128 protein-coding genes (1 of these 128 running past the window's edge) are annotated in these 114461 nt (G+C 41.4%); 41 read left to right on the top strand and 87 right to left on the bottom strand.

The features are described from left to right. Window positions 1-385: 385 nt before the first annotated feature. From FS608_RS13060 to FS608_RS13070, 3 genes are all read right to left on the bottom strand, one after another. Window positions 386-586 (bottom strand): hypothetical protein, encoded by a 201-nt coding sequence (locus FS608_RS13060; RefSeq protein WP_186328717.1) that lies wholly within the window; start codon window positions 584-586, stop codon window positions 386-388. Window positions 587-1134: 548 nt separating this feature from the next. Continuing rightward, window positions 1135-1200, bottom strand: a complete 66-nt coding sequence (locus FS608_RS31770) for a YjcZ family sporulation protein (RefSeq protein ID WP_186328736.1) — start codon at window positions 1198-1200, stop codon at window positions 1135-1137. A 99-nt stretch (window positions 1201-1299) separates the two neighbouring features. Beyond that, a complete protein-coding gene (locus FS608_RS13070; RefSeq protein ID WP_144550678.1) occupies window positions 1300-1524 on the bottom strand; it encodes a hypothetical protein in 225 nt (74 codons plus the stop codon). A 446-nt stretch (window positions 1525-1970) separates the two neighbouring features. Between FS608_RS13070 and FS608_RS13075 the strand changes: the two genes are divergently transcribed. From FS608_RS13075 to FS608_RS13085, 3 genes are read left to right on the top strand one after another with little or no spacing between them, the layout of a single operon-like run. After that, the gene (locus FS608_RS13075; RefSeq protein WP_144550680.1) at window positions 1971-2480 is read left to right on the top strand and encodes a hypothetical protein; all 510 of its coding nucleotides are present in this window, start codon (window positions 1971-1973) and stop codon (window positions 2478-2480) included. Window position 2481: 1 nt separating this feature from the next. Then, entirely contained in the window at window positions 2482-3126 is a 645-nt protein-coding gene (locus FS608_RS13080) for a PspA/IM30 family protein (protein WP_144550682.1), read from the top strand. Between the two features lie 4 nt (window positions 3127-3130). Further along, a complete protein-coding gene (locus FS608_RS13085; RefSeq protein ID WP_144550684.1) occupies window positions 3131-3718 on the top strand; it encodes an MFS transporter in 588 nt (195 codons plus the stop codon). A 447-nt stretch (window positions 3719-4165) separates the two neighbouring features. Here FS608_RS13085 and FS608_RS13090 read toward each other — a convergent pair whose 3' ends face one another. Together FS608_RS13090 and FS608_RS13095 are read right to left on the bottom strand one after the other, a co-directional pair. Beyond that, window positions 4166-5413: an SH3 domain-containing protein gene (locus tag FS608_RS13090; RefSeq protein ID WP_186328718.1), complete on the bottom strand. Its 1248-nt coding sequence runs from the start codon at window positions 5411-5413 to the stop codon at window positions 4166-4168. 212 nt (window positions 5414-5625) lie between these two features. Then, window positions 5626-5907: a hypothetical protein gene (locus FS608_RS13095; protein WP_144550686.1), complete on the bottom strand. Its 282-nt coding sequence runs from the start codon at window positions 5905-5907 to the stop codon at window positions 5626-5628. A 201-nt stretch (window positions 5908-6108) separates the two neighbouring features. Here FS608_RS13095 and FS608_RS13100 point away from each other — a divergent pair, with 201 nt between their 5' ends. Further along, window positions 6109-7491 (top strand): L-cystine transporter, encoded by a 1383-nt coding sequence (locus FS608_RS13100; RefSeq protein WP_144550687.1) that lies wholly within the window; start codon window positions 6109-6111, stop codon window positions 7489-7491. 250 nt (window positions 7492-7741) lie between these two features. After that, complete coding sequence (locus tag FS608_RS13105) at window positions 7742-8509, top strand: hypothetical protein (RefSeq protein ID WP_144550688.1); 768 nt, start codon at window positions 7742-7744, stop codon at window positions 8507-8509. Window positions 8510-8567: 58 nt separating this feature from the next. On the opposite strand, the gene FS608_RS13110 is transcribed toward FS608_RS13105, so the two are convergent. The 3 genes from FS608_RS13110 to FS608_RS13120 all read right to left on the bottom strand — a co-directional run bounded on the left by FS608_RS13110 (window position 8568) and on the right by FS608_RS13120 (window position 11563). Further along, window positions 8568-9164, bottom strand: a complete 597-nt coding sequence (locus FS608_RS13110) for a class D sortase (RefSeq protein WP_260871670.1) — start codon at window positions 9162-9164, stop codon at window positions 8568-8570. Further along, window positions 9164-10309: a processed acidic surface protein gene (locus FS608_RS13115; RefSeq protein ID WP_144550689.1), complete on the bottom strand. Its 1146-nt coding sequence runs from the start codon at window positions 10307-10309 to the stop codon at window positions 9164-9166. The genes FS608_RS13110 and FS608_RS13115 overlap by 1 nt, the downstream gene beginning before the upstream one ends. A gap of 297 nt (window positions 10310-10606) precedes the next feature. Continuing rightward, window positions 10607-11563 (bottom strand): MBL fold metallo-hydrolase, encoded by a 957-nt coding sequence (locus FS608_RS13120; protein WP_144550690.1) that lies wholly within the window; start codon window positions 11561-11563, stop codon window positions 10607-10609. 196 nt (window positions 11564-11759) lie between these two features. On the opposite strand from FS608_RS13120, the gene FS608_RS13125 reads away from it, so the two are divergent. Further along, window positions 11760-12482 carry a DUF421 domain-containing protein gene (locus FS608_RS13125; protein WP_144550691.1) on the top strand — a complete coding sequence of 241 codons (723 nt, stop codon included), beginning with the start codon at window positions 11760-11762 and terminating at the stop codon, window positions 12480-12482. 90 nt (window positions 12483-12572) lie between these two features. Here FS608_RS13125 and FS608_RS13130 read toward each other — a convergent pair whose 3' ends face one another. Next, window positions 12573-13076, bottom strand: a complete 504-nt coding sequence (locus FS608_RS13130; protein WP_144550692.1) for a hypothetical protein — start codon at window positions 13074-13076, stop codon at window positions 12573-12575. Between the two features lie 336 nt (window positions 13077-13412). On the opposite strand from FS608_RS13130, the gene FS608_RS13135 reads away from it, so the two are divergent. Then, window positions 13413-14897: an aldehyde dehydrogenase family protein gene (locus FS608_RS13135; RefSeq protein WP_144550694.1), complete on the top strand. Its 1485-nt coding sequence runs from the start codon at window positions 13413-13415 to the stop codon at window positions 14895-14897. Between the two features lie 103 nt (window positions 14898-15000). Here FS608_RS13135 and fdhF read toward each other — a convergent pair whose 3' ends face one another. The 4 genes from fdhF to modA all read right to left on the bottom strand — a co-directional run bounded on the left by fdhF (window position 15001) and on the right by modA (window position 19582). Continuing rightward, a complete protein-coding gene (gene fdhF / locus FS608_RS13140) occupies window positions 15001-17079 on the bottom strand; it encodes a formate dehydrogenase subunit alpha (RefSeq protein ID WP_260871671.1) in 2079 nt (692 codons plus the stop codon). Between the two features lie 22 nt (window positions 17080-17101). Next, complete coding sequence (fdhD, locus tag FS608_RS13145) at window positions 17102-17896, bottom strand: formate dehydrogenase accessory sulfurtransferase FdhD (RefSeq protein ID WP_144552107.1); 795 nt, start codon at window positions 17894-17896, stop codon at window positions 17102-17104. A gap of 216 nt (window positions 17897-18112) precedes the next feature. Then, on the bottom strand, window positions 18113-18772 hold the full coding sequence (gene modB / locus FS608_RS13150) for a molybdate ABC transporter permease subunit (RefSeq protein WP_144550696.1): 660 nt from the start codon (window positions 18770-18772) through the stop codon (window positions 18113-18115). 6 nt (window positions 18773-18778) lie between these two features. After that, a complete protein-coding gene (gene modA / locus FS608_RS13155; RefSeq protein WP_144550698.1) occupies window positions 18779-19582 on the bottom strand; it encodes a molybdate ABC transporter substrate-binding protein in 804 nt (267 codons plus the stop codon). Window positions 19583-19730: 148 nt separating this feature from the next. On the opposite strand from modA, the gene FS608_RS13160 reads away from it, so the two are divergent. Beyond that, window positions 19731-20666, top strand: a complete 936-nt coding sequence (locus FS608_RS13160; RefSeq protein WP_144550700.1) for a substrate-binding domain-containing protein — start codon at window positions 19731-19733, stop codon at window positions 20664-20666. A gap of 237 nt (window positions 20667-20903) precedes the next feature. Here FS608_RS13160 and FS608_RS13165 read toward each other — a convergent pair whose 3' ends face one another. The 7 genes from FS608_RS13165 to FS608_RS30250 form a co-directional block, all read right to left on the bottom strand. Next, on the bottom strand, window positions 20904-21395 hold the full coding sequence (locus FS608_RS13165) for a hypothetical protein (protein ID WP_144550702.1): 492 nt from the start codon (window positions 21393-21395) through the stop codon (window positions 20904-20906). Between the two features lie 96 nt (window positions 21396-21491). Further along, a complete protein-coding gene (locus tag FS608_RS13170; RefSeq protein ID WP_260871672.1) occupies window positions 21492-22070 on the bottom strand; it encodes a hypothetical protein in 579 nt (192 codons plus the stop codon). A 57-nt stretch (window positions 22071-22127) separates the two neighbouring features. Next, window positions 22128-22304 (bottom strand): hypothetical protein, encoded by a 177-nt coding sequence (locus FS608_RS30245; protein WP_186328719.1) that lies wholly within the window; start codon window positions 22302-22304, stop codon window positions 22128-22130. A 256-nt stretch (window positions 22305-22560) separates the two neighbouring features. Then, window positions 22561-23262 carry a DUF4386 domain-containing protein gene (locus tag FS608_RS13175; RefSeq protein WP_144550706.1) on the bottom strand — a complete coding sequence of 234 codons (702 nt, stop codon included), beginning with the start codon at window positions 23260-23262 and terminating at the stop codon, window positions 22561-22563. 26 nt (window positions 23263-23288) lie between these two features. Further along, window positions 23289-23513, bottom strand: a complete 225-nt coding sequence (locus FS608_RS13180; RefSeq protein WP_144550708.1) for a helix-turn-helix transcriptional regulator — start codon at window positions 23511-23513, stop codon at window positions 23289-23291. Between the two features lies 1 nt (window position 23514). Then, on the bottom strand, window positions 23515-23961 hold the full coding sequence (locus FS608_RS13185) for a hypothetical protein (protein ID WP_144550710.1): 447 nt from the start codon (window positions 23959-23961) through the stop codon (window positions 23515-23517). 763 nt (window positions 23962-24724) lie between these two features. Further along, window positions 24725-24880, bottom strand: a complete 156-nt coding sequence (locus FS608_RS30250; protein ID WP_186328720.1) for a YwzD family small protein — start codon at window positions 24878-24880, stop codon at window positions 24725-24727. 297 nt (window positions 24881-25177) lie between these two features. Between FS608_RS30250 and FS608_RS13190 the strand changes: the two genes are divergently transcribed. After that, window positions 25178-26380, top strand: a complete 1203-nt coding sequence (locus FS608_RS13190) for a C40 family peptidase (protein ID WP_186328721.1) — start codon at window positions 25178-25180, stop codon at window positions 26378-26380. A 165-nt stretch (window positions 26381-26545) separates the two neighbouring features. Further along, entirely contained in the window at window positions 26546-27019 is a 474-nt protein-coding gene (locus FS608_RS13195) for a DUF3291 domain-containing protein (protein WP_144550714.1), read from the top strand. A 64-nt stretch (window positions 27020-27083) separates the two neighbouring features. Here the strand turns inward: FS608_RS13195 and FS608_RS31250 are convergent, their stop codons facing one another. The 4 genes from FS608_RS31250 to FS608_RS31260 all read right to left on the bottom strand — a co-directional run bounded on the left by FS608_RS31250 (window position 27084) and on the right by FS608_RS31260 (window position 28905). After that, complete coding sequence (locus FS608_RS31250) at window positions 27084-27212, bottom strand: hypothetical protein (protein WP_260871673.1); 129 nt, start codon at window positions 27210-27212, stop codon at window positions 27084-27086. Window positions 27213-27739: 527 nt separating this feature from the next. Continuing rightward, window positions 27740-28261, bottom strand: a complete 522-nt coding sequence (locus FS608_RS13200; protein ID WP_144550716.1) for a GNAT family N-acetyltransferase — start codon at window positions 28259-28261, stop codon at window positions 27740-27742. A 41-nt stretch (window positions 28262-28302) separates the two neighbouring features. Next, window positions 28303-28488: a hypothetical protein gene (locus FS608_RS31255; RefSeq protein WP_260871674.1), complete on the bottom strand. Its 186-nt coding sequence runs from the start codon at window positions 28486-28488 to the stop codon at window positions 28303-28305. 222 nt (window positions 28489-28710) lie between these two features. Continuing rightward, complete coding sequence (locus FS608_RS31260; protein ID WP_260871675.1) at window positions 28711-28905, bottom strand: hypothetical protein; 195 nt, start codon at window positions 28903-28905, stop codon at window positions 28711-28713. Window positions 28906-29065: 160 nt separating this feature from the next. On the opposite strand from FS608_RS31260, the gene FS608_RS13210 reads away from it, so the two are divergent. After that, window positions 29066-29578 (top strand): GNAT family N-acetyltransferase, encoded by a 513-nt coding sequence (locus FS608_RS13210; protein WP_144550718.1) that lies wholly within the window; start codon window positions 29066-29068, stop codon window positions 29576-29578. Window positions 29579-29938: 360 nt separating this feature from the next. Here the strand turns inward: FS608_RS13210 and FS608_RS30785 are convergent, their stop codons facing one another. The 3 genes from FS608_RS30785 to FS608_RS13220 all read right to left on the bottom strand — a co-directional run bounded on the left by FS608_RS30785 (window position 29939) and on the right by FS608_RS13220 (window position 31174). Continuing rightward, entirely contained in the window at window positions 29939-30085 is a 147-nt protein-coding gene (locus FS608_RS30785; protein WP_222127346.1) for a hypothetical protein, read from the bottom strand. Window positions 30086-30271: 186 nt separating this feature from the next. Continuing rightward, the gene (locus FS608_RS13215; RefSeq protein WP_144550720.1) at window positions 30272-30628 is read right to left on the bottom strand and encodes a hypothetical protein; all 357 of its coding nucleotides are present in this window, start codon (window positions 30626-30628) and stop codon (window positions 30272-30274) included. 78 nt (window positions 30629-30706) lie between these two features. After that, entirely contained in the window at window positions 30707-31174 is a 468-nt protein-coding gene (locus FS608_RS13220; protein ID WP_144550723.1) for a GNAT family N-acetyltransferase, read from the bottom strand. A gap of 379 nt (window positions 31175-31553) precedes the next feature. On the opposite strand from FS608_RS13220, the gene FS608_RS13225 reads away from it, so the two are divergent. Together FS608_RS13225 and FS608_RS13230 are read left to right on the top strand one after the other, a co-directional pair. Further along, a complete protein-coding gene (locus FS608_RS13225) occupies window positions 31554-31664 on the top strand; it encodes a YjcZ family sporulation protein (RefSeq protein WP_144550725.1) in 111 nt (36 codons plus the stop codon). 101 nt (window positions 31665-31765) lie between these two features. Continuing rightward, window positions 31766-31960, top strand: coding sequence for a hypothetical protein (locus FS608_RS13230; protein WP_260871676.1), 195 nt, complete (start codon window positions 31766-31768; stop codon window positions 31958-31960). 118 nt (window positions 31961-32078) lie between these two features. Here the strand turns inward: FS608_RS13230 and FS608_RS13235 are convergent, their stop codons facing one another. Beyond that, window positions 32079-32405: a YnfA family protein gene (locus FS608_RS13235; RefSeq protein WP_144552114.1), complete on the bottom strand. Its 327-nt coding sequence runs from the start codon at window positions 32403-32405 to the stop codon at window positions 32079-32081. Between the two features lie 364 nt (window positions 32406-32769). On the opposite strand from FS608_RS13235, the gene yjcZ reads away from it, so the two are divergent. Further along, complete coding sequence (yjcZ, locus tag FS608_RS13240; protein WP_144552117.1) at window positions 32770-32904, top strand: sporulation protein YjcZ; 135 nt, start codon at window positions 32770-32772, stop codon at window positions 32902-32904. A gap of 85 nt (window positions 32905-32989) precedes the next feature. On the opposite strand, the gene FS608_RS13245 is transcribed toward yjcZ, so the two are convergent. Beyond that, window positions 32990-33775: a hypothetical protein gene (locus FS608_RS13245; RefSeq protein WP_144550727.1), complete on the bottom strand. Its 786-nt coding sequence runs from the start codon at window positions 33773-33775 to the stop codon at window positions 32990-32992. 298 nt (window positions 33776-34073) lie between these two features. Between FS608_RS13245 and FS608_RS13250 the strand changes: the two genes are divergently transcribed. Continuing rightward, entirely contained in the window at window positions 34074-34739 is a 666-nt protein-coding gene (locus FS608_RS13250) for a DUF421 domain-containing protein (protein ID WP_144550729.1), read from the top strand. Window positions 34740-34768: 29 nt separating this feature from the next. On the opposite strand, the gene FS608_RS13255 is transcribed toward FS608_RS13250, so the two are convergent. Both FS608_RS13255 and FS608_RS13260 read right to left on the bottom strand, forming a co-directional pair. After that, on the bottom strand, window positions 34769-35314 hold the full coding sequence (locus tag FS608_RS13255; protein WP_260871677.1) for a YitT family protein: 546 nt from the start codon (window positions 35312-35314) through the stop codon (window positions 34769-34771). 208 nt (window positions 35315-35522) lie between these two features. Next, the gene (locus FS608_RS13260) at window positions 35523-36236 is read right to left on the bottom strand and encodes a class I SAM-dependent methyltransferase (protein ID WP_144550731.1); all 714 of its coding nucleotides are present in this window, start codon (window positions 36234-36236) and stop codon (window positions 35523-35525) included. A gap of 248 nt (window positions 36237-36484) precedes the next feature. Between FS608_RS13260 and FS608_RS13265 the strand changes: the two genes are divergently transcribed. The 3 genes from FS608_RS13265 (at window position 36485) to FS608_RS13275 (ending at window position 37687) form a co-directional block, all read left to right on the top strand. Next, window positions 36485-36841, top strand: a complete 357-nt coding sequence (locus FS608_RS13265) for an ArsR/SmtB family transcription factor (protein ID WP_144550733.1) — start codon at window positions 36485-36487, stop codon at window positions 36839-36841. 132 nt (window positions 36842-36973) lie between these two features. Next, complete coding sequence (locus tag FS608_RS13270; protein WP_144552122.1) at window positions 36974-37504, top strand: SRPBCC family protein; 531 nt, start codon at window positions 36974-36976, stop codon at window positions 37502-37504. A 48-nt stretch (window positions 37505-37552) separates the two neighbouring features. Then, window positions 37553-37687 carry a DUF2164 domain-containing protein gene (locus FS608_RS13275; RefSeq protein ID WP_260871678.1) on the top strand — a complete coding sequence of 45 codons (135 nt, stop codon included), beginning with the start codon at window positions 37553-37555 and terminating at the stop codon, window positions 37685-37687. Between the two features lie 156 nt (window positions 37688-37843). Here the strand turns inward: FS608_RS13275 and FS608_RS13280 are convergent, their stop codons facing one another. Beyond that, on the bottom strand, window positions 37844-38440 hold the full coding sequence (locus tag FS608_RS13280) for a TetR/AcrR family transcriptional regulator (RefSeq protein ID WP_144550735.1): 597 nt from the start codon (window positions 38438-38440) through the stop codon (window positions 37844-37846). Between the two features lie 263 nt (window positions 38441-38703). Here FS608_RS13280 and FS608_RS13285 point away from each other — a divergent pair, with 263 nt between their 5' ends. Beyond that, entirely contained in the window at window positions 38704-40179 is a 1476-nt protein-coding gene (locus FS608_RS13285; RefSeq protein WP_144550738.1) for an MDR family MFS transporter, read from the top strand. An 862-nt stretch (window positions 40180-41041) separates the two neighbouring features. Continuing rightward, window positions 41042-41662, top strand: a complete 621-nt coding sequence (locus tag FS608_RS13290) for a DUF47 domain-containing protein (protein WP_144550740.1) — start codon at window positions 41042-41044, stop codon at window positions 41660-41662. A gap of 40 nt (window positions 41663-41702) precedes the next feature. Here FS608_RS13290 and FS608_RS13295 read toward each other — a convergent pair whose 3' ends face one another. Then, window positions 41703-41915, bottom strand: coding sequence for a hypothetical protein (locus FS608_RS13295; protein WP_144550742.1), 213 nt, complete (start codon window positions 41913-41915; stop codon window positions 41703-41705). After that, window positions 41908-42804 (bottom strand): ParM/StbA family protein, encoded by an 897-nt coding sequence (locus FS608_RS13300; RefSeq protein ID WP_144550744.1) that lies wholly within the window; start codon window positions 42802-42804, stop codon window positions 41908-41910. The genes FS608_RS13295 and FS608_RS13300 overlap by 8 nt, the downstream gene beginning before the upstream one ends. A 164-nt stretch (window positions 42805-42968) precedes the next feature. Between FS608_RS13300 and FS608_RS13305 the strand changes: the two genes are divergently transcribed. The 3 genes from FS608_RS13305 (at window position 42969) to FS608_RS30790 (ending at window position 45424) form a co-directional block, all read left to right on the top strand. After that, entirely contained in the window at window positions 42969-44504 is a 1536-nt protein-coding gene (locus tag FS608_RS13305; protein ID WP_144550746.1) for a multicopper oxidase family protein, read from the top strand. Between the two features lie 122 nt (window positions 44505-44626). After that, a complete protein-coding gene (locus tag FS608_RS13310; protein ID WP_144550748.1) occupies window positions 44627-45049 on the top strand; it encodes a hypothetical protein in 423 nt (140 codons plus the stop codon). Window positions 45050-45121: 72 nt separating this feature from the next. Then, entirely contained in the window at window positions 45122-45424 is a 303-nt protein-coding gene (locus FS608_RS30790; RefSeq protein ID WP_144550750.1) for a hypothetical protein, read from the top strand. 199 nt (window positions 45425-45623) lie between these two features. Here FS608_RS30790 and FS608_RS13320 read toward each other — a convergent pair whose 3' ends face one another. Then, complete coding sequence (locus tag FS608_RS13320; RefSeq protein WP_144550752.1) at window positions 45624-46034, bottom strand: hypothetical protein; 411 nt, start codon at window positions 46032-46034, stop codon at window positions 45624-45626. Window positions 46035-46179: 145 nt separating this feature from the next. On the opposite strand from FS608_RS13320, the gene FS608_RS30255 reads away from it, so the two are divergent. Continuing rightward, entirely contained in the window at window positions 46180-46317 is a 138-nt protein-coding gene (locus tag FS608_RS30255; protein WP_186328723.1) for a hypothetical protein, read from the top strand. A gap of 43 nt (window positions 46318-46360) precedes the next feature. On the opposite strand, the gene FS608_RS13325 is transcribed toward FS608_RS30255, so the two are convergent. Beyond that, on the bottom strand, window positions 46361-47956 hold the full coding sequence (locus FS608_RS13325) for a WG repeat-containing protein (RefSeq protein ID WP_144550754.1): 1596 nt from the start codon (window positions 47954-47956) through the stop codon (window positions 46361-46363). 207 nt (window positions 47957-48163) lie between these two features. Between FS608_RS13325 and FS608_RS13330 the strand changes: the two genes are divergently transcribed. The 5 genes from FS608_RS13330 to FS608_RS13345 all read left to right on the top strand — a co-directional run bounded on the left by FS608_RS13330 (window position 48164) and on the right by FS608_RS13345 (window position 54649). Then, window positions 48164-49795: an SWIM zinc finger family protein gene (locus FS608_RS13330; protein WP_144550756.1), complete on the top strand. Its 1632-nt coding sequence runs from the start codon at window positions 48164-48166 to the stop codon at window positions 49793-49795. Window positions 49796-49898: 103 nt separating this feature from the next. Continuing rightward, window positions 49899-50192, top strand: a complete 294-nt coding sequence (locus FS608_RS13335) for an RNA polymerase alpha subunit C-terminal domain-containing protein (protein WP_144550758.1) — start codon at window positions 49899-49901, stop codon at window positions 50190-50192. Between the two features lie 579 nt (window positions 50193-50771). After that, a complete protein-coding gene (locus FS608_RS13340) occupies window positions 50772-53723 on the top strand; it encodes a DEAD/DEAH box helicase (protein WP_144550760.1) in 2952 nt (983 codons plus the stop codon). A 357-nt stretch (window positions 53724-54080) separates the two neighbouring features. Beyond that, window positions 54081-54224: a hypothetical protein gene (locus FS608_RS30260; protein WP_186328724.1), complete on the top strand. Its 144-nt coding sequence runs from the start codon at window positions 54081-54083 to the stop codon at window positions 54222-54224. A gap of 152 nt (window positions 54225-54376) precedes the next feature. Beyond that, window positions 54377-54649, top strand: coding sequence for a hypothetical protein (locus FS608_RS13345; protein WP_144550762.1), 273 nt, complete (start codon window positions 54377-54379; stop codon window positions 54647-54649). 69 nt (window positions 54650-54718) lie between these two features. Here the strand turns inward: FS608_RS13345 and FS608_RS13350 are convergent, their stop codons facing one another. The 5 genes from FS608_RS13350 to FS608_RS13370 all read right to left on the bottom strand — a co-directional run bounded on the left by FS608_RS13350 (window position 54719) and on the right by FS608_RS13370 (window position 60107). Next, the gene (locus FS608_RS13350) at window positions 54719-55723 is read right to left on the bottom strand and encodes a DUF3231 family protein (protein ID WP_144550764.1); all 1005 of its coding nucleotides are present in this window, start codon (window positions 55721-55723) and stop codon (window positions 54719-54721) included. Between the two features lie 45 nt (window positions 55724-55768). Continuing rightward, entirely contained in the window at window positions 55769-56833 is a 1065-nt protein-coding gene (locus FS608_RS13355; protein ID WP_144550766.1) for a hypothetical protein, read from the bottom strand. Window positions 56834-56959: 126 nt separating this feature from the next. Continuing rightward, window positions 56960-57724: a class I SAM-dependent methyltransferase gene (locus tag FS608_RS13360; protein WP_260871679.1), complete on the bottom strand. Its 765-nt coding sequence runs from the start codon at window positions 57722-57724 to the stop codon at window positions 56960-56962. A 271-nt stretch (window positions 57725-57995) separates the two neighbouring features. After that, complete coding sequence (locus tag FS608_RS13365) at window positions 57996-58826, bottom strand: aldo/keto reductase (RefSeq protein WP_144550768.1); 831 nt, start codon at window positions 58824-58826, stop codon at window positions 57996-57998. Window positions 58827-58874: 48 nt separating this feature from the next. Beyond that, window positions 58875-60107 (bottom strand): MFS transporter, encoded by a 1233-nt coding sequence (locus FS608_RS13370; RefSeq protein ID WP_144550770.1) that lies wholly within the window; start codon window positions 60105-60107, stop codon window positions 58875-58877. A 192-nt stretch (window positions 60108-60299) separates the two neighbouring features. Here FS608_RS13370 and FS608_RS13375 point away from each other — a divergent pair, with 192 nt between their 5' ends. Beyond that, window positions 60300-60671 (top strand): winged helix-turn-helix transcriptional regulator, encoded by a 372-nt coding sequence (locus tag FS608_RS13375; RefSeq protein WP_144550772.1) that lies wholly within the window; start codon window positions 60300-60302, stop codon window positions 60669-60671. A 111-nt stretch (window positions 60672-60782) separates the two neighbouring features. Here FS608_RS13375 and FS608_RS13380 read toward each other — a convergent pair whose 3' ends face one another. The 6 genes from FS608_RS13380 to ssb form a co-directional block, all read right to left on the bottom strand. Continuing rightward, window positions 60783-61775, bottom strand: a complete 993-nt coding sequence (locus tag FS608_RS13380) for an aldo/keto reductase (protein WP_144550774.1) — start codon at window positions 61773-61775, stop codon at window positions 60783-60785. A gap of 345 nt (window positions 61776-62120) precedes the next feature. After that, entirely contained in the window at window positions 62121-63806 is a 1686-nt protein-coding gene (locus FS608_RS13385) for a hypothetical protein (protein WP_144550775.1), read from the bottom strand. Window positions 63807-63946: 140 nt separating this feature from the next. After that, the gene (locus tag FS608_RS13390) at window positions 63947-65068 is read right to left on the bottom strand and encodes a 3D domain-containing protein (RefSeq protein ID WP_144550776.1); all 1122 of its coding nucleotides are present in this window, start codon (window positions 65066-65068) and stop codon (window positions 63947-63949) included. A 129-nt stretch (window positions 65069-65197) separates the two neighbouring features. Further along, entirely contained in the window at window positions 65198-65635 is a 438-nt protein-coding gene (locus tag FS608_RS13395) for a hypothetical protein (RefSeq protein ID WP_222127347.1), read from the bottom strand. Between the two features lie 389 nt (window positions 65636-66024). After that, the gene (locus FS608_RS13400; RefSeq protein WP_144550778.1) at window positions 66025-66249 is read right to left on the bottom strand and encodes a hypothetical protein; all 225 of its coding nucleotides are present in this window, start codon (window positions 66247-66249) and stop codon (window positions 66025-66027) included. Further along, window positions 66242-66619 carry a single-stranded DNA-binding protein gene (ssb, locus tag FS608_RS13405; protein ID WP_144552126.1) on the bottom strand — a complete coding sequence of 126 codons (378 nt, stop codon included), beginning with the start codon at window positions 66617-66619 and terminating at the stop codon, window positions 66242-66244. Before ssb ends, FS608_RS13400 begins: the two co-directional genes overlap by 8 nt. A 246-nt stretch (window positions 66620-66865) precedes the next feature. Between ssb and FS608_RS13410 the strand changes: the two genes are divergently transcribed. Then, the gene (locus FS608_RS13410; protein ID WP_144550779.1) at window positions 66866-67300 is read left to right on the top strand and encodes a YwpF family protein; all 435 of its coding nucleotides are present in this window, start codon (window positions 66866-66868) and stop codon (window positions 67298-67300) included. A gap of 51 nt (window positions 67301-67351) precedes the next feature. Here the strand turns inward: FS608_RS13410 and FS608_RS13415 are convergent, their stop codons facing one another. The 5 genes from FS608_RS13415 to spoIIID all read right to left on the bottom strand — a co-directional run bounded on the left by FS608_RS13415 (window position 67352) and on the right by spoIIID (window position 71117). Beyond that, window positions 67352-67714: a hypothetical protein gene (locus FS608_RS13415; RefSeq protein ID WP_144550780.1), complete on the bottom strand. Its 363-nt coding sequence runs from the start codon at window positions 67712-67714 to the stop codon at window positions 67352-67354. 328 nt (window positions 67715-68042) lie between these two features. After that, window positions 68043-68477: a 3-hydroxyacyl-ACP dehydratase FabZ gene (gene fabZ, locus FS608_RS13420; RefSeq protein ID WP_098571481.1), complete on the bottom strand. Its 435-nt coding sequence runs from the start codon at window positions 68475-68477 to the stop codon at window positions 68043-68045. Between the two features lie 74 nt (window positions 68478-68551). After that, complete coding sequence (locus FS608_RS13425) at window positions 68552-69226, bottom strand: DNA-directed RNA polymerase subunit beta (protein ID WP_144550781.1); 675 nt, start codon at window positions 69224-69226, stop codon at window positions 68552-68554. 430 nt (window positions 69227-69656) lie between these two features. Next, complete coding sequence (gene mreB, locus FS608_RS13430; protein WP_144550782.1) at window positions 69657-70658, bottom strand: rod shape-determining protein; 1002 nt, start codon at window positions 70656-70658, stop codon at window positions 69657-69659. A 186-nt stretch (window positions 70659-70844) separates the two neighbouring features. Further along, window positions 70845-71117, bottom strand: a complete 273-nt coding sequence (gene spoIIID, locus FS608_RS13435) for a sporulation transcriptional regulator SpoIIID (RefSeq protein ID WP_026568271.1) — start codon at window positions 71115-71117, stop codon at window positions 70845-70847. Between the two features lie 651 nt (window positions 71118-71768). On the opposite strand from spoIIID, the gene FS608_RS13440 reads away from it, so the two are divergent. Beyond that, window positions 71769-72077 (top strand): MGMT family protein, encoded by a 309-nt coding sequence (locus FS608_RS13440; RefSeq protein WP_144550783.1) that lies wholly within the window; start codon window positions 71769-71771, stop codon window positions 72075-72077. 30 nt (window positions 72078-72107) lie between these two features. Here the strand turns inward: FS608_RS13440 and FS608_RS30265 are convergent, their stop codons facing one another. From FS608_RS30265 to spoIIQ, 3 genes are all read right to left on the bottom strand, one after another. Next, on the bottom strand, window positions 72108-72278 hold the full coding sequence (locus tag FS608_RS30265) for a hypothetical protein (protein WP_186328725.1): 171 nt from the start codon (window positions 72276-72278) through the stop codon (window positions 72108-72110). A 106-nt stretch (window positions 72279-72384) separates the two neighbouring features. After that, entirely contained in the window at window positions 72385-74382 is a 1998-nt protein-coding gene (locus FS608_RS13445; protein WP_144550784.1) for a penicillin-binding transpeptidase domain-containing protein, read from the bottom strand. Between the two features lie 257 nt (window positions 74383-74639). Next, the gene (spoIIQ, locus tag FS608_RS13450) at window positions 74640-75497 is read right to left on the bottom strand and encodes a stage II sporulation protein SpoIIQ (RefSeq protein ID WP_144550785.1); all 858 of its coding nucleotides are present in this window, start codon (window positions 75495-75497) and stop codon (window positions 74640-74642) included. Between the two features lie 160 nt (window positions 75498-75657). Here spoIIQ and FS608_RS13455 point away from each other — a divergent pair, with 160 nt between their 5' ends. After that, entirely contained in the window at window positions 75658-76074 is a 417-nt protein-coding gene (locus FS608_RS13455) for a VanZ family protein (protein WP_144550786.1), read from the top strand. On the opposite strand, the gene FS608_RS13460 is transcribed toward FS608_RS13455, so the two are convergent. The 8 genes from FS608_RS13460 to FS608_RS13495 all read right to left on the bottom strand — a co-directional run bounded on the left by FS608_RS13460 (window position 76040) and on the right by FS608_RS13495 (window position 82719). Beyond that, window positions 76040-77038, bottom strand: coding sequence for a nuclease-related domain-containing protein (locus FS608_RS13460; protein ID WP_186328726.1), 999 nt, complete (start codon window positions 77036-77038; stop codon window positions 76040-76042). The genes FS608_RS13455 and FS608_RS13460 overlap by 35 nt on opposite strands. A gap of 396 nt (window positions 77039-77434) precedes the next feature. Continuing rightward, window positions 77435-78472 carry a stage II sporulation protein D gene (gene spoIID, locus FS608_RS13465; RefSeq protein ID WP_144552128.1) on the bottom strand — a complete coding sequence of 346 codons (1038 nt, stop codon included), beginning with the start codon at window positions 78470-78472 and terminating at the stop codon, window positions 77435-77437. A gap of 307 nt (window positions 78473-78779) precedes the next feature. Continuing rightward, window positions 78780-80090, bottom strand: a complete 1311-nt coding sequence (gene murA, locus FS608_RS13470) for a UDP-N-acetylglucosamine 1-carboxyvinyltransferase (protein ID WP_144550788.1) — start codon at window positions 80088-80090, stop codon at window positions 78780-78782. A 32-nt stretch (window positions 80091-80122) separates the two neighbouring features. Next, window positions 80123-80902 carry a YwmB family TATA-box binding protein gene (locus FS608_RS13475; protein ID WP_144550789.1) on the bottom strand — a complete coding sequence of 260 codons (780 nt, stop codon included), beginning with the start codon at window positions 80900-80902 and terminating at the stop codon, window positions 80123-80125. 169 nt (window positions 80903-81071) lie between these two features. Then, window positions 81072-81314: a DUF1146 family protein gene (locus FS608_RS13480; protein WP_144550790.1), complete on the bottom strand. Its 243-nt coding sequence runs from the start codon at window positions 81312-81314 to the stop codon at window positions 81072-81074. 190 nt (window positions 81315-81504) lie between these two features. Further along, a complete protein-coding gene (locus FS608_RS13485) occupies window positions 81505-81687 on the bottom strand; it encodes a hypothetical protein (RefSeq protein ID WP_144550791.1) in 183 nt (60 codons plus the stop codon). A 71-nt stretch (window positions 81688-81758) separates the two neighbouring features. Beyond that, a complete protein-coding gene (locus FS608_RS13490; protein WP_144550792.1) occupies window positions 81759-82079 on the bottom strand; it encodes a YflT domain-containing protein in 321 nt (106 codons plus the stop codon). A 166-nt stretch (window positions 82080-82245) separates the two neighbouring features. Continuing rightward, window positions 82246-82719, bottom strand: a complete 474-nt coding sequence (locus FS608_RS13495; RefSeq protein WP_144550793.1) for a TraR/DksA C4-type zinc finger protein — start codon at window positions 82717-82719, stop codon at window positions 82246-82248. Between the two features lie 164 nt (window positions 82720-82883). Between FS608_RS13495 and FS608_RS13500 the strand changes: the two genes are divergently transcribed. Next, on the top strand, window positions 82884-83138 hold the full coding sequence (locus FS608_RS13500) for a GlsB/YeaQ/YmgE family stress response membrane protein (RefSeq protein WP_144550794.1): 255 nt from the start codon (window positions 82884-82886) through the stop codon (window positions 83136-83138). Window positions 83139-83245: 107 nt separating this feature from the next. On the opposite strand, the gene FS608_RS13505 is transcribed toward FS608_RS13500, so the two are convergent. From FS608_RS13505 to FS608_RS13520, 4 genes are all read right to left on the bottom strand, one after another. After that, window positions 83246-84712 (bottom strand): alpha-amylase, encoded by a 1467-nt coding sequence (locus FS608_RS13505; RefSeq protein WP_144550795.1) that lies wholly within the window; start codon window positions 84710-84712, stop codon window positions 83246-83248. Window positions 84713-84739: 27 nt separating this feature from the next. Continuing rightward, entirely contained in the window at window positions 84740-86239 is a 1500-nt protein-coding gene (gene cls / locus FS608_RS13510) for a cardiolipin synthase (protein WP_144550796.1), read from the bottom strand. Window positions 86240-86360: 121 nt separating this feature from the next. Further along, window positions 86361-87338, bottom strand: a complete 978-nt coding sequence (locus tag FS608_RS13515) for a CheR family methyltransferase (protein WP_260871680.1) — start codon at window positions 87336-87338, stop codon at window positions 86361-86363. Next, window positions 87335-90052, bottom strand: a complete 2718-nt coding sequence (locus FS608_RS13520) for a CHASE3 domain-containing protein (protein WP_260871681.1) — start codon at window positions 90050-90052, stop codon at window positions 87335-87337. Before FS608_RS13520 ends, FS608_RS13515 begins: the two co-directional genes overlap by 4 nt. 297 nt (window positions 90053-90349) lie before the next feature. On the opposite strand from FS608_RS13520, the gene FS608_RS13525 reads away from it, so the two are divergent. Next, on the top strand, window positions 90350-90808 hold the full coding sequence (locus FS608_RS13525) for a Dps family protein (protein WP_144550798.1): 459 nt from the start codon (window positions 90350-90352) through the stop codon (window positions 90806-90808). Between the two features lie 267 nt (window positions 90809-91075). On the opposite strand, the gene FS608_RS13530 is transcribed toward FS608_RS13525, so the two are convergent. The 4 genes from FS608_RS13530 to FS608_RS31640 form a co-directional block, all read right to left on the bottom strand. After that, window positions 91076-92218: a PP2C family protein-serine/threonine phosphatase gene (locus tag FS608_RS13530; RefSeq protein WP_144552132.1), complete on the bottom strand. Its 1143-nt coding sequence runs from the start codon at window positions 92216-92218 to the stop codon at window positions 91076-91078. 94 nt (window positions 92219-92312) lie between these two features. Continuing rightward, window positions 92313-93107, bottom strand: a complete 795-nt coding sequence (gene sigB, locus FS608_RS13535; RefSeq protein WP_144550799.1) for an RNA polymerase sigma factor SigB — start codon at window positions 93105-93107, stop codon at window positions 92313-92315. Next, complete coding sequence (gene rsbW / locus FS608_RS13540; RefSeq protein WP_144550800.1) at window positions 93073-93555, bottom strand: anti-sigma B factor RsbW; 483 nt, start codon at window positions 93553-93555, stop codon at window positions 93073-93075. The genes sigB and rsbW overlap by 35 nt, the downstream gene beginning before the upstream one ends. Next, window positions 93552-94106 (bottom strand): anti-sigma factor antagonist, encoded by a 555-nt coding sequence (locus FS608_RS31640; RefSeq protein ID WP_313958715.1) that lies wholly within the window; start codon window positions 94104-94106, stop codon window positions 93552-93554. Before FS608_RS31640 ends, rsbW begins: the two co-directional genes overlap by 4 nt. 151 nt (window positions 94107-94257) lie before the next feature. Between FS608_RS31640 and FS608_RS30270 the strand changes: the two genes are divergently transcribed. After that, window positions 94258-94425 carry a hypothetical protein gene (locus tag FS608_RS30270; RefSeq protein ID WP_186328727.1) on the top strand — a complete coding sequence of 56 codons (168 nt, stop codon included), beginning with the start codon at window positions 94258-94260 and terminating at the stop codon, window positions 94423-94425. Window positions 94426-94509: 84 nt separating this feature from the next. On the opposite strand, the gene FS608_RS13555 is transcribed toward FS608_RS30270, so the two are convergent. Further along, window positions 94510-95439, bottom strand: a complete 930-nt coding sequence (locus tag FS608_RS13555; RefSeq protein WP_144550801.1) for a magnesium transporter CorA family protein — start codon at window positions 95437-95439, stop codon at window positions 94510-94512. 161 nt (window positions 95440-95600) lie between these two features. Here FS608_RS13555 and FS608_RS13560 point away from each other — a divergent pair, with 161 nt between their 5' ends. Both FS608_RS13560 and FS608_RS13565 read left to right on the top strand, forming a co-directional pair. Continuing rightward, on the top strand, window positions 95601-95873 hold the full coding sequence (locus FS608_RS13560) for a hypothetical protein (RefSeq protein ID WP_144550802.1): 273 nt from the start codon (window positions 95601-95603) through the stop codon (window positions 95871-95873). 63 nt (window positions 95874-95936) lie between these two features. Beyond that, the gene (locus FS608_RS13565) at window positions 95937-96659 is read left to right on the top strand and encodes a hypothetical protein (protein ID WP_144550803.1); all 723 of its coding nucleotides are present in this window, start codon (window positions 95937-95939) and stop codon (window positions 96657-96659) included. A 137-nt stretch (window positions 96660-96796) separates the two neighbouring features. Here FS608_RS13565 and FS608_RS13570 read toward each other — a convergent pair whose 3' ends face one another. Further along, on the bottom strand, window positions 96797-98092 hold the full coding sequence (locus FS608_RS13570) for a hemolysin family protein (protein ID WP_144551586.1): 1296 nt from the start codon (window positions 98090-98092) through the stop codon (window positions 96797-96799). 76 nt (window positions 98093-98168) lie between these two features. Continuing rightward, window positions 98169-99674 (bottom strand): mechanosensitive ion channel, encoded by a 1506-nt coding sequence (locus FS608_RS13575; RefSeq protein ID WP_144551589.1) that lies wholly within the window; start codon window positions 99672-99674, stop codon window positions 98169-98171. Between the two features lie 275 nt (window positions 99675-99949). Here FS608_RS13575 and FS608_RS13580 point away from each other — a divergent pair, with 275 nt between their 5' ends. From FS608_RS13580 to FS608_RS13590, 3 genes are read left to right on the top strand one after another with little or no spacing between them, the layout of a single operon-like run. Continuing rightward, window positions 99950-100255 carry a hypothetical protein gene (locus tag FS608_RS13580; protein ID WP_144551592.1) on the top strand — a complete coding sequence of 102 codons (306 nt, stop codon included), beginning with the start codon at window positions 99950-99952 and terminating at the stop codon, window positions 100253-100255. 19 nt (window positions 100256-100274) lie between these two features. Continuing rightward, window positions 100275-100445 carry a CsbD family protein gene (locus FS608_RS13585; protein ID WP_144551595.1) on the top strand — a complete coding sequence of 57 codons (171 nt, stop codon included), beginning with the start codon at window positions 100275-100277 and terminating at the stop codon, window positions 100443-100445. A 37-nt stretch (window positions 100446-100482) separates the two neighbouring features. After that, the gene (locus FS608_RS13590; protein WP_144551599.1) at window positions 100483-101043 is read left to right on the top strand and encodes a general stress protein; all 561 of its coding nucleotides are present in this window, start codon (window positions 100483-100485) and stop codon (window positions 101041-101043) included. A 182-nt stretch (window positions 101044-101225) separates the two neighbouring features. Here the strand turns inward: FS608_RS13590 and nuoN are convergent, their stop codons facing one another. From nuoN to atpD, 13 genes are all read right to left on the bottom strand, one after another. Continuing rightward, window positions 101226-102740 (bottom strand): NADH-quinone oxidoreductase subunit NuoN, encoded by a 1515-nt coding sequence (gene nuoN, locus FS608_RS13595; protein WP_144551602.1) that lies wholly within the window; start codon window positions 102738-102740, stop codon window positions 101226-101228. A gap of 6 nt (window positions 102741-102746) precedes the next feature. Beyond that, window positions 102747-104255 carry an NADH-quinone oxidoreductase subunit M gene (locus FS608_RS13600; protein WP_144551604.1) on the bottom strand — a complete coding sequence of 503 codons (1509 nt, stop codon included), beginning with the start codon at window positions 104253-104255 and terminating at the stop codon, window positions 102747-102749. Further along, window positions 104252-106123 carry an NADH-quinone oxidoreductase subunit L gene (gene nuoL / locus FS608_RS13605; protein WP_144551607.1) on the bottom strand — a complete coding sequence of 624 codons (1872 nt, stop codon included), beginning with the start codon at window positions 106121-106123 and terminating at the stop codon, window positions 104252-104254. Before nuoL ends, FS608_RS13600 begins: the two co-directional genes overlap by 4 nt. A gap of 180 nt (window positions 106124-106303) precedes the next feature. Then, window positions 106304-106618, bottom strand: a complete 315-nt coding sequence (gene nuoK, locus FS608_RS13610) for an NADH-quinone oxidoreductase subunit NuoK (protein ID WP_026568243.1) — start codon at window positions 106616-106618, stop codon at window positions 106304-106306. After that, window positions 106615-107133, bottom strand: a complete 519-nt coding sequence (locus tag FS608_RS13615; RefSeq protein WP_144551610.1) for an NADH-quinone oxidoreductase subunit J — start codon at window positions 107131-107133, stop codon at window positions 106615-106617. Before FS608_RS13615 ends, nuoK begins: the two co-directional genes overlap by 4 nt. After that, on the bottom strand, window positions 107130-107549 hold the full coding sequence (gene nuoI, locus FS608_RS13620; RefSeq protein ID WP_144551613.1) for an NADH-quinone oxidoreductase subunit NuoI: 420 nt from the start codon (window positions 107547-107549) through the stop codon (window positions 107130-107132). Before nuoI ends, FS608_RS13615 begins: the two co-directional genes overlap by 4 nt. Window positions 107550-107599: 50 nt before the next feature. Continuing rightward, the gene (gene nuoH, locus FS608_RS13625; RefSeq protein WP_144551616.1) at window positions 107600-108604 is read right to left on the bottom strand and encodes an NADH-quinone oxidoreductase subunit NuoH; all 1005 of its coding nucleotides are present in this window, start codon (window positions 108602-108604) and stop codon (window positions 107600-107602) included. Next, window positions 108604-109704, bottom strand: a complete 1101-nt coding sequence (locus FS608_RS13630; protein WP_144551619.1) for an NADH-quinone oxidoreductase subunit D — start codon at window positions 109702-109704, stop codon at window positions 108604-108606. The genes nuoH and FS608_RS13630 overlap by 1 nt, the downstream gene beginning before the upstream one ends. A 3-nt stretch (window positions 109705-109707) precedes the next feature. After that, window positions 109708-111033, bottom strand: coding sequence for an NADH-quinone oxidoreductase subunit C (locus tag FS608_RS13635; protein ID WP_144551622.1), 1326 nt, complete (start codon window positions 111031-111033; stop codon window positions 109708-109710). Window positions 111034-111036: 3 nt separating this feature from the next. Further along, window positions 111037-111549: a NuoB/complex I 20 kDa subunit family protein gene (locus FS608_RS13640; protein ID WP_026568237.1), complete on the bottom strand. Its 513-nt coding sequence runs from the start codon at window positions 111547-111549 to the stop codon at window positions 111037-111039. Continuing rightward, on the bottom strand, window positions 111540-111914 hold the full coding sequence (locus FS608_RS13645) for an NADH-quinone oxidoreductase subunit A (RefSeq protein WP_144551625.1): 375 nt from the start codon (window positions 111912-111914) through the stop codon (window positions 111540-111542). Before FS608_RS13645 ends, FS608_RS13640 begins: the two co-directional genes overlap by 10 nt. Window positions 111915-112763: 849 nt before the next feature. After that, window positions 112764-113168, bottom strand: a complete 405-nt coding sequence (locus FS608_RS13650) for a F0F1 ATP synthase subunit epsilon (RefSeq protein WP_144551628.1) — start codon at window positions 113166-113168, stop codon at window positions 112764-112766. Between the two features lie 21 nt (window positions 113169-113189). After that, window positions 113190-114461, bottom strand: partial view of a F0F1 ATP synthase subunit beta gene (atpD, locus tag FS608_RS13655; protein WP_144551631.1) — the 3' portion only. Its footprint extends 150 nt past the window's final position; 1272 of the gene's 1422 nt are visible here — the last part of the coding sequence; its start codon lies off the right edge, out of view; it ends in the stop codon at window positions 113190-113192.

Consider the following 114461-nt stretch of genomic DNA (forward strand, 5'->3'; position numbering starts at 1 on the left):
GCACGCCGCCAGCGTTCGTCCTGAGCCAGGATCAAACTCTCCAAGAAAGTTGATTAGCTCATTTTGTTACGTTGGCTCATGCTCTTCATATTAATAGAAGAAACACGATTAATATTGTTTGTTTGCACGATTTTGTTTGTTTAGTTTTCAAAGAACAATACATCACTTTAATTAGCGACAGCGAAATTAATTTTAACATTTCGTCTCGTAGAAGTCAATTTCTTTTTTTAAATTAACTTCGCCGCCTCAGCGACAAGTAATAATATAACAAATAATCTGCATGTAAGTCAACTTCTTTTTACAAAAAAGTTTAAACATAAATAAAGTTTTTAAAAGCATCATATTCTAACTAATTTGCACCATAATGAATGGCTAGAACAATAGTTCAACACACCGTTGGGATATTCCTTCTTGCATTAACCTTCTTCCGATAGCTCAATAATAAAAAAAAAGCTGCCGAAGCAACTCCTGGTTTAACCATGCCCCCGTTAGCTGAACAACTCCATGGCTTATTTAAACGATTCATAATTTCCTTTGGATTAGAGATACCGTTCTCAATAAAAATAGTTGCCCAACCCTTAAACAATTTCATTTACTTCTTCAATCATATTTGAATTCAGGTGGGCTACTAGGCATATATCCAATCCAAGCTTTTACCCTGAGCATAAACTTGGTTATAAGTCTAATTTCAATAAGGAGTGAACCTCGAATTATGGTAAATACACGACAAATGCCATCTGCCCTGAATACCTGGGGTCTTGAAAATTGTATCTATCGTTTCACGTATTTGTGGCTTAGAAACGGAGACAATTTCTGGTTTTTTTTGACGACTATCGGGCATCAAAGAGCTTATGGCTATAGGTTTTTCGGCGGAAGATGGAATCAATATTCGGTTCCTTTAAGAGATATTGTTAACTTCCATTGTTCTCCTCCAACTCCAACTCCATATTAAAACACTGCGACTGACCTCCGTAATCGTATCGTTCAGTCTTACTTTAGAAGCGTTTGGGCTTTCGCATAATTAGAGATTGTTTTTTTGAATCGAATACTGTAATCACCAGATATCCTCCACCTGCGTGTTCCTTTTTAGTTTGTCAAAAGCCCCTTAAGGGCTTTTTTGCATTTTAATTAGAACTAGACCATTGCTCCTACGATAATCAGCAAGATAAATAAAACAACAATTTCAGCCATTTTCTCCATACCCAACAAGAAACAAGCGTTTCTGCTAATGCAGAAACACGCTTGTTTCACAGAAATTTCTGTTCCTTTTTATTTGAACGGCAAGTTTATTAACAAATTTTAATAAGGGTAGTGGTGGTGGTGGTGGTGGTATGGATCGTGATGATGATAGTACGGGTAATGATGATGATAGTACGGATAGTGATGATGGTAGTACGGGTAGTGTGGGTGCGGATGCGGATAGCCTGGAGCTCCAAAACCAAGTCCTGGTGCAAAACCAAAACCTGAGCCTGGTCCACCTAAACCAACCCTCTCATTATAGGCATTAAACATACAAGCATTCATCCTCCTCATTTCATTTTACACTAGAGCATATGCATGTTTGGGTTGAAGTTCTTGGGTATTTGTCTAGAATTTTAGAAGTTAAAGGACAAATGCCTTATCCAACAAATTATTTGGACTTTTAATTCAATACTAATAGCCTGTATTAAGTATAGTGCGACATATTGTTTTTATGTGCAGTCTTGCTTCATTTTGCACAGACCTAGGAATGGTAATTAGCATCGTAATTCTTTCTTCATTCATTCATCACTTACACGGACTCCTCATCAAGTGTATTCCTTTCAATGTTCTTTAACCTTGGGGGCTAATCCTTCCCAACCTGCTTCTCTAGCAAAAAGACTATTATTTTTCGTTAAGAAAATGTTAAGGCTCGTCAGGCATAATCAATCTTGTAAACAAGAAAACAACAAATGATAAATCATAAATTTCAATTAGGGAGGAACTTTAAAATGAAGAAAAAATGGTTATTCTGGCTTCCAGTTGGCGCAGCTACGATTTGGGCAGGTTCACATCTACTTCCGGGATTTGGGCACTTTGGCCACTTTGGCGGTCATGACATGATGCAGGCAGGTTCTGGACAAGGGATGATGCAAGGCGGTCGAGGCCCTGGCATGATGGGTCATGGAGGAAGGCATGGATTTGGGTTTGACTTTGGTTGGACAAGAACCCTTATCGGTGCGGGTATTACACTCTTTGGTATCTCCCTTCGCAAACATGCAGGAGATAAAGTTTGGAAAAAGTGGGCTGGTTACGGATTAATCGGTGTTGGCCTTGTCACAGCTTTAAAGGCATCCCTTCCGATTCTAGCAATTGGTGCAGGTGCTTACTGGTTGTATAAGAAAGTTGGCTCCTCTAAATCAAAAGAGTTCAGCCCCATCGGCTACACGGCACCAGTGGTCAACAACAACTCACAAATTTTGGATACATGGGAAAAGAATCTATCTAAGGAGGAAAAGTAAAATGGGTATTTTTAATCGAGTAAAAACAATTGTTATGGCAGATATACATGAAGTTCTGGATAAGGTGGAAGATCCAATCAGTTTAATGAATCAATACATGCGTGAATTGGACGAGCAGGTGGACCAGGCAAAGGATGCATTAGGGCAACAGTTGTACTTAGAAAAACGTCATGGGCTACTGGTGGCAGAGGCACAAGTTTTGGTTGCAAAACGCACTCGTCAAGCAGAGCTTGCTGTTGCAAACGGTGAGGACACCATCGCAAGGATTGCTCTTCAAGAAAAATTGAAAGAGGAAGCCAAGCTGAAACTCTATGCAGAGCAGTATGCGGCAATGAAACAGCAAACGTCTGCCCTCCGTGATCAAATTGATGTATTACTTGAAAAATACAACGAATTAGCAAACAGGCGTCTAGTGCTCCTCTCACGTGCAAATGCGGCAAAAGCACAAGAGCAGTTGCACGCAGCGATCGCTTCCTTCAATACGGACAATGCATTGAAGGGATTCAACCGAGTGGAAGATTATGTCCAGCAATTAGAGGCACAGGCCTTGGCTGGTTCCTACTTTATCCCGGCTGTTCCTCCTGTTAATTTGGAAATCCAGGAAGCAGTAGAACGTGAATTGGCCCAGTTAAAGGAAAGTAAGTAACATTATGAAGGAAACGAAAAAGAAGAGGAAAGGTTGGCGGCGGCGGCTCGGAGCTATTGTTTTAATCGCGGTATTGTTTCTAGGCTTGCAATATGTCAAACCTGGTGGAGTAACCCAAGCCTTTATTCAGGACACAATCAACCAATTTACTGATTTGATGAAAAACTTGGGGACCATTCTGAAATCAAATATGATTGAGCAGGGACAAGGTTATGTACCAGGCAGTGTAGCGGCAATGGTTTCACCCTTGAGCACACCGTTGGGGATAAGTGCTGATGAGTTCGTGTTGTTCAGTATTTTATTTGCTGCCATAACGTTAGCCGCTTTATCAGCAGGCTGGTACCTTCGTAAGTTTGGCAAGAAAAAATGGTTAGGCTATTGTCTTAGCTTCATTGGCTTTCTTCCCCTCTTACCGATCATGCTCGCTGGTACGCTTGTCTATTGGATGGGTAAAAAATATTGGATGGGTGGTAGAGTTCATCCGAAGAAGGAATCAGTAGAAACACGAAATCATCTGACAGTTGATAAAGGGTCAAGTCCTGTCGATGATTGGGAACAGGCTTTTAAGAGAATGGAGAAATTACAAGCATAGTGAATCTAGAAGCGCCGAAATACTGCTATATAGAGGTCTTCAGGCTGTCGAAAAACTTTCGGCAGCCTTTTTATTATTCTTTGTATTACACTTTATGGAAATTATTTCGATTTGAAATTACTTATGACATAATTTTTTATACTTATAACATATTTTAAGAGATTTATGACATATTTCAGGGTTTTAAAATAAATTCAATCTCTTCAAGGCTTCATTTCGATGTAAATCTACCTCTTAACCTATAAATCTCATGATTTTTTTAACGACCTAACCAGTCTATTGAGCGAATTATGATGTATAATGAGTCAATTTTCGGATTCTATCAGTGAATTTACTGGCTCAATCGGCGAATTTCTTAGTTCAATCGGCGAATTTTTGAGTTTAATCAGCGAATCTAATAAAACAACAACCCTCTAGAGAATGCCAAATACCTGTGTCTAACTCTATTTATTGAATAGAAAGTAAAGTCATTTGCTGCCCCCGTTTCCCTTCAAGGGTTAGGGTTACTTTTTGCCCAAAAAGTTCTACTAATTCCTTTATCAACCTTCCTGATGCTTTGGCAGTATACGAGTTTCCATCAGCCGTACTAAAACGAAATGTTCCATTAGTGTCTACGGCTTGAAGTTGCGCTGTTACTTTTAATTGATTCGTAGTAGCAGATTCACTATTGGCAGGGATGTTAATTTTTTGCCCAATTTTCAACTTGGTTGGGTCAACGGTTGGATTTAGTTCTTGAATGGATGAGACTGAGATATGTAAGCCTTTACTGATTTTCATAAACGTATCACCGGGCTTAATCACATACATGGATGAGCTTGGTTTTGTTGTTGCAGGTTTGTTCATAGTTAAGTAGGTTTCACTGACAAACGCCGCTTTGCCGTTGAATTGAATCTGCGCCCACCCTTTACTAGACGATTTCACCGACACACGATCGTTTAATTTCAACGTACCTACTTCCGCACCACTCGTAGAGGCAGCGTCTCTCACTTTTAATGTTGTCGCATTTACATACATCGTTTTGGCTTGAGTGATAGCTGGCTTCGTCGTTTCACCTGGTGTGGTAAGATAACTAGCACTCACAAAACAAACTCTTCCTTTGATCAGAATGCCTGCCCAACCGTTTTCGACGAATGAAACCTTGACAACTTCCCCTTTTTTATAGGTTCCTATAATACTACTTTTTGTCGTCGGGTTTGACCGAACATTTAGAGTTGTGGCATTCACCGTTCTATTATGTACTTTTGGTAAAAGAATTTTTTTCCCGTTAATGGATGTCAGCCCATTTGCTTCTAAAATTTCTTGTACGGTGACTCCATGTGCCGCCGCAATCGCTTCGATTTTTTCGCCGCTTTTTACCTGATATGTATATTCCTGAATAAACGCCGCATTGGCTGTGCTGGCAAAAAAGCTAAGGACAACGGTAAAAATCCCCGTCACGACTAGTTTTTTTACTGGGCTATTTTGAATCATTTGGTTAACCTGTGACACATATGTATTCCAATTCGCACGAATATCTTTTAGGAATCCTTTGATATCCAATACATTGCGAATATCAAAATAACTGACTCTTTGCTCATATTCACGTTTTTCCATCCTCGAAGTGAACTCTGGTGCACTTTTTGTTTGCTTGCTTTTTCCATGAGTCTCTTTCCTGTTACGAGCTAATTCACCATTCACAAATAAATCGTTAGTCATATTCACTTTTTCACCTATTCCCTCTTGTCGCTGTCTTAATGGGAAGATCATGTGTCAAACACTAAATGCGGCCCATGACTATTTACCTCCCTCTGTAAGATTCGACAACATCCCGCATTTTCTGACCATATTTTAGCGATATAAGAAAATTTTGGAGTAAAAAGTAAAAGAACCGATAGAAATATCGGTTCGCACATGTGATTTTCGTATGGTTACCTATCCTTTGCTCTATGGTAAAGAGCAACAATTATATCAATATTATTATCAATAAAGTTCAGACGTTCTCTTGAAACCTGGGACCATTCACCAGATAGATGGCTTGCCGATAAGATATGTCTGATGCTAAATGTATAGGTGTGATGCAATTCTGCAATCACGTAGCTAACGCCAGCATGCGGCTCCTTACGCATAATGCTTTCGACATCATCTTTTAACCAGTCTGGTGCCACCTCAAGAGATTTCCTTAACAATAGTTCATACTCTTCATTAAACATGACTTCACCTCCTGATCTAATTTCCCATGTTTTTTATCATACAACATCTAGAGTTATACTCCTAATCGGTATCCTTTTCCAACAATCATCTTAAGGCCGTCCCGGCGGCTTTTCTATTTTTTATAATTCCGACTTGACCGATTGGAATAATCATATTATAGTATTTTTTAAATATAAATAATCGTTATAGGGGGATTAAAGATGGATACTATCCTGATTATCATTAATATTGCCGTTTTCCTACTGCTTGTCCTTGGATTGTTCGCGATGCAGAAAAAGCATGTGTCTTTTTCTAAGCGTGTTTTTACTGCACTAGGATTGGGGATTGTTTTTGGATTTATCATTCATCTTATTTATGGGACAACCTCCAACATTACGGTAAAATCCATTGATTGGTTTGCGATCGTTGGAACTGGGTATGTAAAACTACTGCAAATGGTTGTCATGCCGCTTGTGTTTATTTCAATTGTTGGAGCATTTACAAAATTTAAGTTGACTAAAAATATCGGAAAGATAAGTTTCCTTGTGATTGCCATTCTTCTTGGAACGACAGCTATTTCTGCAGCAATTGGAATTGGTTCCGCGCTAGGATTTGGCCTGGATGGAATTGAACTAAATCAAGGAGATGCCGAAGCCGCTCGAAATGCTGAGTTGGAACAAAAAGTAGTGGGCGTTCAAGACATGACAATTCCACAGCAAATCATCGAGTTGTTCCCAAGTAATCCATTTGCGGATCTAACGGGTGCCCGCCCAACCTCTACGATCGCCGTTGTTATTTTTGCCGCGATTGTTGGGATGGCTTACCTTGGAGTAAAGCGAAAAGATCCTGAGCATGGCGAGTTTTTTGCCAAAATCATTGATACGTTTTACGCGATTATCATGAGGGTCGTCACACTTATTCTTCGCCTTACTCCATATGGTGTACTTGCGTTAATTACGAAAGTGATGGCGATGAGTGATTATGCAGCGATCGCAAAATTAGGGAAGTTTGTCATTGCATCTTATGTGGCATTAATTGCGATGTTTGTGGTGCATCTGCTGCTCCTCTTACTAGCAAAATTAAGTCCTGTAAACTATGTGAAAAAAGCATTGCCTGCACTAACATTTGCCTTTACTTCTCGTACAAGTGCTGGGACATTACCTTTAAATATAAAAACACAAACAAAAGACTTTGGTGTATCGGAAGGGATTGCTAACTTTGCCGCATCATTCGGACTTTCCATCGGCCAAAACGGATGTGCTGGTATTTACCCAGCGATGTTAGCCGTCATGGTTGCACCTTCTGCGGGCATCAATCCGTTAAGCCCATCATTTATCATTACTCTTATTTTAGTAGTTGCGATTAGTTCATTTGGGGTTGCTGGTGTTGGCGGTGGAGCCACATTTGCCGCATTAATCGTTCTATCCGTATTAAACCTGCCAATTGCCATTGTCGGACTATTAATCTCAGTTGAACCTTTAATTGATATGGGACGTACCGCTTTGAATGTCAGCGGAAGCATGACCGCCGGCGTGCTGACTGGCAAGATCACAGGGGAATTAGAAAATGAAGTCTACCAACAGCCTAGAGTCATCGAAGCTTAATAGAATGTACTGGATAGCCTTAATAGGGCTGTCCTTTTTTTGTTTATAGACCACAGGGACAGACAGTTTTAGTAGTCATCACTTTCACCTCAAAATAGTCTCAAAACCGTTCTTGTGTTTTTTTGAGTTACTCGTGGACTGCCGCAGCTACCAACTTATAAACAATTCAATATATAGAGGATAATTTACTTTTAAGGTGAATAAGTAATAAAAAATGATTAGTTAAAAGGGAACGAAGATCGGGGGTAAAATGGAAACTGGTATCGGAAACTTTATGAAAAGAAAATTGATTGCAACAAGTGTTTCCACTATTGTTACGACGGGACTGTTATTGTTTTTCAGCATTCAAGATAGTCCTGAAGGAGTATATAATCAAGGAAATCAATTCATTGGTTGGTTTTTATTTTTTTTAATTTATATTGGAGTTATTGTCCTCATTTACGGAAATCTGGTGTCTATTGGAGTAGCGTATATCCAAAGAAAGTGGTTTAGGCCGCAAGATTGGTTATATGTATTCATTGTTGGTGCATTTGGATCGGTAATCGGAGTAGTTCTAGAAGAGAAGACATTTACCTATTATGGTATGCTAGCTGCATTCCTGTATGCAGTGATTGATAAGTGGCTATATAAATGGGCGTCAAAGAACAAACGTGTGAAAATGCTTTTTCTTGTTCCACTTGCTTTCCTATTCATGGCTTGGGGATATTTACAATTAATTTCTCCTCCATTTACAAAAGAAAGTGCCGTTGAATACGCCACTTCTGATTCTGAAGGTACTACCATAGAAAAATTCCCTAAAAAAATAGGAAAATGGGAAGGCACTATTGATGGATATCAAGTAAAAAGAGAAACGAGTGTCCAAGAAAAGGAAGATGAGGTTTATATGGTTACCTTTACGGAAAATTGGAGTAAGGGAAAGGTCAAAGGTTATTGGAGTTTATCTTATCAAGTAGAACCAGGATCTTCATCGCCTAGTGGCGAAAAAGGCACAATGCCACCATACTACGAAAACAATTAATTCGAACCTTATACAAAAAATCAATCCTTACTTAGTAAGGATTGATCCATTTAAAATCCTAGTTAGAGCTAATTAAATCTGCGATTAAAATATAGCGCTGCGGTGCGTTTCCAATGTATGAAAATGGATAACAGGTCGTAACCGTCAGAGTTGCCCTCGGTTTAGGGACAATCACGGTCCGATCATCGGCATCAACAATTCGTGTTCTTCTTACTTTATAGGTAAACTTGCCCGCAGATGTCCTTACTATGAACAAATCGCCTTTTCCGATTTTTCCCAGCTGTCTAAACACCGTATCCCTGTGTCCTGAAAGAACGGAATTATCCTTTTCACCAGGCAGCACGCTACCTGCAAAATGGCCGACTCCTTTTTCCAGTTCATCTTCATTTGCCCCATGAAAAATCGGCAAGGTCTTAGAAAGCTTCGGGATTTCAAGATCTCCAATCCGATCCCCTATGTTGTAACGGACTGAATAAAGAGACTTCGAACCAACTTTTTCTTGTACTACTTTGGGTGCTATTTTTTCCTGTTTAGGTTGGAATTGACCCTCATTTGTTTTTTGAAAAAAGGGCTTGATGTTTGATAACACCATCCCTAATCCTACAAGGACTAGGAAGATGCTCATCCACTTTCGAGCCGGAATTTTCCTTTCCATTAGGCTTGCTCTTTCCTCTGACGGTAAAAAGCGGCACCTACTAGAACCAATAATGAACCAACCAGTACCCACTCGATATAATGGCCAGCTGTATTTGGAAGTTTACCACCTTTAATCGTTCGTGGCTGCTTTTCCTTTGTGCTTTTTACAGCCGTTTCGATTTTTTTCACATCTTTAACCGTTTCATCTATTAATTCCGAATTAAGCATGTCTGCAGGGAATAATACATCTGCAAGAAACTTACCCTGATTATTATAAAGCTCAATTAACAAGCCATAACCTTGAGCATCCTTCATCTTGACAAGCTCATTCATAGTAACTGGTTTCTTTTTACTGTCTTTTACTAGATAAAACTTCGGCTTTAATTCAACGATGTTAAAGATTTCGTCTACAATGCTGGCCAACTCAACAGCCTGTTCAGTTGTAAGCTCGCTGGCCGTTTCTAAATCAACAAATGGTTCAAGGCGATTCTGAAATGATGCCATTTTTTCTTGAACCATCGCTTCATCTAGTTTGAGGCTTTCAAAATGGGCCATCATTGCCATGACTTCGGTTTCTGTAATACCTATTTCGGAAACAATATCCTCTATTCCATTTCCGCCCAAATACAAAGCTACCGCCATATCCAAATCTTCAATCGTTTCATAATTGTCCAGTGAATCATCATTTTTTTTCAATAAATCCTTCAATTCCTGAAGGGTCAAATCATAATCTCCAAGCAGTTCCTTGAGGTTTTCATCTGTAATCGGGGTGCCAGTTTCTTCTGTATAGTAAAAAACAGTATCATCAAGGGCATATATATATCGAAAGACATCCCTAATATTTTCACCTTTTTCCATTTCCCCGTTTTCAATAAGGAAATCAACAAGGTCTGCTTCATTTTGAAACTCGTATTCTTTTATTAATTCCTGTAGATTTTCTTCTGTAATTGGCTCACCTAGTGTTTCTTTTAATTCATCAATCGTAGAAAAATCTTTCAAGCTCATATCATAGTAATATTCCAGATAGGAGTCTAGATCTTCTTCTGTCCACTTCGTTTCGGTTAAAAATGCATTTAACTCATCTGGTGCGACTGCATTACCAACAGCTGGAAAACAGCCAAACAGAAGGACGACTGCCAATAAAATCCTTTGAAATTTCTTCACTTTTTATTTCCCCCTATATTTTTTAGAAAAAAAGTGTTCCAACTATGTATTTTAGAGGAAAGATGAGGAAAGATATAGTGTTATATTTATGAAAATAACTTTGGTGTATCCTTTTTTTGTTTTATCTGCCACTAGCCTATTCTTCCAAAAAAACACAAAAAAATCCAGGCGTTCAATCCTGGATCAAGTCATTATTTTTCCCTCTTAAGCTACTTGTTTCATAAAAACCCCGTCATTTTTATAACTATTTTACAATTTCTTCATTTGGCGAATCTAGCATTTAATAATTTTTATCCGCTATTTAGTGATTAATTCATAAACCTTTTTCAAGTTTTCTTTAAAATATGTAGTGAAGTACCAATCTTGATACGCTTTTGGCACTAAAATATCATCAATGCTTCTCTTACATTGGACGGCTTCCGCAACCATTGCCATTATATCGTTTATGTAACCCTTCACCTCATGAAGATCTTTCATTGTGCACACTTCGCCATGCCCCGGTATGATTTTAAGAATATCCAGTTGTTCGACCCGCTCTAAAATAGTTAGCCATTCCTGTGGATTTGCATTAAACATGACTGGATGATGCTTCGAAAGCACGAGATCCCCCATTACAGCCATTTTTTCTTCAGGCAAGTACACAAATGCGTCACTTAGAGTATGACCTCCACCATACGTGATAAGCTGCACGGTCCGCTCACTACCGTAAATCCTCATCTGTTGATCAAAAGTGATTGTTGGTAGTGTATATTCCAATTTGGGAAGTATTTTCATGTACTCACGATCACTCGCAACTTCCCATTGCATTTCCATTTTTAGCTTTTCATCGGTCTCTTGTTGTAATTTCTCCTCGAATGCATCGATTGCCTGATATATCGGTTCCGGGTTTGCCAACTGCTGGCGTAACCTGTTCTGTCCAACTGTAGCCATAATTTCACGTGTAGTAGCTGTAGAAATTATTTGTGCGTTGGGGCTAAACACTTGATTTCCGCTTGTATGGTCACTGTGCCAATGTGTGTTGATGACATAGGATACGGAATTTCCAGTGAGGTGTATAGCAGCGGCCTGCAAATCCTCCGCAGCCTGTATAGTTGTGAAGGTATCGACCACAAGCGTTGAATCCCCTAGATCAATGATGGCTGCATTCCCTAGAGAACCTGTTCCAGGAATAGAGATTGCGGCAAATACCCCTTCAGCAACTTCATTCAGCCGAAAATGTTTCGATCCCTTGAATGTTTCCAATCTTTTTTTCATTCGTTATCACTCCTCCCAAAGATTAGACGATTTTATAATAGTGAAGTTTCACCGAGACCATCTGAACACACGAACCTCTATATAAAAACAATAACTATCCCTACGGTCACCGAACAACATAACATTTCTAAGTTTATTCCTGCTTAGACTAGGGATAATGGTAGTAAGGATTAAGGGAGGAGGCTAGTACTAAAACGTGACATTTTTAAATGATTATTTATGGACACCTTTTATGGTGTTTTCTTTAGGCTTTTTATTGGTGAAATTTGCTGGAAAGAGGTCAGTTGCGCAAATGACGGCCTTCGACCTCATGTTTATACAGATTATGGGAACGGCCATCACTGAACCCATTGTTTCCAAAAACAACTGGTCAGCTGCTTGGTATTCTTTTGCAATTGCTCTTTTATATATCATTTTATCGAGACTGGCATTAGTCAACAAGTTGAAGTATTGGATTTCTCACAGCCCTACTGTTTTAATTCGGGGCGGCGATATTGACGAAAAGGGATTAGGAAGAGTTCGATTAACGGTGGATGAGCTTCAAGGTATCCTTCGAACCAAGGGATTTACCAGTATATTAGATGTGGAGATGGCGGTTATGGAGGAGTCTGGGCAGGTAAGCATCATCCCCAAGTCTGTTAAAAGACCCTTACAACCCAGCGATCTAAATCTTCAGCCTAGCCCTACCTTTATATCGATCCCATTAATAATGGACGGGGATATCATCCATCATAATTTAAAGTTCGTTCATAAAAATTTGAATTGGCTGTACTCTCAAATGATGAATCATCATCTCAGAGAAGAAGATCTACATAAAATTACATTAGCTACTTATAATCAAAAAGGTAAAGTTGAGTTTGACATTATAAAAGACCGTGATAATAGTATTCATTCTTATAAACCTGGGAACGAGAACTAAGCATGTAAAAACCAACAGCGACAAGGTGGATTTCACTTGTCGCTGTTTTTGTGGAACTAAGATAACCCGTTTTTATAGGTATCACGCAATTTATTCGGTTAACCATTGATAAATTTCTAATGTGGTTTTCTCGATATTATTTTGCCCGCCCAAATAAAACAGTGGCGTTTCCTTTTTACTCAATTCCTTCATTATTTTTTTATAAAATGAATGGGCAAATATCGTTGTATTAATAAAGACTGCATCGACTCTTTTGATCTTTGAAATATCTCTGTTCTTTTCATCAACTTCAAAAAATTCAATGGTCGGGAACACCTCTTTTAATTTTTGCTGCCAATTGAGGGAGCCGCCAATAATAATTATTTTCATAGAACGTATATACTCATTCATTGTATTTAAAGATGGAGCGTTATTATCTGTTTTTTCTTCCCGATAGACATAATTTCGAAGGGCATACACCTCTTCTGTATAATCATCCATATTTTCAATTTGCTGTTCTAATTGACGTATTTTGGTGTTAGCCTCACGAAGGGCCCGTGTTAAACCTTCCACTTCTTCCTGTTGTTTTAACCGACATGTTTTCTCACGCCTCATTCGTTGGTTTACATTCTAGAAGGGATCACTCAAATTAATCATGTATTGAGAAAAATTGTAATCTATGATTTTGTAAACCACAATGACTTTTGTTAAGTTTCATTAAGTTTTTTTGAGTTTTGTTGAGTTTCGTTAAGTTTTGTTGATATTTATCTATATATGGATAGTTTCGATGGTTAAATCAAGCGTAATTGACTGTTTATAGCGAATCTTATCAGAATTTTTATATAACTTATTGTTGTTTTTCATATTTTCATAGTGTTATCATTTTCCATGGAAACACTTCCCAGTCTATTCACTAAAGGAAAGAAAAACTTATATTTTAGGAGGAATTATATGACTCAATTAACAGTCGCTCTAAAAGAAAAGGTAGAAAAGTTCCTAAGTGGGAAGAAAAAATTATTTATTAATGGTGAATTTGTTGAAAGCAAGTCACAAAAAACTTTTGATACATATAACCCGGCAACCGGAGAGGTATTAGCATGTGTTTATGAAGCAGGTGCAGCAGATATTGACCTTGCTGTAAAAGCTGCACGTAAAGCATTTGATGAAGGTCCATGGTCGAAAATGAGCGCTGCTAATAGAAGCCGGCTTATGTACAAGCTTGCCGATTTGATGGAGGAAAACAGTGAGGAACTAGCCCAATTAGAGACTTTGGATAACGGCAAGCCCATTCGAGAAACAACTAATGCAGATATTCCTTTGGCAGTCGAGCATATGCGATATTATGCAGGCTGGTCTACGAAGATTGTTGGACAAACCATTCCTGTTAATGGACCATTCTTAAACTATACACGTCATGAAGCTGTGGGCGTAGTTGGGCAAATTATTCCTTGGAATTTCCCTCTATTAATGGCCATGTGGAAGCTCGGAGCTGCACTTGCAACTGGCTGTACCATTGTTCTAAAGCCAGCAGAGCAAACTCCACTATCAGCGCTTTACTTAGCTGAATTAATTCAGGAAGCCGGATTCCCAGAAGGTGTTGTCAACATCGTTCCTGGTTTTGGAGAAACGGCAGGTCAGCCGCTTGTTGACCATCCTTTAGTGGATAAAATTGCTTTTACTGGTTCTACTGAAGTCGGAAAATCGATCATGTCAAACGCCTCTAAAACATTGAAACGAGTAACACTTGAGCTTGGAGGAAAATCACCAAACATCATCCTTCCTGATGCTGATTTAACCAAGGCAATTCCAGGTGCGCTTAACGGTGTTATGTTCAACCAGGGTCAGGTTTGCTGTGCCGGTTCCCGCGTGTTCATTCAAAAGAAATACTTTGATAATGTGGTTGCTGATATGGCTTCACATGCTAAAACGATTAGACAAGGTGCCGGAATTCATGCGGATACAGAAATTGGACCGCTCGTTTCATCCGAGCAGCAAAACCGTGTCCTTAGCTATATTGAAAAGGGACTAAACGAAGGTGCACAGCTTGTAGTGGGCGGTGATCGTCCTCAGGAGCAGGGTTACTTTGTCTCCCCTACTATTTTTGCCGATGTACGCGATGAAATGACGATTGCCAAGGAAGAAATCTTTGGACCTGTTATTTCCGCCATGCCATATGACGATTTGGATGAATTAATTAATCGTGCGAACAATAGCGAATATGGATTGGCAGCTGGCGTGTGGACACGCGATGTCGCTAATGCACATTATATTGCAAACAAGCTCCGCGCAGGAACTGTTTGGGTAAACTGCTACAATGCATTTGATGCTGCTTCACCGTTTGGCGGATATAAGCAATCCGGTATTGGGCGTGAAATGGGATCCTATGCCCTTAATAACTATACAGAAGTTAAGAGTGTCTGGATTTCAATGCAGTAACACCATGGTCCTTACTCATAGTGAGCTGCCCCCTTTGCTAATGCAAGGGGGTTCTCACTTTTCGAGGTCTAATGTTCTAGCACTGCTACTGAGCTTCAGGAAGCTATGATTTCTCCTCTTGTTTTTCAATTTTTATCGCGCATGCCTTAAACTCAGCTGTTCCGGCAAGTGGATCACTAGCAGGATTGGTTAATAGATTTGTATTTGCCTGATCTGGAAAATGAAATGTCATAAATACTAATCCTCTTGGCTGCCTATTGCTTACTCTTATTTTCGTGATAATACTTCCTCTTCTGGAGCTTACCCTGACCGGATCACCATCGTTAAATCCATATTGAGCTGCGTCATCTGGATGAATTTCTACCGCTTCCTCCGCATTCTTCACCTTCTTATAATTACTCGTTTGTACCCCAGTATTATAAAATTGGAGTCGGCGTCCTGTTGTCAGCATCAAAGGATATTCCTCATCTGGCACCTCCGCTGGCGGCTGGTAATGGGTAGGCATAAATGTCGCTTTCATGCCTACATCTTTTGACCATAAGCGGCTATGGAGAAATAATGTGCCTGGATGATTTTTATCAGGACACGGCCATTGCAGACCTCCTTCTTCATCCATTCGCTTATACGTTACCCCGGCAAAATTAGGTGCTAGCAGGCGAATTTCCTCCCAAATTGCCTCCGCTGACTCGTACTTCCAGTTAGCGCCCATCTTATTAGCAATATCCTGCACGATCTCATGATCATGACGGGATATGCCCGGCCCTTTTAATGCAGGACGGACTCGTTGGATACGGCGTTCAGAATTGATCATTGTCCCATCGTTTTCAGCCCATCCATTTGCTGGCAGAACTACATCAGCCAGCATCGCGGTCTTTGTCATCAAAATATCTTGAACTACTAAAAAATCAAGATTCTCAAAAATCTTCTGGATCCGATTTCCATCGGCATCTGATTGTACAGGATTTTCGCCAATCACATAAAGGTATTTAATTTCTTTCTTTTCCATTGCATCTAGCATTAATGTCTGATGTTTTCCCATCTTTTCAGGAACGGGTACACCCCATACTTGTTCATGGAGCTTCCTGCCTTCTGGATCATTGAAATTCCAGCCGCCGACAAGGCGATTTGGCAATGCTCCCATATCTCCGCCGCCCTGTACATTATTTTGTCCACGCAACGGATTTAGACCAGAACCATATTTTCCAATATGACCGGTTAATAACGCTAAGTTAACCAGAGCAAAGACATTTTCCGTTCCGTTATGGTGTTCTGTTATGCCTAACGTCCAGCAAATCGTTGCTTTCTCAGCGGCAGCATACAGGCGGGCAATTTCGCGAATATCTTCAGCTGGTATACCCGTAATTTTTTCAGCATATTCCGGCGTATATTGCTGGACGGCTTCTTTATAAAGTTCAAATTGTTTCGTGGCATTTTTAATAAAATCCTTATGCACTAAATCCTCTTCAATAATGACATACCCCATCGCATTCGCAAGGGCAATATCCGTTCCCACCCGAACAGGTAAATACTTATAAGCTAGCTTTACTTGATCGATTCGGCGAGGGTCGATCACAACCATTTTTGTACCATTTTTTATCCCGCGACGCATATGATTAAAAATGATTGGGTGACATTCCTGGGTATTGCTTCCCCAAACAAGAATGACATCCGTATTTTCTAACTCATCATAGGACCCTGTTGCTGCACCCGTACCAAACACAGTCACCAGACCGGTGACACTAGGAGCATGTCACGTTCGGTTGCAGCTATCAATATTATTTGTGCCGATGACCGTACGCATAAATTTGCCAACAAGATAGTTTAGCTCATTCGTCGATCTGGAAGAACTGAAGCAGCCAAATGCATCTGGCCCCTCCTTCTCTTTTAGGGCTGAAAATTTCTCAGCTATCAGTGTCAAGGCTTCATCCCAGCTAGCAGGCATAAGCTTTCCATTTTTTCGAATGAGTGGCTCTGTTAATCTTCTATCACTATGGATGTACTCCCAGCCGAGTGCACCCTTGACACAGGTTTCTCCATGACTTGATGGATTTTCTTTATGACCTTTCACTTTACTGATTTTTTCATTTTCCACCTCAACATCAAGACCACATCCAGTTCCACAGAAACTGCAAATGGTTTCAACACGTTTTACATGAGTTTCTATGACAATTCCCCCTCTCAATTAACCTTGTTTTCTCGTAAACTCAAGGTTCAACAATTCTATCTAGTCGAGTATAAACATTTAACGAATGTTTTCTTATAAAACCAACCGTAGTAATGCCTAATTCTTCTGCAAGTTCGAGTGCTAATTCTGTAGGAGCTGATTTGGATAAAACAACCTCACACCCAATTTTGGCCACCTTTGCTAGAATTTCAGAGGAAAGACGTCCGCTAAAAACAATCACTTTATCTCTTAATGAAATTTGATTACGTAGACAATATCCATATATTTTGTCCAGTGCATTATGTCGACCGATATCTACACGGGAAAGAATGATTCCGTCTTTGGTACATAGAGAAGCATTATGAACTCCTCCTGTTTCGATAAACTCACTTGAGCTTTTTTGCATTTCCTCCATTAGATGAAAACATTCTTTATATGTTATTTTTACGTGAACGTCTTTAAATTTGCGTGACATTTTAACATCATTGAAAAAAACAAATCCCTGTCTGCTCTTTCCACAACAAGAGGTTATATATCTTTTTGAGTGGAATTTTTCATAAAAATGATTCACGTAGTTGGTTTTAACATGGGCAAATCCTTCTTTTACTTGAATCCAAATATCATCAATGTCCTCAAAACCTCTGATTACCCCTTCTGATACTAAAAAACCAATGACCATATCCTCTATATATTCAGGGGTACAGACTAGTGTCGCAAATTCATTTTGATTTAACTTGATGGTGATCGGATGTTCGGTAACAATAGAATCTTCTATTTCTTCAATGTTCCCATGTGTATAACGGGTAATAGTTCGTTTAATAATTGTATTCTTCACTTCCACTAGTTCACTCCCCGTATACTTATAAGATATATCCGTGAATCGCACCAGGCTGCTTCCTTTGGTATCCATCCTTCAGGTGGCTTTTCCATATATAAAGGCGTCCATAAAATATCTATGCAGTAAATGCGCAGAAAATACTTTTTTAAAAAGGGGATGTCTAAATTAAGAAAGAGACATCCCAAATTAATGGAATGCCTCCCTATCGTTTTGCTATTTGGATTTCATTAGATGAACGCATACTAACATAATAAAGGAAATTCCGATCATACTCGTTACCCATAACCACGCCAATTCCATATTACCTGAATCAATGGCTACATAAATAGCGGTTGGGATGGTTTGGGTTTTTCCTGGGATGTTTCCAGCAAACATTAAAGTCGCTCCAAACTCCCCCAGCGCTCTCGCAAAACTCAATATTGCACCCGAAATGATGGCTTTATATGCAAGAGGAATGGTAATAAATATAAATAACTTATATTCATTTGCCCCATCAACACGAGCTGCATACTCAATATCCTCATCAATCGATTCCAATCCTGTCTTAACAGATTGATACATAAGAGGGAAAGCAACAACAGAAGAGGCAATGACAGCCGCCCACCACGTAAACATAACAGGCTGTTTAAACAATTCTTCTAGCATTTGTCCTATCGGACTATTCCTTCCAAATATCACAATTAACAGGAATCCTACGACAGAAGGCGGCAATACCAGCGGTAAAAGGAAAACCGTTTCAACTAAGGTCTTCCCTTTAAATTTCGTATTAGCCATCACCTTCCCAAAAAATAATCCTAAAACTAAAACCCATACTCCGGAGACAGCTGCAATCTCAATGGATAGTCTGACAGGTGACCAAAACTCAGTTGTCATTGTCTATCAATTTATTCCTTTGAATCCAAACTTCTCAAACGTTTTCATCGATGTTTCATTTTGTAGATAATCATAGAATAGTTGGGCTTCTTTAGGATGGCTGCTGTTTTTAATCACACCTAATGGATAAATAATAGGAGCGTGAGTATCCTCCTCCGCGGTTGCAACAATTTTTACTTTTTGAGAAACCGAAGCATCTGTTTTATATACAATTCCTGCGTCCACATTGTTCGTCTCTACATATGTAAGTACCTGCCGAACATCCTTAGCGTATACCACTTTTCCTTCAATCGCCTTCCAAACGTTTACTTTTTCTAATGTTTCCTTCGCATATTGTCCTGCTGGCACTGCTTCAGGGGTGCCAATGGAAATTTTATCTGATTTGGTAAGGTCCTCGAATCCTTTAATCTCTTTTTTTGAATCGTCGGGTACCACTAATACTAGTTCATTTCCAACTAAATCTGTTCCTTTGGACTTGTCGATTAGTCCGTCTTGCACCAATTTATCGAATTTGTCCTCAGCCGCAGAGAAGAAAAGATCGACAGGTGCTCCTTGAGAAATTTGCTGCCCAAGTGCTCCTGATGCTCCAAAATTATAGTTTACTTTTACATTAGGGTGTTCCTTCTCAAAGGTTGCTGTAATCTCATTTAATGCATCTTGTAAACTAGCAGCCGCTGAAATCGTCAACTCCACTTTCTTTTCAGAAACTTTTTGATTCTGTGCTTCTGGCTTTTTCGTTTGTTCATTAGCAGAACACCCAGACAAAACCAGTAATAATAGCATCATGGAGTAAATTAAAAGTTTTTTCATTAACCCTCTCCCTTTCTAACTGGTTCTAACTAGTTATAACTTATTATAATTAGTTAGAACTAAAATGAATATAAGAAAAATCACATTTTTTATCAGGAATATACTTTTTAACAGGTATTCAGTTAAAATAAAAATTGGAGGGATGTAAATGTCAAAGGAACTTTCCTATACGATCGAAGAGGTGTCGCACCTATTAAAGGTATCGAAATTAACCCTTTATGACCTTGTTAAAAAAGGGCAGCTGCCTGTATTCCGTGTAGGCAGACAAATGAGAATTGATGCAAACGACTTGGACAATTATATAAAAAATCATAAAACAAATCAGCATACTACATTCACACCCTCTATTGCCGATTTTCACCGGAACGATACAAAGGAATCCCCTAACATTGTCATTAGTGGACAAGACCTAGTTTTAGATATATTAGGTAAACACATCGAGAAAAACTCAGCCTATAAACCATTGAGATCTTTTACGGGAAGTTTAAACAGCCTAATCTCCATGTACAATGGAGATGGTGACATCGTTAGCTTACATCTGTTTGACGGGGATACAGGCGAGTATAATCTACCCTATATAAAAAAAATATTAGTGGGATATCCTATTATTTTAATAAACCTCCTTTCGAGAAAAGCAGGTTTTTACGTTAAAAAGGGCAACCCTTTACATCTCACCTCTTGGACTGATTTAAAACGAGAAGATGTGAAAATTATTAATCGGGAAAAAGGATCGGGAGCACGAATCCTTCTTGATGAACAACTCAGAATCAACGAAATTCCTGCTAGGAACATAAATGGTTATGACCACGAAGAGACCAACCATTTAAGTGTGGCTTCCGCTGTCTCGACTGGAATAGCTGATATAGGTGTGGGGATTGAAAAAGCTGCGAAAATAGTCGGCATTGATTTTGTCCCATTAATAACAGAACAGTATGACCTGGTTATTATAAAAACCCCCAAAACAGAACGACTAATAAACACAGTAAAAGAAATTCTATCATCGAGTCATTTTCAGTCTGAAGTTAACTCTTTAGGCGACTATGATACATCCCAGACAGGTAACGTTATTTATGAAACGTATTAAAAAGAAGGCTGCTTTCTTATGGGGGATCAGGTTACGCACCCGAAATGATAAATAGACGGAGAGATTCCGCTAATTCGTAATTATTATTAAAAAAGGCTTAAATAGACGGAGGGATTCCGCCTATTGACTCGAAAAACGTGAAAATGGGGGATTTTTCTTTGCATAACCGGAAAACCTCCCCTTATTTCCCCTGAAACGAGCTCCATTTTTCATTTAGCCGGAAAATTTCCCATTATTTTACTTTTGCTGGTTATGGTCCTTTATTATTCTCCTGTGTAAAGGAAGGAAAATGCTAAAAACCACAAAATACAACGGTATCGAGATGAAGAAACTCCAGCCATGAGTCTTCATATATCCTACTTTCCTCATTCCCCATTCAATTAACGTAGAAAGGATGGTAAAAATAATAACTAAAGTCCATTTATTTGTTTTCTTAAAATAGTTTAAATAAATCACAGACAGCGCCGAAGGAATGATACTATAGCTCAGAAACTCACCTATTCCTGTGATCTTGGGGTTACCAAAATCGACTAGGTCAAACATTTTTCCAAATAAGGAATCACCAATCCAAGCAAAATAACCAATAACCCCAAATGTAATATACCATTCTCTCCACCCGATCTCTTTTTTGGGCATAAAAAGCGCATATAATAACAATAGCAACGATAAACTGACTGGCAGCCAGGTCCCTTGAGAATGTAAATCTAAATTTTTCATTAATGAATTCACACAAATCACCTCATATTTACTATCTCCAAATTCAAGGTGATTATTTCCAAGTTACTTTTGGGCATAGAAAAAAGACCGCCGCAGCGATCCTAATCGTTATTTTGTGTATTTCTTTTGAAGCCATATAAACACATTTGTTATTATTTTTGCTGCTATAAATCCTAATACATATATAATCAAAAGATAAAAGTAATTCATATTTCCATACATCCGGAACATGCCTAGCTCCGCAAGTATCGGTTTAAAAACAAGTGAAAAAAATACTGCTGTAAGGAAAGAAAATACGTAAAAATTCTTTTTATGATTTAGCGTCCATTGGTATACAAGCATAAAAGTAACCGGCACAATACTTGAATCTATAGAAATACTAGGAAGAAACGGTACTAGTGGAAATGGATAATTCCATTTGCCGCTATTTATCGCAAATATGTCTATGTACGCAGCTAATACGTGAATGCTGTATCCGTAAAATCCGATTAAAAATATCTTACTCTTATCAATTTTGAAGACCAGAAAGATGAGTGGTACCACAAGTAAAGCGACCATTATCCAATATTCTAGGGAAGTATATAACGCATGATCTCTCCAATAATCAACAATGGCATCCGTTGACTCTTTTCTAAGTTTAACTGCTTTATCAAATTGAATGATTCGCGGATCTGACAATTTTATCATCCTTAATAAATAGGTAATAATGTTTATGATTACCAGTAAAAAGGATAATATGCCTTACTACAAATTAATTCGATCGTTATTATACCTATCTAATTGTTCTTGTAAAATCATTATGTAATTCGTCATCGCCATTCTTACTATTGAAGGATAGTAGCGATTGTTAAGTTCTTGTTCACACTCCTCTAAATCCATCTTTTTTACAGCAATAATTTTATTTAATTCTTCTACGCTCATTGAACTCCACCCCTACAAAACTAGTTTTATAGTGTAAGGATAGACAATAATTTCATAGTTTATACTAATCAAGTTTTTCTAGTTTAAAATGATTTCCAATTATTATCCAGAAAATGTCGTAAGTTTCTTGAAATGTGTCATAAGTGTCTTAAATTATGTCATAAGTCTCTAAAAATATGTCATTAGTGCCTCAGGCAAAGACCATGGGGCGGCTCTACAATAGCCTCAAAAAAGCTATAAGAACCGCCCTAAGAAGTTAACTTTTTGCAGTCATGGAAGCAAGTACAGATTCATTGAATCCTTTAGCTATGAGCCATACGGCTAGGATCATTTCATTAGCAGCAACGGGCAGCGCCAAAATACCACCCCAAACCGAAATTTGTTGAATGACGCCGAACATGACTAACAAGGCACAAATAAAAACAAGCGCTGCCCCTGTCATTCCCAGGATGGGTATAAACCTGGGTACGAGCTTGGTTTTATAAAATATATAACTGTACATCATTGTATTGATACCCAGCATGAAAAGCGGGCCAAGCATAAACGTCCAATCATGTACCGCTTTTAAAATAGTACCTGAAGCATAAAACGAGGACGAATCCTGGGCACCTGCTGCTACAAATTCCCGGCTTAAGGTCAATAGGGACAGGACGCTGATTACACCCACGGTAATAATAATCGCTTCAAGAAACCTGAAGCATACATGCCAAAGAGCGATTGTTTCATTGTATTTTCTTAAAATAGGAAACATGGTAGTTGCCGTTCCAACCGCTGATACGACAAGAATTAACTCCATAACAGCCCCAAGGATTACCTGGTTGGCGTGTTCGGAACCTGTTATCAGATAATCCGGCCCCTTTAGGATGGGATCGTATAATTTAAGACCGATTATTGCTGTAACGGCTGCAAGTATAAACAGAACTCCCACAATTTTTGATGCCCTTTTGTTTGAATTCATGTTGTATCTCCCCTTTTTAAATAAACTCAAAGCTTTGTGTCTTCCCCATAAAAGAACACCTCTTCCAACGGTAAACTAAATGCATGAGCAATTCGAAAAGCGAGTTCTAAAGATGGGGAGTAATTTCCTTTTTCGAGGGCCACGATGGTTTGTCTTGTTACGCCCACCTTGTCTGCAAGTTGCTGCTGGGTCATTTCATTATGGTTAAATCGTAATTTTCTGATGTGATTGCCGACAAGCGTCTTAGCCATATTAGACTCCTCTCCGATAGTGATAAAGTTTCGTAACGGAGCCAGTCACATCGGAAATGAATCCTGAGATTACGAGGATCATGAACATCACCTGTGAAGGCTGATAGATGATTAGCGATCCCATTGCAAAAAGAAATCCGAGAATGAACACAAAGAAAGAATTTCGATGAGCCCTCAATTCAATTAATCTATCTAATTCATCCGCAAAGGCTGGTTCTTTTTCTCTGGTTGTAATTCTAAAGACGATATTAAAAATAATACTGATAATGATGTGAGCAACGATCGAAACCAACGTCAAGACAAGGACGAAGGAACCCCAATAGCGAAAGGTTTCCGTTGACTCCAGCCCCCCTGCGGGCAAACGCGGGTACATGTACAAGCAATAAGATCCGAAAATGAGTATGGCGCTGATCAACGAAACAATACTTTTCTTTTCTTGATAGGTCATGGTAGACACCCCCTGTATGGTCACTTTTACATCATGCATAGCATTATATGCATGATGTAAGGGAAACTTTACATCAGGTCAAAAATAATTTACACAAATAAAGGCGTCACCTTCACTAGTTACCTTTAAAGCTTTTTTTGTGACTCGCGGGTACCATACGCTTCCTATGGTTACCGTTGTTCCTCTTTTTTCTGCCTCGCGGGCATCATATGCTTCCTATGGTTACCGGTGGACCTCTTTTTTCCGCCTCGCGGGCACCATACGCCTCCTATGGTTACCGGTGGACCTCTTTTTTCCACCTCGCGGGCACCATTCGCTTCCTATGGTTACCGGTGGACCTCTTTTTTCTGCCTCGCGGGCACCATACGCCTCCTATGGTTACCGTTGGACCCGTTTTTTCAGACCCACAGGTACCATACGCTACCTATGGTTACCGTTGTTCCTCTTTTTTCTGCCTCGCGGGCACCATTCGCTTCCTATGGTTACCGTTGAGCCTATTTTTTCTGACTCGCGGGCACCATTCGCCTCCTATGGTTACCGGTGGACCTCTTTTTTCCGCCTCGCGGGCACCATACGCCTCCTATGGTTACCGTTGGACCCGTTTTTTCAGACCCACAGGCACCATTCGCCTCCTATGGTTACCGTTGATGCCACTTTTCCACCCCCGCGGGCACCATGCACATCCGCCATCTCTTAAAACACACAAATGGCCAGCGAGATAACCTCGCTGGCCTTATATTAATCTTCTATATTATATATATTTTTAACCGACCATTAAGTTTTTCAAATCTGCTTTCAGGTCTGCAATTAGTTTTTCTAGGGTGATTTCCCTTTCGTTAACGCCTGTTTCGTAAGCTTTTCTTACGATTTCTGAGAAATTAGCCGTTTGAGAGCTTTTAGCCTCTACTATCCGATCCACCTTTCTTTTCCTCCTTTAGTTTACTCTAATTGACAATTTTACTAGATTAGCAGAATGATGTAAATCTGTTTCCAGTGAATTTTGTTATAATTTAGTGAATTTTGTAAGGATTTGTTCTAATTGGTGAAAAAATAAGCGACTGACTTAGTTAGGTTGTCACCATAATTATTTTGATAATTCAGCAAATACATCAATTTTCGCTAACAATTCAGGAAATATTTACATTTTTTTCTCCGAAACACTAGCAAACTATGGTAAAATTAATAAAACTGTGAAAAAAATAGAGGTGATTTGCTAGTGAAGAAAACTATTGTTCGTGCCTTATCGACAGCTGCCCTGCTTTCGACCGTATTTGCAGGCACTGCCCTGGCCGATACATATAAGGTTCAAAAAGGCGATTCCTTATCGAAAATCGCGCAAAAATACCATACGAGTGTCAAAGAAATCAAAACAGCAAATGGGTTGAAGTCGGACTTTATCTCTGTCAATCAAATGCTCAAGATCACGGTAGCGAGCAAAATGACCCAAGCATCACAGCCCACCACTTACACCGTTGTAAAAGGTGATGCCTTGATTAAGATTGCCAACCGTTTTCATGTGACTCTTGCTGAACTCAAGAAGTGGAACAATCTTAATAATACCCTCATTCATGTCGGGCAAAACCTAAAAGTTTCCGCCCCAAAACAGACGACAACAACAGCTAAGCCAGCGACACCAGCAAAGTCACCGACCACGACAACCACGACGGGTGTCTATACTGTTAAAAGCGGGGACTATCTTGGCAAGATTGCCAGTAAACATTCAACCTCTGTGTCGAACCTGAAATCACTGAACAAATTAAAATCCGATATGATTTATGTCGGTCAAAAACTTAAGGTTCCAGCGAAGAAACCAACAGTGACTCCTGCGAAACCTGTGGCCACCACACCGCCGAAAACAACGACTCCGACAACAAGTGTGACGGAAACAACGGATTACGTCGTTCAAAGCGGGGATACACTTGGAAAGATTGCAGGCAAATATAAGCTGACGGTCAAGGATTTGAAGGCGCTAAATAAACTTACCTCCGACAATATCTATGTCGGCCAAAAGTTAAAAGTCCCTGGGACAAAGACAGAACCTACTGTTGTTAATACTGACCTTGCCGCCAAAATGATTGCTAGTGCCAAGAAACTTATTGGGATTCCTTATGTCTGGGGCGGCAGTACGCCTTCTGGTTTTGACTGCAGCGGGTTCGTTTATTATGTGGCTAATCAAGCTGGGATGGAAATTGGCCGTTATTCAGCGGAAGGTTTCTATGACCGCACCTATTATGTCGACACACCGAAAGCCGGCGACATTGTCTTTTTTGAAAATACATATAAAAAAGGTATTTCTCATTTAGGAATCTATCTCGGAAACAACCAGTTTATCCATGCTAACGATGATGGTGTAATGATTTCTAATTTACAAAGCTCGTATTACCAAGCCCATTTTGAGAGCTTTAAACGTTTTTACTAATATATGGACAAATTCTAAACAACGTTCTAGACTGTTCAACTAAGCCGCCTTTTTTGGGCGGTTTTTGTTTTTGGATACGAATTTCGTTAGCAATTTTGTTCAACGAAGAATGAATCTGTCCTTCTTGAATATATGTAGGTTAAAAGTGTAAAAGGAGAGATTATTATGTCCTTTGTTGCGATCTATACTGTCGGCAGGCTAAAACATCCGTATGAGCATCCTGCTTCGCGTGAGTTTTTTGAAGTGGGATATGAAGTCATGCGACAGGCTTCTAGATCAGGGCAACTTATAGAGGAGTTTTCTTCTGATGGAGTGCCATTCCCTGAAGAAGTGATTAAAGGAGAGGGGTTTCCTATTCTTACACTAACGGTATGGAAAAGCCTTCAATCTTTATACCGTTTTACCTATTCAGGCCGACACAAGCAAGCCTTACGAGACAGGAACAAGTGGATTGAATCTCATCAAGAGAAGCAACCTACATATGTGGTGTGGTGGACGGAGAAGGTGGCGGATGTATCCTGGGAGGAGGCTTTCAAGAGATACAACTATTATCTTCAGTATGGACCAACTCCTTTTGTGTTTGACTTTAAGCGCGCATTTGATGAAGGCGGAGGCCCCTTGGACCAAGGGGACGGTTAAGTTAGCCGTAATTAAGTCCGTAATTAAAGCCATAAAAACCGCCATCCCTGTGGTTAATTCCTTATTATTTACTTTCTCGTGCTGCTTTTTTACGGGCTTTTTTACTTTGTGTTAACTCCGCCCCAAATTCTGTATCAGCGGCTTTACTACCTCCAGTATGGGGCTGTTTTCGATTGTCATTACGATTTGTCATGATAGTTCCTCCTTTGTCATTTGATGTTAAAAATAATATGATAGGCTGTAACTTACTAAAAAATTTTAGCAGCCCATTTTAGCGTTCTTTTATATCGATAAAATTATTCTAGAATAGTAAAAAACCTTCAGTATGTGTTCTTAAGAACATAAAAAACGACCCTGCGAGATGTAGATTGGTTTCAGAATAAACGTAAAATGGAATATATTAGCCATATATACATATTGAATATTTAACCAACCTGTTGTATAATTATACTGGGTTGGATGGTAATCGTGGACATCATCGTATTTAGCGTAGGTGGGGCTGGTACGAACTAAAGCAAGAGCTGGTAAGCTCTTTTTTTATTGGGTAATTATCTATAAATATGAAAAAAAAAGAACCTTTGATCAATAAGATCAAAGGTTAAAAGAAAGCTTAGTGGTCTAGGCTAAGCCTTATTAGGAGGTCTAAACTCAGAAGAATTTAAACTATAGAAATATTATCACTTTTTTAACAATATTTCAATAGGTTAGAGCTTTAAAGTATCATACATACTTCTCCATTCGAATATCCGTCCACATTTTTCCCTGCCAATATGTAAAGTTGTCAATCCGGCCAATTTCTGTGTAACCTAGCTTCTGGTAGAGTTTCTGAGCTTGGTGGTTAAATTCAAACACACCCAATTCAATCCGCTTCAGCCCCTGCTCCTTCACCTGTTCCTCCAAATATTGAATAGCTGCATAACCAATCCCCTTTCCTCGCCCGATGGTTTCACCAATTGTGATGCCTAGCCAGGCGGTTCCAGGCTCTTTTTTGAAGAGATACGGAGGATCCACTACATAGTTCAATTCACCGGTCAACTGGTCATCAAGGTAGATTAGGTAGATGTGATGGTCTTCCATCCGTTTCGTTAAATCCTCGAGGGACATGTTGTCTCTGCGATCCAATTCGGATTGGTTTTGGTTCGGTCTCGTTAATGGAATTAATGCTGGGTCATTTTCCCACCGATTAAACACCTCAACAATGTTTGAGGTGGGTTGAGTTAATTTTATAAAAGTAGTAGTCATTGTGCTCTCCTCACGCAGTTAATGGTTTCTTGGGCCTATTTTTAAGAAGAACTGACCCAATACCAATTGTCAGCATACTTTTTTACTTCTATGAAGTCCTCGTCAAGGTCTTTTTCTATCGCCTTTTTGCCGTTGGGTGAGTATACAAATCCCGAAAAATTATCTAAAAGCCCTCGAAATGTAAAGAAAAGTATGGTGTAGTGCTCACCATTTTGTACCGCAATCACCTCACCACCTCCCTTAGAAAGCTGGTCATATTGTTTCGGCAGGCGGATGAGTGAAGGGCTGTCCGGGACATTATACTTAATCTCCCACTTTCCACCATCCTCACTACCTCTTCTCGATCAGCTTTGTGCATTTTAAAATCCAGGTCTAACATCGTTTCTGTAAAAGGAAAGTAGAACAAAAATAGGATCGTGACTAGCTGGATAGCTAATGGCTGCCAATATTTATATTTGAACAAATGAATCATGGCTTGCACTGTCACTACAATAAAAAATCCAAACAACAATAGCCAAACTGGCAACATTAAAAACGGGGTTATTATATCCATAATACTCCATTGAAAAAAACCATTTAAAATAACTAAAACGCTGCTTATTATTGATAAAGGTAATAATTTCTTTTGACGTTGCAATGTTCATCCACATCCTGTGTTAATTATTTCTACTTGTTCTCCAGCCAATGTTAATGATTTATCAAACTCTAATGATGCTGCCATAATAATTGTCACTATCTTCCTTTTCAGGATACATGATATAGTGTGATTTAGATATTTATTTTTTATAAAAGAGGTGTGTTTTCATGAAGGTGATGGAAACGGAACGGTTAATCCTTCGCTGGTTAACCCCAGATGATGCCGAGTTTATTCTCGAGCTGTTGAATGACCCTTCGTGGGTGCGTTTCATCGGCGATCGTGGGGTGCGTACGTTAGAAGATGCTCGAAACTATATTGTAACGGGGCCGATGGAGATGTACTCCCGACTAGGATTGGGTCTATTTTTAACAGAGTTAAAGGATGGAACCAGCACCCCGATTGGGATTTGTGGATTGATTAAAAGGGATGGATTGGACGATGTTGACCTTGGCTTCGCCTTTTTAACCAGATTTCAGGGAAAGGGGTATGGCTTTGAGGCGGCTAAGGCCACGCTTGTCTATGCGAAAGATGAGCTGGGTCTGGAACGGCTTGTGGCGATTACCTCTGAAGACAATATTGGGTCCGCGCGGGTTCTTGAGAAGATTGGGATGAAGTCTGAAGGAATGATTAAGCTGCCGCATGATGCGGAGGAATTGAGGTTGTTTGGGGTGGGGCTGTAATCGAGCCACTTGCCACCCTCTACATACTAAACATCCAGGCGGTTCTCTAGGAATCACTTTTAATAGTAACCTCTTATTTACTGTTCACTTTTCATAGGTTTCTTGCCGCCTTTGAGATTTTACTGTCCATTTCTATTAATTTACTGTCCACGGCCTCAATACACTCTCAAACCTACTAAAAAGACAGGCTTTTAGCCTGTCCTAGGTAACATTTATTCTCATTTTCCAGCACACTAGCCGAATTTCAAGACCTAGCTACCTTTTTTTATAAAAACCCAGCCGCCAACATGGGACCGAGAAAATTATATCTGCCACTTTCCAGATTTATCTGCCGCTTTGGGCCATTTATCTGCCACTTATTCATTTTATCGGCCGCTTTACGATTTTATCTGCCACTTTTTGCGATTTATCTGCCACTTGCCATTTCGCCCCTTTTTTTCCTAGTTCATATAATAAATCTTCTAAAAAATAGCCCTCAAGATGTTCGAAAACAATCCACGAGGGCATCAAGTAATCTATCAAAGGGGGTCTTGAAAAAGCTTGTTTTAATCATAGCTATTTTTTCTTAATTAATTCTTAACACTCTGCAGAAGGAATGAAACATAAGCCCACTATAGAACAATTCCTCAAGACAAGCTCAAACCACAAAAAAAAGAGAATACCTACATCCAAAAATGCAGGTACTCTCTTCCGCTATTTTTTAAATTTATCTGTAAACTTACTAATGAAAGGAGCCATTTCTTTAAATAATGGTTTATATTGTTCGGTTGTTGTTACAATGGTGTCAAAGGTATTAAATAGCAATTCTATATCCACATTGTTCATGATGTTTTCCACTTTATCCTGAATAGACTGTTCCTGTTCCGGTTGCTGCTTGTGCTCATCCTGCTTTTTTCTGCGCCCAAAAAACCAACCATCGTTACGGTTTTTTCTGGATTCCGAACTGCTTTTAGAATGGGATGTGCCTCTTGGCTGACGATTGCCAAACATTATTCTTGAAAAATGGTCCAAGTCTCTTGTCGACTTTTGCTGATGTTCATTATCCTCCATTACTTTCCTCCTCTCTTACACTATCTTAGATAAGCTATGATACGTTTTGAATCAAAGTGTGGATAATTGTCCGATAGTTTATAAATAGTAACTCATGACAATCAGCTCACCTTTTGGCCCCATTCGCCGCTCCCCTTCGTCAATAAACCTGCACTTTTTATACAATGCCTGTGCTGCATCGTTTCCAACGTTAACCGCTAAGACAATTTCATTGATTTCCCTAAAATTCTCTTTTACAAAAGCAGGTAACTGCATTAAAGCCTGTTTCGCATATCCTTTGCCTTGGTGACGAAAATCCGTAGAAAAGGCTCTTAACAAAATGGCGTGGTCATTGTCCGAATAGGGTTTGACCCCCTTATTAATATGTAAAACGAAAAACGTGACGAGCTCATTTTTTTCCATGGCTAAGATGGAAGAACGCTCGGAATCTTCGTTTGATAGTTTGATACAATCCCTCGGATCACCCGTAAACCGAAGTTGTTCTTCGTTTAATTGATACTGGTCGATTGCCTCTTTGAATTTCTCATTGTAAAAATAAAATTGCAATGTAGACTCCCCCTTTTTAAAAGAACGACTTTTTTTGATAATATTACTATTTTACCTATAAATAACTATCCATTGTTTATTGAAAATTTTCATACCTTCCACGCTTGTCCAGTTCTCTTGTATTCAATTTGCATAACTTATTAGGGAGAGGCAGGAATCTCTCAACAGCCGCCAAGCTCAGACATTTATCACCTCTGGAAGGAGCGTATGTCATAGTACATACGCTTCTTCTTGTTTATCATCAGTTAAGAAAAATAGAGTACGATTGCGGAATTTTTCGAAGGAACGGAACTTGTCCAATCATCTTCTTTTATAAAAAATATACTAATCTTGGGGTTGGTTAGTAGCGCCCCAAATACTAATAGGAGGTGAAGAAGATATGAGTTGTGGATACGATGGCGGCTACGGAGGCGGCAGCACTTTCGTTTTAATCGTTGTACTTTTCATCTTGCTTATCATTGTAGGCGCTTCATTTATGAGCGGCTACTAAGTTAAAACCAGTGACATGTCACTTTTTAAAGGAACAAAGGACAGGTTGGGATAATCTGTCCTTTTTCCTAAGTACACCTGCTTGAGAAAGGAGGTGAAAAATTGAATTCACTTATGAGATTTAGGGGTCAACCTATTGAAATTAGAGATGGTTTTGGTAGAGTTCATCGTGGAATCATGGATGGGTTTGACCCTCCAGGAAGAGGCGTGTTTATTCGGGATGGCTTTTTCGGAAGAAGATTTATCCCCTTCTTTGTTATCATCGCTATCTCCTTCAGAGGACGCCGCATTTTCTAAAAAAACCACTGATCAATGAATATAAACATTATGAAAGGAAGAGTCTAGCTTTTTATAGGCTCTTTCTTTCATTATGCCTGGATTATTGCTTTTTGTTTTTTCCAACTTTATTAGGAATTTAATGCCGTGGTGCAAACAAGCTGACGGAAGCTCCGATTAAGCAGATTCCTGCACCAACCCAATCGTATAAATCTGGGGTTTTCCGATCAATGCCCCATCCCCATAAAATCGAGAGCACGATAAACACGCCCCCATAGGCTGCGTACACTCTGCCGAATGAGGGGAAGGTTTGAAAGGTAGCAATGATGCCGTATAAAGCTAATAAAAGCGCGCCAAAGATTCCCCACAGAACGGGCTTTCCTTCTCTTAACCATAACCAAATGAGATAACCGCCGCCGATTTCCGCCAATCCCGCTAGGATAAACAAAACAATTGCATAAAAAATAATGACCACACCCTTAAACTTATATTAGATAGGAAAATTATAGCCTAGTTTTACTGACAGATTGCTTTTGCAGGATGAATTGTAGTGTTTTGTGCATTTTTCAAGGTGGTTTGTGCAAATTCAACAGGGTTAAGTACAATTTCTAATGGGTTATGTACGAAAATCGAGGGGTTTTGTACAATTAGACAATATATGGAAAATTCCCACTCCAAAATGGTGCTCCATTTCAAATAAAATACAGTATAATTGCGGATTTTTCAAACAGGTTGGCACTTGTCCAATCATCTTTTCCAGTAAAAAATATACTAACGATGTGGATAGTTTTTTTACATCCAAATTGCTAGGAAAAGGTGGTGAGACATCTATGGGCTGCGGATATGGATACGGCGGTGGTTATGGCGGCGGTTACGGCGGCGGTTATGGCGGCGGCAGCACTTTCGTTTTAATCGTTGTACTTTTCATCTTGTTGATCATTGTAGGCGCTACTTTTATTGGCTAATCTAACATGCCAATTGATTGAAGGCAAGAAGGACAGATTCAAGTAATCTGTCCTTCTTTTCTTACTTTCTTCAGATGGTTGGGATTTAATCTCTATTTTTCCCCATAAGCATACCATTCCCACTGTCCAGCAGGCTTTTAGCTTTCTGATAATCATTGAAGTCCGCTTTTATATCCTCCTGTAATTTATCTTTAAAATGGCGGTATGATACCTCCCATTCCACTAAACTTTCAAAAAGTTTTGAAAAACTCGGCTTCATACTTTCCCAATTGGAATAAATGTTATTACACCTTTCCAATAAATCTTCACGGTAGTATAGTTGTTCCGCTAACTCGAGACCTTTAGCCGTCTCGACCTCAAGCACCTCTTGAATAGCATTGACTGCCATTACTTCATCATGGATTTGTGGTTGCACATCCAATTCCAAACGATGATTAGCATCAACTTCCAGTTCTTCTTGAATAGCATCCGTTCCCAAAAGTTGTGCATCCTCTTCCAATTCCAAACGATAATCAGAAACGACTTCGAGCTCTTCTTGAGTAGCATCCAAATCCCAAAATTCTTCGTGGACCTGTGGTTGCTCTTCTAATTCCAAACGATGGTCAGAATCCATCTCTTCTTGATGGAAATCATCCACTTTGAATAGCTGTTCCCACTGTTCATATAGGCCTTTAGCTGTCAGATAGTCCTCGAATTCCACGGTTTCATCTGCTTGTAATTTCTCTTGTAATTGATGGCAAGCCCCTTCCCACTCCTCTAAACTCTCCGTATCCAAGCGGCTTGAAACTTTTGGTTTCATACTATTACAATAAGAATTAAAGTTATTACACCATTCCAACAATTCATCACGGTATTGTTTTCTATCTTCCATTTCGGCACTTACCCCTCACATCGGTTATTCATTTATTTCTGATTTTTCATGACTACAAATTTATCCTATGTTACACGATTGTCCTAGGATTAGACATATACCCATATGTAAATAACAATATAATGTTAGTAAGTAAACGGAGATGGCTATTTGACTTTTACAAAAAGGAGATTTAATCTTTCTGAAATTTTTTTAATTTCAATACTAAGTCAAAATTATGGTATACAAAACAGGAAATACAAACACAATAATTTTGGAAATGAAAACATTTTATATCTGCAGAAATAGGAGTAAAAACATGATTCTTTTTTTAGGTGAATTAATATTGTTATTTATTATTTTTATCATTAGTGTAAGGTTCCTAGGGAAAGCAGCATTAGCGCAGTTAACTGCTTTTGATTTTGGGGCGATTATTTTTTTAGCATACTTGGCATTTGCCCCGATTGAAGTAAAAGGACCGATTCAAGGAATGGTCGGAATGCTTGTTATTACTCTTTTGCATTTTTTGATTTCAAAACTAAACCTCTATAAATGGTTTAACCATATTATTTCGGGAGAACCTACGATTTTAATCAAACATGGGAAATTAATCCCAAATAACCTGAAACGGACAAGATACTCACTTATGGAGTTATTATCAACTATTCGTGCAGCTGGAGTACCCGATATTGAAGACATCGAATATGCGATTCTTGAACCAAACGGAGAAATAACCATCCTTCCACAAGTCGATCTAATTCCTGTTACACCAAGGCTTTTAAAAATTGATATGGAGTATAAAGGATTACCCATTGCGGTCATCCTGGAAGGGAAAATTCAACATAAGAACTTAAAGTTAATTCATAAAGACGAAACATGGTTACTTAGTGAACTAGAGAAGAAGGAATATAAAGAGATAAAAAATATTGTCTATGCTTCCGTTAGAGATACGAATCATTCCTTAAATATTTATTTAGATAAATGATTGAGCTGCTTCTTCCATGAAATAGTAGTTTACTTTCCTCCAATCATCGAAGTGGTTAGACCAACAGTGGTAATAGCCACACATGAATAAAGAACGGAGTCTAATGGGAGTAAAGTCAGACTCGCCAAAACAATGAGGCCATCAATGGCTATAATGATAATGGCTATATCTACGGTAAAATTTTTAGAAATGATTTTAGCGAGTAAGTCAGTCCCTCCAGTGCTTGTCTGATATCGGAGCATTAAACCCACACCCGTTCCAATGAGTACTCCTCCTATTAGTGCACTTAAAAGGTGGGAAAGGTAAATTTGAGAACGAAGCGGAGTAAGCAAATCAATAAACAAAGAAGAAACCAACAATCCTTGTAAACTACTAAAAAAATACCCCCTCTTATTCATTGATGCGTATATACAGATTGGGAGGCTCAAAGCGACCATTGTAATCCCTGTCTGAAAATTAAAGAAGTAATGAAGGATCAATGCAATTCCAAGGATTCCACCGTCAATTAAATGATTAGGCACCAAAAACCCGTTTATCCCAATTCCTAAGAGCAAGCTGCCAATAATAGTAGCCATTAATCTTTGAAAAATAACCATCACCTTGTCCTGTCTTTTTTATCTATAAATATGTCGCCATCTAAAAATTAAGAATGTGAACAAATTTTTTAATTGGCATGGCGGAAATGTATTGGATCTTTAATCAAAAACTAACCCGTAAACGGATATTCCATTTACGGGTTTTGGATTTAATACTATTTCAATAAAAATGTATGACTTGAACAGTTCAAATACAACATCTGAACACTCGAAAACCTAGTATACCCTTATAAACCTTTATGAAGTGCAAGTGTTTTTCAAGAATTTCAAAGAATTTATCATCAATATTCTCCGAAAGTGAAAAATCAGTAACATTTTGCACATCATTTTCATCAAATTCAAGTTTACACCTCTCTACACTAACTTGTTTAAAACTGGCTCTTTTGAAAAAGTTAACCCATTCATTTTCAGTTAGTAATTGAGGAACTCCATAAAAACTAACGATAGGTTTCAGTTCATCTTCAGCAAGTGATTTTTCTAGTACCATTTCAATTACAAGTAAGACCCCATTTGGCTTTAATACTCTTTTAAATTCAGCAATTGTTAGGGAGACATCTGTAAAGGCTATGACTGATTCTGAGAGAATAATATCAAATAAACCCTCATCGAAGGGAAGATTTTCAGTGCTCCCTTGCTTAACATCAATAGGCAAATGTAAGGATGAAAATCTTTGTCTAGCCTTTTCCAACATGATTTTATTACAATCTATGGAAGTAACATTACATTGGTACTGTTCCGCAATATATGCAGAGGTTTGCCCTGTTCCACACCCAGCATCAAGAATCGACTTTGTTTCATCTATTTTTTCCCTTGATAGGAGCTCTTTTGTTAGTTGAAGACCTCCAGGATGGGCACCTCCAACTCCAAATATTGCTAAACAATCAAGATAAGTGTAATTCAAATTCCATCCCATCCTTGTTAGAAATTGTACATTATTTTGGACAAGTGTAATAGGGTACAAGCGGAAACTACTTTATCCTGTAATGAATGAAGTAGAATTTACCATCCCAAGCCTTAAATTTCATAAATTGGTTATAAGGGAACAAAACTGTAGTTTGTATACTTTTCCTCCCTCCCACGAAAACAACTAGGGAAAGACAATCCGAATATTCCTTGACAGGAATATTCCCGTTTAGGTATATTATATTCATGAAAGGGAAAATTATATTCATGAAAACAACTTTGAATGCTCTTGCTGAACCCAACCGTCTTCACATAGTCGAACTCTTGCGTGATGGTCCTCTCACTGTAGGGGAAATTGCCGATCGTCTTGGGCTCAACCAGCCACAGGCTTCTAAACATCTTCGTGTACTTAATAATGCCGGGCTCGTCGAGGTGCAAGCGATGGCCAATCGACGAATCTACACACTGAGGGCCGAGCCTTTCAAAGAGCTTGATGCCTGGTTGGAGTCCTACCGCCACATCTGGAATGAGAGACTCGATCGCTTAGATGATTACCTGCAGGTCTTGCAAAGTAAGGAAGTGAAGAAAGACGACAAGCAGTAGGCCTGCCGAACAGCATTAACAAAATGATAGAGCAGTACGGGGCCATTGAAAGAGCAAAATCCACACTTGATCGTCTTGAGGAACAATTGGCAAAGATTTAATAAACAAAACCATTCTGAAGGAGGAACTAAAATGCTAAATGAAAATCTAACTAACTCTGCTACCATGAATCCTGAAAAAAGTGAATTGGTGATCACACGAACCTTCAATGCACCACGAGAGCTAGTGTTCAAGGTTTGGACCGTGCCTGAGCATCTAAAGCACTGGTGGGGACCAAAAGGCTTCGCATTAGATATAAATAAGTTTGATCTCCGCCCAGATGGGATCTTCCACTACAAAATGCGATCCGAAGACGGCCACGAAATGTGGGGCAAGTTTATTTATCGCGAAATCATTTCTCCAGAGAAGCTCGTCTATATCAATTCGTTTTCTGATGAAGAGGGCAATACCGTTCGTGCACCTTTTAGCCCAATCTGGCCGCTGGAAATATTAAATACACTAACTCTTTCAGAAAATGAAGGCAAAACCACCATCACCCTTCGAGGTGGCCCTATAAATGCATCTGAGGAAGAACGTAAGAGATTTGTGGAAGAGTATGAATCAATGAAGCAAGGTTTTGGCGGTACCTTTGATCAGCTCGACGATTACTTGGCAAGAGCGTGAATTGGATATTAGCTGCCTAGTGTATGAAAGAATAAGCACCGATAATCGGTGTTTTTTCTTTTGGCTGAGAGTTGTCCTCACTTTTATAACGCTGAAGTCTTAGATGTTAAACATGTAGTTGAACAGCAATTTTCTTCTCTTGAAAATGAAATCTTAACACTTGAACGCCCGATAAAAAAATAAAGAGTGGAAAATTTACTTTCCACTCTTTATTTTTGGACTGTGAATTGAAAGAGACTTTTGGTTTTATCAAACGGAGGTTCGAAAAAATGGAGTATCTGGATTTACCTGGAGATACGGAAGAACATAAGCCAATGTGCCCTGTTCAATTTCTGTTGCTTAGGAATACTTAGAAAAATAATGTAGAAAAAAATAATCAATTTGATCGCCAATGGGAATTGGGTTCCAATCTATGGGCACGTTTTTTTTGCAAGCCATCAGGGTCGGAAAAAAGATGGCAGCATGGATTTGCCTCATCATCATGACAAGAACATCCTGATCTTTCTCTCCCGTAATTTCTTGTAACGTAGCAATAATTTTGGTGAATCCCATTGTTTGCATATATTCTTTGTATTCAAATTGCGACTCAAATGAAATATTGCCCTTCCCGAGAATTTCCCGGACGAGCTCAGGATACTTTATAATTGAATTTGCAAATTGAACCATGAAGGTTTTTAACCTTTCCTTTGGAAGAATAGAATGATCATCTAAAATGAGAAAAGCTTCTCGAAAGGAAGCCAGTAACACTTTCAAAGCTTCATTGATCAATTTATCCTTTGACCCAAAATAATAATTTATTAGCGCAAGATTAACTTCCGCTGCTGCTGCGATTTTGCGCAGGGTTACATATTCAAGACCTTCTGTCTTAATTAGTTCCAGTGTTGAATTCAGTATATTTTCCTTTGTAGTCCTATCTTTTTCGGAGCTTTTGGTCATCTTATAACTCCCCTAATACACTTGTTTTATTTATTTGTTAAAAACGTAAATTTAAACTTTGTTTAATTTTACACTAATACTCATGGTCTTTCTGTGTCAAGGTTCCATTTTATTATTTTACCATTTGGACCTCCCATGAATAAATTTTTACTTGACAGATCGGTGGAAAAGAGATAAATTTTTGTTTAAACATTGTTTAAAACACCGTTTAATTAATAGCTTAGATTGAAGATTAAGTTTTTAGAAAAGGAGATGATTTTCGTATGTCAACAAAAATAGAAAATAATAATGAGGCCTTTTCTATTAAAACCATCATAGGACCCATGCTTGCTGTCATTGTGGGGATGATAATGGTTATTCTTGATAGTACGGCAATGAATGTCGCGCTTCCTGGAATAGTAAAAGATTTTAAATCGGATGTTTCGACCATGCAATGGTCCATAACAGGTTATACCCTTGCATTATCAGCTGTCATTCCTTTAGCTGGCTGGATGACAGACCGATTTGGGGCAAAAAAGATATTTTTAATTACGATTGCCTTGTTTACGCTCGGTTCCGTACTATGTTCTATAGCCCAAACCCCTGAACAGCTAATCCTCTATCGGGTGATTCAAGGTCTGGGAGGAGGAATGGTTGCTCCAATAGGAATGGCCATGATTTTCCGACTTGCTCCTCCAGAAAAAATGGGGGCCGTCATGGGAACACTTGGGATTCCGATGCTATTAGCACCTGCACTAGGGCCTGTTTTAGCGGGATATCTTGTAGAATACGTTACTTGGCACTGGATTTTCCTTATAAATTTGCCAATCGGTATTATTGCCATTTTGGTTGGAATAAAATTTTTACCGAACGTTGAGCGTAAAACAGTTCCAACACTTGATTTTATAGGAATCCTTTTAGCACCTATTGCCTTCTCCATGCTTGCCTATGGAGTAAGTGAAGGGGGTAAGAGCTGGACTTCATCTGAAACTCTGACTGGATTAATTGTAGGTGGAGCGGCTCTCCTAATTTTCATTTTCGTCGAACTTCGTCAAAAACAGCCTTTATTAGAGCTGAGAGTTTTTGGATCATCTGACTTTAGAAAAGGTATTGTGATCACATGGATTTCCCAAATCGCATTATTTGGGGTTATGATTATTGTCCCGTTATTTTTGCAAACCGTTAGAGGTTACGGTGCTTTAGATACTGGATTAATTCTACTTCCACAAGCTCTAGCATCAGGTGTTATGATGCCAATCGGAGGGCGTTTATATGATAAAATCGGGGCTCGTCCTTTAGCCATAACAGGATTATCTATTATTACTGCAGCGCTATTTATGCTTTCACGAATTTCTATGGATACAACTACTGGATTTATCATTACATGTTTAGTGATGATGGGAGCAGGTATGGGTCTATCCATGATGGCGATTAATACCCATGTTCTTCAATCCGCTCCAAGACACCTTGTTAGTCGTGTCACACCATTAACGACAGCGGCTCAACAAGTCATGGTTTCATTTGCAGTAGCAGGTATGACTGGGTTCCTAACATCAAGAATCACTGATCATATGACAGGTACAACTAACCCCATTGAAGCAGCCGTTGCTGCCTATGGTGACACGTTCCTTCTAGCTGCAGGGATTGCGTTAGCTGGTGCACTTTTAGGAACCATCCTAAGCAGACCAAAACAACAGCCGGACCCTGCATCAGATGATGATTCAAATGATGCGAAAGTCGCCATGATGGCAGGGCATTAACAAGAAAAATGGATGACCTTTTCTCGATAACGGGAAAAAGTCATCCATTTTTTTGGTATCAATAGCATAACGCGGATTTAAAACGATTATTCTAGATTCGGAAAATCCCAATCTCTCTGTGATTTATATGAGAAGTATAACAATCTCTTTAAGGATTTTCTGTGGGTGCTTTGGCTAACGGACAGTAATTGAGCCTGTTGTCAAAGACCATATACAGCATCCGCACCTGCTGCCCCAACTCCAGACACAATTCCATTTATTCCCCAAATAAAGTATCTATTTCTACCATTTGCTTTTATGAAGTAGGGATTCCGCCAAACTGCGGAGGGATTCCGCCAATTAAGATGCGGATTCCGCCAATCTGGGATGTAATTCCGCCAACTTTAACTATTTTTCCGCCAAACCCCTTTTAAGTTACACCATTTCTTCTAAAGCCAGAACTATCCAATTGAGTAGAGGGAAAATAACTTAATTTATTTTCGCCCCTCTCACATTAGTCCGAATGTCTTTTAGGAATCCTTTGACATCTAATACATGCCGAACATCAAAATAATTGACGCCTTGATAATATTCGCGTTTTTCCATCCTAGACGTGAAATCTGGTAGGGCATTTTTGGAATGCTTAGCTTTTCCATGCGTTTCTTTCCTGATTCATGTTAATTCGCCATTTACAAATAATTCTTTCGACAATTTCCAACATTTTCTGCCGTGACTTTACTGTTTTTTCAGAAATAACTTATAGAAAATCCATTCGGCAATCTTTATTGTCGAGTAAATACAGGACGTAAGCCGTTACAAGGTGTCCAATTGCTGCATTTAATGTTTTATAACGACTAATTGGACAATGTGGGGTGGTAAATGAATGGCAAGAGCAAAAAAGAAAGACAAGTTCTTTAATTATTTACTTAGAATGTCTTTAAATTTAAAAGCAAGTACGAACTACTTTGCTGACTATAAATTAAACACTGTTAGTGACCTAAAAACTTTTACCGAAAAGATGAAAGAATTTGAGACTTACGGGGATAACATGGTACATGATCTTATTAGCGAACTAAATAATGCTTTCATCACTCCAATTGAGCGTGAAGATATTTTAGCTCTTTCCATAAGCATGGATGATATTTTGGACGGGTTATACCATACAGCTGCTATATTTGAAATGTACTCTATAATAGAAATAGACGATTATATGCTTACATTTGTGGATAGGATCAAAAATTGTGTAACCGAAATTGATGCAGCTATTAAACTGCTATCAACAAAGAATTGGCTTAATTTAAGGGAACACGCAATCAAAGTGAAAGAAATTGAGTCTGAATGCGACCACATTTTACGTGATGCCATTAAACATTTATTTACCACTCAGAAAGACCCTATCCGAATAATTAAATACAAACAAATCTATGAAGGTCTAGAAGAAATCGCTAACAGCTGTAAAGCGGTAGCCAATTCGTTTGAAACCATAATAATGAAGAATGCTTAATACAGGTATTGTTTCCAAAAAAAAGACCCCGTATTGGGGTTTATAGACCGAAGCTTTTCAACTTTGACTTGTCGATCGGTTTTACCTGCTGTTCTTTACGAATTACTCCACCTTGTTCCATATCCCGTTGAATCAGGCGTTTGATATATGTGGCAAACTGAATGTACTGGTTACAGTGCTCTAGAAGCTCTCTTTCATAGGGGTCATCAAGGTTGAAAGGGACAGACTTGACCTTACGATTCAGTTCATTCATCAGCAAAGACCGCTTTCCCCATAGAATAATACCCGAATGCGTTGGCATATTGCGGACTGTATACTTTGGGCCCGTTCGCCCGGTAGAGGACGGGTTTGATTAGCTGGATATTTTTAAAATGCCTTTTAACATATGGGTAAAGATATTCAGCAATTCCCCCGCAAAGATATGTCGGCTCGACCAAGTCCCATTTGCCCCGAATTTCCGCCAGGATGGCTTCAGCCATTTGTTTTTCTGTTATGTCCATGTGTGTTTCAGCCCCGAAAGCAAGGGTCCCGCTTTTCCTGTCAATAAAATAGCCATCTTCCACTCTTAAATAGTTGAAGGTACTACTTCCAGCGTCGATGATGTTTGCAATCTCCTCTGGCCTGTCTTCCATGCTGAAGTATGCCCCAGACCCTTCAGGTGCAACCCTAACATCATCGATGGAGAATGTTTTCCTTATATTGTTCACCGTGATCGTGTGTGACCCTTTCAGCATCTTCTCAATCATATCCCTGTCTTTATCCACCATGCCACGGATCGGCTGCCCAATTACTACACAATTCCCTCTTATTTTTCCATACTGATGAACGGCCACCAGTACTCTGATCTTTGTTTCTTCATGCGCTTTCGAAATATCTCTCGGCTCTCTGATCGCATGGCATTCCCGCCAGGCGATATTCCCCAAGAACAGCTTCTCATCTTCATACTCGACGATGTAGTCTCCAGCTTCCATTTGGTTTCCATCAGCATTCACCAAATGAAGATGGCGGTAAGGTCCAATGGTTGACCTAAACTTAAACACATGGTCCCTTGTTCTACCTTTCACCTCGTAGGCGCCTGCATCGATCGCTAAAATCCATTTGAGATCCATTTTTCCTACCCCTTTTATGCATATGTCATACATCTACCTAGTTTCAAACCCAGTATATGATTTAAGTACCACATGTGACACACACCGGTCATACAAAGTTTAGTGGTCAGGCCAATTCTACCGAATTTGATATATTCTCATAATCTGCGTCATAAAGTACTGTGATGACAACTATTCGATTGAAGGGAGTATTTCTTATGAAAAATCTCTCTAGATTTGTAGATGAACTCCCGATTCCCCCGATTTTAAACCCCCGATGGAAAGATTCATCTTATACTTATTATGAAGTGAAGATGACGGAATTTAAGCAATCACTCCACCGCGAGTTGAATGATACAACCGTTTGGGGCTACGAAGGCATCTATCCGGGTCCGACCATTGAGGTGGAAAGCAACGAAAATGTGTATATCAAATGGAGCAACGACCTTCCAGATAAACATCTCTTGCCGATCGACTATACGGTTCACGGCGCCCATAAGGATGTGCCAGACGTCCGGGCGGTGGTACATGTCCACGGTGCCTGCGTGGAATGGGAAAGCGATGGCTATCCCGAGGCTTGGTTTACTAAGGGTTTTGAAAAAGTGGGGCCTTACTTTAAAAAGCAAGTCTATCATTATACGAATTGCGATCATGCGTGTACGCTTTGGTATCATGACCATGCCCTGGGGATTACAAGGCTCAATGTCTATGCCGGATTGGCGGGATTCTACCTCGTCAGGAACCAGCGGGAGCGTTCTTTGAATTTACCAAGTGGAAAATATGATATTCCCCTGCTAATTCAAGACAAAGCTTTCCATCAAGATGGTTCGCTTTATTACCCGAAGCAGCCAGAAAAACCTGTCCCAGGATTAGAAACTTCGATCGTTCCTGAATTTTTTGGAGATACCCTTTTGGTGAATGGTAAAGTATATCCTTTTTTAAAAGTGGAGCCTCGTAAATATCGCTTTCGGCTTCTTAATGCCTCTAATAGCCGCTTCTTTCGGATAAAGCTGGATTCAGGCCAACGGATGTATCTGATTGCAACGGAACGGGGATTGATGCAGCAGCCAATAGGTGTCAAGGAGATTCTGTTATCACCGGCAGAACGGGCTGAGGTGATCATTGATTTCACCAATCTGGAGGGCAGGAAAATTATCATGACTAATGATGCGCCTGCCCCCTTTCCAAGTGGAAAGCCAGTGGATGAGCAAACGAGGAGCGTGATGCAGTTTCGAGTGACCCTCCCTTTGTCTAGTGTTGATACGAGTGTGATTCCGGCTTCTATGATGCCTATTCCGGTCATGCATGAACAGTCAGCCTCTAAAGAGCGATACTTAACTTTAAATGACAGTATGGATCAAATGGGGCGTCCATTAATGTTATTGGATAATAAACAGTGGGATGACCCGATTTCTGAAAATCCAAAGCTGGGCTCCACTGAAATCTGGTACCTGATCAATCTATCCCAGGATTCCCATCCGATTCATCTACACTTAGTGGAGTTTCAAATCTTAGACCGGCGGGGGTTCGATGTTGACAGGTATAACCAGGAGAAAATAATCCATTACACCGGTCCGGCGATTCCGCCTGAACCCTATGAACGCGGCTGGAAGGATACTGTTCGCGCAGACCCGAATCAGGTCACACGGATAATCATGAAGTTTGGTCCCTTTACAGGGCTGTATGTCTGGCATTGTCATATGCTAGAGCATGAAGATTATGAAATGATGCGGCCGTTTATTGTGATACGATGAGCTGAGGCAGTGTGAGTTTTCCACACTGCTTTTTTTGCATGCTTTCAAGCAAAAATGATGAATTTTTTAAGGGCATTCCCCCAATTATTTGCATAAGGATATAGTGAATGGAGTGAAATACAGTGAATGCTCAAACAGAAAAGGCAAAGCCAGCCAAGGAGAATAGTACTTCTGATAATGAAGAATTGCTTGAACAGCTTGAGAAACAAGTCTCTGTTGCCGTCTGGATTCAATTTATTGGTCAACTCATGGAGGCATTTTATTTATCTAAGATTATGTTGGTTAGTGAGGAAATCAAAGAGGATGCCAATGAAAGACAGATTTTACTGGGAGCATGGATTCAAACCGCAGGACAATTTCTAGAAGGTGTTGGTACGACTAAACAGCTGTATACGGATGAGGAAACGCTCACGCTGGAAGCGCAACGAATCACCAATCTCGGGGATTGGCTGCAATCCTTAGGGGTTACTTTGGAAGCAAACGCAGGTACGCAAATTATTATTGAGGAAAAAAAGAAAGAGGTACCAGAGGAATTTATTCCATAAAAGGTATTTGAGCTTTAAACTACATTAAAAAAGGGAAATGGTTATAAATGGATCAATCATTATTTAAAGAAAATGAAGTTAGACGGATATTTTTACGGCCACACGTTTTTCATTATCATCCTTTTCATTTTGGAAGTCCATTTTTCGGGGGATGGTATGGCAGCCCCTTCTTACATTCATATGGTTATGGTTATGGATACCCTAATTATGGGTATGGGTATGGATATCCTTACTATTAGCAAGTGCCTCTTAAAAATCCAGGTACTGGTGCTCCAGCCTGGATTTCTAGAGGACCCTGCTTCGAAACTTGTTTTTGAAACTGAATTTCTCTCTGATGATACCCTTTTTTATAAAAATCTGGCCTTCAATTTTTAGTGGGTGGGATTTTATCGGTCGCTTTTAGGATTTATCCGCCACTTGGTGCCTTTTATCTGCCGCTTTTTTATTTTATCGGCCACTTACTGATTTTATCTGCCACTTTCAGCCCGTTATCGGCCACTTGCCTTTTTCCATCACCAAACCTTTCCAGCTCCCCCACTACATAAAAAAATCCAGGCACTCAAGCCTGGATTGATCATTTTTTTAGAAGTTTACCTAAAAATCTCTTCACGATTAGGAATACCCAAGCTATGGCTGCGAAGGCGATGAAAAATGCAATGTATCCCCATAATCCGACGATGGCATCCTCAAACTCCATGTTCCCTCTATTCGTGATCGCTTGTTGTATTTCGATGGCAAAAACCAAAACTACCATAAACGTGAAAGTATAGAGGAATGATAGGATAGTGATCCCATAGGGCATTTTAGAGATAATTTTAGAAAAAATAAGGACAACCACAAAGACAAAGATCCCTATTATACCCATGATCCAAAAGTGTAAATCTTTATCATTTAAACCAAGATTCAAATAATCATTCACATATAGTTGAATAAAATCATGGATATTATTTAAAAGTTCAGTAAGCATGAGAATTATTTCTTTCAATTAAACCACTCCTTCCCTACATTGTAGAATAGTCATGTCATAAACGCTAACCCAAAATTCCCCACTTTTTTGTATTTTTACAGGTATAAGAGAATGATAGTTTGGCAATAATGAGGATAGATTCAAAATCGAGGGGGTAACGAGGTTGAAGGAGAATAAACTGCTATTATCGGAGTTTGCTAATGAGGATGGTTTCGAGCTTAACAGCTATTTAACGCACTTATTTGAATATTTTTCTAGTCTATCAAAAACTGAAGTTACAAAGATTGAGCCAACCCCTTGATTGTTTTAAGGGGCTGGCTCTTTTTTTTTGCAAGTGAATCCTATTAAAAGTAGGTCAATTTAATGACTACTTTTCCTTTTTTATCAACAAAGCCTGCTTTTCCGTTTTTCTTCACGTAAACAAGCCCCTCTTTGAAAGATCGCACTTCGTCATACTGAGGGATGATGGCGATTTTACCTTTAGCATTCATAAAACCATATTTACCTTTATATTCAACAAGAGCTAAATTATAGTCGCTCTTGTAAAAAGGCTGAATGTCGCTATATTTCGGTTTGACCAGTACTTTCCCTGTTGACGCCAGGAGTCCATATTTCGAGCCTTGCTTCACTCGAATCAAGCCTTTATACTGGAATGGATCGAGTCGGTCATATTTAGGTTGAATGAAAACTTTACCTTTGCCATTCAGCGCGCCTTCTTTGTTATCCTTTTTAAAAATAACAAAATCATCCGTAAACTGACCATCGCCATAGGTTGCTAGTCTTAAATAGTCATAGGTTGGCTGGACGATGACTTTTCCCGTAACATTTACAACTCCATATTTATTATTTTGCCTAATGATCGCTAAGCCACTTTTATTAAACAAACTAATCGAGTCATAGTTGAAATCGAGGATCACTTGACCCTGTTTATTAATCAAACCATATTTCCCGTTTTTAGCGACAACGGCTGCATTTTGCCAAAATTCATAAAGCGCACTTCCATCACCATCGTAGGCTTCCTCATATTGTGGTTGAATGATTATTTTTCCAGTTGTATCAAGATAGCCCAGTTTACTATCCGTGATAACTGGTGCTAAGCCCCTTCTAAACACACTAACCGAATCAAAAACCGGTTCAGCAATCATTTTCCCCTTACTGCTGATGAAACCCCATTTTCCATTTAATCTCGTTTGGGCAAAACCATTAAAAACCTCAGATATCCCATCATATTTGGGGATGACAATTGTTTGACCGCTTGCGTTAATGATTCCATATTTCCCATCACTTTTTACTTTAAATAACCCTTTTGCAAAAGGGTTTATGGATGTATAAGCTGGGGTTACGATGACTTTCCCTTGCTTATTGATTAATCCGAACTTATTTTCTTGGGAGACTGTGAACACGCCATTCATGTTATCGGTGATTTTTTCATAGGTTGGCGGTAGAACGATCTTGCCTTTTGTATCGATAATTCCATACTTACCGTTGCTTTTGTAATAGGCAACACCATTCTGGAAATCTCCAATCGTTTCATATTTTGGTTTCACAATCGTTTTACCAGATGTGCTGATCAATCCATACTTACTGTTCTTTATAACGATGATTGGATTATTCAAGCCAACCTCTGCAAAATCATACTGCGGTTTGACAATGACTTTTCCCTTTTGATTAATAAACCCGTACTTATTATTCTTTTTCACCCGTAATAAATTGGTTCGCTTCGATTGATCGATCGCTTGGTATAGTGGTTTAATGGCGACCTTCCCTTTTTTATCGAGCATTCCATACTTGCCATACTGCTTAAATAAAACGAGACCATTGGTAAATTCAGTTCCAAGAATCTTCTTACTGCTAGCGGCATATGTGGTCGATTGTGCTGTACCCATAAGCAAGCTAAATAGAATCATAGCAACGAGCCAAACCTTCAAATGATTTTTCATATGTACCCCCCTTTTTCATCCAAATTATAGCATTTATTTTCTAAAATTATCCATTATATTTTATTGCCTTTTTGGTGTCATTTACATTTTTGGTGTCAGGCACATGTGAAATTTTCACATGGTGCCTGACACCGATTTTTTGGGTATAATAGTGGAATATGGATTTTTATTTAAAAATGACTGGTTTTGGTAAAGGGGGTTGTGGCTTTGGAGTCGACGCCTGCAAGTGAGAGGATTGAGCTTTTTGGGGATCAGGTGCGGGAATTGCTGCACCCAACAGTGACGGAGGACGCGCGGCTGGTTCAGAAGGGTTTGATGTTGTACCGGCAAGGGCTGGTGAAGCAGTTACAGATATGGAATGAGCAGATAACGGCGACGGTTCAGGATGTGACGCCTTGTTATGTGAAGTTGAATTTTGAGTTTTTGTCGCATAGTGAGTGTTCATGTCCAGCGGAGGGCTTTTGCCGGCATCAGATGGCGGTGTTTTTTGCTGCGTATGCCAGGGTCGGTAGTGTGACTGATTGGGTGGCCGATTGGCGCGAGCCGATGCAGGAATCGAAGTCAATTTCGAGCTGGGGTTTGCAGACGGCGAAGGATTTGATTAAGGCGAATGGGTCGTCAAAGCCAGATTATGGGCGCTGGGTTCATTCGTTTGAGGTCAGTTTTGATACGTTGCTGGCGACGAAGAAGTACACGAGTCCGTATGTGATTCCGGAGTTGTTTGGAATTTATGAGCGCCGGATTCATGCGAGTGCGCCAGTGGAGCAGGAATGGCGCCTGCTGTATGAGTTGGTCGGGATTGTCGTGTCGTTTCGAAAGTTGGCTCGATTGAGTGATCAGTTGGGTCATGATGACGATACAGTGAGGCGGGCTTATTTGCATTTGTTCCATAATTTGATGGATGATGCCGAGGATCTATCGATTAAGATTGGCACGCAGTCGCTGCCGTTTGATTTTGATGAGTTTGTTGATAATTTGCGGGCGGACACGTTTGAGCTCCTGACCTGTACACAGGGGTTGGAGTATGAGCGGATTTTCTTGTACCGGCTGTTGTGGATTCATTTTTTCAAAAAGAAGGCCTGGCGTGAAGAAGAACTGGTGAAGATTCAGGCACGGCTGAAGGAGCTCCAAGATTGGGAGAGTCCGGCGCCATTAATGCTGGCTGGAATTCATTTGAATTTCTTGCTTGGAGATGATGAGGCGGCCCTGAAGTTGGTCCGGCCATTTAGTGATGCCGAGATTACGCCATATCTAGTGTTTTGGATTGAGTATTTATCTGGGCTAAAGGCGTGGAAGCGTGTCGGCGCGGTGGTTGAGTTATTTTTGCAAAAAGTGAAGGGTTATTTGGAGCAGCTTGGCGGTTATCATAGTTGCGCGACGTTTGTGCGGAATGCACTGCGGGCAGTGGCACCTTATTGTGCAGAGAGTGACCGGGTGGATTTGTATGAGCGGGCGCTGCTGGCAATGCTTCCCTATAGTTTTGGCGATTATGAGATGGTATTGTTTGAGCGGAAGCAGTATGACCGCTGGGGCGAACTGCAGGCGTTTATTGGTTTGGATTATTATGAGTTGCCGAAGGACCGGTTGAAACTGATTGAAAAGGAGCAGCCTGAGGTGCTGCTCGGGATGCTGCATCAGACCGCGCAGAAGGAGATTGATCAGAAGAACCGGGCCAGTTATCGTTTGGCTGTGCGGCATTTAAAGAAACTGCGGACACTTTATAAAAAGTTGAAACGGGTCGATGATTGGGAGTATTTCTTGGATACATTGCTGGAACGGACGAAGCGGCTGCGGGCTTTCCATGAGGAGTGTAAGCGGAGTAAGTTGATTGAGGGTTAGCGGAAAGAAGGTGCCGATTTTGCTGGCACCTTTTGTTTTTAGCCTTTGGCTCGCATTTATTTGAATAATCAACAATATTTTATAAAAAAGGAGACGGTTTCAAATGACTACTTCTGAAAAAAATTTAAAGACTTGCGATCAAGGACACCAATTTTATAAAAGCAGCGACTGTCCGACCTGCCCAACGTGTGAGAACGAACGCAAACCTGCTGATGGATTCCTTTCAGTACTCTCGGCACCAGCAAGACGGGCATTAGAAAACAACGGGATAACTACTTTGCAGCAACTATCAACGTTTACTGAAAAAGAGGTTTTGCAATTTCACGGCATGGGACCAGCTTCATTACCTAAACTTAGGTCCGCTTTGAAGGAAAATGGGTTATCATTCAGGGGGTAAAATCACAACCAGTGCTGGATTTGTGAAGAATTTGGGTGCATTCATGAAGCTCGCCAATGTGCTGCGGGCTTTTTTGTGCTTTTATTTGCTGTCATTTTTTTTAAAATAATAATAGGCGCTGGTATCACTTTAAAGTGAGCTATTTTAATCCCGAACATCCCGCTATCAAGATAATTCAGGCATCGCCCTCCTCTAACCACACATTTTTGGTTATAATAAAGGAATATGGATTTTTCTTTGAACTTATTGGTGAACTTTTGTGTCATTGTTGGTGTCAGGCACCGCCCGTGAACACTTTTGAAATTCTGTCCATTTATCACGGACATTTTCTTGTTTTGTATAGACTTTATTTAGGTATATGGATATTGATTTATTTATTATTTTTGTTTTGTACATTTCCCATTGGGTTTAGTGCAATTTTATTATGGTTTTGTACGAATTTAGGAGCTTTTGTGCAATTTTTTATATGTTTTGTACGATTTTTAAGGGGTTTTGTACAATTAGACATTATTTGGAAACCTTCAGCTAGTAAAATAGCCTATGATGTTCTTTTCCCCCACTAAAAGGAGTTTTGTATCGATGCTTAAAACAAGGTTTATGAAATTGCTGACAACTAAAATTGGGGAAGGCCGTTTTCTTCTTACTGCTGAGGATGAGCAAGGTCGTGTGATGAGTCCATTTAGGTGGAAGAATCTCGTTTTCAGCAGTCATGAGGAAAGCTTCTTTGGAACGCTCCTTGAAACCGAGATAGTGAACAGTGTCGAAGGTGTGGTTGTGAGCAGTTGGCATTTGGTCTCGCTTTTTGCCAAGGAGTCGTTTAATCGCTATATCGAATGGGACTGGAATGAACAATCTGAGATTTGTCTTGCGGCCGGCGCTGCGCTTTATGAAGGAATCCTCGAAAAAGATTGGCTGCCTGACTTTTCGGTCTGGGAGCATGGCGATTTCCGCTGGAAACTTCCTGAGCGCGTTAAGGATGAGTTCGACCCATCGTTTTGGGAGCAAATGATCGAAGAACCCAGTATCGATGATGATAATTCGATAGACCACAACCTCGGGACAACGAAAAACTACATTTCCGACTTGTACAATGATGCCCTGGATGGCTACTTGACGCGGAATGCCGCGATGAAGGAGCTATTTGGACCGAAGCTAGATTTACTGCGGAAGCAAAATATTTCCGGCAGCGAACTTGCTCGCTATTTTGATGAAGAAAGCTGGCTGGAATGGGTCGGAATTAAGGAAAGCGACACGCCGTTTACGATTGGGCTCCGCCTAGATGAGCCGCTGGATGGTGAAGGTGCGTGGAGCCTGGATTTATTTATACGAGGAAAGAAAAATGTCGATGATGTTTATGATGTTGAGGGCTCCGCGAAGATCCCCGCGAAGTGGAAGCCGTTTTTGGAAAAAGTCGACCGTGAGCGGGAACGCTGGGCCCGTTTGATTCCGTGGTTAGGCGAAGACGGCTTTTTCAAAACGCATCTAAGTGAGGAAGAAGCGTGGATGTTCTTGACGGAGGCGAGTGAGACGTTGGTAGCCTTGGATGTTGAAATTCTCCTCCCTTCTTGGTGGCAGGCGATGAAAAATGCTAACTTGAAGGTGAAAGCATCGCTGAAAGGTACTTCTAGTCATCGGCCGTCTTTTGTCGGGCTCCAGGCTATGCTTGATTTTAACTGGCGCTTTTCAATGAATGGTGTCGACCTGTCCGAAGATGAGTTTGGGAAACTTGTCGAGGAAAAAAGACGGCTTGTTTTTATTCGCGGTCGCTGGGTGAAGCTGGACCCGCAGTTTATTCGACATATTCAGGATATGATGAAACGTGCCGAAAAAGAAGGCTTGCATGTCCGTGATTTGCTTGAGCAGGAATTGATGGAGTCGGAAGCAACTGAAGATGAGCTGGAGAATCCAAAGGCATTTGCCAAAATTCAAATTGAGTTGAATCGCCAGTGGAAGCAGATGATCAAGCAGCTGTCGGAGGTACACGAAATACCACTCGAGGATGTGCCGTCTGGTTTACAGGGAGAGCTCCGACCGTACCAGCAGCTCGGCATGAGTTGGCTCTGGTTCCTGCGCCAGTATGGATTTGGCGCCACCCTTGCGGATGACATGGGACTTGGGAAAACCGTCCAGTTACTTTCCTATTTATTGAAGGTGAAAGAAGTGGTTGGGGATGAGCTGGCGTTGGTGCCTGACACCCAAAATGAGGTGAAAAAGCGCCGCAAAAAAGATGAGGATGCCACTGCTGCGCCTGCTGTTAAGGTTCCGACAAAGGCTGCACTGATTATATGCCCGACTTCTGTGCTTGGGAACTGGCAGAAGGAGATTGAGCGGTTTGCTCCGGAGATGAATGTGTATCTGCATTACGGGTCGAATCGTCTGAAGGAGGAAGCTTTTGTCAAGAAGGCAAAAGATGCCGATATTGTTTTAACTTCATATGGGCTTAGTCATATCGATTTGGTGGAGTTTGAATCGCTGATATGGAGTTCGATTGCCATCGATGAGGCACAGAATATTAAGAATGCCCAGACCAAGCAGTCGAAGGCTGTACGCAGGCTGCGCGGCCGCCACCACATTGCCCTTACAGGGACGCCGATGGAAAACCGCTTATCTGAGCTGTGGTCGATCTTTGATTTTACCAATCATGGCTATCTTGGCAGCTTGGGGCAATTCCAGAAAAAGTTTGTGATTCCAATTGAAAAAGATGAGAAGAAGGAAAAAGTGCAGCAGCTGCAATCGTTGATTCGGCCGTTCTTGCTGCGCCGCACGAAAAAGGATGAAGAAGTTGCGTTGAATCTTCCTGACAAGCTGGAGCAAAAGGAATATTGTCCGCTTACGGCTGAACAGGCTTCGTTATACGAGCAGCTGATTCATGATACGTTCGCAGAAATTGAGAAACTATCTGGCTTTGAGCGCAAAGGGTTAATTTTACAAATGCTAAGCCGGTTGAAGCAGTTGTGTAACCACCCTGCTCTCTATCTGAAGGAAAAGTCGGCTGGGCGCGAACTGCTTGAGCGTTCGAATAAGTTGGAGAAACTTGTTGAATTAATTGATGCGGTTTTGGAACAGGGCGAAAGTTGTCTGATCTTCACCCAATATATCGAAATGGGTGAAATGATTCGAAGCACGTTGAAGAAGAAATTCGGCATCGAGGTGCCATTCTTAAACGGAAGTGTGCCGAAAGTGAAGCGCGACGAGATGATTGAGCAGTTCCAGAACAATGAGTTCCCGGTGTTCTTGCTGTCACTGAAGGCCGGCGGAACCGGGCTGAATTTGACAGCAGCCAATCACGTCATCCACTATGATCGCTGGTGGAATCCGGCAGTTGAAAATCAAGCTACTGACCGCGCCTATCGTATCGGGCAATCTCGTTTTGTCCACGTGCATAAGATGATTTGCACCGGAACACTTGAGGAAAAAATCGACGCAATGCTCGAGAAAAAGCAATTCCTAAATGACCAAATCATCCAAAGTGAGAACTGGATCACCGAATTATCGACCGATGAACTTAAGGACTTGGTGTATCTGGGGTGATGTTAGTGATGATGATGGTGGTAGTGTCAGGCACCGCCCGTGGACAGTCCCCCCTATTTTCCATTTGAGAAGGACACTTTGGTGGTGTCAGGCACCATTTGTTAGTTGAGGATAGTGACAATAATGTTTTGGGTGTCAGGCACCACTATGTTATAAAGAGGATAAAGCCGCAATGGTTTTATCCTTTTTTTGTTGGTATTTATGCTTGAAACGATGGGAAGATATTTGCCTTAACTCTCTCATTTTTCTGTATAATTTTGCTATTCCGCGTATTTTGTAACCGCTTTTATGTGAATGGATTCACAAGTATAATAGAGACATAAGAATCCATTAACCTACTATAGGGAGGAAATTATCATGCTTACGAACTTTTTATTTGAACTCAAAAACTGGTGGTTTGGCGAGTCATTTGATGAAGTTGAGGAATTTGAACGACTTGAGTCGAAGCATACCAGGGTTCACTATGATGAAAATATTTACGAAATCATCCGTGTTCATTAATACACTTTAAATGTTATGGAAGCCTCCTAGAAATGAGAGCTTCTTTTTTTGTTGAGATATTTAGTATAACAACCACACATGCAGATAGTTGATCCAGACCGATGAAAATTCATAAATGAACATATACTACTAGTAAATAAGGAGCTGAAAAAATGGACGAAGACTTTTATTTTTCAAATAAGCAATTTATTAAAGGTTTGAAACTGCCGAAAAGTATTGATGGGTTGCTGATGAAAAGAGGCGACTTATCGGTCGCTAAGATCGATGGTGTTTGGAAAAAGTACACAGAGTCTGTACCCAGAGGAAGAAAACCTTTATCGAATCATGATGATCTAGTGTTGATCGGTAGTGGAAAAGATGTAGAGATTGCACGTGAGCAACTGTCACAAGCACAAATTGAAAACCTGATTAACGGAGCAATGTAATAAGTAAGATAACGCCTTATAAAAAAACCATCCTTTTTTCAAAGAGGATGGTTTTTTAAACGGGGATACTTACATTTCTTTGGCGATTTCATTTCGATTCGGAGCAAGTGGTGGTTGTTCTAACCATTTATTTTTCACCATAATATCAAACCACTTCTTTGTTACCATTAGGTTTTTTAAAATTGTCCCTTCGTACGCTGCCACAAGATCGGTTCTCATCGCTGTTGCAAGCCCGGCACCATGATAGTTTTGTGCTGCTTGAAACAAGAAGCCAATATGATACAGCATTAATTTATCGGAAAAAGGCGAGTTCGTCGACGTTGTTACTTCTGTTTCCCAAGATTTCGGAACTGGCAGATTATCAGTTTGCATAATTTTTGAAAAGGACTTGATTTGTTGATCCGCAGTTTTTTCTGAATCCGTTAGAAATTTTCTTACTTCTTTGGTTTGAGCAACTTGACTGAATGCGATTGATAGCGTTTTGGCCATTATACTTTTTTTTAGATTTAAAGAAATACTGATGATTTCAGTCGCAGCTAATTTCCTCCCTTTTCCAAAGAAACCATCGGTGAAATCTTGGCTGGAAACGTATTCTGGATTTTCAGCTGGATAGAATTGAGGGTCTCTTTGAAAACTTCCTTTCTCTAGCAGTAAATCAATGGTTTGATTATACATCCTTTTCGCATCGTTATCGCATGAACCGTAAAAATCCCTTAAGTCTTTTCTAACCGCGACAGCTAGTGCAGTGCTGTGCCCTAGCAAACCATGTAATGCCATGATATGTAGATAATTTAGGCAAAATATATCCGTGAACAATCTCGGTTTATCTTTAAATAGATCGGATTCATTAAATCCAATTGGAACAGGAAATCCCTCGTCCTCGATAAAAGTGACGATTTGTCTCTTTTGTCGTTCGAATATATCAATAGCTTCCTCAAAAATAGCTTTTATTTGCTCATCATCAATGATAGAGACCATATATCTATTTACTACATCAGTCATTGTTCCATTCACATACTCTCCCCATAGTGTCCCTATTTCGGAGGATGTGAGTGCTAAATTATTTTTATCCAATAATCACCTCGTGGATATTATTTACCAAATCAGGAAGTGCATGTATTAATCTGAGAAAGATTCGCCTATTTTTGCCGAGAGTGTTTTGTAAAATTTTTGCGGGTCATCGAGACGGAGGTGCGCTTTAGTCACTTTTCTCTTGAATCCATACATGAGCTTCGCTTCCAACAGGTGATAAAACTCCACTTCAAACTGGGGTTTTTCTTTGAAAAAATCAGCAGGGATCGCGTCGAAAACTTTTGTTGCTTCCTCTTTTGCTAATGTTTCTGGGCCATCGTAGGGATGAATACTTTTAATCTCCTTTAGTGGTACAATTAACTGTTTTATGATGCCGACCTGCAGATAGATATATTGGTCCGTGATGATAATCGGGCAATGCCGAATCGCCTGAATTTCTGCGAGAAAAAATAATAAGGTATACACATTTAATACGAGAGCGATGATGGCAACGAGCGGACTCCACGAATGAAGGAGAAAATGAAACCCTACTGATTCCAAAACTAGTGCGTGAATGAGCATGACGTATAGCGTGATTGTGCCGGTTTTTTTATGGTAGGTGTACTGGCTTTCAACAGGTAGGGGTGTTTTTTTCCGCCAAGAGAATAAGCTGTAATAATACATGGTCACGTCAGAGAAAAAGATTTCTTGGACCCTAGATGGTTTGAGGTGCTGATCCCATGCTTGTTTCATTCGATAAGTGAAAGTGGGAAATTCGCTTTCAGACTTGCGGTAACTTTTGACGATCGCAGGTATTTTTGCCAGCAACTGAATGACAACGTAAAGTTCAATCAGGAAAAAAGCAGCCTCGCCGGCTAATAGGATATATTTTACAAAGGAGTAGGCCGACAGGAGGTGATGCGGAATCACTAGGACCGCAACGCCGTATCCCAACAGCATCACTGGGAGTAGATATTTTAGGGAATAGCGTTTTCTGAGGATGAAGAAGTACACGAGTAACGGTATGGTGATGATGAAATCAAATAAGGAACCTAAGGCCATTCCTGTTGGGAGTGGTCCTATACTTTCAAGGCGGTAAATCAGGAAGTTCGAACTTACCACTAAGGCGAGTATGAAGCTGAACGAGAACCATTTTTTTGTTGGTAGAGTCATATTTTTAACCCCCTTTGCTAATTTTATTTTAACATAAATATCCATTTTTAGAGGTTGTTTTGCACTATAAATATCATGAATCTATTGAGCACACAGCAAAAAGGGCCTTAAGCAGCCCCTTTATGATCACTCTTTCACTCCTAACACACGAATCCGCTTATAATCCGCGACCCATGTACCATTCTGATATAAAACTTCTCTTAAATTTTGGGTGGCTTCTGTTATGATGCGCTCTTTGGTCTCGGGTGCGAGGCCTTCCAGCATACTTGTGGCGAACATCTTAATCCAGTTACGCAATCCATTTTCTCCGTTTAATGGTGTAGGCCGGTCGAAGTGTTGGGCGTGGGTGACTCGAAATCCTACTTGTTCCATTAAGGAGGTATATTCACCGATGCTAGGGTAATACCATGGAAATTGCTCCGTTTGATAGCTGGCTCCTAATTGATGAATAAGTTCGTCGGTGATTTTTTGGACGTTGCCTTTCCCGCCGAATTCTGCAATAAATCGACCCCCAGGTTTTAAGGCCTGGTAAATGGATTGCAGGGTCTGTTTCGGAGTTTTCACCCAATGCAGTGTGGCATTAGAAAAAACGGCATCGAATTCGTCCCTATAATACATGGTAGCAGCGTCCTGCACCCGAAAGGTAAGTCCAGGATACTTTTGTTGTGCCTGCTGGACCATGTTTTCGGATTTATCTATCCCAATTATGGTTGCACCCAGTTGATTCATTTGGTTGACCAGATCCCCTGTTCCACAGCCAAGATCGAGAATTTTTTCACCTCGCTTTGGTTCAAGCCATTGGAGCAATGCCCCGCCAAAATGAGAAACAAATGCATGCTCTTGATCATATAAACTAGCATTCCAACTATCTTTTGTCATTCTATTGGACATCCTTCCCACCCCTTAATTTCAATTTTTTAATAATTATAACAAAATTTTGGGAAAAATAACCACAAATGTGTCCATGTACGGTGCCTGACACCAGGTTTCGCTGTGCTCGATTTACCGGTGGAGACGAATTTCCCCTTTAACGGTAAATGCAACAGGGCTCCTTTACCGCAATAGACGATTTTTTCCTTGAACGGTAAATCGAGGAATAAAAAAGACCAATCTTCGGATGAAGATTGGTCTTATGCTAAAATAGCATCCCTATCTAAATATATTAAAAATCAAAATTGTCAGGGTCTGGGCCGACGCGGTGGTTTTTATTGAGCTCGTTGATTTGGTACATATCTTCTTGTGTTAGTTCAAAGTCGAATACTTGTGAGTTTTCGATAATTCGGTGTTCTTTTGTTGATTTTGGGATGGTGACGACTCCGTTTTGCAGATCCCAGCGCAAGATGATTTGGGCGACAGATTTATTGTATTTTGCGGCAATTCCCGCTAATACTTCATTGTCTAATAATTGACCTTGCATTAATGGTGACCAGGCTTCCATCTGTATGCCATTTTCACGGCAGAATGTTTGAACTTCATTTTGGGTTAAGCGTGGATGATATTCAACTTGATTCACCATAGGCTTGACCTCTGCATCCTTCAATAGGTCTTCCAAATGGTGTACTTGGAAATTGCTGACCCCAATCGCTCGCACGCGTCCTTCTTTGTAAAGGGTCTCTAATGCTCTCCATGCCTCCTTGTATTTGCCAGCTACTGGCCAGTGGATGAGGTAGAGATCTAAGTACTCTAAACCTAGCTTATCTAGACTTGTTTGATACGCTGCTAAGGTGGATTCGTAGCCAAGGTCGGCATTCCAAACCTTTGATGTGACGAATAAGTCTTCTCTAGCGATGCCTGATTCCTTTATCCCTTGTCCTACTCCCTCTTCATTTCCATAGATGGCAGCCGTGTCAATGCTCCGGTAACCATGTTTAATTGCCGCTTTCACCGCGTTCACTAACTCCGGTCCTTCCTCAACCTTAAAGACACCAAGGCCAAACCATGGCATTTTTACCCCGTTATTTAATGTTGTTGTACTTTGTAAATTGTTTATCATTTTTAAAAACCTCCAATTTTATTAAGTTCATTCACTTGAATGTTCTCCTCAAGAGGACAAGTGTACTTTTGTGGTGCCTGACACCGTTGACTCTATCGATTCCAAGTCTTTCTTTTCCAACGCACGGCTTACCCCTGTCAGAATAGCTGCTGCGAGGACCATTAATGCTCCAATCCAGGTGGTGTGGATAAGGCCTAGCGTATCAGTGATAGTGCCGCCTAGGTAGGAGCCGATGGCGATTCCCGCGTTGAAGGCGGCGATGTTTATGGCTGATGCCACATCGACGGCGCTTGGGACGTAGCGTTCTGCAAGGATGACCACGTAAACTTGCAGTCCTGGTACGTTCATAAAGGCGAGCAATCCCATAAAAATAATCGTAATTAAGCCCGCGATTTTGAAGGGCGCGGTGAACATTAGGACAAACAGAACAACGGCTTGAACGATAAACATATAAAATAGCGATCCAATTGGATTGCGGTTCGAGAGCTTGCCGCCCATCATGTTGCCAATGGCGATCGCCAATCCGTACGCCAGTAAAATTATCGCAATCGAACTCTCGTTAAATCCGGTTATTTCCTGTAGTAATGGTGACAAATAAGTAAAGACAACAAATGTCCCGCCATACCCCAGGGCCGTGATGACGAATAAAAGTACGAGCCGGCCATTGGTCAGGAGTCTGAACTGATCTCGCACGCTAGTCTGGGTTCCTTTTTTCAAAAAAGAAGGTATGAGAATCCAGTTGGCAATGAAGCCGATGATTCCAACGATGACGATAAGGATGAAGGCAAGCCTCCAGCCGTATTGTTGGCCGATAAATGTTCCGAATGGCACGCCGGTGACGGTGGCAACGGTGAGGCCAGAGAACATAATTGAAATAGCGCTCGCGCGGCGGTTGGCCGGGACGAGATCTGCAGCGATGGTCGAACCGATCGACATAAAGACGCCATGTGCTAAAGCTGAAATCACGCGCGCTGCGAGCAGGACGCTGATGGTTGTTGCGCTCGCGGCGATTCCATTACCAATGATGAAGACAATCATGATCCCTAGTAATAGGGTTTTCCGTGACATGCGTGATGTTATTGATGTTAGCACTGGCGCTCCGAACATTACCCCGAGGGCGTATAGGGAAACGGTCAGCCCAGCAGTGGTGACGGGAATGTGCAAATCTTGTGCAATGAGCGGCAGCAGGCCGACGCTGATAAATTCGGTGGTTCCGATCGCGAAGGCGCTGATAGCTAAGGCCAGTAGTGCGAATGTGCTTTGCTGTTTATTTAAAGGCATAAATGTTCCTCCTCATTTGTGTAGGTTTATTTAAAAAGGTATGATTGTTTTCACCCGGCAAATGTTATTATGGAGGATATGTGGGATTATCGGAAGTACGCACTTTAAAGTGATATAGATACCTCGCGGTGCCATAGGTACTTTTTAGTGCCTGTCTGCCTGAAAGTCCGCGAATTGAGGAGGAAGATGAAGATGGAGAAGAAAAAATATAATATATCGGTTGAGGCGACGCTTGAGGTGATTGGTGGGAAGTGGAAGTGTGTGATTCTCTGCCATTTGACGCATGGGAAAAAGCGGACGAGTGAATTAAAGCGGCTGATGCCGAATATTACGCAGAAAATGTTGACCCAGCAGCTACGGGAGCTGGAGGATGATGGCGTAATTAACCGGATTATTTATAACCAGATTCCCCCCAAGGTTGAGTATGAGTTGAGTGAATACGGCCGGAGCCTAGAGGGGATCTTGAATTCGCTTTGTACATGGGGCGAGAATCATATTGAGAGGGTTTATGGGGATAAGTTTTCTGTATTAGAGGAAAGTGTTTTGAATGATCATTTGAAATAATGTCTTTGTGTTTTTAAAAACTTTACCCCTTTAGATCCGATGTCTAAAGGGGTATTTTTATAAGTCATTGTTTGGACGAACCCGGAATGACTTTCGAATACTTTGTATTAATTATTGAATGAACCATTTTTTTCGTGGTACCGCGTAATATTCTCCGGCAACAAGTTCTCGAGGTACGGCTTTTTCTATTCGTGAGAGGTCATTTGCGGTTAATTTCAGCTTAACTGCACCTAATGATTCGTGAAGTTGCGACCGCCTTCTTGCACCAATTAGTGGGATAACATCATCACCCTGGGATAAAACCCAACCAATGGCCATCTGTGCAACCGTTACTTGCTTTTCTTCAGCAATTTTACGCAATTCCTCTACAAGGGCTAAGTTCTTTTCCAGATTTCCGTCGACAAAACGAGGTGCTTTACCACGCATATCATCCGATCCTATAACTCTATCTTTTGACCAATTACCGCTCAATAAGCCCCTGGAAAGAACGCCGTAAGCCGAAAGCGAAATTCCTAATTCCCTTAAGGTTGGTAAAATATTCAATTCAACGCCTCTATTAAATAGTGAATATTCCATTTGCAACCAACTAATCGGATGTACTGAATGAGCACGGCGAATGGTCTCAACGCCTACTTCAGAAAGTCCAATGTTACGCACATACCCGGCCTTTACCATATCTGCCATTGCACCAATGGTTTCCTCGATAGGTACATTGGGATTTATGCGAGATGGCTGATAGAGATCGATATACTCAACACCTAGGCGCTTTAATGTATCCGTAAGGAAATTCTTAACTGTATTAGGACGGTTATCAACCTCCTCATTCTTTTTGTCAGGGTAGTGAAACTTTCCATCGAATTTTACTGCAATGAAAGCATTGTCTCGACGTCTCCCATGTAAAGCCTCACGTAAAAGTAATTCATTGTGACCGCTGCCATAAAGGTCTCCGGTATCAAAGAGTGTAATGCCTTCCTCGAGTGCTGCGTGGATTGTTGCAATGCTTTCACTTCGCTCCGCCTCACCATATAACCATGACATCCCCATACAACCTAAACCAATCTCAGATACCAAAGAACCATTTTGACCCAGTGCTCGCTTTTTCATTAATCATTTCCCCTTTTTTTCGTAATTCCAATAAATTTGTGGTTTTCCCAGTTCACAACTTTTATGACTCAAGCTGTAACAATTTCATTCTGAATCTGAATTTTTACTTTCTTTACTACTATTAAAATTCCTTTTTATTATGCTATTTACAAAGGCACTTCTTGCTGTATGAGACCAGTGGCAATGGTGTTTTTGGTGTCAGGCACCAATTATTGTATCAGCCAATTGTTAATGGGGTTAACGGTGTCAGGCACCGTGCTTTTTGCGACTGATAAAAAAAAACGGTACACCATCGTGTTGTTGATTGGCGTACCATTCTGTGTTGGGTGCTATGTGGCCCTATTTTTATGCTTGTATATATGGCCGGTCTTTTAGATGGTCGGTGTGCTCAAGCATGTGCATGTGAAAGAGTTCGTAGCGGACCCAGCGGAGTGGGAATGAAAACGCGACTTCATTTTTCTTGTTATAGATGAGAACGTGTTTTTTGCTATACTCTACTTTTTTGATTTCATGCAAGCCGATGGTGTGCTGCTTCGCTCCGTTTACCATCACTAGCTGCTGGCCAATGACCTGGATTTTTCTTTTCTTATTTTTGGTAAGTTCATAAAGACACATCGCACCACCGATAACGGTTAGTGCCACTAAGATAGGAATCCCGTCTTTCGGAAACCCTGTTACCGCCTCTTTAATCCAGTGAACCACCGCGAGGCTGAGGAAGAACCAGGCACCTCGACTTAGCCGCGGCGAGCTTTCAAAGTAAATACTGGACTCATGTTCTTCCTTTTCCTCTGCTCTCTTTTTGAAAAAAGCAGCTTTATGTTCTTCGATGCTGGCTGAATCCCATTCGACAAAATCAGTATAGCTGCCGTCCCATAATTCGGCCGTATCGTCTCCATCCTCAAGCGCATAGCCGCCTGCCCAGCCCGCGTATCGGGTCCCGATATGCATGAAACTCAGCAAATAATAGCGTATCGGCTGGCGATATGTGTTTTCCGTTTCGATTGTATCGATGACCTGAATGTCTTCCGGAAAGCGGATGACTCCCTCCTCTTCCTCAGGCATGTTGATAATCGTCGAAAAGAGTCTCGTCTTCGCCAAATGCGGCTGCTTTCCTTCCCTGATAGGATACAGATGCTCTAGATTCCTTTCCTTTAACTCCCAATAAACCATTTCTGCACTCTCAATATGCTCAGCTGCTTCTACGAGCCTGTTCTGTTGATACGGAAGGTTTTTGGCCACACATACCAACAGCGCCTGCGTTTTTATCAACGGATCCCGGAAGGTCATTGCCTGCTCCAACTCGGCACCGATGTCGGCTGAAAAATAATATTCCATTAAGCTAATAAATAATTTCATTTTTGTTCGAACGGCAAAATAGCTATCCTTCCAAGCCGTATAAACGTATTTGCTGGAAAAATCGGCGTCAAATTTCAGATACTCTTGTTTCTCCACGTGATAATCTCTGAGCAATGACGGAAGGATGACCTCCTTCTTATAGCCTTTTTCTAGACGTGAGTCGTTCAGCGATAATACTAAACTATAAAGCAACAATTTATAATGCTCTGAATTGAGCTTGTCGAGGGTTTTATCAAGGATTCCCTTAATCAGCATCGGATAAGGGTCCAATTCATTGATTGGAATATGGAATTCCTCGGTCTGGATTAACTCGACGATTTTTTCCTCAAGCACATAAAAAATATCCTCGTCTTCTGTTATGAGCAGCAGTTCAATTGCCCGCTCTTTTGCCTGCAAGTCAAGGCCGTCAAAATGCTTGAGGAGCCCTTCCACCACTTCCGGCATCGGAAAATCACAGACAAAGTCAATAAGATAAAAGGAGGGGTTGTCCCAGCGGTCAACAGGATCTGGGAATCCGGACGCCGCTGTTTTGATCATATCCTTTAGAACATCGATTTGAATCTCGAGCCCTTCTTCCTTTTTATATTGAAAAAGCTGGTCAAGTGCTTCAAATCTCTTTTGAGGATCCTCACTTTTTACCTTCTTTAAAATCGTACGCAATTTTAACTCAATCACTAAACTGATCCCTCTCTCATACTACCAATTTGTAACAATATGAATTTATTTTATTTCATAAAAACAAATTCAGCAACGCTTGGGTGTCAGGCACCGCACCAATATAAAAAGACCTAACAGTTTCCTGTTAGGTCTTGATTTTAATCTAATACGATGATTTTTACGGTTTTTCTGCCCCATTGTATGCATTGGGATGTGGTTGGCAGTAATACGTCGATTTTATGGCCTTTGATTGCGCCGCCTGTGTCGCCAGCAACAGCAATGCCATAGCCTTCAACCCAGACTTTTTTTCCAAGTGGAATGACTCTTGGGTCGACAGCAATTAATTTCATATTGGGATGTTTCCTAATATTGTATCCAGCTGCTGTAATGTGGAAGGATTCTTCCGGGCTGTATGCTGTCGCAGTTACATACATTTCCTTCCCTTTGATGGCTGCAGTTGTTTCTTTATTTGAAGTTGGCGCCGGTTTTGCTTTTGAAGTGGTACGGGTCTTCGCCTCTTCTTGTTCATTTTTAATTTTGGCTTGAATATCACTCAGTTGTGATTCAATGCCTGCCTTTTCCTGCTCGGCAAGCGCCATTTGTTTAAGGATTTGACTATATTTTTGTTGCATTACGGTTAAGGTTTGTTGACTTTTCTGGCTGTTTTGATCAAGTATTTGCTGCTGTTTCGCAAGATCCTCTTGATCTTCTAATAAAATTTGTTCTTGTCTATCAATCTCTTTTTTGTCTTCCTCAATCTGCAGCAGGTCTGCCTTTTGGGATGTCAAAATATCTTTATCTGCATCCATAAGGGTAGAAACGGCGCTCGCGCGTTGGATAAAATCTGAGATACTATCAGATTCGAAGAATAAATTGATGATGACATTAATATTATCCGTTTGTTGAAGTGAGACCGCTCTCTGCTTCATAATTCCTTTACGGGCAAGGATCTTGTCTTCGAGGACAACAATTTCTTGTTTCTTTTTTTCAATGAGTTCATTCGTAGCGTCTATTTTTTGTTGCGTTTTGGCCATTTCTTCTTTGTTTTTTGTAATATCACTGTTCAGGGCATTCAATTCTTGTTGAATTTTTACAATCTCTTGATTAACATTCTGCTTTTCTTGCGCTTTTTGCTCTACTAATCTTTGTTTTTCCGCTAGTTCTTCTTTAGCATTATGTAGGGCTTCCGTGCTTGTTTGTGCATATGTAACCATAGACCCCGATACTGATAACATGATTGTAAGTAACACGAGAATGATACGCTTTCTTGTCGTTTGCATACACTTTCTCCTTTCCTTAGTACTCTATTTATACCAGAAGAATGTGCCAGTAATGTTACAAAAAGATTAAAAGTACATCACTTTTTGTCATATTACACATATTAGTGTCAATTCTGTGTCATAACAGTGTTAAATTTTAGGGCATCGAATTGCTTTAAATTTCTTACTTTCCGTGAGTGCACTGTTTGGTTTGTCCTTCGCCAGTCTCTTTTTATCATTCGGGAATTCCGTTAAAAAAGATACCGTTTTCCCTTCTTTAATGGCAAAATGGGTTAGGCATTCAAAAACTTCTTTTTCAGTTAAATCATTATTTTCTTTATAGATCTGTAAGGAATGCTGCTCGTACGTAATATGAATTTCGGAATTAAAGCTATGGATGGGAATAATTGCTTTCTTATGAAATGGAATAGATTGATAAGGAGTAACCTCATATGTTTGGGGCGACCGAGTTGAGAGTTGGACTGCATCAAAAAAGCTTGGTTTACTGTCGATTTCTATTTTTTTCTTTCTGTTTGGTTTGCCAATAAATATTATTGAGTTTTTCTCCACAAAGATACCTACCTCCATAAAATACAATAATTTACATCACCTAACATTATTCGACGATAACTTACAAATTCCTTTAAGGTGATTTTATCCCAACTCATATTTTTCTGGAACGTTCACTATTTTTACATAAATGAATAGGAGTATTCGGCAGATAGGCTCATTAAGAGGAGTCATGCACCATCACGAAGGATTTCTTTTGGCTTAAATCAAAGAAGCCGCTGATGAGTTCAGCGGCTTCTTTTAAAAAAACAGGGGGGTTTTTCTATTAGTTTATCCCGTTGGAATATTTTTATACGTGTAATCATAAAAAAATTCCGGCAAGTAACTGCCGGATAAGTGGAGATCATCTCGGAGATGGCATTGATTTTTTATCAAAAAGTCAATTGCGGGGATAATTTTTGAAAATCCTAAAAACGAAATGGAATAGTTGGTGAAGGTTCGTGTGGACGAGAGGAGTAAATTCTAATGAGGTTGTCTCTTTCCTTGATTTCATGCTGTTGTTCCTTAATAATCCATTCCAGCTGGCTAACGCGTTTTTGGAGGCTGTCGAAATTCTTATTTGAATTTCCGACCATTTTGATTAAACTTTCCAATAATTGCTCAAGGTTTCTGGTCATTTCATCGTTAGACACCAATCGTCACTTCCTCCTTTTTTGGAGGGGCTTCCACTTCATGCGGCTGCGGCTTGGAGCTTAGGAACTGGACCGTTTCCGCGACCACCTCTGTGACATACACCCTTTTTCCCTCTTTGTTATCATAGTTCCGCGTCTGCAATCGCCCCGTGATTCCGAGTACTGAACCTTTCCGGCAATATTGACACGTATTCTCGGCTGTTTTCCGCCAAAGTGTGCATTGAACAAAATCAGCTTCGATTTCGCCGTTTTGGTTGCGAAAGTGACGCGACACCGCCAGGGTAACTTGGGCCACGGCCGTCCCTTCTGTCGTCTGTTTCAATTCGGGGTCCCGTGTCAACCTGCCAACAAGTGTGACTTGATTGATCATACCTTCATCTCCTTCTTCGTTTGACGGTACTAGCATAGCCTGTTGGTGTCCTTATTGTAAAACAGGGAAAAGACCATTATTAGGCCGGTTTTTAGGAGATAAACGGTTTTTCAAAAGGGTTTTTGTAAAAAAACGGCTTGTGGATTTTCTGAAAAACTTATCTTCTAAATTTCGACAAAAACTTTTCGACATTTGCTTTAGGTGAACATATGTTATAATTTAGGAAAATGCAATCAGGAGGTTATGATGAAATCTTTTAAATTGTACTCATTAGATGTAGTGGAAGATGATACTTCGATTGAAGTTCCGTTAGTAGATGGCTTAATTCTCAATAAGGAAGACGAGCGCTCCACATGGCTGCTTGAGGCGTATACAGATTTATCCCTCTATGATTATTTCCAAAAAATTTCCGAGCAAAATCGCGACATTATTGTTGAGGCTGTAATTACCAAGAAGGAGAACGCTCCTGCTTATTTTCAAACAAAAATTGTCTCGTTAACTAAATTTGAAAAGCATATTAGCGTTTTGTTCGAGGGAAAAATCCGCCGGAATAAAAGCGACTATTCTGAGCTCTTGCTCGAAAGCCTTCTTCAAAAAGGGTTGGAAGGACCCGCGTTGCTCACCGAATTTAGAGAAAAGATCCAAAGTAAGCCGAAGTTAAAAGTGAAGTCGAACAAATAAATCATAAGTGAAGGGACAGGCTAACGCCCGTCCCTTTTTTATTGCTGTGAATTACTCGTCTTTATTGTCCGCGTCTCTTCTGTCAATATCATCTTCAATTATTTCTTCTTTTTTGGTGTTGCTATCCTTAATTGGGTCTTTGTCGGTATTAGTATTTTTGTCCTCTGACATTGGATAATGGTTGTTTCTGTTGTCTAAATCCATGTTATCATCATCGTAATTGTTCCTATTATTTAAATTGTTACGGTCTAAATTGTTACGGTTTAAATTGTTGTCATTTAAATCATTATCATTTAGATTGTTATCGACGGCTGGTGGCGGCGGATTTTGGTCATCGTTATCATTATTACAGGCTGTTAACATTCCTGCAGATAAAATTGAACCTGCTAGCAAAAGAAATAACTTTTTCTTCAAAATCAAGAACCCCTTCCAAAATAAGTTTTGACCTACCCATGGGTCTAATTTTAGGTTGTCCAGTATCTTTCAAATGATTGCTAGCATTTTTTTACAAAAGGCTGTGTTAAACTAGTCTGTTGATTTCCGCTTCAGGCACTTCGCTTTCCGCGGGCGGTCCGGGAGCCTCCTCGTCGCTGCGCTTCTGCGGGGTCTCCCCTGCCCCGTACTCCCGCAGGAGTCTACGTGCCTTCCACTCCAATCAACAGTGTGCCAAAATCAACATTAACCTCTAACACAGCCTACATAAAAAAACGACCAGAAATTCCTTCCCGGTCGTTCGTCTTGTTTATTCTTTTTTCTCCCCTAAGGCAAATGTGATTTCAGCTTCACATGCCACTTCACCGTCAACGGTTGCAACGGCTTTTCCTTTGCCGACTGGTCCGCGCAGACGGATGATTTCTACTTCTAGACGAAGCTGATCGCCTGGTTTGACTTGCTTTTTAAAACGGCAGCCATCAATTCCTGCAAAAAAGGCTAAGCGGCCGCGATTTTCTTCTTTTTTCAACATCGCGACAGCCCCAACCTGTGCAAGGGCTTCTACGATTAGTACACCAGGCATGACAGGATAATCCGGAAAATGGCCATTAAAGAACTCTTCATTGGCGCTAACGTTTTTAATCCCGACTGCGCTCTTTCCTTCTTCTACTTCTAAAATTCGATCCACCAAAAGGAATGGGTAGCGATGTGGGATAATTTCTTTGATTTGTTCGATATCTAACATATTTTAGTACCTCCTACTAGTAACAAGTATTTATTTTCTATTCTACTACTTAACGTATACAAAAAGGAAGGGAATTACATCCCTTCCTCCACTTTTCTTTTTCCTTTTTCAACTAAATCAACAATATGCGTCCATGTGGATTCCTTGAATACATCTTTAACGTTTCCGCCGCCAAGGATCCCATATCCAACCATAGCGCCCAACGATATGCTTATGAAAGCAAAGACCACTAAAAGAATCAGGCGCAGCCAAATTGGAATCAGGCGGATTCTGACACGTTGATGTTTATTAGAGACATTCTTTTCTTTGTCTTTCGTGGTGGCATCCTTGGACTTTTTTGCCTCACGGCTTTTGTTCCTCGCATTTGACGTCTCTTGTTTTTTTACCTGTTTTTCACGTTTCTCAGCTTTCGACTGTTTCGCAGCATCCCTCGTGCCTTTTACCGCTGCTTTTGCCGGTTTCGCTGCGGTCTTAGTGACTGCTGACACTGCTTTTACCGCACCTTTTGCGATTGATACCGCAGGTTTTGCCGCGTTTTTTGTTACTTGAACAACTTCCTTGGCTTGTATCGCAGGAGTATCCTTTGTTTGTCGTCCCTCTTCTTTGGCATCTTTCACTGCGTCCTGTGTTCTGTGCGCCTCGTCCTTAGAATGTTTCGCTGCGTCCTTATTCCGCTGCTGCGCTTCGGCTTTGGCCCGCTTATATTCTTCTCTCGTCCTATATTCTTGATTTGGATTATTTATTGACATTTGTTAATTCCCCTTTTACTGAAGTCCGCCCATTTATTTTTATCTGCATGGGAGACCCCGGACCCAGTGAGTTATACATATTATAACCAATTTTTCTTTTCAACTCTTATAGCTGGTTTATTTGGATTTATTTTTACAATTAGTCATTCATTATTCTATTATAAAAAATAATTTCAGAATACTCATCAATTTTTTACAGGAAATTGTCTATAAAAGGTAGAAATTACTCAAATTCTGTCGTTTATTAAAGAAATTTCTATCGAACGCCAAAGAAAAAAGCCCAATGACTGAGGCTTGTCCTGCCTGCTTCATTAGACTTTTTGTATCCTGCTCTTTTGAGGTATGATGTCTTACAACACCAGACCTAAAAGGGCCGCTAAGATTCATTGTCAACTTAATTCCACTTGCAGGGACAATTTTTCAGAAAGGATCATCCAAACTTCCGACTTGGAATCTTGTCGATATTGTCAAGCATAATTCCTGTTCCAATCGCGACACAATCCATCGGATTTTCGGCCACTAGGACGGGAACTTTTAATTCGTCTGCTAACAACATGTCGATGCCATGCAGCAATGCGCCGCCACCTGTTAAAATAACGCCGCGGTCAATGATGTCAGCTGATAGTTCTGGCGGAGTGCGTTCTAGCACGCTTTTTGCAGCCTGAACGATCACAGTAACTGATTCACGTAATGAACCTTCGATTTCTTCAGAACGAACTGTGATGGTGCGCGGCAGACCGCTTACCATGTCACGTCCGCGGATTTCCATTTCTTCCGAGCGTGAACCTGGGAATACAGTTCCGATGTTGATTTTAATATTTTCAGCTGTGCGCTCACCAATCAAGAGCTTGTATTCGCGCTTAATGTAGTTGAGGATTTCCATGTCGAACTTGTCACCGGCCATTTTGATGGAGGAAGAAGTAACGATATCGCCCATTGAAAGAACTGCTACATCCGTCGTTCCTCCTCCGATGTCCACTACCATGTTTCCGCTCGGTTGGAAAATGTCCATTCCTGCACCAATCGCTGCAACCTTTGGTTCTTCTTCTAAGTAAATCTTTTTCCCGCCGCTCTTTTCAGCAGCTTCTTTGATTGCTTTCTGCTCCACACTTGTAATATTCGTTGGGCAGCAAATCAGAATGCGCGGCTTTGATAAAAAGCCTTTAACGTTTAACTTATTAATAAAATGCTTTAACATTGCTTCGGTTACATCAAAGTCAGCGATCACACCATCTTTAAGCGGGCGGATCGCGACGATGTTACCAGGTGTCCGACCAACCATGCGGCGAGCTTCTTCACCAACAGCAAGTACGCGATTTGTATTTTTGTCAATTGCCACTACGGACGGCTCATTTAATACGATTCCACGGCCTTTTACGTGAATTAGCACGTTAGCCGTTCCTAAGTCTATCCCAATATCTCTTGCAAACATTCTCTTTTCTTTCCTCCTTAAAACGGAATCCACATACTTTTCCTAATTGTATATTGTACCACACTCATTAAGATTTCCATACTTTTAGCATAGAAAAGTTGTAAAATCTTGCAGAAGGATGTCGTATTGGAGGATTCCTAGAGAATGCCTTGAAGCCTATTCTTTTTTCAGCCGAGTCATGACGGTTTATTTTACAGCTTCACCTTCCTTTTCTTCTTTCTGATATTTCATTTTTGTTGCCTCTCCCCCTCGGAGATGACGGATTGATTTATGATAGTCTAAAATACCTTTAACCTCGTTTGCCAGCTCTGGATTAATCTCAGGAAGTCTCTCTGTAAGATCCTTATGGACTGTACTTTTGGATACGCCAAACTCCTTCGCAATCACGCGAACCGTTTTCCTCGTCTCCACGATATACTTTCCAATCTTGATAGTTCTCTCTTTGATGTAATCGTGCACACTCTCGCCCTCCCTAAATTGGATGTGAGAAGTGTGAAATGAGACCCGCTTATCACTTCGACGAATTCTGCTTCCGTTTTGATGTCTGCATTGGTCATCAACTTTGGTGTCAGGCACCATTAAAATACATTTGTCCACTCGCGGAGGACACTTTAAGTTGATGGTGTCAAGCACCAAACGGCAGAAAGTAAGTTACCTTCTGTCTATACGATGAATAATCATGTCCCCGACTGAATGTCCGCTAACTTCAAACGACTCTTCACCTCAAACACTCTCTTTGTAAAGGTTTGTAACCATTTTATTAGCTTGGATACGGGAATATGCTATAAATACTCAATCGGGACAAGGTGATATTCAAAGTTTTTTGATAATTGGACTTCTTACTTTTTTTCGACAGTCATTCAAAGTGCCCCAGAATCGCTTTGTTGCGCGGTTTTGGACTGGAAATATCCGTAGCTTAATTTTATTTCCCAAGAAATTTGTCGATAAAAAAATTATTCAAAAATGGCAATTATGATTGGAATGGAGGTTCAAAAGTTGTTTGAAAGCCAGTACTTTGAATAAATTGGGGCAGTTTTTTCTAAAAGGATTGTTAAAATTATTATATCTTTGATACTTTTTTGGTATGTGTTTTTTGAAAGGAAGGGAACTATGACACCTTTTACTGAAAATGTAGTGGAAATTATTCGAAGCATCCCCGAAGGTAAGGTGGCGACTTACGGCCAAATCGCTCGGCTCGCTGGAAGCCCGCGTGCTGCCCGCCAAGTCGTCCGTGCCCTCCACTCTATGAGCAAGAAGTACCGCCTTCCCTGGCACCGCGTCATCAATGCCAAGGGGCAAATCGCTCTCCAGGATGATGAGTCCTATAATGAGCAACGGTTGTCGTTGGAGGCGGAAGGCGTGGAGATCGGCCTGAGTGGAGTTATTGATTTGGAGAAGTATCAGTGGCAGCCGGAATAGCAGGGGGTCAGGGAGAGAAGTCTCTCTGACTTATTTATTGGTTTGCAGGGATTTCTCTGTAAGTGGTTTCAGTGTGGTTGGGGCCTGTTGGACAGTAAACATTAGCTTGTGGGAAGTTAATGTTTGAAAGTCGACAGTAACTGCTTGGAACTGGGCAGTAAATACTTGGAACCGGACAGTAAGTTGCCCAAACTGGACCATAAAGAAAATCCTTTACATTCCCCCCCTAAAAAGTACTTAACAATTCCTTCAAAACAAAGAAAAAACACCTAGTTTCACTAGGTGTTATCTCTTATACCGAATGCCCTTAGCGCACCAATTCAAAAACTTTCTTCACTTTTTTAACCGGTATCTGCGAGCCGCCCCGCTTCTGGACATTCTCGACCATCATTGCGATCATCAAATTTGGTGAATTCGTGTTGTATCCAATGAACCAGCCATTTTCCGTACCCGTTTCACCTTGCTTCTGTTTAATCTCCGCTGTCCCCGTCTTGCCCGCCAGCGGATAATCCTTCATATCTGCTACATGCGCCGTTCCGGCGGCATCACTAACTACCTTCCGCAAATCCGCCGCAATCACCCCGGCATGCTCTGCTGAGACTACTGCTTCCTTCCAGACCTGACTCTTCTGCTCATCCATCAAAAGAATCGGCTTAATCATCTTTCCACTATTGATAAATGGTGTATACGCCGACAGCAAATGAACAATACTCATTTGGATCTGCCCTTGCCCATAGCCGGAATCCGCAAGTGCAATCTCCCGGTCTAGTGTGCCAATCGTTGATTTTTCGAGGGGGAATGGATACGCCAGCTCTTCCTCAAAGCCAAATTTCTTCAGCCCATCCGCGAACGCAGCTTTTCCCGTTTTTAACGCCGCTTGGGCAAAATAAATATTATCACTAAACACAAATGCCTTTTCCAAATTAACAGGAGCTGATCCCGCATGGACTCGCGTCACAAAATAACCGCCCCATGACTTATCCTTTTGCCACTTCTTCCCTAAAATCGGGACCGCCTGCTCCGGTGTAATCGCTCCGTTTTCCAATGCCACCGCAGCCGTGATTGCCTTCATGACAGATCCCGGTGCAAAGGTTTGTTTAAACCTTGTAGAGAGCGGCTGTTGCTTGTTTTCCTGTAGTGACTTCCATTCAGCCGCCGAGAAGCCGAGCATCGCTTGATTCGGGTCAAATGAAGGCGTACTGACAAGCGCCAGCGCTTCCCCCGTCACAGGGTTTATAGCCGCTCCCGTGCCCGCTTCCTTGCCAAGTTGGTCATAGATTGCTGTCTGAACATCCACATCTATTGTCAGCTTCACCGTTTTTCCATCCTCGACTGGCTTTTCAGCAAGCACCTCCTTGCTGCCATTTTTCTTGTTAATGGTAATCTTCACGCCAGGCTTACCCTTTAACTGCTCGTCGTACACTTGCTCGAGTCCTCTTTTTCCAATCACATCATTGCTTGTGTAACCCTTATCCTTTAGTTTTTCCAACTCGTCCGCTGTGATCGCCCCCACATATCCAATAAGTTGTGCAGCAGCCTTATCATAAGGATAAATCCGTGCATCCACCTTTCGCGTTTGTACCGGCTCGAGGGCAATCAGCTGGGCAACCCGTTCCTCATCCTCCATTGACACCCGCTTCAACGGCACAAACAGTTCCGGCTTCACCCAACTTGCATTAATCGCTTTCTTAATTTGCTCAGGGCTCATTTTTAAAAGCGAGGATAACGGCTCTAGCACCTGATCCGTCACCTTCCCTGCCACCACACCGACCTCGTACACTTGGCCATTCACAGCCAGCCCGATCTCATTGCGGTCGAGAATCTCTCCTCTTTTTGGCGCAGTCGTATCAATGCCAATTTTATCTCCCTCTTGCAATTTTGGGAAAATGAACCCTGTATTCCAGTCTACATACCAATTCTTCTTGTCGGCTCGATCTTCTTTCTTTAAGTTAGCTTTATGAGTGAATTGAATCGGTCCCGCCACGCTATTCATACTTGCCGTAAACGAATATTGGGCTTGTTCTTTTTCCGTCTGTTTATCTTCTTTTGGTTTTTTAAAGTTAATCTTGAGGTCTGTTATCTGAAGATCTTTGTAGATTTTTTGATAGCGGTTGGTAAATTCCTCTTTGGTGATTTTCTTCTTCGCATTATTAGAAAGATAATCATACATTTGATCAAACTTCTGCCCATTCCATAACGCTATGTACTTCGCAAAACGATCCTGCGGCGTCGGCTCCTTACTGCAGCCCGCCAGAACCGCCATCATCAGCAGCACCACCAACATGGCCCCTACTAACTTCCTCAACAAAATCCCTCCTTTAAAAAGTAACAATTGGTGTTTGGTGTCAGGCACCACAAAAAGACACTTTCTCCATTTGGTCCACCATCAGCGGACATTGTTAATTACTCCCGGTGTCAGGCACCAATATTTATCATTATACCGCGAATATACAAAAAATGGTGTTTTGTCCATTTATTATGAGTAAAATATAGTGCGAATAAGTGTGAAATGAGTACAAAAAAAAGAGGAAAGAATTCCCCTTCCCCTTTGTTACGTTATAATTATGAGTTTGTTTTTTCTGTTGAGTTAGTAGAATTGTCGTCCACATTTTTATCTTGGTCAGAAGAGTTTTCTTGGTCAAGGGAATTATCTGGGTCCTCAATCATTTGCTCTTTTTCCTTCATTTGTGGAGTCTCTACTGATTCGCTTGCATTTTCATTCGAAAGTTTTGCTTCCTGTAAAGTGCTTAACGATTTGTTAAAATAGTCACTAGGGTTTACAGCAATTCCATCTTTACGAATTTCAAAATGTACATGTGTTCCAGCTTTTTCATTGAACAAGCTTTGTCCAGCCTTGGCAATAACTTGTCCCTGTTTTACCTCGTCGCCAACCTTGATCTTTATGTCTTTAACGGATTGATATTGTGTTACAATACCTTTGTCGTGTTCCAATTCAATGACATTCCCAAGGACTGCATCTTCTTCAACACGTGTGACAGTACCGCTTAGTGATGCAACAACATCAAACGATTCGCCGTCTTTCACGGTCACATCGATACCAGTATTTGGTTGGTAGGTATTATTATAGAATACCAATGCCGCTTCCTGGTCTTCTGCTTTTCCGTTGAAATCATAGAATTTCGTTTTTACGACAGCTGCATCTGCATTTTCCACTGGCATTTTGAAGTCTTCAAATGTCTTGCTAACTTCAACAGCTGGCTCTTGACCCTTTTTACCAGCAATATCCGTGGATTTGTAATCGTATTTGTCTGACGCGTTGTTGCTAGTTTGATACCATAGTACCGCGGTCAAAATGATTGCTGCACTTGCAATATAAATGGCTGGAAATACCCAACGCTTTTTGAAAAAGCGTTTTACGCTGGAACTTTGAGAAGATCGCTTGTTTTCTTCCTCTCTCATTTTCATCACCTCAGCAATCATTCTGAACAGATAAGTAGAATTATATACACTAGTGAAAAAAATTTTTTTGAACTTATTTTTCGACAGTGATTAAGTTTTTATGCATGAAGTTGGAAAAATTATTTTTCGAGGAGAAAGTATCATTATAGGAGGAATTTTTATGAAAATCTTTAAGTGGGTATTGCGGGTGCTCCCGTTTGCCTATATGGCGGCTATTTTTATTATGTCGAGCCTGCCAGCCGACCATTTCGTTAAGCTGCCTGATTCCCAAATCGACCACACCATTAAGGAATCATTACATTTAATAGAGTTTGCCATTTTGTACGTTTTGCTAGTGCTAGCGATGTTAACCCGCCGAGGAGCGTTCACGCCCGCCTTAAACATAGCCTGTGCCATAATCGCTGGGCTCTATGGTATCAGCGACGAAATTCACCAATCCTTCTACGCCTATCGCTCCGCGTCCTGGTTCGATCTAGTCAAAGACTTTACCGGGATCCTGGTTTGTTTTTATTTTATTAGAGGGGCATTGTTTAAAGGGAAATTTAAGGGACTTGGGAAGGTACTAAGCCGTGTGTAGTTTTAGGAAAATAAATTCTGCCTTTTAAATTCCCTTTAAAGGCTAAGTTCATAGATTTAAGGATTTTATTTGCACTTTTAGGAGAGTCAATATGCAGATAACGTCTCAATTCTGAGTTTGTAATCGAGGGTTTGATTAAAAGAAAGTAATCGTTGATTGCTTGGATATGGGCTGTTTTTGATTTGCACTGACAATTCGGACAGACCCATGTTCCATATACATATTTCATGGATAAACAGTTACATCCTGGGCATCGAACACCTGTGAGGAGGTCATTTTGGCATAAATGGTAGCGTTCTAGTAAATCGGGATTTTCCGGGATATCATTGGTTAGCAGCAGCCGTTTAACCTTGTTCAGCTCTTTCTTATCAAGTTTCGCATGCTTATTTTGGCTGGCGATTTGCGAGATTTTTTCAATTAAACCTTCACTATTAATTATGTATGCCAGTATTGATTCATGTCCCGGATCCACACGAATCGTAGCCTTTTGATTACTATTTACAAAAAGATAGTGAATCGGAATGTCCAGACAATGATGCTCCTTCAGCCATTTTTTTAGTTTTAACGCCTGCATCCTGGCCTGTAAGACCGGATTCTTAATTCTTTCCTGGCTGCCGTTCACATGTAAAATAGTCTGGTTTAAGTATTTTTGAAAGAGGTATTCACCGGTACGGTTCTTTACTTCAAGGACTAGGGCAAATGCTGCTGTAAGGAGGAGAAAATCCATTTGGAAAAAGTATTTCCCTGACTTTAGGCGAATATTATGGAAAATAAGGTAGTTTGATTCGGGGAGCATTCTTAGGTAGAAATCGAGTGATTTCTCTCCATGGTAACCTGCCATCCAGTTCTTATATTCTGTTAAAATAGTTGGTCGCATAGGGTGATTCTCTGCGACTCTTCTAAGTAGTGCCTCATATTTTTTAATTCTCAACGGAACTACACATTCTTTTACGAACAATTGCATCAGTCCTTCCCTTTTTTTAAAATTTCTCCTCTCTCTGATAAAATCCTTCACCATTCGACATCATTCCTTGTCCATTTTGTGAAATTAAAATACCTTTTTTAGAGGGCTTTGAGATTTATCTGCAACTTTGGGAGGTTTATCAGCCGCTTTGGTGGATTTATCGGCCACTTTTTCTTTTTATCGGCCACTTTACAATTTTATCTGCCACTTTCACTAACTTATCTGCCACTTCCCATTTCCGCCTCAAAATCTTCTATAAACCACCCAAATAAAACTTAAAAAGACAGGCGTTCAGCCTGGCTCAGGTCATTGTCCCGTACTTTTATTAGAAATCAGCCCTATATACAAACCCATACAAAAAAACCAGGCATCTCAGCCTGGTTCATTCAACAACAACTATTTCTTCGCAGTAACCGTATCAAGCATATGGTCCGCTGCTGTAATCTCCACACCCTTGTAGTAATGCTTCACGATCTCCTGATAGTTCTTTCCTTCTTTAGCCATCCCGTTCGCCCCGTACTGGCTCATCCCGACGCCATGGCCAAATCCCTTCGTCGTAATCACAATATTGTCGCCCTTGCGCTTCCAGGCAAAGTCAGACGAACGCAGCTCCAGTTTTTCACGTATTTCTATCCCAGATAAGACTTTCCCATTGAAATCGACCTTACCCACACGCTTGCCCGCCGTCCGGTCGACAATCTTGCCAATTGTCGATCCTGAACCAAGGTTCACACCAAGCCGTGTTTCAAACTCACGAACGGACATCACCTTTTGACTGTTATATTTTGGGGACTTTTTATCCCACGGACTGGATACACTTCTTAGATAAGGGAATTTCCCTTCCCATACGTCTTCCGAATTCTCTGTATAGCCATTGCCTGTTGAGAAGAACAAGGCATCAATCGGCTTGCCGTCATAGGTCAAAATTTGTCCGGCTGTTGCCCGTACAGCATCTACAATCTTTTTCTTTTTCCATTCATAATTTGCGCCCCAGTCCCGCCTCTGCTCCGCATCATTCATATAAACCTGGTGGATTACGGTGTCAGTCACCTGAGCACCTTTTGGAACGCCCAGCGTATCTTTATTAATTAACCGGTTGACGATATACGTTCTCGCTGTTAATGCCTGGGCCTTGAGCGCTTCTTCTTTGAAATCCACGGGCATCTCAGCTGCCACTACACCAACGAGGTAATCTTCTAATTGGACACTTTCAATGGTTGATTTCGCAGTCCGGAAAACGGCGACATCTACGGCAGGGTCGGAAGAAGCCGGCGTAGCCTTTACTTCTTTTGCGGGGGTCTTAGTTAAATCCTCCCCTAACTTTCCGCTCGCGTGATGTTCATCAGAAAACGGTAAAACAAGGACTGCGGGAATAATCAATGTCAAGGCAATAAGGACTGCTGCTGCTACGACGAATGGTTTGATTTTTATCATGATAGTGCCTCCAGTTTGCAAATTCACAGCCACACCAAATCATACCAAAGGCGGGATGCGTCTCAATTAATACATATGGAGGCGGACAAGCATTTATTACGGATTTTTCATAAATCTGAACTAAAACATAGTGTCAGGCACCGCCCGTGGACACATGTCTTTTTCTGGTGCCTGACACCAACCATGACACCACCAAAACGCAAAAAAGGCCCGATTCTACATCAGGGCCCGTTGTTTTGCGATTGCACGTTATTACTGTATTTTTCCGCCAAACTTGATGCGACGGAGAAATACGATCCATTAAAATCTACGCATTCATATCCGATACAAGGTTTTGGACTTCTGTGAACGTTTCGTCTGCTTCGTTGATTCGTTCGATGTCGGCGCCTAGTCTTGCTAGTTTGCCGTGGAAGTCAACATAGCCGCGGTCTAAGTGTTTCAACTCAGTCACGCGTGTCATGCCTTCAGATACTAAGCCAGTTAAAATCAATGCAGCAGCAGCGCGAAGATCTGTCGCTGATACTTCTGCACCTTGTAAATTTGAAGAGCCATTTAAAATAACGGAACGGCCTTCAATCTTGATGTCTGCGTTCATGCGGCGGAATTCCTCGACATGCATAAAACGGTTTTCGAAGACCGTTTCAGTAATCATCGAAGTACCATTAGCACGAAGCAGCAATGCCATCATTTGTGATTGCATATCTGTAGGGAAACCAGGATGCGGCATCGTCTTGATGTCGACAGCCTTTAAACGATCGGTTCCGATGACACGAACGCCATCTTCTTCCTCACGAATCGTGATACCCATTTCTACCATTTTTGCAATCAACGATGATAAATGTTCAGGAACAGCGCCTTTTACCAATACATTACCACCCGTAATCGCTGCGGCCACCATGAAGGTACCAGCTTCGATTCGGTCAGGAATAATATTGTGGTCTGCACCAAATAACACATTTACCCCTTCAATACGAAGAGTTCCAGTGCCGGCGCCGCGAACTTTAGCGCCCATTTTGTTCAAGAAATTGGCAAGATCCACAATTTCTGGTTCTTTTGCCACGTTCTCAATAATTGTCGTACCAACCGCAAGAGTGGCAGCCATCATAATATTTTCAGTGGCTCCAACACTTGGGAAGTCTAAATAAATCTTCGCACCTTGTAAGCGGCCGTTAACTTCCGCTTCAATAAAACCGTTGCCTACCTTAACCGTTGCTCCCATGGCTTCAAAGCCCTTGAGATGCTGATCGATAGGACGGGATCCAATTGCACAGCCACCCGGTAAAGCCACACGAGCACGGCCATTACGAGCGAGTAATGATCCCATGACAAGCACAGACGCACGCATTTTTCGAACGTATTCGAATGGCGCCTCATCTTTTAACGCTGTGGATGCATCTACTACGACTGTATTGTTTTCAAACGACACTTCAGCATTTAGATTGCGTAAAACTTCATTAATTGTGTATACATCGGAGAGTGTAGGTACATCACGTAATACACTTTTTCCGTCACTTGCTAATAATGTTGCAGCGAGTACAGGCAGAACGGCATTTTTTGCGCCTTCAACTTTAACCGTTCCATCAAGCCTTTTTCCGCCGCGGACGATAATCTTTTCCAAGAGTATTCCCCTCCGCGTCCATTTTCTCTATATTAATATTCAATCGTAATGATTGGTGTGCCAACTACGATGGTAGTCTTAGTGCCCAATCCTTCGGAGCGTATGCCAATTTGTAAATTCATGTTCTCTCGTTGATTCTCTATGGAGCCTGTAAACATCGGCGAATTGGCCGAAACAGACATGAAAGTCTCCTCTTTTAACGCTTCGATTTCTTTCGCTTTAAATCTTGACATCATTTGATTCATAGTCTTAGGTAAAGACTTATCAATCTTATCACCGACTGTACCTTTCATACAAGAGAAAACTGTTGGTTTTCCTCGAAATATGTCAGTTAGCCTAGTTTTAAATTGACTGGTGGTGAAAAAGGCCTTTGTCGCCGAATTCCATTCCTTACCAGAGATACTATATACTATATACGCATTAACAGGTTGTTTTGTGTGGGTTGCCATAATTTGAAGCATTTCTTTGTGGTGTTTTGATGTTGGAGATACTGCTGTGACTTCCCATTTTTGGCTGGTATTTTTCACAGACCATTCCCAATCAGGAAACTTAGCTTGAAGCTTTTTAGCATAGTCCTTAACTTCCTGCTCACTTTTCATGTCATTTAAATGCTCTCTTGCATAAAAAGTCCATTCATCGAGCAAAATATTTTCGGCTTGTAATATCGAGCCGATTTTTATTAAGTCCATTTCTTTTTTAAAGATAGAACTAGTCCCGCCGCCATTTGCTTCACTTGTTTGGTTCCCCATAACAACCAAGATTAAACTTATTATGATAACTACGCTCAAAAGGATCTGACTCTTTCTCTTCATCTCTACTCCCCCTTACTACCATTGTTACCAGGTAGAGGAGTAGCATACTTGGGAAATGTCGTCACTTTTAGACAAGTTCTATGCTTTGATGTTATTTTTCCACACAAAGACGATTGTACTCAATTTCTGAACAAATAGAAACATGTATGAAGACCTAAATTTTTTCCAATTAGCTATTTTGCATAATCAAAGGCAGCTGCCTCGACCATTGGAGATAATCAAGGAAAAAGTTACTAACAGATGAACCAATGATTATGGCTAATAATATGTAAAGTAACCGCGCCTGAAATACGTGTCCTGCTTTCAGCAATTGATCCAAACGAATCGCTTGCAAGGCCCACCAGGAAACCGCTATAAAAATTAAATGTGATACAATACTTAACAAAGCCATTTGCCCAAAATCATTTATCATCCTAGACCCCCTTTTTTTCACACATTGTTTATTCTATCACAAACTTCGCCTTTATAGTTTCCTTTTCTATCCATTTTTAAAAAAATGTTTTTATAATAAAAAATTCGCCCTCCACTGCATTTTTAGAAGGCGAATTCAATTTGGCCAGCTGATACGACCTCGTTTTCTAATTCCATGCAACGATTCAAAACTAATTTACCTGATTCCAAACCTTGCCGATGTTTAATGGTACATATACTTTCTCACCGTGTATTTGCTTGTGAACGATTGGATTTTCAAAGTTAGCCTCAAGATACTGTTCCTTTCGCATTTTGCGTCGTGCTCGAACGTTCCCTCCAAAAAAATCAGCCAAGTTCACTTTTGAAATTTTCATCACCTTTCCCCCTTTCAATTTGTTGTATGTAAGAGGGAACAAAAGGAAATCCTTTTGTTCCCCGCTTTAATTTATTTTGCAGCTACTACCATGACTCGTCCTCGGTCTAATTCTTTTTCAAATTGTTGCGCTTCAGTATCGGATAATCCTAGAGATTCCATTTTAGAACGGAGCTCGTCCCCGCGGGAACGAAAAACATTTGCGATTGAATCAAAGAAGCCTTGTTCGTTTACCCCGATCTCATTGGTATCAAGCGCCTCCGACAAATCCTCGGAACGTTCTTTGCCGTGAGCCAATAAGTAAACCTCATCTTTCGTGAACCCTTGATTTAATAATTGTTCAATTTCTTGTTTGGCTTGAAGACCATTCTCCACTAGTTTAACTTGTCTCATTCTAACTACCTCCTAAATAAATTTCGTTAGTAAGTTGAAATGCTACGTGATGTTAATTGGGTGTATAACCCTTTTTTAAGAATTGAAACCTTTTATTTTAAAATAGCAATAAGTCTAGTTTTTCTATACAACGCTAAACCTCTCCTTTCCCAAATAATTACTATTGTCAATACGATGAATTGCCATGCAAGTGTAGAAGTTCATCCACGGTTTGAATTCGTTTATCACCTCTAACGTCATCCTTCGGGGTTGAAAATGATTGATCTGCATGAAGTGGGATTGTTTCTTTCTCCAGTTTTTCTTGTGCATCTACTGTTCGTTTAGCATATGGAAGGACTACCAACCTTTCATAGGAAATATTTTCTCCTGTGTCTACACAAACCCCATACGTTCCGTTCAAGATTTTTTCTAACGCCTCATTAACTTCTTCTAATGTCCTTTTTGCATTCTCAATTAACATCATTTGTTTTTCTCTTTCAGCTAATTCTGTGGCAGTATCAGCAAAGTGATTATCATTACTGGTTAACTCCCCAGAGTCCTCGAAGGATAACGGTTGGTTGGATGCTAACAATTGAAGTGTATCGGACTTGATTTGTTCCAATTTCCCCTTAAAATGCATCAGATCTTTTTCAGACAACATGGATTTTTTCCTCCCTTTCTTTTCTTAACAGGTAGTTACCCTTTAACATGAAATTCTAAAACTCTCGAAAAGAATGTTTTTATCAAAAAAATGTTTGTCCTTAAAATTATCGGGTATTTAAATTAACAAGATTGATAAATACAATTTGAAAGGGATGAATTTTCATGGGATTTATTTGGTCATTAATTATCGGAGGAATCATCGGGTGGTTAGGAGGTCTCGTCATTGGACGTGATATTCCAGGAGGTGTCATTGGAAATATCATCGCCGGATTTATTGGTGCCTTTCTTGGTTCACTTCTATTAGGCGATTGGGGTCCTGAAGTCGGAGGATTTTATCTGATTCCGGCCATCATTGGTGCGATTCTTCTTACATTAATTGTCGGCTTCCTTATGAAAAGTATGAAGCGGACAGCTTAATTAATATGTTCACTCAGGGAGACTGCCGAGACACGCAGTCTCTTTTTATGTTTTTCCACAAGAAAAAAACACCTCGAAAAACAAGGTGCTTCTGGTCTGACTCTATTTTAAAATAGCTCCTCTTCGGGTAGTGCCCATACTGACACACTGCCGCCGTTAACAAGGAAAGTGGCAAATCCATCATCTTCAATTTCAATATGCTCGTCTTTAGTTCCCGTGAGGTCCACCCAAACTTCCCCTGCCCGCTCTTCACCGACAAACATTCTTTTTTCACCATCGTCCTGATTAGAAATGAGGACAGCACAGCCTGAACCTTCCAGTTCCTTCAGGCCACGACGAACCCAGCCAATCAAATTGGGATCATCGAAATAATCTTCTTGTTCACCATAAGCTTTTTTATCACGAGCAAACAGGAGCGGATCGATTGCTTCTTTTTTTCCTTCTATTGGTTCCTCTCCTCCAATGCCTAAATAATCTCCATAAAATATACATGGATGACCATCTTTGCGAAGGAGAATAAGCGCATAAGCAGGCTGCTTAAACCAATCCTCTACCCAGGATTCAAGGGCTTCGCCTGGCTGGGTGTCATGATTATCCACAAAAGTTACCGCATGTTTTGGATTCGCTTGAACCAAAGTATCATCGAAAATCGTGGTCAGATCAAAATCAGCTCCAGCTTTTGATGCTTCATGGAATTTATAATGAAGGGGAACGTCAAAAATCTGGAGCTTGTACTCGACATTTTCCAAAAACGTTTGGCATGCAGAAAGCTCCGGAACCCAAAATTCACCTAGAAAATAAAAGTCGTCTCCTCGCTGCTTCCTAATTTCATCGATAAATTTTTTAATAAAATGATAATCAATATGTTTTATCGCGTCTAAGCGGTACCCGCTGCATTTTAATGTATCAGCAAGCCAGTTTCCCCACTGAATCATTTCCTTCTGTACCTCTGGATGATGGTAATCAATATTTGCAAACATTAAATAATCGTAATTACCAAATTCATCATCGACATTGTCATTCCATTCTTTACCGTCTCCGACAATCCGAAAAATTCCGGTTTTCTCCGTTTTTGCATCATAGTCAATGCCGTTAAAATGTTCAAATCCCCATTTGAAAGCTGAGTACTTGTCCTTTCGGTTGGGAAACGTGAATTTGGTAAACCCCTCTATTTCAAACGGCTCAGAAATCTCTTCTGTTCGGTCTTCCTGGCTCACTTCAATGACTTGAAATTGCTCCGTTTCATCCGCACCGCCTTTATGATTCATGACCACATCTACATAAACATGAATCCCCTGATCAGACAATGCATCAATCGCGTCTTGTAATTCCTGCTTCGTTCCATACTTCGTGCGGACTGTCCCCTTTTGATCAAATTCACCCAAATCATAAAGATCGTATACTCCATAGCCCGTATCTTCTGCCGATTGACCTTTCGTTACGGGCGGAATCCACACTGAATCGATTCCTTTCCTTTTCAGTTCAGGCGCGCTCTCTTTCAGGCGTTTCCAATGTGCCCCGTCTGCTTCAATATGCCACTCAAAAAATTGCATCATCGTATGGTTTCGTTTCATGATTTTCCCCCCTTTTTCCTGGCCATTTTATAAAACTCCCGAAAATAGACGTGCAAAGGATTCCTTTACCTTTTCAGTGAATCGCCTTTTATAAAATTCCACTGGGCGGATTCTCAGGCAATCCTTCAAGTCTTCCTGATAATGAGTTACTAGGTCTTGGGTGGATTCCGTCCCAATTAAAAATAAATTCACCTCAAAATTGAGACGAAAGCTGCGCATATCCATATTTGCTGTACCAATCGTGGCGAGATCCCCATCCACAATCATCACCTTCTTATGAAGGAATCCCTTTTGGTACGCATAAACCTCGACCCCGGCACGCAGCAATTCCGGTAAATAGGAACGCGTCGCATATTGGGTGAGAAAACCATCATTGGTGTCAGGCACCATGATTCGTATCTGAATCCCTTTATGAGCGGCAATCCGCAGTGCGGTTCGAATCGCTGGATTGGGGACGAAGTACGGTGATGCTATCCAAATGGATTTCGTTGCACAGGAGATCATCGCATAATAATGGTCACTCATCCGTTTGGTTTCCGGTCCGGTGGCGACGACATGAACAAGACCCTCCCCGGAAGCAGGGATTGGTTTCATATAGCGTTCATCCGTCACCAGCATTTCCCCGCTCACATACCTCCAATCTAATAAAAACACAGCATGCAAGGTTTGAACCGCTTCCCCTTCAAGAAGGACATGAGTGTCACACCAGAATCCAAAATTCTCGTCTTCACCAAGATATTCGACTCCGATATTCAGACCGCCGACAAATCCAACCTTTCCGTCAATAACAATGATTTTACGATGATTCCGAAAGTTAAACTTTTGATTAATCAGGCCGCTTTTTAATGGTAAAAAGGGCAGGACCTTAATTCCTGCATCCTTCATTCTTTTTATAGCGACGTTTGAAAGGGTAATACTTCCCACCGCGTCGTACATCAAACGAACTTCTACCCCTTCTTGCACTTTATCGATCAAGATGTCGATGATCTCATTTCCTAGCCGGTCATCTCGGAAGATGTAATATTCGAGATGGATAAAGTCCTTAGCATCGCTCAATGCCTTTTTGATTTCACGGAACGTTTCTTTGCCATTTTTTAAAATTTGGGTGTGAGTATTGGAATTCGTTGGTGTAGCGGTCGCCCGATCCAAATAGTGAGTAAAATGATGCTGGTGATAATTTAATTGGGAAAAATCGATCTTTTCCTTTTTTTGGCTCATTCTTTCAAACACTTCACGGTCCGTGATGCGCTTACTTTTAAAAAGATAGCCTTTTAATAATAATTGTCCCGAATAGACATAAATGATATAGCCGAGGATTGGAAGGAACACCAAAATATAAATCCATAAAAGCGTGTTTTGTGCGGTCCGATTTTCAAGCATTAATGAAAATACGGTGATCAAGATCATTCCCCCGTAGAGTGCGATGGAAATCAGTTTCGACAGGAACGGAACGTTTGTAAAAAACACTAAATAGGCTAACGCAAACATTAAAATGATAAAGACCAATTCCATTCTCCGTGTTTTCATAGCATCGTTCTCCCCATAAATTTATCAAGATACCCTAATGGGGTAATACCCAATTTTCCATAGTTTAATCATCCAGCTCATAAAAAAAGGGTGCCTGACACCCAAATGGGGTGTCAGGCACCTACGCTTTTCTGTATATTCGTTCATGCGGATTAAATTCTTGGTATTGCTTGCCCTTTGGCATAAATAAGATCGATTCTTTGCTTCCGAGGCCAATAAATCCTCCTTCAGCAAGACTGTCGTGAAATAGGCCATGGACTTTTTGTTGCAATTCATTGTCAAAATAGATCATGACATTTCGGCATAAAATCACATGAAACTCATTAAATGAACTGTCGGCCACTAAATTATGCTGGGCAAAGGTAAGGTTCTGATCCAAAGGGGGTGAAAAATAGGCAAACTGATGATCAGTCGTGTAGTACTCGGAAAAGGCCTTTTTTCCACCTGATTTTAAATAGTTTTTCGTGTATTGCTGCATCTTCTTTAGAGGAAAGGCTCCTTTTTGAGCAGCAGCAAGGGCTTTTTCATTTATATCGGTTGCATAGATGGTTGTCTTTTCCGCCAGCCCTTCCTCCAGCATCAGAATGGCCATCGAATAGACTTCTTCACCTGTTGCGCAGCCAGCATGCCAAATCCGTATCTCAGGAAGCTCGCGCAATAATGGCACAACCTGGTTACGAAAGGCGGCGAAAAAACTAGGGTCTCGGTACATCTCCGTCATCCGAATCGAGAGATCATTTAATAATCGCTCCAAATACGCTTGGTCATGTAGGACTTTTTCCAATAAAGCAGTGATCGACGGAAGACGCTCCGCCTTCATCCGATTCAAGACCCTTCTGGTTAAGGAGGCACGGACATATCCCCTGAAGTCATATCCGTACATCTGATTTAGACCCTCGAGCAGCAAATTGATTTCAATATTCTGCAACTCAGTTGGCACTATTGTTTCTGTAAATACTTTGGAATCTGCTGGGTTCACTGGGTTTGCTGGGTTTGCTGGGTTTATCGTGTTCGTCATATTTATCATGTTTATCGTGTTTGCTGTGTTTGTCATGTTTATCGTGTTAGTCGTGTTTATCCTGTTTGTCCTTTTCGTCAATCTTGATCCACCTGCTCTGTCAGCCACACCCGCATCAAGGAGAATAGTTGATCGATATTTAATGGCTTCATAATATAATCAGAGGCACCTGCTTCCATACACTTATCACGTTCTCCTTTCATGGCTTTTGCGGTCAACGCAATAATTGGCAGACCTTCCATTTCCAGGTCATGACGTATCGCTTTCATTGCCTCATAACCTCCCATCACCGGCATCATGATATCCATGAACACCAGGTCAAAGTCGGCTTGTTCTTGTAAAATTTCAATGGCGCGCTTTCCGTTCTCAGCGACTTGAACCACCACTCCTTTTTTCTCAAGTGCCGTCACAAGCGCGTATACATTCCGGCCATCGTCCTCGACAAGAAGCACTTTTTTCCCTTTAAACAACCGTTCACCTGAGGTTTCCGCTTCTGTTCGGTCGGAGGATGGCGGTTCTGTTTCTTCTATATATTCCTGTTCCTCAGTCATCTCACTAGCGCTCGCCGCCACTTCCTCCAGCGCCAAGAAATTAATCAAATCATGGCTGACAGGTGCAAGCCGGCTCGGTATATATAAGGTAAACGTACTTCCCCTATCTTGCTCGCTTTCAACTTCAAGCAGTCCGCCAAGCAAGCGGGTAAATTCACGGCAAATCGATAATCCCAGTCCCGTTCCGCCAAATTGCCTGTTCGTGGTCCCGTCGACCTGTTGGAAGGCATCGAAAATAATTTGCTGTTTTTCTACTGGAATACCGATTCCCGTATCAGTGACAGCAATGGCCAGCACGTCGGCTTCCTTATGCAGGTCAGGTAGTTCCTCGACTTTCTCAAGCGGAGCAAGTTCAATTCGTACGGTGACGCCGCCCTGTTCAGTAAATTTAAAAGCATTGGATAATAAATTTTTCAAAATCTGCTGCAATCTTTGGCCATCCGTCGAAATGACAGGAGGGACATCCGGATGTGTGACCACATCAAAGGTCAAATTCTTTTTCCTCGCAACGGGGTCGAACAGATTCCTTAATGTCTGAGGAATTTCTGTTACGTTCACTTCATCCGTCAAAATTTCGATTTTCCCCGCTTCAATTTTGGATAAATCAAGGATATCATCAATCAGCCGTAACAAATCTCCGCCGGCCGTATGGACAACACTTGCGTATTCTTCTACTTCTGACATGGTCAACTCATTATTATTCTCCATCAACATTTGCGACAGTATCAGAATACTGTTCAATGGCGTGCGCAACTCATGCGACATATTGGCGAGAAAATCCGTCTTGTATTGTGAACTCATCTTCAGTTTTCCTGAATAGTCTTCTAATTCATCTTTTGCCTTTTTAAGTTCCAGCGCTCGTTGTTCCGCATATTGCTTTTCCATTTCTAAATATCCATTGGCCATTTGCAGCTGTTCTTGCTGCATTTGCAATTCTTCCGATTGCGCTTGGAGTTCTTCTGATTGTGCCTGTAGTTCTTCTGTTAAAATTTGCGATTCCCCTAAGAGCCTTTCCACTTCCATTCTTCCCGTCACATTGGTAATCGCCGAACCAAACTTGTCTTGCAGCAGATCGACTAAGGTAAGGTGCTGTGACAGGAATGGCTGAAGCGCAGCGAGCTCAATCACGGCCTCTACCTTGCCATCTACTAAAATCGGAGCAATTAATAGATTCCTTGGTGAGGAAGCACCAAGGCCAGAGGTTACTTTGATATGTTCCTCCGGCAGCTGGTCAATAAGAAAGATTCTCTTTTCGACAGCAGCTTGGCCAATCAGTCCTTCTCCCAATCGGAAACTCGCCGCTGCAGCGCCCTCATCTGCCACCGCATAGCCTGCTGCTTTGACGTAATAGACCTCGCCCCCTTCATTTTTACGAAGATATACCACACCGAAAGAAGCTTGAAGTAATGGAGCCAGTCTCGAAATAAACGATTGCGTCAAGTCGCTAATATCGGTAATTCCTTGATACAACGTTGAAATATCCGCCATACTTTTCTGTATCCAACTCTGTTTCTCCAGACTGCTGAGGAGACTGTTCATGGCCTCCGCAAGCTCCCGGGTTTCGTCGCGCGTATTCACTTTCATCCGTGTCGTCAAATCGACCTCTGCCTTGGAATCGGTGATCCCTTTAATCGTTTTTACCACCTGATTAATGGTTCCAACGATGGAATTCGACTGTAACATCGCCGCCGCGATTGTGATGAGTGTTACCAAACCAATCAGTGCGTACAACGTCACTTTTAAATTTTGATTGTTTTGTTTGATTTGGCTGATCCGCCCTGCCATCATTTTCTTTTCACTTGCCAGAAATGAATCAAATTGGGTGCGGAGCTGGTCGGACATTCTTTTTCCTGTATTTTTCTTAAAATGTTCGTCCAATGCCGATTGATTATTGGCATTTTTAGCATTGATGACAAATTCTCCGGAATTAGCCATCCAGCTCATAATCAGCGGTTTAATCTCCTCCAAACTGCGTTGCTGCCTGCTGTTAGCGTCGAGCAAGGTATGAAGTTTATTGTAATTATCCAGCCAGTTTCGACTACCTTGATTATAGGGTTCCAGATATTCCTCATTTCCCGTGATCGCATACCCTCTCATTCCGGTTTCCATGTCGAGAACATTTTTTTGAATTTGGTTCGTCAGGTCATGCACCTCAATATCATGTCCCGATATGAAGTCCACCTCTCTCTGTAAATCTGTCATTCTATCAATCACGATGAGCAGGGATATGACCAAGCAAATCAAGATGGTGAAGTATCCTGTAATGATTTTTGCACGAATGTTATAGTTGAAGCCTTTTATTGTAACCGCCTCCTGGTAAAAGTGGTCTATTTAAATATTCTTATTCTAGCATAAGTCTATATTCATATCACCCAACTCGGATTTGAAAATTCCGTATCCTACATTCGTCAACACCTCTTATTACCCGTTTCTATCATTCTTGAAACCTCTATGTAAAAAATTTTTTTCAAGGTTTCAACTGATGTAGTCCGGGGTAAGGAATAGATATCAACACTATTCCAACATACGGAGGTAATGAACATGGCAAAAGTGAAAGAAAAAAACAATGTAGTAACAGAGACTCTTAACACACAGGTCGCAAATTTCTCAGTGCTTTATATGAAGCTGCACCACTACCACTGGTATGTTAAAGGAGAAAATTTCTTCACGCTCCACCCAAAATTTGAAGAATTGTATAAGGAATCAGCACTCCATCTCGATACCATTGCTGAACGAATGCTGTCGCTAGGGGCTTTACCAACGGCGACACTTAAAGAGCAATTACAAATCTCTTCCATCAAGGAAGCAGCCGGCGACGAAAACGCCGAGGGAATGATCAAGAGCCTAGCTGACGATTTTAACACCGTCTGCACCGAACTGACAGAGGGAATCAGTCTAGCCGAGGACAACGAGGATCAACCGACAGCAGATCTGTTCATAGCGGTCCGCACTTCCTTAGAAAAACACAGATGGATGCTCGAAGCCTATCTGGCGGAATAGAATTAGATGGAGGTAGCGGGGAATTGTTCCCGTCTTCTTCTAAAAAGTGGGCGAGCGGGAACAATTAATGGTTAATTGTTCCCTTCTCCTCCAAAAAAACAGGTGAGTGGGCACAATTAATACCTATTTGTTCCCCTCTCCTCCTAAAAAGCTGGCTCGAGGGCACAATTAGTACGCCCCTCCCAACCAGCACGCCTAAGCAACAATTTTTTCAGCAACCCCCACCAAAACAGGGTGTCAGCTTTCCCGCTGACACCCTTGTATTTTTTAAACGTTAGTAGAAATCATTACCAAGCAAAGGTCATCTTTCGGAGCATTGTGCGGCTCCATACTTGGCTGCAGCTGATGAAGGAACGAATCAGGATTGTCCATGTCTTTCTCTTGTAAGGTGCTGATGAGCCTAGCAATCGCATCCTCATAATCCTCCTCGAGCCATTCCGACAGCCCATCGGTAAAGAGCAGCGTCCGCGCGCCCCGCTTGTAAGGAATAACACCTTTGGTTACATCGATATCTTCAAAAAAGCCCAGGGCACAGCATCCGTCCGTTAATAGTTTTACCTCATCATCAACGATGGCAATTCCCGCTGGATGACCAGCATTGACGTACTCGATGGTTTGCGTTTCTGTGTCGAGCACCAGGTAAATTGCGGTGAAATAATAGTTAATCAAATGATCTGGCATTTGCAGCTGATACATCCGCCGATTCAGTTCCTTCATGACCTTCTCTGGATCAGACATCCCCGTAATCGTATCTTTCAATGCCGAATATATGTACATACAGACGAGTGAGGATGAAATTCCATGCCCCATCATATCAAGCAAAATTACACCATAACGGTGTTCACTGATCGGATACCAGGCATACAGGTCTCCAGCCAGCTCAAATGAAGGCTTATAGATAGCCGAAATCGTAACATCCTCTTCTTCAATCGGATCACTAAGGATGCTTCCTTGCACCTGCTTAGCCAGGTCCAGCTCATATTGGAGCCGTCTATCTCTTTCCTTTCGTAAGTCCTTCTCTTGCTTTAACCGGAGGACAGAACGAATCCGTGCCAGCAGTTCCACTTTATTAATGGGTTTCAGGACATAATCGAGCGCACCTGCATCCATCGCCTCGGCCATTTTATTGGAATCCCCCATGGCTGTAACGAAGATGATGGGCAGGTCAGAGTACCTCTTATCCGCTAGAACCGTTCTACACGCTTCCATTCCGTCAATTTCCGGCATCATCAAATCCATTAGTATTAAATCGAACTGAACTTCCTCGGCATTTACCGCATCTAGCTGCAAACATTGATATAATTCATTGGCAGATGTCAGCAGAACCAGCCTATTATAGCCAGCCTTACGCAGAATTTTCTCGATAATCATTAGATTGGTTTGATTATCATCAACCACCGCAATTTTCATGGCCATAACAATCCCCCCTTTCCCATGCGTCAGTTCGTTTATATGGTGCCTGACACCAAAGAACTACTTTGCAGTGTCAGGCACCTTTATCCATTCAAGCATCATTGACTCCTTGATAAGCATCATAAGCGAGTGCCTTTCGTAACTTCTCGATTGCCTTTTTTAAAAGACGAGACACATGCATCTGCGAAATCCCCAAAAGCTCACCCGTTTCCTTTTGACTTTTATTTGCGACAAACGTGTAGTGGATGATTTCCTTTTCCCGCTCTGATAGAACATGCATCGCACTCTCGAGCAGGAGCTTTTGGTCGACTTTTTCGAAGCCTTCATCATCGGATCCGACAATGTCTAAGGTCGTCGACGTACTCCCATCCGAACCCGTTTCAATCGTTTGATCTACAGATGCTGATTGATAACTTTTTCCCATTTCCATCGCTTCTAATACTTCCTCTTCGGAGATCTCTAAATAATCCGCGATTTCCTGGACCTTCGGAGAACGCTGATAGTGATTGGTCAGCTCGTCCACCACCGTTTTAATCTTTGGCCATAAATCTTTGATCCGTCTCGGCACATGGATGCTCCACGTTTTATCCCTGAGGAACCGCTTAATTTCGCCAATAACGGTTGGAATTAAATACGACTCGAAAGGTTTGCCCATGTCTGGGTCAAATCTTCTGATTGCTCCCAATAACCCAATCATCCCCACTTGCACAAGGTCCTCGTGAAACGATTTCCCCTTTGAATATTTTCGCGCAAGACTCCCGATCAGTGCCGTGTAATGTTCGACTAAGATGGTTTGCGCAAGTGGGCATTCGTTCTGCTGAAACTCGACGATCAGGGCATCAATTTCTTCCCTAGTTCGTTTCTTGGGTAGAGATGGTTGTGTCATGATTTTCACGCTCCCCACTTAGATACTTCACCATGAAGACCGTTACCCCGGAATGATTCGCAACACTCACTTCATCCATAAGCGTTTCGATTAAATATAGCCCTAACCCTCCCTCTGCCAGCTGCTCCACTGTACTTGCTTCTGTATAGGGACCTAATTCGTTTTTCTTCTGGGTAAAATTAAAGCTCTTTCCGCTATCAGATACCATCGTTTCTAGCTTGTCTTCATAAATGCCAAATCCGACAATCACTTCTCCGCCTTCGCCGTTGGGATAAGCATGATGGACAGCGTTCGTACAAGCTTCACTCACCGCGATCTTAATATCTTCAATTTCCTCATATGTAAAACCCATCCGGCTGGCGATTCCCGACAACGTCAAACGAATTACACCCACATACTCCGGCTTGGCAGGAATTTTCATTTCGATATAATCCATCACTTGGCTCATTGTCTTCCCTCCTCGGTTGTTGAAGAAATGTTCATGACATTACTTAAGCCGGTAATCTCAAACAGCCGTTTTAGTCGATCTGACAAATGAATCAGCCTTAATTCGCCGCCATTTGCCTTTAGCTGTTTAAATACTCCTACAAACACACCCAGACCGGTACTATCTAAATAGGACACATCCTGTAGATTAACAGTAATTGACTTATTTCCCGCTTCCGCCAGCGACAATAGTTCCTCTCTAAGCTTTGGCGCCGTGTACGCATCAATTTCCCCCGCCACAAGCACCACCATTTCCTCATCATGTTCATGTTTATCTATGGTTATATTCATTATCATCATCACCCCTGAAAGATTTATAGTGTATATACCCCTAATTTCAAAGACTAAACCTTTCTTTTTTAAAAAAATCTCTGTTAAACTTGGCTGTTGATTTCCGCTCCAGGCACTTCGCTTTCCGCGGGCGGTCCGGGGAGCCTCCTCGGCGCAAACGCCTGCGGGGTCTCCCCTGCCCCGTCCTCCCGCAGGAGTCTTCGTGCCTTCCGCTCCAATCAACAAGGCTAAAAAAATATAATCTAGTCCCAATATTATACCAAAATATTCAAGTTAGACGAATCGACCTATTTTCCTAGCAAACTTGTTAGGTTTCATGATTAAGAAATCGGGTATATCCAGATTAAGATGTTCACAAAGGAGAGGAGTTCAAATGGATACTAAAAAAAGTGAGTTACAAGAGAAGGTAAAGGGTGAAAACAATAGCTCGATGGCACAGAATCTAGAGGAAATAAAGAGGCTTGGCAAGGAAATGGAAGAGGAAAAAACCGGTCCTGAGCTGAAGAAGGAAGAAAACCAAACACCCGATCCGCAGCAATAGCAGCCTATGCGAAGTAACGGCCCTTTCACAGGGCCGTTCTTTTTTTGAATTGAGCCTGCCCCTACTCAGGGACAAGCCAATTGATTATTTAAAATAGGAATCTTTCATTTTTCCTTTTAAGAGATCGCCTGTCCAGCCTTTAAATTTTAAATAGCCATAGAGCAGGAGCGTCGAGATAACGATTAAAATGACCGAGAGAAGATAGCCGTACCGCCATTCTAGTTCAGGCATCTGCTTGAAATTCATTCCCCATAAAGCCCCAAGTGCCATAATCGGGGTAAAAAGGATCGTAATCACTGTTAAGGTTTTCATAATTTCGTTACCGCGATGAGAGGAAATGACCTCTTCTAGATTAATAATCGAATCCAGTTCATGTTCGTACTCGTTGAGCAGCGCGGTCATCCGCTCAATCCGTTTGACAAGAAGCGTAAAAATCTCCTTCCTGCTTACCTCATTTAGTTCAATTTCCTCAATCCCGATCTTTAACTCGTTAATCGGAATCAAGAGACTCTTCCAGACCAAAAGCTCATGCCTGCGCATATAAATTTTTTCAAGAATGCTCGTTCCATTCCTCTTTCGGATACTCCAGATTAATGTTTTAAGCTCTTCTTCAAATTGATCGATCTCATATAACATTTCATTCATCATTTCTCCAAGGAGCATAAAAAATCCCTCGACTGCGTTTTCAGCCTTCTTCACTTGCTTAAAAAGCGGTTCGGGATGGATATGTTTTAAACCGGAAAAATTAAGGTCAACGGTAATCAGCTGATCTTCCGTTACATAATAATGAAAAATTTTGTAGTCTCCTTCCTCTTCAAAATTTTGCTTATAAATAAGCGAACCCGTCACCACTTTCTCACCTGAATCAAGAATTTTTATCCTTAAGGAATTGGTTTTATTTTTGCGCACTTGATTCAGCCATTCGTTACATCCGGAGCGGTCCTGTTTGAAAATCGGTTGGATGTGTTCATCCTCATCCTTCTTAACCTGATACCATTTCCAATCGATAGCCATTGTTTCTCCTTTCTCACTGTTTTTTATTTCTATATCCCCTAATCTGGAATCAATGAAACTTCAGGAAAAAGGTTTAATGGAAGCAGAAGCGGGTATTACTACTAGAAATAGAACTTTTTTGTAAAGTGCTATTTTAAGAGTATCTAATAGGAGGTTTTAATATGAAACGTATGGTACCTGTTACATCGATTATTGTCGCTGCTGGAATGGGAGCTTCGGCCGCGATGTGGCTATCATCTAAACCGAACCGACTAAAAGCGGAAAGTGTACTTAGAGACTGGAAACGGAAAATTAAGCCTTCTCCGTTTGATAAAAGTGAAGAATTACCGATTGAAAAAGGAGGACACCCCCACCCGCATGATGTAGAAGATAATAACATGGTCAGCGAAGGGGCGATGTATTCCGTTCAATTTTATAATGAGAAAATGCAATGATAAGCGGTTGGGGTAGATAGTTACCCCAACTAATTTTTTGATTACATTGAGGGTGGTGGCAGGATGAATTTATTTTTTTTACTCGTCTATTTCATCATCATTACGGCTGTTATTGAAATTTATGTCGTTTTATTTCGATTAACAGGGCTCAATATAAAGGTGTCAAGATTTCAGGTGATTTCGTTGATGACCGGCACGGGCTTCACAACGGAGGAATCTGAGCTTATTTTAGGTCATCCGATTCGCAGAAAACTCGCTACATTCCTTATCCTGTTCGGAGCCTTCTCCCTTGCCGTGATTATTTCCACAATCAGTAATTTCCTTTCGGATGATCTGCGGATGTACCATATTTTTTACATTACAGGAGGCGTCGTGCTTATCTTTGCGGTATTAAAGCTTGCCTGCATTCAGACCCTGTTATCGAGATTATTTCATAGAGAGATGAAGCAGCATGTCGACCTTGGCGATCTGCCGATTCGGGAAGTTTTTTTAACAGAAAAGAATGAATACCTGCTTAATCTGCATATCTATACCGACTCTTTGCTTGTATATAAGACTGTGAACCAACTGGTTAATGATCAGGAGCGGCTAGAGTTTGTTTTGCTTTTTATCAAAAGAGGTCAATTGAAGATCCGAGGAAATATCTACAACGAAAAAATACATGAAGGTGATCAGCTGCTTTTATATGGAGATAAAGAGATTTTAACCAAGCTCTTTCATCATGATATTAAGATCATGGAGAAAAAGCTTAAGAATCAGCAGCGGACAGCGGTTACTAGCGGATAGTAGCTGGTTACTGGCGGATGGTCGTCATTTACTGGCGGATAACCTGGCTTTACTGTCGGCTAGCCCCCGTTTACTGGCGCATAACCACTTTTTACTATCGGATAGCCAAAAAAGCCTCAATCCGAGGCTTTTTTCGTTCATATCTTCTTCACTTCCACATTCAAAATGTGATAACCCTTACTAGCAATGGCCTGGAACACGTACCCATCCGATTCCACCTTACTGCCTATTGGCGCATCAGAGTTTTGAGTCAGATACCAGCCGCCAATCGTATCAATATCTTGATCGGCTAAGTTGATCCCTAGTAAATCGTTCACGTCCTCAATCAATAATTTTCCGTCCACTACATAATGGTTCTCCTCTATCTTTTGAATCTCGGCCACCTCATCGGCATCGAACTCATCTCTCACTTCTCCAACGATTTCCTCAATAATATCTTCAACCGTAACCAAACCTGAGGTCCCGCCGTATTCATCAATGAGAATAGCCATATGTGTACGTTCTTTTTGCATTTTCACCAATAAATCATGAATGGGAGTAGTTTCCATCACATGAATCACGGGATTGATAAAGGAACTTACCTGCAACACATCCAGATTATCTGTAGTCATCATAATCGACGTTAACAGCGATTTCACGTTAATAATGCCGATTATGTGATCCTTATCCCCATCCATAACAGGATAGCGGGTAAAATTTTCATCATTCACCCTTTTTAAGACCTCATTCACCGTTGCATCCATTGGTATACTGCTTATCTCGGGCCGAGGCACCATGATTTCCTTTGCCATTCTCTCATCAAATTCAAAAATATTGTTCACATATCGTAATTCATTTTGATTAATCTCACCGCTCTGATAGCTTTCTGACAAGAGGATTCGCAGCTCTTCTTCAGAATGAGCTCCTTCGTGTTCCGATGAATGCTTTAATCCAAAAATCCCCGTTAGCAGCCGGGCCGAACCATTTAAGAGCCAAATAAATGGAAACATGATTTTGTTAAACCAGATAATTGGCACTGCGAACAAAAGCGTGATCGCCTCTGCTTTTTGAATTGCCACCGTTTTCGGTGCTAATTCCCCCGCTACTACATGGAAAAAGGTAACTAACGCAAAGGCAAAACTAACGGATAAAATATGTGTCACCGATTGATTGAGGTCTAGTGCCGCTAAGAATGGATGCAATAGTTTTTCAACGGTTGGTTCTCCCAGCCACCCCAGTCCTAGTGCGGTCACGGTTATCCCTAGTTGACAGGCTGATAAATATTCATCCAAATGGGTGACGACCCTTTTGGCCGCAACAGCTCCCTTCTTTCCTTCCGCAATCAATTGATCAATTCTCGATGGACGTACTTTTACCATTGCAAATTCAACTGCGACGAAAAATCCAGTCAATGCGATTAATGCTACAATTAAAAGTAAATTTATTATCGTCAAGAGAAGCTTCACTCCCTCTCTTTTTATAAAAAATAACAATCCGAAGTTATCTGAGTTTCGGATTGTTATCCTTCTTTTATTCGATTATTTTTTTGTCTATCTTATTATCTAGCTTATCTAGATATTTGCTAGCGAATTCCCTTCCTCCTAGGCCAAACGCCAGACCAAATGCTAGGGCCACACCGCCTAAAACGAGAATAAAGGCAGCATTTACGATTGAATGTGCAACTTCAAGCTGGTCTAATGCCATAAAGACTGTAATCGCGAAGATTGCATATTTCCCCACTGCTGCAAGTGTCCGTGAGTAGCTGCTTTTTAAAACATTTTGTAAAATACGCTCGACTAAATGCCCTAAATATAAACCAATTCCTAAGATCACTAGTGCAGCCAGTATCATCGGTAAATAGGCAATCACGCCTGTTGCTAGAGTGACTAAGAATTCTAGGTGAACAATTTGTAATGCTTCCACTGTAAATAATAAGACAATCACAATCTTTGCAATCATCCCAACGATTTGCGAAAGATTGTATTTGGACTGCTCGGGATTTAACGAACCAATACCCATATGGTGAAAGATGTTGTTAAATCGTAAACGCCACAGCATTTGCGAAACCACTTTTTCAACCCATTTTCCAAGCCATAAGCCCGCTAAGATTAAGATGACCGCAACAGCGATGTTGGGAATGAGCGAGAGCACATGATGAAGCATCGAAATGGCCGGGTCAGAAATTCCTTTTAAATCAAGCTTTTCTAGTGCTGTAATAATCGTAGGAATTAAGACTAAGATAAGCGCAATATTTCCGATCATACCTGAAAGACTGGTTCCGTCTCCTTTAGTGTTTAGACCAAAACGGTGGCCAAGCCTCTCCGTACCGACACTACTTAAAAAGTTTGTTAGAATATCGCGGACTATTTTGGCAATCAACCAGCCGATAAAAACAATCAGTGCAGCAGCAAATAACTTAGGAATAAAAGCTAACAAAGTTCCTAGGGTGTTGGCGAAAGGTTCTGAAACGCCTTCCATTTGCAGTGCATCCAATACCCCTGGTAAAAATAATAAGAAAACAAAGTAGAAAAGAACCTTACCAATACTGTTAACCTTTCTTACGGCCTCCGCTTCATTATTTGCCATCTTCCATTTTACTAAGAGACGTTCGCCATGAATCATGGCTGTCCCTTTTTTAAACAAGAGGCGCAGCAGCGAGGCAACTCCCCATGCTAGCAATAAAATAAGAGCAGCTTTTAGAACATTAGGAACGGCCGCTGTAATCGTTGATAACATTTCCACAAGTGGTGTGGCAATGAAGCTTAGATTAAGCATATTGAAAAAGATAATCCAGACAAACACTAGTAAAATATAATAAACTATTTTTCCAATAATAGTTTCAGATGAGTATTTCCTCTTTCCTAGGTTGGAAAACAGCCGATCATCGAAGCTTGTTTTCTTTAAAAGTGATTCCACACCTTTTCCAATAAACTTAGCAATTAGCCAGCCAACCAATAATACCAATAGAGCAAACAGCAAGTTCGGCAGCTGTTGAAAATATGAGTACCATCCAGTCATCATTTGATCCATCTCCATCCTATCGCACTCCTTTTCTGTTATTCTGTTTCAACTTATTTACGTAAGTAAGTTTTCTATTAGGATATATAACCCGTATTTTTGAATCGAAACCTAGTTTTTAAAAATTATATTTTTTCAAAAAAGGGCATTTAATAGAAGGAATATCATTTGGAGCCTAAAGAAAGACCCACTTAGGAAAAAATGAGGTTTCAAGTTCTTTGCAGCGGGAATATAACCAATATGCAAGGCAGACTTGCACTTCTAAACAGTTCAATTAGAAGGAGGAGCTACCAATGCAAATGAGTTGGAAGAAACGATTACTAGTTGGCGGACTGGCTGTATCGCTAACATTCGGCGGGCTAGCTGGATGTGGTGATGGGGTCGACCAGGATAACGGAATCAGTGATGGACAAGAAAAAGATGCAGTAGACACTGATACAAAGAAGGAAGCCAACGCAACAATGGACGATGCGAAACAGAACATTGAAGAGGCAGTGAATAATGTGGAGAAAAAATTGAAAGAGGACGGTGTTGGTGATGGAGTAGACCAAGATAATGGTGTTAGCGATGGCGAAAAGAAAGATGAATTAGATAACTAATACTAGGAGGCTAAACAATATGAATAAAGATAAATTTTCTGGCAGTGTTGATCAAGTAAAAGGTGAGGCAAAAGAACAATGGGGACGCTTAACAGATGATGATTCAAAAGTTGTAGAAGGAAAAGTCGATAAAGCGAAAGGTAAAGTAAAAGAAGGCGTAGGCGAAGTGAAAGATACCCTATCAAAATAGCATTTATCCAACCTATTAAACTAGAGGAGGAGAAAAAATGGACAAGCATGGGAAGAATATTGTAGGTGTGTATCAATCGGAACAAGAGGCGATTGCCGCCATTGAGGACCTGATAAAATGGGGATACGATAAGTCAGAAATCAGTGTAATCGGTAAAGATCACAATCACTTAGATACCATCACAGAAGAAACAGGTACTGCCGTTGAAGACACGGCTGCCACTGGCGCGCTAACAGGTGGAGCAATTGGTGGTGCGACCGGATTATTAGCTGGACTTGGCGCTCTTGCCATCCCAGGGATTGGCCCGATTGTCGCCGCAGGTCCTATTGCAGCAAGCATCATGGGTGCTTTAACAGGAGCTGGTGTAGGCGGACTAGCAGGCGCACTGATCGGACTTGGAATTCCAGACGATGACGCCAAGTATTATCAAGAGTCTGTTGAAGAAGGAAAGATTCTAGTCCTAGTTAATAAGAGAGATCACACTGATAAGGATATGGTGCAAGAGGCTCCTATAGACGTGGAACCAACACCTGATAAAGAAGAATCACGATATGAGACCATTAGAGATCGAAATCCAGCCTTGAATACCAAATTCTAATAAAAAATGCAAAAAAGCTGCAGCAACGATTACGTTGTTTGCAGCTTTTTTGGTTTAGTAACCCTCATAACATAAAAAAAGAAGAGGCTCCCCAACCTCTTCTTTTTCCTGTATGAAGACCCCTTTAATTTGACAGGCTGCTTCCCCCAAAGCATCCTAATTTTCACCCAACTTAACTTAACCTAACTGAAAAAGTCCGATAGGTTATTCAGGTTATTTTGCATAAAGTCTAACGCAAAATTCGGCATCACACCAAACAGTATTGAACCGACGACTGCGACAACCAACACGATCACAATGCCAGCTGGAATTTTGAACTTGCTGTCGTCACTTGCCGGACGGAAAAACATTTGTGTCATCACACCAAAATAATAGAAGTATGAAACCACCGTCGTCGCAATCATTAATGAAGCGAGCACATAATGTGGTGTCGGGCCAGAAAATGTGCCGATAAAAATGTTTAATTTTCCAATAAAACCTGCTGTGCCCGGGAAACCAGCCAGCGACACAAGCAAGATGCCCATAACGACTGCAAGCACAGGTGAACGACGGTACAAGCCGGCAAAATCAGCTATCTTCGCCGAACCTGATTTTTCAGTAACGACCTGAATGATCGCAAACGCACCCATGTTCATGAGCAAGTAAGCCAGCAGGTAGAACCAAATCGAGTAAAAGATGTTCGAATTCAGCGTCGTTAAGGCAACGAGAATATAACCAGCGTGCGCGATACTAGAATAGGCAAACATCCGTTTAATGTTCGACTGCTTCAATGCCACCACGTTTCCGATTATCATCGTTACTCCAGCGATAAAGGCCAAGTAATCTTGCATTTGCAGTAAGATTGGCTTTTCTGGATCGCCGACCGATGCCGCTGCGAGAAAGACGGTTAACAAAATCCGAAGTACAATTACAAAACCAGCTGTTTTTGATACGACACTTAGAAAAGCAGTAACCGGTGTAGGCGCGCCTTGGTAGACGTCAGGTGCCCACATGTGGAATGGAGCTGCCCCCAATTTGAACGCTAACCCCACAAGTACCATTAAAAATGCCAGCGTTAACAGGTATGCCTGTTGGCCGTCTGCCACTTGAGTCAGGCTAGTAGCAATCTTCACTAAGTTGGTTGAGCCGGTTAAACCATAGATATAGCTCATCCCAAACAGCGTGATTGCCGTGGAAATTCCGCCATTGATGACGTATTTCATCCCTGATTCATTCGACTCCAAATGATACTTGCGGATTCCCGCTAAAATATAGGAAGAAACAGTTAACAATTCCAAGCCGATGAACAGCGTAATTAAATCGCCGCTCGAAGTCATAATCATGCCGCCGAGCAAGGCAGATAAGAACAAATAATAAAACTCGCCGCGGTATTCCTCTAAACCATCCTTCGCCTCGTAGCTGACGGCCAAAAGCATAACCAGACCTGCCCCCACAAGAAGCAATAATTTAAAGCCAATCGCAAAACTATCCAAGCGGAACGAATCGTCCAAAATCGACCTTACTGGTCCACCCACTAAACTAAGCACGGACACGGTTGCAGCGATAATCGCAACAATTCCGATCCAGCCGAGAATTCTCCGATCTTGGTTTTTCGGCATAAATAAATCTAAAAGTGTAATAAGTGCGGCTACACCAAGGATGATGAACTCTGGTGTCATGGCACTCCAATGAAATTGCTGCAAGCTTTCAAGACTCATCCTTCATCACCCTCCTATCCCTAGCATGATGGTTTCAAGTGTAGTTTTTAATGGCGCGCTTAGGACACTTGGGTAAACACCAATTAATACGATTAACAGCATAAGTACGAGCACAGGCACGAATTCGACGCCCTTCAAGTCAAGGATGCCCGTAAATTCACGATGCGCCTTGCCGTATGTGATTCCTAAAACCGCGCGAAGCAAGTAAGCCGCCGTCATAATAATTCCAAGCGTACCCACCGCTGCAATCACCGGCATTTCTCTGAAAAGTCCGAGGAAGGCCATAAATTCACTGACAAATCCAGACATCCCTGGCAAGCCAAGTGATGCCATCCCGCCAGCCAACAAGAAGCCAGCTGCAATCGGCATGCCCTTCGCCATTCCGCCGAGATTCTCAATAAGTGACGTATCGGTGCGTTCGTACAGGACGCCGACCAAGAAGAACAACAGCGCGGAAATCAATCCGTGAGAAATCACTTGGAAAATCGCCCCTTGAATCCCTGCCTCATTCATTGCAGCCAGTCCGATTAGCACAATTCCCATATGAGAAATCGATGAATAAGCTAAAACCATTTTAAAATCTGTTTGAATGAACGCTAGATACGCACCGTAGAGGAGGTTAATCACTCCAAGGATAGCAATCAGCGTCGCAAGAGTTCCGAATTGCTCGGGAAAAATGCCCATTCCAAAACGAATTAATCCGTACGCACCTATTTTCAGGAGAATCCCTGAGTGAATCATAACAACTGATGGCGGTGCTTGTACGTGAACTTTTAACATCCAGCTGTGTAATGGGAAAATCGGCAATTTGACACCAAACGCCAGCAATAAGCCAATGAATAAGCCCATTTTCAGATCGCTCGAAAGCGGTGCATCTGGATTCGCCATCAATTCCGTTAAATAGTTAATATTGGTTGATCCTGTTTTTGCAAAAAGAATCATAATCACAATTAATAGAATCGCAGAACCTAGTCCGTTATAAATCAAGAAACTGTAGGCTGCTTTTTCTTTTTCAAAATAACCCCATTTTCCGATCAAGAAGAAGGTCGGAATGAGTGTGATTTCAAAGAAGATGAAGAACAGAATTAAGTTTTCCGCCGTAAACACGCCGAGCATTCCTAACTCTAAAAGCAGGAACAGCATGAAATAGCCTTTCCATTCCTTTTTCACAAACTTTGCTGCGGCAATTGCCGATAGCGTCGCAACTACCGCTGTAAGGACCACGAGCAGAAGCTGGAAGCCGCTTAAGCCGAGTTCATAGTAAACTGAAAAATATGGTTCAGGAGCGTTGATCCCATGGAATTGAATCCACTTGGCTGAGACCGTAAAATCGGCTAGATCCTTACCAAATTGAAAATGAAGGTAAGCAGCCAGGGCCAGCAGCAAGGCTGGCAAGGTCGCTAGAAAGCCGACCGCTTTAATTGGTTTTTCTGCTGTTTTCGGCATAAACGCTAAAAGCACGATACCTAGTAAAGGGGAGAATACTAGGAGTGAAAGAACGGATGTTAAATTCATCGTAAGTACCCCCCTGTTAATGCAAAGATAACGACGAGAACCGCTAGTCCGATAAAGGCCACCGCACCGTACGTTTGAACCTGTCCGGATTGCAGTTTCGACCCTGCGGCGCCAAGACCTTGAACGATTCCGACCACGCCTTTGACAAGTCCTTCGACAAGGAACACGTCAATGAAACGTAAGAAGTAGCTGACCCCTTTTGTGAAGGCCACAACTGTCAGTTGATAAAACTCGTCAACGTAATATTTGTTCAAAAGAATTGTGTGTAACGTATCGCCTGTGCCACTTAACCAGTTGCGGGCGATTGAACGTTTGTTGTACATCAAGTAAGCAAGGAAGATTCCCGCTAAGGAAACGACCGTTGCCGCGATCATGATCCAAGCCGGGCCTTCAACGTGGCCTTGGTGTGACAACGCTTCGTTGCCATCGACGAGCCAGTCACCAAGGAATGTTCCGAACCACGGTGTATTGACGTAACCAGCGATTACAGCAAGAACACCAAGAACGACCATTGGTAAGGTCATATTGGATGGCGATTCATGGACATTCTTCTGGTTGCCGCGCGCTTCACCCGTAAAGACCAGGAAGAACAAGCGGAACATATAGAATGCCGTCATGAAGGCAGCCGCAAGGGCTAAGAAAAAGAGAACAGGATGTCCGCCTTCCCATGCTGCCACTAAAATTTCATCTTTCGAGAAGAATCCAGAAAGTCCTGGGACACCACTGATTGCGAGTGTTCCGATTAAGAATAGCGGTCCGGTAAGCTTGAGCTTTTTCCAAAGCCCACCCATTTCTTCGATGTTCTGAGTATGTACCGCGTGAATGACAGAACCGGCTGCCAAGAACAGAAGCGCCTTGAAGAAGGCATGTGTCATCAAGTGGAATACCCCTGCCACATAGCCTGCAGACCCTAAGGCCAGCATCATGTAGCCAAGCTGTGAAACCGTTGAATACGCGAGTACGCGTTTGATATCCGTTTGCACAAGACCAATGCTCGCGGCGAAAATCGCCGTAAATGCGCCAATCACAGCGATCGTAAGGAGCGCCGTATGGCTCGCCTCAAACAATGGAAATAGTGCCGCAACCAAGTAAACCCCTGCCGCAACCATCGTCGCCGCGTGGATTAACGCCGACACAGGCGTCGGACCTTCCATCGCATCCGGAAGCCACGTGTGGAGCGGGAACTGACCCGACTTACCAACTGCGCCGATGAAAATCAGAATTGCGGTCAAGGTAATCATGGTGCCTGACACCGCACCGGCATCAACAGCTGCGAAAATTTCACTATATTCAAAGCTTTTGGTTTCCCAGAATAGCAGAATCATGCCGATAAATAAGCCCACGTCCCCGATCCGAGTCATGATGAACGCTTTTTTAGCGGCTGCTTTTGCTTCGTCTTTGTAAAAATAAAAACCGATTAATAGGAAGGAACCGACGCCGACAAGTTCCCAGAAAATATAAGTTTGCAGCAGGTTAGGCGATATAACCAGTCCGAGCATTGCAAACGTAAATAATCCTAAATAGGCATAGAATACTGGAAACCGCTCGTCTCCTTGCATATAACCTTTGGAGTAGGTATGTACTAAGAAACTTACGAGCGATACGATAAACAGCATTAATGCATTTAATTGATTCACTTCAAAGCCCGCTGTTAGATGCATATCTCCTATCGTGAGCCAGTCAAATTTCGTGACATAGGTCGGCTCTTTGAAGCGCTCGAATAAAACCAAAATCGAGTAGACAAGTGATGCCAGCGTGAGGAGAATCCCCACATAGGCACTTGCTTCCTTCAGTCGCTTCCCGAAAAGAAGAAGGATCAAAAACGATAATAGCGGGAAAAGCGGTATGAGCCATGCATTCTCCATCATTATCACTATCCCCTTTCGAATGATACGAACATCACCATTCGAATTTTGTTGAAAGACAATTTTGTCGTCGTACCTTTTAGAGGTACTTTTTTATTAGTGTGGTGCCATTGTGGTACATTTTGGTACCTGACACCCTTCGTGGACAAAAAGACCAAAGTGTCTTTTTGCGGTGCCTGACACCTAGTTTTTCATCGTATCCATTTCGTCGATGTTAACAGTTTTTCTAGCACGGTAAAGTGAGATTAAGATCGCTAAACCAACGGCTGCTTCGGCTGCTGCAACGCTGATTGCGAACAGAGCGAAGATTTGGCCCGTGATTGACGGCGCCATTCCGTATTTACTGAAAGTGACGAGATTAATATTAACGGCGTTCAGCATCAATTCAATCGAAATCAGGACAATTACGGTATTTCTTTTTGTCAGTGCACCGTATAAGCCGATGCAAAATAAGATTAATGCAAGTGCCAGGAAGGCTGAAGCGGGAACGGAACTCATTTATCATCCGCCTCCTTCTTCTCGTTTTTCGCAAGAATAATCGAACCAACAAGGGCGACTAATAGTAAAACAGACGTTAACTCAAATGGAATGATATATTTGGAGTACAGTGCTTTACCAATTTGCATCGTGTTATTTTCATGCAAGGTCGTTGGAACCTGTTCAATATTGAAATCGTAAATCCCAAGGTACACGGCAAACGCAAAGCCGAGAATTCCTAAGAAGACAAGGATTTTTCTCCATTTGCCTGTTTTCGGTTCATGTTCATCATTATGCTTCGTTAACATGATTCCAAATAGCATAATGATTGTAATGGCACCGGAATAGATTAAGATCTGCACTGCGGCCACAAATTCGGCGGACAGCACTACGTAAATACCAGCGATTGCTACAAAGGTGAAGATTAGTGAAACGACCATATGAACAACCTTGGTAAGATTTAAAAGCAGCACACCGCCGATAATCGCGACAAGTGCGAGCCCCATAAATGCGAGGAATTCCCCCGAAAAGGTCATGGTTTATTCACCTGCCGTATGTTTTCGTCGTTTTCATCTAACCATTCTAGGTTTTTAAATAACATGTCACGGCTGTATTCAGCGAGCTCAAAGTTATTGGTCATGATAATCGCTTCTGTCGGGCATACCTCTGTACATAGGTCACATAGGATGCAAATTTCGAAGTTAATATCATAGGTATCAATGATTTTCCCTTTTTTCGTTGGATCCGGATGTTTTTTACCCGTCAAATCGATACAATCAGTCGGGCAGATATTCATGCACTGATTGCAAACAATACACTTCTCCGGATAAAACTTTTGAATACCACGGAACCGGTCTGGCAGTGGAATCGGCTTATTCGGATAATCATAAGTAACCTTTTCTTTCGTCAAGTTCTTTAGGGTATATTTCAAGCCTTTTGCTAATCCAAGCACGTTTTTCACCCCTTTTACATTTTAAAGATAGTTATTGGTGTCAGGCACCATTAAAAGAATAGTGACTTAATTAACGCTGTTAAGAAAATGTTTGCTAAAGCGATTGGCAGGAGGACTTTCCAGCCAAATTCCATGAGTTTGTCAGCGCGGAAACGCGGTAAGGTTGCCCGCAGCCAGATATAGACAAAGACAACGACACTAAATTTAACCGCGAACCAGACCGCACCTGGGATAAAGTTCAGGAAGCTGAATGGCGCCAGCCATCCCCCTAGGAAAACAACGGTAATCAAGGCGGACATTGCGAATAAATACACATATTCTGCGAGCATAAAGAAGGCCCAGCGGAATCCGGTATATTCGACATGGTATCCAGCAACTAGTTCGTTTTCCGACTCCGGAAGGTCAAAAGGTGTCCGGTTTAATTCGGCAATCGAAGCAATAAAAAAGATGATAAAGCCAATTGGCTGTAAAAGAATGAACCAGCCATGCTTTTGTGCTTCGACCATATCATTTAGATTTAAACTTCCGGTTAAAAGGATGACACCCAAAACAGACATAACCAGCGGAATTTCGTAGGAAATCATCTGGGCTGATGCACGCATGCCTCCTAAAAGGGCGTACTTGTTATTCGAGGCCCAGCCGCCAAGCAGCATGCCGAAGGTGGTTAATCCGCTTACCGCGATATAGTAAAGTAATCCAACGCCGATATCAGCGAACTGAAAGGCATCCGTGAACGGCATCGTGGCCAGCACCATAAACGACGGTGCGAAGGCAATGACTGGCGCAATGATAAATAATGGTTTATCAGCTGCTTTTGGAATGATGTCCTCTTTTAGTAACAATTTAAGAACGTCAGCGACGGTTTGTAAGAGTCCCCATTTACCGCCGACCTGGTTTGGACCATGGCGCAGCTGCATGTAACCCAAGACTTTCCGCTCTGCTAAAATTCCGTAGGTAACGAATCCTAATACAATTAAAAGCAAGACAGCGCCGAGTAAAAAGAAAATTCCAAAGTTAGCCCAACCCGGACTTGACTGGAGCAATTCTTCTATCATTAGCCGTCAACCTCCCCAAGGACAATATCCACTGCCCCTAAAATAGCGATCATGTTTGCAATATTTTCACCCTTTAAAAGTTTCGGGAGAATTTGCAGGTTATAGAAGGACGGTCTTCTAAACTTTAAGCGGTACGGTTCTTTTTTGCCGTCGCTATAAATATAGCAGCCAATCTCTCCACGCGGTGATTCAATTCGGACAAAGGCCTCTCCCTTAGGTGCCTTTATAATCTTCGGCACTTTCGCTAAAATCGGTCCTTCGGCTGGGAATTGTTCCACGGCTTGTTCGAGGATATTCAAGGATTGTTCAATCTCAGCCAGGCGCAAATGGTAGCGGGCCAAGCAATCGCCTTCTTCTGAAGTCGGCACATCAAATTCAAAACGATTATAGACGGAATATGGTTCATCTTTACGGAGATCCCATTTCACGCCGGTACTGCGAAGATTCGGTCCGCTCAATGAATACTGGAGCGCCTCTTCTTTCGTATACTTCCCAATTCCTTTTACGCGGTCAAGGAAGATTTCGTTTCCGGAAACCAATTCGTGATAGCCTTTCAGCTGGCCGCGCAAGTAAGGAACAAAGCTGCCTACTTTTTCAATCCAGCCTTCAGGTGCATCCCACTTCACACCGCCAACGCGCATATAGTTGAAGGTCAGGCGTGCCCCTGATAATTCATTCAGCATATTGATAATCATTTCCCGGTCACGGAACGCATAGATGAATGGACTGGTCGCACCAAGGTCAAGGATATAGGTACCCCATGCAACGAGGTGGCTGGCAATCCGGTTCAATTCCATCGCAATCACGCGCAAGAAATCCGCTCGTTCAGGCACTTCAATCCCCATCATCGTTTCAACCGCATGACAGATCACATAGTTATTAGTCATGGAGGATAGATAGTCCATCCGGTCTGTATATGGAATAATCTGTGTATATTGCAGATTTTCAGCTAATTTTTCTGTCCCACGGTGCAAGTAACCGATGACAGGCGTTGCTTCGGTAATAATTTCCCCATCAATTTTAACGACGAGACGGAACACTCCGTGTGTACTTGGATGCTGAGGACCGACGTTTAATATCATTTCTTCTGTTCTGATCATTGGTTACACCTCCACGTCGTACGGCTCATAATCTTTGCGCAGTGGATAGCCAACCCAATCTTCGCCAAGCAGGATACGTCGTAAGTCCGGATGCCCTGGAAATTTGATTCCAAGTAAATCATAGGCTTCACACTCAGGCCATTCTGCCCCGGCCCACAGCGGCTGCAAGGACTCGATTGTTGGTTCGTTGCGGTCAATCTTTACTTTAAAAGCAACCGATTGACGGTTTTTGTATGAGTATAAGTGAACATATACTTCCATATGTGTGACAAAGTCTGTCCCATGAAGCTCGGATAAATAATCAAACCCTAACTGCTCATTGTATTTTAAAAATTGAGCTACTTTGAAATAGGTATCAGGCTTCACCACAAGGGTTGGAACATCCTTAGAAAGTTTATTAATATAAGAATCTTCTAAAACATCCGCACCTAGATGCTCAGTTATGACCTTCACATATTTGTCTAGGTATGGCTGATTTGGTGATGGCTGCTCTGCAGCTGCTGGTGCTGTGTCATCCGCTTTTCCTGCTCCTGCGGCTTTTGCCTTGGCTGCTGCCGCTGCTTTCGCCTTCGCTTTTGCGGCTGCGATTGCTTTTGCTTTCTCATCATCGCCACCCGCTGCGTCTGCTCCAGCTCCGCCTGCTTTAGCTTTTGCAGCAGCTGCTGCTTTTGCTTTGGCCGCTGCAGCTGCTTTCGCCTTGGCCGCTGCTGCCGCTTTCGCCTTGGCATCATCTCCGGCTGGGGCATCAGTTTCTTCGGCTGGGGCTCCACCTGCGAGTTCCATCGCTTTTTTCTTTGCTGCTGCTGCTGCTTTTGCTTTCGCTACCGCTGCTGCTTTTTTCTTCGCGAGATCGTCGCCATCGTCTGCCTCTGGTTCCGCTGGCACGGTTTCTTCGGCTGGGGCTTCTCCGCCCGCAAGCTCCATCGCTTTACGCTTCGCTGCGGCTGCTGCCTTCGCTTTGGCCACCGCTGCCGCCTTTTTCTTCGCGAGGTCATCTGCATCGTTTGCTGCCGGTTCAGACGGTTCTGCTGGCGCGGTTTCTTCCACTGGTGCTGAAGAGCCGCCTTGTTCCATCGCCGCTCGTTTTGCTGCAGCTGCTGCCTTCGCCTTCGCGACTGCCTCGGCCTTTCTTTTCGCTAGATCATCAGCGTCATTTGCGGGTGCAGATGCTGGAGCTTCGGCTTTAACTGGCTCGGCTGGCTTCTCTTCTTGCTTAGGAGCTGGTTCCGCTTCTCCTGCAGCCTTCGCTGCTCGTTTCGCTGCCGCCGCGGCCTTTGCTTTCGCAACCGCTTCCTTCTTTAACTGTTCAAGATCTTTTTCCCCACTCATTGGTTAGATCACCTTCTTCCCAGTCTTCGCCTCATAGCGAATCTTTTCCTTTAATTTATTGATTCCATAAATTAAAGCGGCTGGGTTTGGAGGGCATCCTGGTATGTATACATCGACAGGAACGATTTGATCGACTCCCTTAACAACTGAATAAGATTTCACATACGGCCCACCTGCTGTCGCACAAGAACCCATCGCAATGACCCACTTTGGCTCGGGCATTTGGTCATATAATCTTCGTAAAATTGGTGCCATCTTCTTCGTCACAGTACCAGACACAATCATACAATCTGACTGGCGCGGTGACGTCCGGAAAAACGAACCCGAACGGTCCAAATCATAATTCGCTCCGCCCACACCCATCATTTCAATCGCACAACAAGCCAGACCAAATGTCACTGGGTAGATCGAACTGCTCCGAGCCCAAGCTTTAATTTGCTCTAGCGTAGTCATAAATACATTTCGCTGTAACTCTGCCATTTCTTGTTGTGAAAGGCCATCTAGTTTTAATTCCATCGTAGCACCTTCTTTTTCCAGGCATACACAAGGCCAATTAATAACATAATAACAAAAATCAACATCTCAATTAGCGCAAAAATCCCTAACTTATCATAGGCAACGGCCCATGGATATAAAAACACGGTTTCTACATCAAAAATAACAAACATTAGGGCAAAAATATAATAGCGGACATTGAACTGTACACGGGAATCGTGAAATGGATCAATACCGCTCTCATATGTGGTATACTTCGCCTCGCTCGGTTTATGCGGACGCAGAAGCTTACCTAAAAATAACGCCACCACAGGCAGCAGCACCCCAAGACATAGAAACGCAAAAACAATCAGATAATTATTCTGATATACATTTAGAAGTTCCATGTCCATCCCCTCCAATGTTGTAAATTTTCATACTAGTGAATATTGTAACCGAATTCATTATAGCATTGTTACAAACCCATGTCGACAAGCCCTATTCATAAAAATTGGAATTCTAACCGCCGCGAAATTCACGGTTGAAAGGCTCTTGAGAGCTCGCTATCAAAAGAGACTTTCAATCGGGAATTTTGCAAACTGCAGCTAAAGCGGAAAATGTCATGTCTTATAGAGGTCCCGGTCAAATACCTAATAAATACGACAACAACCTCTATTTAACAACAAAATGTGACCAGTGTCAGTGAGATTTGTCATAAAACGTTCACCAAATATCTCTTTTTCGGAATACCCTTATATTCTTCTGAAAAAGCAATTTATCTAAAACAAGTAACATGTCCTTCTATAATCATATTCATCTACTAACAAATCATGCAGATATTCCATTATCGAGAACAAATCCAACTGAAAAAGCCAGGCACAGACTGGCAATGGTAAAATCACTTCATAAATATGCAAAAAATCCACATAACCATTGAAACACTTTTCCCTTCTCTCGGTAAATGGAGACCTCCTTTACCACTGTGGCCTTTTCCCCTTCTCTCGGTAAATGGAGACCTCTTTCATTTACCGCTTTGGCTCTTTTCCCCTTCTTTCGGTAAATGGAGGGCACTTTCATTTACCGTTGTGGCTCTTTTTCCCTTCTTTCGGTAAATGGAGACCTCTTTCATTTACCACTGTGGCTCTTTTTCCCTTCTCTCGGTAAATAGAGATCTTTCATTACAAATCCGCAACAAAAAACCCCTCCAGCACCAATTTTCAAAGAAAATTGCCACCAAAGGGGTTTTATCTATAATATTATCTTCTTTCCGATACGGCGAGGCGATTGATGGCACGCTGTAAAGCAAGCTCCGCACGTCTGAAATCGGTATGCTCAGCCTGATGATCTCTCATACGCTGTTCTGCACGTTCCTTCGCTCTTACGGCACGTTCCACATCAATTTCAGAAGCAAGTTCCGCTGATTGAGCTAAAATCGTCACTTGATCAGGACGGACCTCTAAAAATCCACCACTGACTGCGACATAATCCGTATTACCGCCTTTTTTAAGACGAACAGACGTAATCTCCAGCGGGGCAACTAAAGGCATGTGGCCAGGAGAAATCCCTAGGTCACCACTTGTTGCCTTAGTACTTACCATTTCCACATCTGATTCATACACCGGGCCATCGGGAGTAACAATACTGACTTTAATCGTCTTCATTTTTTACCCTCCAGGCTCAGTTTAGACCTCAACGCCCATGCGTTTTGCATTCTCAAGCACGTCTTCAATACGTCCAACCAAACGGAACGCATCTTCTGGAAGGTGGTCATACTTACCTTCAAGAATCTCTTTGAAACCACGAACTGTTTCTTTAACAGGTACATAAGAACCTGGCTGGCCAGTAAACTGCTCAGCAACGTGGAAGTTTTGAGATAAGAATACTTGGATACGACGCGCACGTTGTACCGTTAACTTATCATCATCACTAAGTTCATCCATACCAAGGATTGCGATGATATCTTGTAACTCTTTATAACGTTGTAATGTTGATTGAACTTGGCGGGCTACATTGTAGTGCTCTTCGCCAACAATATCAGGTGACAAGGCACGAGATGTTGAAGCCAAAGGATCCACCGCTGGATAAATACCCATCTCAGAAAGCTTACGCTCAAGGTTTGTTGTTGCATCTAAGTGAGCGAATGTTGTAGCCGGAGCCGGATCCGTATAGTCATCGGCTGGTACATAAATCGCTTGGATCGATGTAACTGATCCTAAGTTTGTAGATGTAATACGTTCTTGTAATTTACCCATCTCAGTTGCAAGAGTTGGCTGGTAACCTACCGCTGATGGCATACGGCCAAGTAGCGCGGATACCTCAGAACCTGCTTGCGTGAAACGGAAGATGTTATCCATGAAGAACAACACGTCTTGTCCTTGCTCATCACGGAAATACTCAGACATAGTCAAACCAGTTAAAGCAACACGCATACGTGCGCCAGGCGGCTCGTTCATTTGTCCGAATACCATCGCAGTTTTCTTGATAACGCCAGAATCCGTCATTTCGTGGTAAAGGTCATTACCTTCACGAGTACGCTCACCAACACCAGCGAATACGGAAATACCACCGTGCTCTTGTGCGATGTTGTTGATTAATTCCTGGATTAATACTGTTTTACCTACACCGGCACCACCAAATAGACCGATCTTACCACCCTTAATATAAGGAGCAAGTAAGTCTACTACTTTAATACCAGTTTCAAGGATTTCTACCTGAGTAGAAAGGTTTTCAAATGTTGGTGCTTCGCGGTGAATTGAATCACGGCGCTCGCTTGCTGGAATTGCAGGATCAAGGTCAATTGTTTCTCCTAATACGTTAAATACACGACCAAGAGTAACATCACCAACTGGTACAGAAATTGGTGCACCAGTATCTTCAACTTCTATTCCACGAGTTAAACCGTCAGTCGTTGACATCGCAATCGTACGAACTGTATCATCACCTAAATGAAGAGC

It is taken from the genome of Bacillus sp. X1(2014) (assembly GCF_007678255.1).

Excerpts from the sequence above, each read along its gene's own strand:
- FS608_RS13530 (WP_144552132.1), bottom strand. The coding sequence starts at position 92,218 with ATGAAAATTGCGGTGGTTGATGATAATCAAACCAATCTAATGATTATC.
- fabZ (WP_098571481.1), bottom strand. The coding sequence starts at position 68,477 with ATGTTAGATATCGAACAAATCAAAGAAATTATCCCACATCGCTACCCA.
- FS608_RS13080 (WP_144550682.1), top strand. The coding sequence starts at position 2,482 with ATGGGTATTTTTAATCGAGTAAAAACAATTGTTATGGCAGATATACAT.
- FS608_RS13380 (WP_144550774.1), bottom strand. The coding sequence starts at position 61,775 with ATGAAAAAGCGAGCACTGGGTCAAAATGGTTCTTTGGTATCTGAGATT.
- FS608_RS13460 (WP_186328726.1), bottom strand. The coding sequence starts at position 77,038 with ATGCAATTGTTCGTAAAAGAATGTGTAGTTCCGTTGAGAATTAAAAAA.
- FS608_RS13195 (WP_144550714.1), top strand. The coding sequence starts at position 26,546 with ATGTCCTTTGTTGCGATCTATACTGTCGGCAGGCTAAAACATCCGTAT.
- FS608_RS13075 (WP_144550680.1), top strand. The coding sequence starts at position 1,971 with ATGAAGAAAAAATGGTTATTCTGGCTTCCAGTTGGCGCAGCTACGATT.
- FS608_RS13105 (WP_144550688.1), top strand. The coding sequence starts at position 7,742 with ATGGAAACTGGTATCGGAAACTTTATGAAAAGAAAATTGATTGCAACA.
- FS608_RS13560 (WP_144550802.1), top strand. The coding sequence starts at position 95,601 with ATGAAACGTATGGTACCTGTTACATCGATTATTGTCGCTGCTGGAATG.
- FS608_RS13495 (WP_144550793.1), bottom strand. The coding sequence starts at position 82,719 with ATGTTGTCTGAAAAAGATCTGATGCATTTTAAGGGGAAATTGGAACAA.
- FS608_RS13590 (WP_144551599.1), top strand. The coding sequence starts at position 100,483 with ATGGACAAGCATGGGAAGAATATTGTAGGTGTGTATCAATCGGAACAA.
- FS608_RS13280 (WP_144550735.1), bottom strand. The coding sequence starts at position 38,440 with ATGACCAAAAGCTCCGAAAAAGATAGGACTACAAAGGAAAATATACTG.
- FS608_RS13585 (WP_144551595.1), top strand. The coding sequence starts at position 100,275 with ATGAATAAAGATAAATTTTCTGGCAGTGTTGATCAAGTAAAAGGTGAG.
- nuoL (WP_144551607.1), bottom strand. The coding sequence starts at position 106,123 with ATGATGGAGAATGCATGGCTCATACCGCTTTTCCCGCTATTATCGTTT.
- FS608_RS13225 (WP_144550725.1), top strand. The coding sequence starts at position 31,554 with ATGAGTTGTGGATACGATGGCGGCTACGGAGGCGGCAGCACTTTCGTT.
- FS608_RS13295 (WP_144550742.1), bottom strand. The coding sequence starts at position 41,915 with ATGAATGAACTGAATCGTAAGGTCAAGTCTGTCCCTTTCAACCTTGAT.
- FS608_RS13265 (WP_144550733.1), top strand. The coding sequence starts at position 36,485 with ATGAAAGGGAAAATTATATTCATGAAAACAACTTTGAATGCTCTTGCT.
- FS608_RS13500 (WP_144550794.1), top strand. The coding sequence starts at position 82,884 with ATGGGATTTATTTGGTCATTAATTATCGGAGGAATCATCGGGTGGTTA.
- FS608_RS13305 (WP_144550746.1), top strand. The coding sequence starts at position 42,969 with ATGAAAAATCTCTCTAGATTTGTAGATGAACTCCCGATTCCCCCGATT.
- FS608_RS13135 (WP_144550694.1), top strand. The coding sequence starts at position 13,413 with ATGACTCAATTAACAGTCGCTCTAAAAGAAAAGGTAGAAAAGTTCCTA.
- cls (WP_144550796.1), bottom strand. The coding sequence starts at position 86,239 with ATGAAAACACGGAGAATGGAATTGGTCTTTATCATTTTAATGTTTGCG.
- rsbW (WP_144550800.1), bottom strand. The coding sequence starts at position 93,555 with ATGAGCCAAGTGATGGATTATATCGAAATGAAAATTCCTGCCAAGCCG.
- FS608_RS13355 (WP_144550766.1), bottom strand. The coding sequence starts at position 56,833 with ATGACTCTACCAACAAAAAAATGGTTCTCGTTCAGCTTCATACTCGCC.
- FS608_RS30790 (WP_144550750.1), top strand. The coding sequence starts at position 45,122 with ATGAAGTTAGACGGATATTTTTACGGCCACACGTTTTTCATTATCATC.
- FS608_RS13090 (WP_186328718.1), bottom strand. The coding sequence starts at position 5,413 with ATGACTAACGATTTATTTGTGAATGGTGAATTAGCTCGTAACAGGAAA.
- nuoH (WP_144551616.1), bottom strand. The coding sequence starts at position 108,604 with ATGATAGAAGAATTGCTCCAGTCAAGTCCGGGTTGGGCTAACTTTGGA.
- FS608_RS13300 (WP_144550744.1), bottom strand. The coding sequence starts at position 42,804 with ATGTATGACATATGCATAAAAGGGGTAGGAAAAATGGATCTCAAATGG.
- FS608_RS13340 (WP_144550760.1), top strand. The coding sequence starts at position 50,772 with ATGCTTAAAACAAGGTTTATGAAATTGCTGACAACTAAAATTGGGGAA.
- FS608_RS13480 (WP_144550790.1), bottom strand. The coding sequence starts at position 81,314 with ATGATAAATGATTTTGGGCAAATGGCTTTGTTAAGTATTGTATCACAT.
- modA (WP_144550698.1), bottom strand. The coding sequence starts at position 19,582 with ATGAAAAAACTTTTAATTTACTCCATGATGCTATTATTACTGGTTTTG.
- nuoK (WP_026568243.1), bottom strand. The coding sequence starts at position 106,618 with ATGAGTTCCGTTCCCGCTTCAGCCTTCCTGGCACTTGCATTAATCTTA.
- FS608_RS13525 (WP_144550798.1), top strand. The coding sequence starts at position 90,350 with ATGGCAAAAGTGAAAGAAAAAAACAATGTAGTAACAGAGACTCTTAAC.
- FS608_RS13365 (WP_144550768.1), bottom strand. The coding sequence starts at position 58,826 with ATGATAAACAATTTACAAAGTACAACAACATTAAATAACGGGGTAAAA.
- FS608_RS13085 (WP_144550684.1), top strand. The coding sequence starts at position 3,131 with ATGAAGGAAACGAAAAAGAAGAGGAAAGGTTGGCGGCGGCGGCTCGGA.
- FS608_RS13285 (WP_144550738.1), top strand. The coding sequence starts at position 38,704 with ATGTCAACAAAAATAGAAAATAATAATGAGGCCTTTTCTATTAAAACC.
- FS608_RS13215 (WP_144550720.1), bottom strand. The coding sequence starts at position 30,628 with ATGGAGGATAATGAACATCAGCAAAAGTCGACAAGAGACTTGGACCAT.
- FS608_RS13600 (WP_144551604.1), bottom strand. The coding sequence starts at position 104,255 with ATGAATTTAACATCCGTTCTTTCACTCCTAGTATTCTCCCCTTTACTA.
- FS608_RS13250 (WP_144550729.1), top strand. The coding sequence starts at position 34,074 with ATGATTCTTTTTTTAGGTGAATTAATATTGTTATTTATTATTTTTATC.
- FS608_RS30265 (WP_186328725.1), bottom strand. The coding sequence starts at position 72,278 with ATGGTCCAGTTTGGGCAACTTACTGTCCGGTTCCAAGTATTTACTGCC.
- FS608_RS13580 (WP_144551592.1), top strand. The coding sequence starts at position 99,950 with ATGCAAATGAGTTGGAAGAAACGATTACTAGTTGGCGGACTGGCTGTA.
- FS608_RS13270 (WP_144552122.1), top strand. The coding sequence starts at position 36,974 with ATGCTAAATGAAAATCTAACTAACTCTGCTACCATGAATCCTGAAAAA.
- FS608_RS13200 (WP_144550716.1), bottom strand. The coding sequence starts at position 28,261 with ATGACTACTACTTTTATAAAATTAACTCAACCCACCTCAAACATTGTT.
- FS608_RS13335 (WP_144550758.1), top strand. The coding sequence starts at position 49,899 with ATGACTACTTCTGAAAAAAATTTAAAGACTTGCGATCAAGGACACCAA.
- spoIIQ (WP_144550785.1), bottom strand. The coding sequence starts at position 75,497 with ATGAGAGAGGAAGAAAACAAGCGATCTTCTCAAAGTTCCAGCGTAAAA.
- FS608_RS13120 (WP_144550690.1), bottom strand. The coding sequence starts at position 11,563 with ATGAAAAAAAGATTGGAAACATTCAAGGGATCGAAACATTTTCGGCTG.
- FS608_RS13255 (WP_260871677.1), bottom strand. The coding sequence starts at position 35,314 with ATGGCTACTATTATTGGCAGCTTGCTCTTAGGAATTGGGATAAACGGG.
- FS608_RS13505 (WP_144550795.1), bottom strand. The coding sequence starts at position 84,712 with ATGAAACGAAACCATACGATGATGCAATTTTTTGAGTGGCATATTGAA.
- sigB (WP_144550799.1), bottom strand. The coding sequence starts at position 93,107 with ATGACACAACCATCTCTACCCAAGAAACGAACTAGGGAAGAAATTGAT.
- FS608_RS13485 (WP_144550791.1), bottom strand. The coding sequence starts at position 81,687 with ATGAAAATTTCAAAAGTGAACTTGGCTGATTTTTTTGGAGGGAACGTT.
- FS608_RS13475 (WP_144550789.1), bottom strand. The coding sequence starts at position 80,902 with ATGAAGAGAAAGAGTCAGATCCTTTTGAGCGTAGTTATCATAATAAGT.
- FS608_RS13575 (WP_144551589.1), bottom strand. The coding sequence starts at position 99,674 with ATGGAGATGGATCAAATGATGACTGGATGGTACTCATATTTTCAACAG.
- FS608_RS13640 (WP_026568237.1), bottom strand. The coding sequence starts at position 111,549 with ATGGAATTAAAACTAGATGGCCTTTCACAACAAGAAATGGCAGAGTTA.
- FS608_RS13170 (WP_260871672.1), bottom strand. The coding sequence starts at position 22,070 with ATGATAAAATTGTCAGATCCGCGAATCATTCAATTTGATAAAGCAGTT.
- FS608_RS13110 (WP_260871670.1), bottom strand. The coding sequence starts at position 9,164 with ATGGAAAGGAAAATTCCGGCTCGAAAGTGGATGAGCATCTTCCTAGTC.
- FS608_RS30785 (WP_222127346.1), bottom strand. The coding sequence starts at position 30,085 with ATGCCCTCGTGGATTGTTTTCGAACATCTTGAGGGCTATTTTTTAGAA.
- mreB (WP_144550782.1), bottom strand. The coding sequence starts at position 70,658 with ATGTTTGCAAGAGATATTGGGATAGACTTAGGAACGGCTAACGTGCTA.
- FS608_RS13395 (WP_222127347.1), bottom strand. The coding sequence starts at position 65,635 with ATGGAGGTAGGTATCTTTGTGGAGAAAAACTCAATAATATTTATTGGC.
- FS608_RS13185 (WP_144550710.1), bottom strand. The coding sequence starts at position 23,961 with ATGACCTATCAAGAAAAGAAAAGTATTGTTTCGTTGATCAGCGCCATA.
- FS608_RS13370 (WP_144550770.1), bottom strand. The coding sequence starts at position 60,107 with ATGCCTTTAAATAAACAGCAAAGCACATTCGCACTACTGGCCTTAGCT.
- FS608_RS13635 (WP_144551622.1), bottom strand. The coding sequence starts at position 111,033 with ATGAGTGGGGAAAAAGATCTTGAACAGTTAAAGAAGGAAGCGGTTGCG.
- FS608_RS13425 (WP_144550781.1), bottom strand. The coding sequence starts at position 69,226 with ATGTCAATAAATAATCCAAATCAAGAATATAGGACGAGAGAAGAATAT.
- FS608_RS13290 (WP_144550740.1), top strand. The coding sequence starts at position 41,042 with ATGGCAAGAGCAAAAAAGAAAGACAAGTTCTTTAATTATTTACTTAGA.
- FS608_RS13180 (WP_144550708.1), bottom strand. The coding sequence starts at position 23,513 with ATGGCTAAGACGCTTGTCGGCAATCACATCAGAAAATTACGATTTAAC.
- FS608_RS13650 (WP_144551628.1), bottom strand. The coding sequence starts at position 113,168 with ATGAAGACGATTAAAGTCAGTATTGTTACTCCCGATGGCCCGGTGTAT.
- FS608_RS13455 (WP_144550786.1), top strand. The coding sequence starts at position 75,658 with ATGAAAATCTTTAAGTGGGTATTGCGGGTGCTCCCGTTTGCCTATATG.
- FS608_RS31250 (WP_260871673.1), bottom strand. The coding sequence starts at position 27,212 with ATGACAAATCGTAATGACAATCGAAAACAGCCCCATACTGGAGGTAGT.
- FS608_RS13615 (WP_144551610.1), bottom strand. The coding sequence starts at position 107,133 with ATGACCTTTTCGGGGGAATTCCTCGCATTTATGGGGCTCGCACTTGTC.
- FS608_RS13345 (WP_144550762.1), top strand. The coding sequence starts at position 54,377 with ATGGACGAAGACTTTTATTTTTCAAATAAGCAATTTATTAAAGGTTTG.
- FS608_RS13360 (WP_260871679.1), bottom strand. The coding sequence starts at position 57,724 with ATGTCCAATAGAATGACAAAAGATAGTTGGAATGCTAGTTTATATGAT.
- FS608_RS13565 (WP_144550803.1), top strand. The coding sequence starts at position 95,937 with ATGAATTTATTTTTTTTACTCGTCTATTTCATCATCATTACGGCTGTT.
- FS608_RS13555 (WP_144550801.1), bottom strand. The coding sequence starts at position 95,439 with ATGGCTATCGATTGGAAATGGTATCAGGTTAAGAAGGATGAGGATGAA.
- FS608_RS13390 (WP_144550776.1), bottom strand. The coding sequence starts at position 65,068 with ATGCAAACGACAAGAAAGCGTATCATTCTCGTGTTACTTACAATCATG.
- FS608_RS13325 (WP_144550754.1), bottom strand. The coding sequence starts at position 47,956 with ATGAAAAATCATTTGAAGGTTTGGCTCGTTGCTATGATTCTATTTAGC.
- yjcZ (WP_144552117.1), top strand. The coding sequence starts at position 32,770 with ATGGGCTGCGGATATGGATACGGCGGTGGTTATGGCGGCGGTTACGGC.
- FS608_RS13490 (WP_144550792.1), bottom strand. The coding sequence starts at position 82,079 with ATGAGACAAGTTAAACTAGTGGAGAATGGTCTTCAAGCCAAACAAGAA.
- FS608_RS13630 (WP_144551619.1), bottom strand. The coding sequence starts at position 109,704 with ATGATCAGAACAGAAGAAATGATATTAAACGTCGGTCCTCAGCATCCA.
- FS608_RS31260 (WP_260871675.1), bottom strand. The coding sequence starts at position 28,905 with ATGAACATTGCAACGTCAAAAGAAATTATTACCTTTATCAATAATAAG.
- ssb (WP_144552126.1), bottom strand. The coding sequence starts at position 66,619 with ATGATCAATCAAGTCACACTTGTTGGCAGGTTGACACGGGACCCCGAA.
- FS608_RS30270 (WP_186328727.1), top strand. The coding sequence starts at position 94,258 with ATGGATACTAAAAAAAGTGAGTTACAAGAGAAGGTAAAGGGTGAAAAC.
- FS608_RS13070 (WP_144550678.1), bottom strand. The coding sequence starts at position 1,524 with ATGAATGCTTGTATGTTTAATGCCTATAATGAGAGGGTTGGTTTAGGT.
- nuoN (WP_144551602.1), bottom strand. The coding sequence starts at position 102,740 with ATGAGTCTTGAAAGCTTGCAGCAATTTCATTGGAGTGCCATGACACCA.
- FS608_RS30245 (WP_186328719.1), bottom strand. The coding sequence starts at position 22,304 with ATGAGCGTAGAAGAATTAAATAAAATTATTGCTGTAAAAAAGATGGAT.
- spoIID (WP_144552128.1), bottom strand. The coding sequence starts at position 78,472 with ATGATAAAAATCAAACCATTCGTCGTAGCAGCAGCAGTCCTTATTGCC.
- FS608_RS30260 (WP_186328724.1), top strand. The coding sequence starts at position 54,081 with ATGCTTACGAACTTTTTATTTGAACTCAAAAACTGGTGGTTTGGCGAG.
- FS608_RS13375 (WP_144550772.1), top strand. The coding sequence starts at position 60,300 with ATGGAGAAGAAAAAATATAATATATCGGTTGAGGCGACGCTTGAGGTG.
- FS608_RS13100 (WP_144550687.1), top strand. The coding sequence starts at position 6,109 with ATGGATACTATCCTGATTATCATTAATATTGCCGTTTTCCTACTGCTT.
- FS608_RS13210 (WP_144550718.1), top strand. The coding sequence starts at position 29,066 with ATGAAGGTGATGGAAACGGAACGGTTAATCCTTCGCTGGTTAACCCCA.
- FS608_RS13130 (WP_144550692.1), bottom strand. The coding sequence starts at position 13,076 with ATGAGGCGTGAGAAAACATGTCGGTTAAAACAACAGGAAGAAGTGGAA.
- FS608_RS13095 (WP_144550686.1), bottom strand. The coding sequence starts at position 5,907 with ATGTTTAATGAAGAGTATGAACTATTGTTAAGGAAATCTCTTGAGGTG.
- FS608_RS13645 (WP_144551625.1), bottom strand. The coding sequence starts at position 111,914 with ATGGAACTTCTAAATGTATATCAGAATAATTATCTGATTGTTTTTGCG.
- modB (WP_144550696.1), bottom strand. The coding sequence starts at position 18,772 with ATGACAACTGAGTTTTGGTCACCTGTCAGACTATCCATTGAGATTGCA.
- FS608_RS13175 (WP_144550706.1), bottom strand. The coding sequence starts at position 23,262 with ATGAATTCAAACAAAAGGGCATCAAAAATTGTGGGAGTTCTGTTTATA.
- FS608_RS13245 (WP_144550727.1), bottom strand. The coding sequence starts at position 33,775 with ATGGAAGATAGAAAACAATACCGTGATGAATTGTTGGAATGGTGTAAT.
- FS608_RS13410 (WP_144550779.1), top strand. The coding sequence starts at position 66,866 with ATGAAATCTTTTAAATTGTACTCATTAGATGTAGTGGAAGATGATACT.
- FS608_RS13160 (WP_144550700.1), top strand. The coding sequence starts at position 19,731 with ATGTCAAAGGAACTTTCCTATACGATCGAAGAGGTGTCGCACCTATTA.
- FS608_RS13440 (WP_144550783.1), top strand. The coding sequence starts at position 71,769 with ATGACACCTTTTACTGAAAATGTAGTGGAAATTATTCGAAGCATCCCC.